Annotated in this window: 104 protein-coding genes and 3 tRNA genes (2 of these 107 running past the window's edge); 63 read left to right on the top strand and 44 right to left on the bottom strand. The window is 54.0% G+C overall.

The genetic code is table 11. From position 1 onward, the window contains the following. The 8 genes from OLTU_RS30965 to dnaB all read left to right on the top strand — a co-directional run. Positions 1–2,596, top strand: the 3' portion of a protein-coding gene (locus tag OLTU_RS30965) for an ATP-dependent Clp protease ATP-binding subunit (RefSeq protein WP_141736574.1). It extends 41 nt beyond the left edge of the window; 2,596 of the gene's 2,637 nt are visible here — the last part of the coding sequence; its start codon lies beyond the left edge, outside the window; it ends in the stop codon at positions 2,594–2,596. Positions 2,597–2,685: 89 nt separating this feature from the next. Beyond that, positions 2,686–2,760, top strand: a tRNA-Gln gene (locus OLTU_RS30960). Positions 2,761–2,864: 104 nt separating this feature from the next. After that, the gene (locus OLTU_RS30955; protein WP_141736573.1) at positions 2,865–3,800 is read left to right on the top strand and encodes a ribose-phosphate pyrophosphokinase; all 936 of its coding nucleotides are present in this window, start codon (positions 2,865–2,867) and stop codon (positions 3,798–3,800) included. 176 nt (positions 3,801–3,976) lie between these two features. Next, positions 3,977–4,258, top strand: coding sequence for a 50S ribosomal protein L25 (locus OLTU_RS30950; RefSeq protein WP_176737111.1), 282 nt, complete (start codon positions 3,977–3,979; stop codon positions 4,256–4,258). A gap of 12 nt (positions 4,259–4,270) precedes the next feature. Further along, positions 4,271–4,810 carry an aminoacyl-tRNA hydrolase gene (pth, locus tag OLTU_RS30945; protein WP_141736571.1) on the top strand — a complete coding sequence of 180 codons (540 nt, stop codon included), beginning with the start codon at positions 4,271–4,273 and terminating at the stop codon, positions 4,808–4,810. Positions 4,811–4,834: 24 nt separating this feature from the next. Next, complete coding sequence (gene rpsF / locus OLTU_RS30940) at positions 4,835–5,248, top strand: 30S ribosomal protein S6 (RefSeq protein ID WP_141736570.1); 414 nt, start codon at positions 4,835–4,837, stop codon at positions 5,246–5,248. 3 nt (positions 5,249–5,251) lie between these two features. Further along, a complete protein-coding gene (gene rplI / locus OLTU_RS30935; protein WP_141736569.1) occupies positions 5,252–5,698 on the top strand; it encodes a 50S ribosomal protein L9 in 447 nt (148 codons plus the stop codon). Positions 5,699–5,762: 64 nt separating this feature from the next. Next, positions 5,763–7,109, top strand: a complete 1,347-nt coding sequence (gene dnaB, locus OLTU_RS30930; protein ID WP_141736568.1) for a replicative DNA helicase — start codon at positions 5,763–5,765, stop codon at positions 7,107–7,109. Between the two features lie 246 nt (positions 7,110–7,355). Here dnaB and OLTU_RS30925 read toward each other — a convergent pair whose 3' ends face one another. Continuing rightward, a complete protein-coding gene (locus OLTU_RS30925) occupies positions 7,356–7,733 on the bottom strand; it encodes a helix-turn-helix domain-containing protein (RefSeq protein ID WP_141736567.1) in 378 nt (125 codons plus the stop codon). 348 nt (positions 7,734–8,081) lie between these two features. Between OLTU_RS30925 and grpE the strand changes: the two genes are divergently transcribed. From grpE to OLTU_RS30865, 12 genes are all read left to right on the top strand, one after another. Next, a complete protein-coding gene (gene grpE, locus OLTU_RS30920) occupies positions 8,082–8,675 on the top strand; it encodes a nucleotide exchange factor GrpE (protein ID WP_176737110.1) in 594 nt (197 codons plus the stop codon). Between the two features lie 23 nt (positions 8,676–8,698). Further along, on the top strand, positions 8,699–9,097 hold the full coding sequence (locus OLTU_RS30915; RefSeq protein WP_141736565.1) for a hypothetical protein: 399 nt from the start codon (positions 8,699–8,701) through the stop codon (positions 9,095–9,097). Positions 9,098–9,221: 124 nt separating this feature from the next. After that, positions 9,222–11,669 (top strand): endopeptidase La, encoded by a 2,448-nt coding sequence (lon, locus tag OLTU_RS30910; protein ID WP_141736564.1) that lies wholly within the window; start codon positions 9,222–9,224, stop codon positions 11,667–11,669. Positions 11,670–11,749: 80 nt separating this feature from the next. Beyond that, positions 11,750–11,986 (top strand): hypothetical protein, encoded by a 237-nt coding sequence (locus OLTU_RS30905; RefSeq protein ID WP_141736563.1) that lies wholly within the window; start codon positions 11,750–11,752, stop codon positions 11,984–11,986. A gap of 190 nt (positions 11,987–12,176) precedes the next feature. Next, positions 12,177–12,740 (top strand): peptide deformylase, encoded by a 564-nt coding sequence (gene def / locus OLTU_RS30900; RefSeq protein ID WP_141736562.1) that lies wholly within the window; start codon positions 12,177–12,179, stop codon positions 12,738–12,740. Beyond that, the gene (rpe, locus tag OLTU_RS30895) at positions 12,730–13,398 is read left to right on the top strand and encodes a ribulose-phosphate 3-epimerase (protein ID WP_141736561.1); all 669 of its coding nucleotides are present in this window, start codon (positions 12,730–12,732) and stop codon (positions 13,396–13,398) included. The genes def and rpe overlap by 11 nt, the downstream gene beginning before the upstream one ends. Next, positions 13,395–14,909, top strand: coding sequence for a histidine ammonia-lyase (hutH, locus tag OLTU_RS30890; RefSeq protein WP_141736560.1), 1,515 nt, complete (start codon positions 13,395–13,397; stop codon positions 14,907–14,909). The genes rpe and hutH overlap by 4 nt, the downstream gene beginning before the upstream one ends. Then, positions 14,910–15,380, top strand: coding sequence for a hypothetical protein (locus OLTU_RS30885; protein ID WP_141736559.1), 471 nt, complete (start codon positions 14,910–14,912; stop codon positions 15,378–15,380). Positions 15,381–15,389: 9 nt separating this feature from the next. Next, positions 15,390–16,472, top strand: coding sequence for a rhomboid family intramembrane serine protease (locus OLTU_RS30880; protein ID WP_141736558.1), 1,083 nt, complete (start codon positions 15,390–15,392; stop codon positions 16,470–16,472). Between the two features lie 259 nt (positions 16,473–16,731). Continuing rightward, entirely contained in the window at positions 16,732–18,012 is a 1,281-nt protein-coding gene (locus OLTU_RS30875) for a citrate synthase (protein ID WP_141736914.1), read from the top strand. Between the two features lie 149 nt (positions 18,013–18,161). Continuing rightward, entirely contained in the window at positions 18,162–19,775 is a 1,614-nt protein-coding gene (locus OLTU_RS30870; RefSeq protein ID WP_176737109.1) for a protein adenylyltransferase SelO, read from the top strand. A 7-nt stretch (positions 19,776–19,782) separates the two neighbouring features. Next, positions 19,783–20,073 (top strand): hypothetical protein, encoded by a 291-nt coding sequence (locus OLTU_RS30865; RefSeq protein ID WP_141736557.1) that lies wholly within the window; start codon positions 19,783–19,785, stop codon positions 20,071–20,073. Here OLTU_RS30865 and OLTU_RS30860 read toward each other — a convergent pair. Then, a complete protein-coding gene (locus OLTU_RS30860; protein ID WP_141736556.1) occupies positions 20,070–20,726 on the bottom strand; it encodes a hypothetical protein in 657 nt (218 codons plus the stop codon). The two genes, OLTU_RS30865 and OLTU_RS30860, sit on opposite strands and share 4 nt — an antisense overlap. Next, complete coding sequence (locus OLTU_RS30855) at positions 20,723–21,328, bottom strand: hypothetical protein (RefSeq protein ID WP_141736555.1); 606 nt, start codon at positions 21,326–21,328, stop codon at positions 20,723–20,725. Before OLTU_RS30855 ends, OLTU_RS30860 begins: the two co-directional genes overlap by 4 nt. Before the next feature lie 176 nt (positions 21,329–21,504). Between OLTU_RS30855 and OLTU_RS30850 the strand changes: the two genes are divergently transcribed. Beyond that, positions 21,505–21,885 carry a hypothetical protein gene (locus OLTU_RS30850; protein WP_141736554.1) on the top strand — a complete coding sequence of 127 codons (381 nt, stop codon included), beginning with the start codon at positions 21,505–21,507 and terminating at the stop codon, positions 21,883–21,885. 7 nt (positions 21,886–21,892) lie between these two features. Here OLTU_RS30850 and OLTU_RS30845 read toward each other — a convergent pair whose 3' ends face one another. Both OLTU_RS30845 and OLTU_RS30840 read right to left on the bottom strand, forming a co-directional pair. Further along, entirely contained in the window at positions 21,893–22,972 is a 1,080-nt protein-coding gene (locus OLTU_RS30845) for a tetratricopeptide repeat protein (RefSeq protein WP_141736553.1), read from the bottom strand. A gap of 82 nt (positions 22,973–23,054) precedes the next feature. Then, on the bottom strand, positions 23,055–23,384 hold the full coding sequence (locus tag OLTU_RS30840; protein ID WP_141736552.1) for a hypothetical protein: 330 nt from the start codon (positions 23,382–23,384) through the stop codon (positions 23,055–23,057). An 83-nt stretch (positions 23,385–23,467) separates the two neighbouring features. On the opposite strand from OLTU_RS30840, the gene OLTU_RS30835 reads away from it, so the two are divergent. After that, positions 23,468–24,661, top strand: a complete 1,194-nt coding sequence (locus OLTU_RS30835; RefSeq protein ID WP_141736551.1) for a hypothetical protein — start codon at positions 23,468–23,470, stop codon at positions 24,659–24,661. A gap of 12 nt (positions 24,662–24,673) precedes the next feature. Continuing rightward, entirely contained in the window at positions 24,674–25,351 is a 678-nt protein-coding gene (locus OLTU_RS30830) for a winged helix-turn-helix domain-containing protein (RefSeq protein WP_141736550.1), read from the top strand. On the opposite strand, the gene OLTU_RS30825 is transcribed toward OLTU_RS30830, so the two are convergent. Then, positions 25,315–25,707, bottom strand: a complete 393-nt coding sequence (locus tag OLTU_RS30825; RefSeq protein WP_141736549.1) for an iron-sulfur cluster assembly accessory protein — start codon at positions 25,705–25,707, stop codon at positions 25,315–25,317. The two genes, OLTU_RS30830 and OLTU_RS30825, sit on opposite strands and share 37 nt — an antisense overlap. 57 nt (positions 25,708–25,764) lie before the next feature. On the opposite strand from OLTU_RS30825, the gene OLTU_RS30820 reads away from it, so the two are divergent. From OLTU_RS30820 to rplS, 3 genes are all read left to right on the top strand, one after another. Next, positions 25,765–26,502 (top strand): glycerophosphodiester phosphodiesterase, encoded by a 738-nt coding sequence (locus tag OLTU_RS30820; protein WP_141736548.1) that lies wholly within the window; start codon positions 25,765–25,767, stop codon positions 26,500–26,502. Positions 26,503–26,654: 152 nt separating this feature from the next. Beyond that, positions 26,655–27,095 carry a hypothetical protein gene (locus OLTU_RS30815; RefSeq protein ID WP_141736547.1) on the top strand — a complete coding sequence of 147 codons (441 nt, stop codon included), beginning with the start codon at positions 26,655–26,657 and terminating at the stop codon, positions 27,093–27,095. A 132-nt stretch (positions 27,096–27,227) separates the two neighbouring features. Continuing rightward, positions 27,228–27,620, top strand: coding sequence for a 50S ribosomal protein L19 (gene rplS, locus OLTU_RS30810; RefSeq protein WP_141736546.1), 393 nt, complete (start codon positions 27,228–27,230; stop codon positions 27,618–27,620). An 84-nt stretch (positions 27,621–27,704) separates the two neighbouring features. On the opposite strand, the gene OLTU_RS30805 is transcribed toward rplS, so the two are convergent. Genes OLTU_RS30805 through OLTU_RS30785 form a run of 5 tightly spaced genes read right to left on the bottom strand, consistent with a single transcriptional unit; the run spans position 27,705 to position 29,989 of the window. Beyond that, on the bottom strand, positions 27,705–28,091 hold the full coding sequence (locus OLTU_RS30805; RefSeq protein ID WP_141736545.1) for a YraN family protein: 387 nt from the start codon (positions 28,089–28,091) through the stop codon (positions 27,705–27,707). Continuing rightward, positions 28,054–28,743, bottom strand: coding sequence for a ribonuclease HII (rnhB, locus tag OLTU_RS30800; protein WP_176737107.1), 690 nt, complete (start codon positions 28,741–28,743; stop codon positions 28,054–28,056). The genes OLTU_RS30805 and rnhB overlap by 38 nt, the downstream gene beginning before the upstream one ends. 57 nt (positions 28,744–28,800) lie before the next feature. Beyond that, entirely contained in the window at positions 28,801–29,133 is a 333-nt protein-coding gene (locus tag OLTU_RS30795; RefSeq protein ID WP_141736543.1) for a thioredoxin family protein, read from the bottom strand. A 20-nt stretch (positions 29,134–29,153) separates the two neighbouring features. Continuing rightward, a complete protein-coding gene (locus OLTU_RS30790; RefSeq protein ID WP_141736542.1) occupies positions 29,154–29,450 on the bottom strand; it encodes a hypothetical protein in 297 nt (98 codons plus the stop codon). Positions 29,451–29,470: 20 nt separating this feature from the next. After that, a complete protein-coding gene (locus OLTU_RS30785; RefSeq protein ID WP_141736541.1) occupies positions 29,471–29,989 on the bottom strand; it encodes a hypothetical protein in 519 nt (172 codons plus the stop codon). A 114-nt stretch (positions 29,990–30,103) separates the two neighbouring features. Here OLTU_RS30785 and OLTU_RS30780 point away from each other — a divergent pair, with 114 nt between their 5' ends. From OLTU_RS30780 to OLTU_RS30755, 7 genes are all read left to right on the top strand, one after another. Then, complete coding sequence (locus OLTU_RS30780; RefSeq protein ID WP_141736540.1) at positions 30,104–31,123, top strand: GHMP family kinase ATP-binding protein; 1,020 nt, start codon at positions 30,104–30,106, stop codon at positions 31,121–31,123. Continuing rightward, complete coding sequence (locus OLTU_RS30775) at positions 31,120–33,390, top strand: lytic transglycosylase domain-containing protein (protein WP_141736539.1); 2,271 nt, start codon at positions 31,120–31,122, stop codon at positions 33,388–33,390. Before OLTU_RS30780 ends, OLTU_RS30775 begins: the two co-directional genes overlap by 4 nt. 85 nt (positions 33,391–33,475) lie before the next feature. Next, complete coding sequence (locus OLTU_RS32180) at positions 33,476–33,619, top strand: hypothetical protein (RefSeq protein ID WP_176737106.1); 144 nt, start codon at positions 33,476–33,478, stop codon at positions 33,617–33,619. 126 nt (positions 33,620–33,745) lie between these two features. Next, the gene (locus tag OLTU_RS30770; protein WP_141736538.1) at positions 33,746–34,663 is read left to right on the top strand and encodes a heme o synthase; all 918 of its coding nucleotides are present in this window, start codon (positions 33,746–33,748) and stop codon (positions 34,661–34,663) included. Next, positions 34,660–35,607 (top strand): phosphoglycerate dehydrogenase, encoded by a 948-nt coding sequence (locus OLTU_RS30765; protein ID WP_141736537.1) that lies wholly within the window; start codon positions 34,660–34,662, stop codon positions 35,605–35,607. Before OLTU_RS30770 ends, OLTU_RS30765 begins: the two co-directional genes overlap by 4 nt. A 38-nt stretch (positions 35,608–35,645) precedes the next feature. Continuing rightward, positions 35,646–35,867, top strand: coding sequence for a NifU family protein (locus OLTU_RS30760; RefSeq protein ID WP_218110381.1), 222 nt, complete (start codon positions 35,646–35,648; stop codon positions 35,865–35,867). Positions 35,868–35,952: 85 nt separating this feature from the next. Next, entirely contained in the window at positions 35,953–36,246 is a 294-nt protein-coding gene (locus OLTU_RS30755) for a hypothetical protein (protein WP_141736535.1), read from the top strand. Position 36,247: 1 nt separating this feature from the next. On the opposite strand, the gene OLTU_RS30750 is transcribed toward OLTU_RS30755, so the two are convergent. Then, entirely contained in the window at positions 36,248–36,460 is a 213-nt protein-coding gene (locus OLTU_RS30750) for a DNA gyrase inhibitor YacG (protein ID WP_141736534.1), read from the bottom strand. Next, positions 36,457–37,632 (bottom strand): NAD(P)/FAD-dependent oxidoreductase, encoded by a 1,176-nt coding sequence (locus OLTU_RS30745; RefSeq protein WP_141736533.1) that lies wholly within the window; start codon positions 37,630–37,632, stop codon positions 36,457–36,459. The genes OLTU_RS30750 and OLTU_RS30745 overlap by 4 nt, the downstream gene beginning before the upstream one ends. 39 nt (positions 37,633–37,671) lie before the next feature. On the opposite strand from OLTU_RS30745, the gene OLTU_RS30740 reads away from it, so the two are divergent. Continuing rightward, positions 37,672–39,144, top strand: a complete 1,473-nt coding sequence (locus tag OLTU_RS30740; RefSeq protein ID WP_141736532.1) for an ABC transporter substrate-binding protein — start codon at positions 37,672–37,674, stop codon at positions 39,142–39,144. 10 nt (positions 39,145–39,154) lie between these two features. Further along, on the top strand, positions 39,155–39,910 hold the full coding sequence (gene map / locus OLTU_RS30735; RefSeq protein ID WP_218110380.1) for a type I methionyl aminopeptidase: 756 nt from the start codon (positions 39,155–39,157) through the stop codon (positions 39,908–39,910). A 104-nt stretch (positions 39,911–40,014) separates the two neighbouring features. Here map and holA read toward each other — a convergent pair whose 3' ends face one another. The 3 genes from holA to ppk1 are packed head-to-tail and all read right to left on the bottom strand — an operon-like array spanning position 40,015 to position 44,883. Beyond that, positions 40,015–41,061 carry a DNA polymerase III subunit delta gene (gene holA, locus OLTU_RS30730; RefSeq protein ID WP_176737105.1) on the bottom strand — a complete coding sequence of 349 codons (1,047 nt, stop codon included), beginning with the start codon at positions 41,059–41,061 and terminating at the stop codon, positions 40,015–40,017. After that, positions 41,058–42,611 (bottom strand): Ppx/GppA phosphatase family protein, encoded by a 1,554-nt coding sequence (locus OLTU_RS30725; protein ID WP_176737104.1) that lies wholly within the window; start codon positions 42,609–42,611, stop codon positions 41,058–41,060. The genes holA and OLTU_RS30725 overlap by 4 nt, the downstream gene beginning before the upstream one ends. 46 nt (positions 42,612–42,657) lie before the next feature. Next, complete coding sequence (gene ppk1 / locus OLTU_RS30720; protein WP_176737103.1) at positions 42,658–44,883, bottom strand: polyphosphate kinase 1; 2,226 nt, start codon at positions 44,881–44,883, stop codon at positions 42,658–42,660. 160 nt (positions 44,884–45,043) lie between these two features. Here ppk1 and OLTU_RS30715 point away from each other — a divergent pair, with 160 nt between their 5' ends. After that, positions 45,044–46,378 carry a hypothetical protein gene (locus OLTU_RS30715; protein WP_141736528.1) on the top strand — a complete coding sequence of 445 codons (1,335 nt, stop codon included), beginning with the start codon at positions 45,044–45,046 and terminating at the stop codon, positions 46,376–46,378. 36 nt (positions 46,379–46,414) lie between these two features. Here the strand turns inward: OLTU_RS30715 and OLTU_RS30710 are convergent, their stop codons facing one another. Then, positions 46,415–47,392 carry a bifunctional riboflavin kinase/FAD synthetase gene (locus tag OLTU_RS30710; RefSeq protein WP_141736527.1) on the bottom strand — a complete coding sequence of 326 codons (978 nt, stop codon included), beginning with the start codon at positions 47,390–47,392 and terminating at the stop codon, positions 46,415–46,417. A 358-nt stretch (positions 47,393–47,750) separates the two neighbouring features. Here OLTU_RS30710 and OLTU_RS30705 point away from each other — a divergent pair, with 358 nt between their 5' ends. Genes OLTU_RS30705 through queG form a run of 3 tightly spaced genes read left to right on the top strand, consistent with a single transcriptional unit; the run spans position 47,751 to position 49,972 of the window. Further along, entirely contained in the window at positions 47,751–48,065 is a 315-nt protein-coding gene (locus OLTU_RS30705) for a hypothetical protein (protein WP_218110379.1), read from the top strand. Positions 48,066–48,095: 30 nt separating this feature from the next. Further along, entirely contained in the window at positions 48,096–48,926 is an 831-nt protein-coding gene (locus tag OLTU_RS30700; protein ID WP_141736525.1) for a shikimate dehydrogenase family protein, read from the top strand. Next, positions 48,923–49,972 (top strand): tRNA epoxyqueuosine(34) reductase QueG, encoded by a 1,050-nt coding sequence (gene queG / locus OLTU_RS30695; RefSeq protein ID WP_141736524.1) that lies wholly within the window; start codon positions 48,923–48,925, stop codon positions 49,970–49,972. The genes OLTU_RS30700 and queG overlap by 4 nt, the downstream gene beginning before the upstream one ends. Before the next feature lie 338 nt (positions 49,973–50,310). Here the strand turns inward: queG and OLTU_RS30690 are convergent, their stop codons facing one another. The 7 genes from OLTU_RS30690 to OLTU_RS30660 form a co-directional block, all read right to left on the bottom strand. Continuing rightward, a complete protein-coding gene (locus tag OLTU_RS30690; RefSeq protein WP_141736523.1) occupies positions 50,311–50,769 on the bottom strand; it encodes a hypothetical protein in 459 nt (152 codons plus the stop codon). 436 nt (positions 50,770–51,205) lie between these two features. Beyond that, positions 51,206–54,484, bottom strand: a complete 3,279-nt coding sequence (locus OLTU_RS30685; RefSeq protein WP_218110378.1) for a hypothetical protein — start codon at positions 54,482–54,484, stop codon at positions 51,206–51,208. Between the two features lie 139 nt (positions 54,485–54,623). Next, entirely contained in the window at positions 54,624–55,286 is a 663-nt protein-coding gene (locus OLTU_RS30680) for a hypothetical protein (protein WP_141736521.1), read from the bottom strand. Between the two features lie 57 nt (positions 55,287–55,343). Beyond that, a complete protein-coding gene (locus tag OLTU_RS30675) occupies positions 55,344–57,887 on the bottom strand; it encodes a WD40 repeat domain-containing protein (protein WP_141736520.1) in 2,544 nt (847 codons plus the stop codon). 181 nt (positions 57,888–58,068) lie between these two features. Then, positions 58,069–58,153, bottom strand: a tRNA-Leu gene (locus OLTU_RS30670). 7 nt (positions 58,154–58,160) lie between these two features. Then, positions 58,161–58,535: a preprotein translocase subunit SecG gene (gene secG, locus OLTU_RS30665; RefSeq protein WP_141736519.1), complete on the bottom strand. Its 375-nt coding sequence runs from the start codon at positions 58,533–58,535 to the stop codon at positions 58,161–58,163. Positions 58,536–58,556: 21 nt separating this feature from the next. Continuing rightward, positions 58,557–58,632, bottom strand: a tRNA-Phe gene (locus OLTU_RS30660). Positions 58,633–58,806: 174 nt separating this feature from the next. Here OLTU_RS30660 and kdsA point away from each other — a divergent pair. The 3 genes from kdsA to OLTU_RS32575 are packed head-to-tail and all read left to right on the top strand — an operon-like array spanning position 58,807 to position 60,624. Next, a complete protein-coding gene (gene kdsA / locus OLTU_RS30655; RefSeq protein WP_141736518.1) occupies positions 58,807–59,670 on the top strand; it encodes a 3-deoxy-8-phosphooctulonate synthase in 864 nt (287 codons plus the stop codon). A gap of 19 nt (positions 59,671–59,689) precedes the next feature. After that, a complete protein-coding gene (locus tag OLTU_RS30650) occupies positions 59,690–60,388 on the top strand; it encodes a TVP38/TMEM64 family protein (RefSeq protein ID WP_141736517.1) in 699 nt (232 codons plus the stop codon). After that, positions 60,385–60,624, top strand: coding sequence for a hypothetical protein (locus tag OLTU_RS32575; protein ID WP_218110376.1), 240 nt, complete (start codon positions 60,385–60,387; stop codon positions 60,622–60,624). Before OLTU_RS30650 ends, OLTU_RS32575 begins: the two co-directional genes overlap by 4 nt. Here the strand turns inward: OLTU_RS32575 and OLTU_RS30645 are convergent, their stop codons facing one another. The 7 genes from OLTU_RS30645 to OLTU_RS30615 all read right to left on the bottom strand — a co-directional run bounded on the left by OLTU_RS30645 (position 60,625) and on the right by OLTU_RS30615 (position 66,969). Further along, positions 60,625–61,887 carry a type II secretion system F family protein gene (locus OLTU_RS30645; protein ID WP_141736516.1) on the bottom strand — a complete coding sequence of 421 codons (1,263 nt, stop codon included), beginning with the start codon at positions 61,885–61,887 and terminating at the stop codon, positions 60,625–60,627. Between the two features lie 10 nt (positions 61,888–61,897). Beyond that, positions 61,898–62,971, bottom strand: a complete 1,074-nt coding sequence (locus OLTU_RS30640) for a type IV pilus twitching motility protein PilT (protein ID WP_218110374.1) — start codon at positions 62,969–62,971, stop codon at positions 61,898–61,900. A gap of 21 nt (positions 62,972–62,992) precedes the next feature. Next, positions 62,993–64,717, bottom strand: coding sequence for a GspE/PulE family protein (locus OLTU_RS30635; protein ID WP_141736514.1), 1,725 nt, complete (start codon positions 64,715–64,717; stop codon positions 62,993–62,995). A 72-nt stretch (positions 64,718–64,789) separates the two neighbouring features. Continuing rightward, positions 64,790–65,491 (bottom strand): hypothetical protein, encoded by a 702-nt coding sequence (locus OLTU_RS30630; protein WP_141736513.1) that lies wholly within the window; start codon positions 65,489–65,491, stop codon positions 64,790–64,792. Further along, the gene (locus tag OLTU_RS30625) at positions 65,470–65,931 is read right to left on the bottom strand and encodes a hypothetical protein (RefSeq protein WP_141736512.1); all 462 of its coding nucleotides are present in this window, start codon (positions 65,929–65,931) and stop codon (positions 65,470–65,472) included. Before OLTU_RS30625 ends, OLTU_RS30630 begins: the two co-directional genes overlap by 22 nt. Before the next feature lie 13 nt (positions 65,932–65,944). Continuing rightward, positions 65,945–66,517 (bottom strand): cob(I)yrinic acid a,c-diamide adenosyltransferase, encoded by a 573-nt coding sequence (locus OLTU_RS30620; protein ID WP_141736911.1) that lies wholly within the window; start codon positions 66,515–66,517, stop codon positions 65,945–65,947. 140 nt (positions 66,518–66,657) lie between these two features. Next, entirely contained in the window at positions 66,658–66,969 is a 312-nt protein-coding gene (locus OLTU_RS30615; protein WP_141736511.1) for an integration host factor subunit alpha, read from the bottom strand. Positions 66,970–67,307: 338 nt separating this feature from the next. On the opposite strand from OLTU_RS30615, the gene OLTU_RS30610 reads away from it, so the two are divergent. The 4 genes from OLTU_RS30610 to OLTU_RS30595 are packed head-to-tail and all read left to right on the top strand — an operon-like array spanning position 67,308 to position 72,001. Next, positions 67,308–68,228, top strand: a complete 921-nt coding sequence (locus tag OLTU_RS30610) for an ABC transporter ATP-binding protein (RefSeq protein ID WP_141736510.1) — start codon at positions 67,308–67,310, stop codon at positions 68,226–68,228. Between the two features lie 21 nt (positions 68,229–68,249). Then, positions 68,250–69,014, top strand: coding sequence for an ABC transporter permease (locus OLTU_RS30605; protein ID WP_141736509.1), 765 nt, complete (start codon positions 68,250–68,252; stop codon positions 69,012–69,014). 6 nt (positions 69,015–69,020) lie between these two features. Further along, complete coding sequence (locus OLTU_RS30600; protein ID WP_141736508.1) at positions 69,021–70,649, top strand: GldG family protein; 1,629 nt, start codon at positions 69,021–69,023, stop codon at positions 70,647–70,649. Next, on the top strand, positions 70,649–72,001 hold the full coding sequence (locus tag OLTU_RS30595) for a DUF4340 domain-containing protein (protein WP_141736507.1): 1,353 nt from the start codon (positions 70,649–70,651) through the stop codon (positions 71,999–72,001). The genes OLTU_RS30600 and OLTU_RS30595 overlap by 1 nt, the downstream gene beginning before the upstream one ends. Before the next feature lie 16 nt (positions 72,002–72,017). Here the strand turns inward: OLTU_RS30595 and OLTU_RS30590 are convergent, their stop codons facing one another. Next, positions 72,018–73,067 (bottom strand): NAD(P)H-dependent glycerol-3-phosphate dehydrogenase, encoded by a 1,050-nt coding sequence (locus tag OLTU_RS30590; protein ID WP_141736506.1) that lies wholly within the window; start codon positions 73,065–73,067, stop codon positions 72,018–72,020. A gap of 179 nt (positions 73,068–73,246) precedes the next feature. Here OLTU_RS30590 and OLTU_RS30585 point away from each other — a divergent pair, with 179 nt between their 5' ends. The 4 genes from OLTU_RS30585 to OLTU_RS30575 are packed head-to-tail and all read left to right on the top strand — an operon-like array spanning position 73,247 to position 75,526. Next, the gene (locus OLTU_RS30585) at positions 73,247–73,501 is read left to right on the top strand and encodes a hypothetical protein (protein ID WP_141736505.1); all 255 of its coding nucleotides are present in this window, start codon (positions 73,247–73,249) and stop codon (positions 73,499–73,501) included. A gap of 1 nt (position 73,502) precedes the next feature. Then, complete coding sequence (locus OLTU_RS32175; RefSeq protein WP_176737102.1) at positions 73,503–73,658, top strand: hypothetical protein; 156 nt, start codon at positions 73,503–73,505, stop codon at positions 73,656–73,658. Continuing rightward, positions 73,655–74,743 (top strand): hypothetical protein, encoded by a 1,089-nt coding sequence (locus OLTU_RS30580; RefSeq protein WP_141736504.1) that lies wholly within the window; start codon positions 73,655–73,657, stop codon positions 74,741–74,743. Before OLTU_RS32175 ends, OLTU_RS30580 begins: the two co-directional genes overlap by 4 nt. 18 nt (positions 74,744–74,761) lie before the next feature. Continuing rightward, the gene (locus OLTU_RS30575; RefSeq protein WP_141736503.1) at positions 74,762–75,526 is read left to right on the top strand and encodes a prolipoprotein diacylglyceryl transferase; all 765 of its coding nucleotides are present in this window, start codon (positions 74,762–74,764) and stop codon (positions 75,524–75,526) included. Between the two features lie 3 nt (positions 75,527–75,529). On the opposite strand, the gene OLTU_RS30570 is transcribed toward OLTU_RS30575, so the two are convergent. After that, on the bottom strand, positions 75,530–78,991 hold the full coding sequence (locus tag OLTU_RS30570; protein ID WP_141736502.1) for a pyruvate carboxylase: 3,462 nt from the start codon (positions 78,989–78,991) through the stop codon (positions 75,530–75,532). A gap of 140 nt (positions 78,992–79,131) precedes the next feature. Here OLTU_RS30570 and mfd point away from each other — a divergent pair, with 140 nt between their 5' ends. The 3 genes from mfd to OLTU_RS30555 are packed head-to-tail and all read left to right on the top strand — an operon-like array spanning position 79,132 to position 84,632. Then, positions 79,132–82,668, top strand: a complete 3,537-nt coding sequence (gene mfd, locus OLTU_RS30565) for a transcription-repair coupling factor (RefSeq protein ID WP_141736501.1) — start codon at positions 79,132–79,134, stop codon at positions 82,666–82,668. Positions 82,669–82,677: 9 nt separating this feature from the next. Continuing rightward, a complete protein-coding gene (locus tag OLTU_RS30560) occupies positions 82,678–83,676 on the top strand; it encodes a peptidylprolyl isomerase (RefSeq protein WP_141736500.1) in 999 nt (332 codons plus the stop codon). After that, positions 83,622–84,632: a SurA N-terminal domain-containing protein gene (locus OLTU_RS30555; protein ID WP_141736499.1), complete on the top strand. Its 1,011-nt coding sequence runs from the start codon at positions 83,622–83,624 to the stop codon at positions 84,630–84,632. Before OLTU_RS30560 ends, OLTU_RS30555 begins: the two co-directional genes overlap by 55 nt. Here the strand turns inward: OLTU_RS30555 and OLTU_RS30550 are convergent. Continuing rightward, positions 84,615–86,171, bottom strand: coding sequence for a Hint domain-containing protein (locus OLTU_RS30550; protein WP_141736498.1), 1,557 nt, complete (start codon positions 86,169–86,171; stop codon positions 84,615–84,617). The genes OLTU_RS30555 and OLTU_RS30550 overlap by 18 nt on opposite strands. Positions 86,172–86,352: 181 nt before the next feature. Here OLTU_RS30550 and OLTU_RS30545 point away from each other — a divergent pair, with 181 nt between their 5' ends. Beyond that, complete coding sequence (locus OLTU_RS30545) at positions 86,353–86,937, top strand: PulJ/GspJ family protein (protein ID WP_176737101.1); 585 nt, start codon at positions 86,353–86,355, stop codon at positions 86,935–86,937. A gap of 4 nt (positions 86,938–86,941) precedes the next feature. Next, positions 86,942–87,649, top strand: a complete 708-nt coding sequence (locus OLTU_RS30540) for a type II secretion system protein (RefSeq protein ID WP_141736496.1) — start codon at positions 86,942–86,944, stop codon at positions 87,647–87,649. Here the strand turns inward: OLTU_RS30540 and OLTU_RS30535 are convergent, their stop codons facing one another. Then, complete coding sequence (locus OLTU_RS30535) at positions 87,650–88,843, bottom strand: urate hydroxylase PuuD (RefSeq protein ID WP_141736495.1); 1,194 nt, start codon at positions 88,841–88,843, stop codon at positions 87,650–87,652. A gap of 10 nt (positions 88,844–88,853) precedes the next feature. Continuing rightward, the gene (gene uraH, locus OLTU_RS30530) at positions 88,854–89,210 is read right to left on the bottom strand and encodes a hydroxyisourate hydrolase (RefSeq protein WP_141736494.1); all 357 of its coding nucleotides are present in this window, start codon (positions 89,208–89,210) and stop codon (positions 88,854–88,856) included. Between the two features lie 200 nt (positions 89,211–89,410). Here uraH and OLTU_RS30525 point away from each other — a divergent pair, with 200 nt between their 5' ends. Beyond that, positions 89,411–94,072: a serine hydrolase gene (locus tag OLTU_RS30525; protein ID WP_176737099.1), complete on the top strand. Its 4,662-nt coding sequence runs from the start codon at positions 89,411–89,413 to the stop codon at positions 94,070–94,072. Here the strand turns inward: OLTU_RS30525 and xdhC are convergent. Genes xdhC through OLTU_RS30510 form a run of 3 tightly spaced genes read right to left on the bottom strand, consistent with a single transcriptional unit; the run spans position 94,059 to position 98,711 of the window. After that, positions 94,059–94,883, bottom strand: a complete 825-nt coding sequence (gene xdhC, locus OLTU_RS30520) for a xanthine dehydrogenase accessory protein XdhC (protein ID WP_176737098.1) — start codon at positions 94,881–94,883, stop codon at positions 94,059–94,061. The genes OLTU_RS30525 and xdhC overlap by 14 nt on opposite strands. Next, complete coding sequence (locus tag OLTU_RS30515; RefSeq protein WP_176737097.1) at positions 94,880–97,246, bottom strand: xanthine dehydrogenase molybdopterin binding subunit; 2,367 nt, start codon at positions 97,244–97,246, stop codon at positions 94,880–94,882. Before OLTU_RS30515 ends, xdhC begins: the two co-directional genes overlap by 4 nt. Then, entirely contained in the window at positions 97,227–98,711 is a 1,485-nt protein-coding gene (locus OLTU_RS30510) for a xanthine dehydrogenase small subunit (protein WP_176737096.1), read from the bottom strand. The genes OLTU_RS30515 and OLTU_RS30510 overlap by 20 nt, the downstream gene beginning before the upstream one ends. Positions 98,712–98,886: 175 nt before the next feature. Here OLTU_RS30510 and OLTU_RS30505 point away from each other — a divergent pair, with 175 nt between their 5' ends. Beyond that, the gene (locus OLTU_RS30505) at positions 98,887–100,176 is read left to right on the top strand and encodes an NCS2 family permease (protein WP_141736489.1); all 1,290 of its coding nucleotides are present in this window, start codon (positions 98,887–98,889) and stop codon (positions 100,174–100,176) included. Here the strand turns inward: OLTU_RS30505 and guaD are convergent. Next, positions 100,173–101,453 (bottom strand): guanine deaminase, encoded by a 1,281-nt coding sequence (guaD, locus tag OLTU_RS30500; RefSeq protein ID WP_176737095.1) that lies wholly within the window; start codon positions 101,451–101,453, stop codon positions 100,173–100,175. The two genes, OLTU_RS30505 and guaD, sit on opposite strands and share 4 nt — an antisense overlap. Before the next feature lie 154 nt (positions 101,454–101,607). On the opposite strand from guaD, the gene OLTU_RS30495 reads away from it, so the two are divergent. Beyond that, positions 101,608–102,324 (top strand): Mut7-C RNAse domain-containing protein, encoded by a 717-nt coding sequence (locus OLTU_RS30495; RefSeq protein WP_141736487.1) that lies wholly within the window; start codon positions 101,608–101,610, stop codon positions 102,322–102,324. A 15-nt stretch (positions 102,325–102,339) separates the two neighbouring features. Here OLTU_RS30495 and OLTU_RS30490 read toward each other — a convergent pair whose 3' ends face one another. After that, positions 102,340–102,786, bottom strand: a complete 447-nt coding sequence (locus OLTU_RS30490; protein WP_141736486.1) for a DUF4383 domain-containing protein — start codon at positions 102,784–102,786, stop codon at positions 102,340–102,342. Positions 102,787–102,940: 154 nt separating this feature from the next. Between OLTU_RS30490 and OLTU_RS30485 the strand changes: the two genes are divergently transcribed. From OLTU_RS30485 to OLTU_RS30465, 5 genes are all read left to right on the top strand, one after another. Beyond that, positions 102,941–103,765 (top strand): TIGR02147 family protein, encoded by an 825-nt coding sequence (locus tag OLTU_RS30485; protein WP_141736485.1) that lies wholly within the window; start codon positions 102,941–102,943, stop codon positions 103,763–103,765. Between the two features lie 3 nt (positions 103,766–103,768). Then, positions 103,769–104,575 carry a DUF4423 domain-containing protein gene (locus OLTU_RS30480; RefSeq protein ID WP_141736484.1) on the top strand — a complete coding sequence of 269 codons (807 nt, stop codon included), beginning with the start codon at positions 103,769–103,771 and terminating at the stop codon, positions 104,573–104,575. 175 nt (positions 104,576–104,750) lie between these two features. Further along, positions 104,751–105,002 (top strand): hypothetical protein, encoded by a 252-nt coding sequence (locus OLTU_RS30475; protein ID WP_141736483.1) that lies wholly within the window; start codon positions 104,751–104,753, stop codon positions 105,000–105,002. 172 nt (positions 105,003–105,174) lie between these two features. Further along, positions 105,175–106,992, top strand: a complete 1,818-nt coding sequence (locus tag OLTU_RS30470; RefSeq protein ID WP_141736482.1) for an ATP-binding protein — start codon at positions 105,175–105,177, stop codon at positions 106,990–106,992. Positions 106,993–107,090: 98 nt separating this feature from the next. Further along, the gene (locus OLTU_RS30465; protein WP_141736481.1) at positions 107,091–107,714 is read left to right on the top strand and encodes an EcsC family protein; all 624 of its coding nucleotides are present in this window, start codon (positions 107,091–107,093) and stop codon (positions 107,712–107,714) included. 78 nt (positions 107,715–107,792) lie between these two features. On the opposite strand, the gene OLTU_RS30460 is transcribed toward OLTU_RS30465, so the two are convergent. The 3 genes from OLTU_RS30460 to OLTU_RS30450 form a co-directional block, all read right to left on the bottom strand. Further along, positions 107,793–109,235 (bottom strand): Fic family protein, encoded by a 1,443-nt coding sequence (locus OLTU_RS30460; RefSeq protein WP_141736480.1) that lies wholly within the window; start codon positions 109,233–109,235, stop codon positions 107,793–107,795. 371 nt (positions 109,236–109,606) lie between these two features. Continuing rightward, on the bottom strand, positions 109,607–110,770 hold the full coding sequence (locus OLTU_RS30455) for an ATP-binding protein (protein WP_141736479.1): 1,164 nt from the start codon (positions 110,768–110,770) through the stop codon (positions 109,607–109,609). A gap of 596 nt (positions 110,771–111,366) precedes the next feature. Further along, positions 111,367–115,343: the 3' portion of an NACHT domain-containing protein gene (locus OLTU_RS30450; RefSeq protein ID WP_141736478.1), read on the bottom strand. Its footprint extends 34 nt past the window's final position; only the last 3,977 of its 4,011 coding nucleotides appear in the window; its start codon lies off the right edge, out of view — the gene reads right to left on this strand; its stop codon occupies positions 111,367–111,369.

Here is a 115,343-nt window from a genome sequence, read left to right as displayed (position 1 = left end):
GCACTTCGCCCTGCGTTATGCCAAGGGTCTCGGGCATGACTATATGGAAGTCGAGCATGTGGCCCTCGCCATGCTGCGCCGGGACTTTCAAATGCTCGATGCGGAATCACACGCCCGTCTTGAAAAAGCTCTTGAAGACTTTTTGCAGCTTTACCCAAAAAAATTCGGTCGCGTGGCCGTTGGCTTTGGGCCGCGTTTGAACCTGGTCCTCGATCAGGTGGAGGCCGCGCATCAGAAGCGGCCGATCACCAACCAGGACCTCTGGCCACTTCTTGTGAACTCTTCCACCGTGATGCAGGAAACCCAGCGCTCCACTCAGGACGACAAGGCCCGGGATTTTCAAGTCTGGCAGGTGCCACAGGCCAGGACGCCCCCCAAACAAAAGGTTGTGAAAAACAATCCAGAGCCGCCCAAGGCGGAACCCAAAAAGGAAGCGGATTCATCGCGTAAACTCGAAGCCGAACTCGACAAGCGTCTGCGCGACTTTACACACGATTTCACCGAGCAGGCCAGCCGTGGCGTCATCGATCCTGTGATCGGCCGTGACACGGAAATCCGCCGCGTTTTGGAAATTTTGAGCCGCAAGAAAAAGAACAATCCCATTCTTCTCGGTGACCCCGGTGTAGGCAAGACCGCCATCGCCGAGGGCATTGCCCTGCGGATCGTGGAAGAAAAAGTTCCGGAATCCTTGAAAGGGGTGCGCGTTCTCAGTCTGGATCTCGGCGCCCTGCTGGCCGGAACCAAATATCGAGGGGAATTTGAGGAACGCCTGAAACAGCTGATCCGGGCCCTCGAAAGTCTCGGCGATCGCGTGATTCTCTTCATTGATGAAATTCATATGATCCTCGGTGCCGGACAAAGTGAAGGCAGTTCGGATGCGGCCAACCTTCTCAAACCTGCCCTGGCTCGCGGTCAACTGCGCTGCATCGGGGCGACGACGCTGGTCGAATTTCGAAAATACTTTGAAAAGGATGCGGCCCTGGAACGGCGCTTTCAGCCGGTGATGGTCGAGCAGCCCACCCGCGACACCACCCTTTCCATCCTGCGGGGTTTGAAAACCTCCTATGAAATACATCACGGCATTCCCATTCGCGATGAGGCCCTGCAGGCTGCCGTTGATCTTTCCATCCTTTATCTGCCGCAACGCAATCTGCCGGATAAGGCGATCGACCTGATCGATGAAGCGGCCGCACGGATCAAACTCCAGATGCAAAGCGTTCCTGCCGAGCTGGAGCAGCTGCAGGCGCAGGCGGCCCAGCTGCGCGTCGAGCAGCAGGCTTTGGAAAAGCAGGGTGGGGTGAGCAAAGGCCTCACGCAGGTGAAGGTCAAACTGGAAAAAATCAGTGAAGAAGCCGCGGCCATCGAAGCCATCTGGAAAAAGCATCAAAAGGATCTCGAACACATGCGCACCCTCGAAGTGCGCGTCGAGGAACTGACTTCCCTTTGGCAGGCCACCAAAAGCAGCAGTGATTTTGAAACCGCGGCCCGCTTGCAGTATCAGGAACTGCCGCAAGCCCGGGAAGCCTTTGAACAGGCGAAAAAGCATCTGGAAGCGCAGGAAAAAATCCATGCCTTCCTCGGACGGGCGGTGGATCGTCAGGAGATCGCCCGCGTTCTTTCGCTCTGGACCGGTATTCCGGTCGGAGAAATGCTTGCGGATGAAAAGCAGAGTCTGGCCCACCTCGAAACCCAGCTCAACGATCGCGTTTTCGGACAGGACGCCGCCCTCACGTCGGTCGCGAAAGCCGTGCGGCGTTCGCGTCTGGGCCTCAGCGATCCGAGGCGCCCCTCCGGTGTCTTCCTCTTTTTAGGACCCACGGGCGTAGGGAAAACAGAAACCGCGAAAGCCCTCGCGGAGGCGCTGTTTCTGAGTGAGCAGCATCTCATTCGCATTGATATGTCGGAGTATATGGAAGCCCATAATGTTGCGCGCCTGATCGGAGCCCCTCCGGGTTATGCCGGCTACGAAGGCGGCGGACTTCTGACCGATGCCATACGGAACAAGCCCTATGCCATCGTCCTCTTCGACGAAATCGAAAAGGCTCACCCGCGTGTTCTCGATATCCTGCTGCAGATTTTTGACGATGGACGGCTCACCGATGCGCGCGGACGTCTCGCTGATTTCCGCCACTGCTTTATTATCATGACGTCCAACCTCCAGGTCGGTGCCGGCCACGTGCCGGAGTCCGAGCAGGACACGGAAATGCGTCTGCAGCTCAGTGAGCATCTCAGGCCCGAATTGGTGAATCGCATCGACGAGGTGGTGCCCTTCAAAGCCCTGGCCCGCGTGCACTTTCATCGGATGCTGCACAAAGAGCTGGCGCAGCTCAATCTGCGGCTCAATGAACGGGATATCCGTCTGGAACTTGCCCCGCGCCTTGAACAGCTCCTCATTCAAAGCGCGATGAACAGCAGCTTTGCGGGCCGTGACCTGAAACGGGGCTTCCAAAAGTATGTAACCGATGCTGTGGCGCAGAAACTTCTCGACCCGGCTGTCGATTTGAAAGGTCTCTGGATCCTGGACTGGGAGCCTGTTCAAGGTTTGGTCTGGAGTCGTGATCAACGTCAGGATCGCTATCTTCCTCCCGCGCGTTAGCCTGAAAAATTTTGGAACAAGCTCTTGACGAATTATTTAGGGCTAGGGTAGTGTTAGGGCCCATCAAGGATGGCTCAACCAGTTCAAACTGGGGCGTCGACAAGTGGTAAGTCTCTGGATTTTGATTCCAGCATCCGTAGGTTCGAATCCTACCGCCCCAGCCACAACATCCTTTTCATTCCAAATTCATCCAATCCTATTCGCATCCGTTCACATATAACCCAGCGCAATCTGCGCCATGGCAACGTATTTCGCAGGGGCTTACGCTATGGATAATGACATGATCGTTTTCTCGGGCAATGCAAACAGGGAATTGGCAAACAGGATTGTTGAGCATCTCGATATCGAACTGGGTCATGCCCGGGTCGATCGCTTCTCTGATGGCGAAACCCGGGTGGAGATTCAGGATAATGTCCGCGGACGCGATGTCTTCATTATCCAGCCTGGTTGTGCCCCCGCCAACGAACATATTATAGAATCCTTGATCATGATCGATGCCTGCCGCCGTGCTTCCGCCAAGCGGATCACCATGGTCTGCCCCTATTTTGGTTATGCCCGTCAGGAGCGCAAGAGCGCCCCCCGCACACCGATTACCGCCAAGCTGATTGCTGATCTTTACACCGCTTCGGGTATCGATCGCATGCTGGTGATGGAACTGCATACTTCCGCCATCCAGGGCTTTTTCAATATCCCGGTCGATCACCTCTTCGCCAAACCCATCTTCGGGCCCTACTTTGAAGGCCGCGAGGATCTGCTTGTCGTTTCCCCGGATGCCGGCGGGACCGAGCGCGCCCGGGCCATGGCGAAATATTATGACTGTGGCCTCGCCATCGTCGACAAGCGTCGGGATCGTCCCAATGAGAGTGACGTGATGAACGTCATCGGGGATGTGCGCGATAAAAACTGCCTGCTCGTCGATGACATCTGTGATACCGGCGGGTCGCCGTGCAAGGCGGCCGAGGCCCTGATGGACAAGGGAGCCAAATCGGTCAGTGCGGCCATCACTCACGCGGTCCTGAGTGGTCCGGCCATTGAACGGATTTCGAACTCCGTTCTGAAGGAACTCGTGGTGACGGATACCATTCCTTTGCGACCGGCCGCCCGGGAATGCCCCAAGATTACCCAGTTGAGCGTGGCGGAACTTCTAGCCAAGGCAATTCGCCGCATTCATACAGCGGGTTCGATCAGCAGCCTCTTCGTTTAACAAAGGTGCTGACCGGGTTTCACGCTTTAAGGGAGAGACAAGGGACTTGCCAGTCTCAGTCGTTCCCTATATAACCCTATGCTCAAGCTTGGTCTGCGCACCTTTTTGCAGCCAAAATGATGCAGTCGACCCGAGAATTGGGCGCGGATGTGTGCTTGCTTTTAGGAGATGATGAAATGTCTGAAGAACTCGTAAAGATTGAGGCTTCCCCTCGTGAAGTCACAGGAAAGAGCCATATCCGCAAACTGCGCAAGAGCGGTCGCATTCCTGGTGTTTTGCTCGACAAAGGCCAAAGCATCATGCTTGAATTCGACCCCAAGTGGCTGGGAAAAGCGTACAAGAATGGCAAGCAATTTGAATTAACATTCAAAGGCGAAACCCGCGTTGTGAAAGTGGTCGACCTTCAGATCGATCCTGTGAAACGCATCCCTTTGCATGTGGACCTGATGTACGCCTAAGTCCGAGGGCTTATATTGAAGCTCATCGTAGGTCTGGGTAATCCAGGCGACAAGTACCACAAAACCCGGCACAATGCTGGGTTTTTGATCCTTGATCAAATTCTGTCCCGCGCTGGCGGCAGCTGGCAGGGTCGCAAATTTGATGCTGATTATGCACGCGTGCCGATCTGTGGCACCGATAGTTTGCTGCTCAAGCCGCAGACTTTCATGAACCTCAGCGGCCGCTCGGTAACCCAGGCTATGCGTTTTTATAAGATCGCCATCGAGGATGTGATCGTCCTGCACGATGACATCGATGTTCCGTTCGGCAAGGTGAAAGCCCGCACCGGCGGTGGACATGGCGGTCATAACGGAATTCGCAGCATCATGGCGGAAGGCGGTGCGGAAAACTTCGCCCGTGTGAAGCTCGGCGTGGGTCGACCCCATGGCGTTGGTGATGTTTCGAACTGGGTGCTCGGCAATTTCACAGTGGATGAACTCATTCAGGTGGAAACAGAGATGGTGGACGAAGCTCTGATTCGTCTGCAGGGTCTGATCCGAAATCCCGGCTGATAAGAAAGTAGTGTTAGAGCTCTCTTGCTGATCATAATGATTGGCTGCTCAATCCATAAGGGAGGTAGTGTTTTGCTACGTGAATACGAATTTACCTTGGTTGCCAAGGCTGATCTGCCCGACACTGAAAAACAAAAAGTTTTTGCGGGTTACGAAGAAATCCTGAAGCGCGGCGGCGGCGAGCTGATCCAGCGGAACGACTGGGGCGCCAAGCGTTTGGCTTATCCCATCCGCAAGCATTTCCGCGGCCATTATGTGTTTTATGATGCCGCCAGTACTCCCGAGAACATCGCGGAATGCGAACGCCTTCTGCGCATCGACGAAAACGTCCTGCGCTTCATGGTTGTGAAGATCGACGACGAAGTGGACATTGCTGCTCGTAAAGTCGAACTCGCCAAGGCTGCCGCGGCTGCTCAAAGACAGCCTGAGGAGAAGTAATCCATGAGATTGATTCTAAGCCAAAACGTTGAAAACCTTGGTCGTATCGGTGATCTCGTTAAAGTGAAGAACGGCTATGCCCGTAACTTCCTCATTCCTCGTGGATTGGGTGTCGTCGCCAACGAAGGCAACCAGGCTGCGCTGAACCACCAGATCCGTCTTCTGGAAAAGAAGAAAGCCCTGCTCCTCGGCGAAGCCAAAAAGCAAGCTGGTTTGATCGAAAAAATTTCTGTCACTGTCACCAAACAAGTTGGTGAAGATGAGAAAATTTTCGGTTCTGTCACCACTGCTGAGCTGGAAGAGCTGCTGGCGCAGGAAGGTGTAAAAGTCAGCAAAAAAGATATCAAGCTGACTGAAGAAATTAAAAAAGTTGGTGTTTACGCCGCCGAAGTTCGCGTGCATCCTGAAGTGGTCGCGAAATTCAAAGTTTGGGTCGTTGCTCCGCAATAACCCATGATAATTCCATAGGTCCCTCGCGAGACCTATGGAATTCAGACCTCACTGAGACTCCCCCATGGCGTCAGGACAATCTCTGCCTCATTCCATCGATGCAGAAAAAGCTGTACTCGGCGCGATTCTGAGCGATGCCGATAGCTTGACCCTTATCGAGGGTATGCTCGAAGCGAAGCATTTTTTCATCGATTCGCATCAAAAGATTTACGAAGCCATTCTGCAGCTATCCGCAGCAGGTGAGTCCGCAGATATTGTAACCGTTGCGGAAAGACTTCGTCACAACCAGGTCCGGGATCTTGGTCCAGCCTATTTGATTGATCTGACAGAAAATTGCCCTGTCGCGCAAAACCTCGAGCATTATGCGCGGATCGTGCGCAACATGTTCTATCGTCGCAGCGTGATTAAAGTCTGCCAGGACGTGGTGGATCGCGCTGAGAATTACGAAGGCAATATCGAAAGCTTCATCGAGAGTGTCGAGAAGCAGTTTCTGCAGATTTCTTCGGAATACGATCGCAAGGGTATCATTCCCGCCGATCAGGTCCTGGAATCGACGATTGACGAGATTCAGAGAAAGCTCGAACTCGAAGGCGTTGTTACCGGAGTCACCACCGGATTTAACGATCTGGATACGCTGACCGGCGGAATGCAGCCGAGTGACCTTGTGATCCTCGCCGCGCGCCCAGCGATGGGAAAAACCGCCTTGGTTTTGAATCTGGCGACGAACGCGGCCTTGTCTGGCAAGAAAGTGGCCATCTTCACCCTTGAGATGAGTAAAGAGCAGCTGATGGCCCGTGTGCTCTCATCGGTGGCACGTGTGGACTCCTCGCGTCTGCGCAAGGGGGATCTGAGCGATGAAGAGCAGGATCGCCTTATGGAAGGGGCCCGCCGCATTTATGAGCACAAGACCCATCTTGGTATTGATGAAACTCCAGGCATCAGCCTGATGGAATTGCGATCACGCTGCCGTCGTTATCACAAGGAAAATGGTCTCGACATGATTGTGATCGACTACCTGCAGCTGATGACAATGGGCGCCGATCGTCCCGACTCACGGGAGCGGGAGATTTCGGAGATCTCCATGGGCCTGAAGAACCTCGCCAAGGAACTCAAGGTGCCTGTGCTGGCGCTGGCGCAGCTGAACCGCGGTCCGGACTCGCGCCCGGACAAAAGGCCGAAGCTTTCCGACCTTCGCGAATCCGGTTCGATGGAACAGGATGCGGATATGATCATGTTTATCTACCGGGACGAGTATTATAACCCAGCTTCCGAACTCACCGGCATTGCTGAAATATTGATCGCCAAAAACCGGCACGGTGCAACAAAAACGATCAAACTCGCCTATCAGCCGAATTATGTTTCGTTCCAGAACTTATTCCAGGAAGGCTCCGTAAGCGATTACGAGGGTTGAGACGACGGCATTCCAAAAGGAAGGCTCAGTCAGCGATGGCGACGGTTGAGACGGCGGCATTCCATACGGAAGGCTCCGCAAGCGACGACAAAGATTGAGACGGCAGCATTCCACAAGGAAGGCTCAGTCAGCGATGGCGACGGTTGAGCAGGCTTGAAGCTGGCTTTTTCTCACGCAGGAAGGCCACGCGGCGACCACGAGAGGTGATGAGGAGAGCCTTCCAGAGAAGGAAGGCTTTTGATCATCTCAAAGACCGTATTGCTTGATCTTCTTTCGCAGTGTGTTGCGATTGATGCCCAGAATCTTGGCAGCTTGGACCTGATTTCCACCCACGCGGCGGAGAATCTGGACAAGCAGGGGCTTTTCCACTTTGGACATGATCAAATCATAGACATCATCTGGGTAGAACGTTCCAATTTGATCGAAGAATCGAGAGATTTTCAGTTCAACAACATCCTCGATCGAATACTGATCAAGTCTGGTGATGAGGTCTGCATCATCGATGTGGATTCCTCGGCGAGACAACGCAGATAAGCGTTTGGTCGTCTCCGAAGGAAGGCTTCGATCGGATGCGGATGACGTAGGTTCAGGATCCGGGGGCAGCTGGTCAATAGGATTTTCCATGGGCAACTCAGAATTCGAATGCTGAAACGATCCGCAAAGATCTCGGTCATGGCCCGAGAAACACTGCGATTTTGGGTGAGAAAGATTTAACGCATGCGCTCCGGCCCTGTCAACGCCCATCGCTGGATATCGCAATGGACAAGGCGCCCGGCAACCCTTGCCTACTTTTCAACACCAGGTGGGTCACATTAAAATGAGATTAAGGCGTCAGATCATACCTGCCTCCGCCAACTAAGGGCCCGCAAAGGTCTGAAAATCCTCAGAAGACTACAAGGTCTTGCAGTAAAGGTGCTTGCGTTGTAAAAAATCATGTCGTGTCAATGCAAGCAGGGAGTCAATAAGCCTTATATGAACGTTGATATACAGACTGAAAACAACAAAAATACTGAATCCAGCCATATCAAGGATCAGGCCGAAGGTGATGGAGCTGCACAAGCAGGTGCCACAGCTACCGGAACTGACGAGGGAGCGGAATTGCAGGATGAGAAAATCCGTCACCTCGAAGAAGAGGTTCAGGATGCCAAGGATAAATATCTGCGAACGCTGGCCGAGTTGGACAACATGCGCCGGCGCCACGAGCGCGATCGCCAGGACCTGCTGAAATTTGCAACAGAAAAACTTTTGCAGGACCTTTTGCCGGTTCTCGACAGTTTTGAAAAAGCGACGGTAGTTGTTGGCACTGATGCCGACAATGCGATTGTCGAAGGCATCCGCATGGTTCATAAACAGTTGACTCATGTGCTCGAAGTCAACGGGCTCAAGGCTGTGGAAGCAGCTGGCAAAGCCTTTGATCCCAACTTTCACCAGGCGATTCAAAGAATCGAAGGGGAAGTGGAACAGGAAACAGTCAAGGATGAGTTCCAAAGAGGCTATACGCTGAACGGCCGACTGATCCGTCCCAGCATGGTCAGCGTGCTGGTTCCCAAATCCGGACCAGGCTGATAAGAGCAGGGAGGACCTGAGGTGTGACGCGCAAGCGAGACGAAAAACCTTACTCCGGTCCTCCTGCAACTCCTGAACAGAATGCTGATGAGCAGGCGCTCCAGGAATTTTGTTCAAGTGTTCACTACGAAGAGATGAGCTTCGAAAACTGGTGCCAAAAGCACAAGAAGCTGGACCTGGAGATTCCGATCTTTGTCACGCGGACCCAACTTTCCGCAACATTTCGCACCGTGGTCAAATTCTCGCGCACCATCCGCACACACTCCGCGCACGGCCACCAGGAAAAACGCGAAAAGATCGAACGAGAACTGGTTTTAGGGCCTGATACCGACTGTCACAAAGCCATCAAGCTGAAGGGACTCGGTGACATTGTCGACGATCAGGCCGGCGATTTGTGGATTATCATTAAGGTTAAAGACTAGACCTCGTGGTCGAACCAAATCCAGAAAACGCTGGAAAAAACCGCAGAACTCATGTTTTCGCGGCGAGAGCCGAACAAAAATACAGGGTCAGAGAAGTAAAGTCCTCATCTAGCGGGAGTGAAGCATGTCGGAGACGAATCAAGGTAAGCTTGCAGTTGTCAACAGTGAGATGCCACTGCTGCCTCTGAAGGATATCGTGGTATTTCCCAACATGATTGTCCCGGTCTTCATTAATGAGGACCTGTGCGTCAATGCAGTGGAAAGTGCCTTAGCCAAACAGAGGAAGATCTTCCTTTCAGCTTTCAAGGTCATGGGACACGAAGGCGAAGGACTCGAAGCGCATCTGGAACCACCGTTCGATGTCTACGATATCGGCACTGTCTGTTCCATCATGCGAACCCGGAAACTTCCGGACGGTCGTATGAAGGTCCTGGTGCAGGGACTTCATAAGGCGATGGTCAGCGAGCTCCTCCAAACCGATCCTTATCCCAAAGTCATCGTCCAGAATGTTCAGGAACCACGAATTGCCAATACCACCAGCGAAGTTGAAGCCCTCATCCGCGCCGTCCGCGAAAGCCTCGAGAAAGTGGTCACCCTCGGCAAGATCCTGTCACCTGATATCCTGATGATCCTTGAAGATGTGAATGAACCAGGCCGCCTCGCGGACCTTGTGGCCTCCAACCTTGGCCTGAAGGTGAACGAAGCGCAAACCATCCTGGCCGTCGCGCATCCTCTGGATCGGTTGAAGCGTGTTTACAATTGCCTGTCACGCGAGATCGAAGTGTATCAGATGCAGGTCCGAATTCAGTCCAATGCCAAGGATGAAATCGGTCGCATGCAGCGCGAGCACTACCTGCGCGAGCAGATGCGCGTGATCAAATCCGAACTCGGTGATTCGGATGGCAAGGACGAAATCGATCAGTATTGGCAGCGGATGGAAGAACTTCCCTTGAACAAGGATGCCAAAGAGGAAATCGCCCGTCAGCTGAAACGCCTGGAGCGCATGCATCAGGACACCAGCGAAGCGGCCCTCACCCGCACGCATATTGAAACCATCCTGGCTCTGCCCTGGGGCAAGAAAACGCCTGATGCGCTCGACCTGCACAAGTCGAAGCTCATCCTCGATGCGGATCACTTCGGTCTCGACCAGGTGAAAGACCGGATCATCGAATACCTGGCCGTTAAAAAGCTGAATCCCGAAGCGAAGAGCCCCATCATCTGTTTTGTAGGCCCTCCCGGCGTCGGCAAAACCAGTTTGGGGAAATCGATCGCCAAATCCCTGGGTCGTGAGTTCGCCCGTATCGCCCTCGGTGGCGTGCGCGACGAGGCCGACATCCGCGGTCACCGCAAAACCTATGTCGGTGCCTTCCCCGGTCGTATCATTACAGCGATGAAAAACTGTGGCAGCAGCAATCCCGTCCTGATGCTCGATGAGATCGATAAGATGGCCTCCGATCATCGCGGCGATCCTTCGTCCGCTCTGCTCGAGGTGCTCGATCCGGAGCAAAACAGGAGCTTCGTTGATCACTATCTCGGCATCCCTTTCGATCTGTCGGATGTGATGTTCATTGCCAACGCCAACAACCTCGATACGATCCCGGCGCCACTGCGCGACCGTCTCGAAGTGATTGAAGTGTCCGGTTACTCGGAAGAGGAAAAGCTGGCGATCGCCAACCAGTATCTGATTCCGAAGCAGCTGAAGGAAGCCGGTCTGGATCAGGCCAACATTCTCTTCACCAAAAACTGCGTGACGACCATCATCAACGGCTACACCCGTGAAAGCGGTCTGCGTGGTCTGGAAAAGAAGATTGCCTCGGTCTGTCGCAAGATCGCCCGTCAGTATGCGGAAGCTGATGACAATGGAGCCATGATGCGGGAAGGCATCCGCCTCACCCCGACCCTGGTGCAAAAACATCTTGGCGCTCAGCGCTTTGATGACAACTTCTACCACAAGGAACCGCATATCGGCGTCTCGCTTGGGCTTGCCTACACCCAGTACGGTGGTGAAGTGATGGCGATCGAATCGAGCCTGATTTTCACCGGCAAGCATGCTCTGGTGCTGACGGGTCAGCTCGGCGATGTGATGAAGGAATCAGCCCAGGCGGCTTTGAGCTTCATCCGCTCCCGCTTCGCTGAGTACGGCATCGAACCCGATACGATCGAAAAGAACGAGTTGCATATCCACGTGCCTGCGGGTGCGGTTCCCAAAGACGGCCCCTCGGCAGGGATTGCCATGGCCACCTCGATCATCTCGGCTCTTTTGAAAACGCCGCCCAAGCAGCGCGTGGCCATGACCGGCGAAATTACGATTCATGGCAAAGTGCTGCCCATCGGCGGGCTCAAGGAGAAGATGCTGGCGGCCACCCGTGAGGGAATGACCGAGGTTATCATCCCTGAGAAGAACAAGGCTGTTTTCCAGGAGTTGCCACAATCTATCCGGCGCAGCTTGAAGGCTCACTTCGTGAAGGAATATAATGAGGTATTCCAAATCATGTTCGCTGAAGTCTGCGTCACTGACGCCAAGGTCGAAAAGCTGAGCACCCGGCGGGAAAGCAAGTCACTGGCCAGCTAAAGGCCGCCGACCCGATCTTCGCTGTCTTTTCATCTCTCGCGTTGGTTCGCAAAACAGCGATCCAACGCGAGGTTGTTTTTATGAAGGATTTTGGCACAAAAGTTCTGCGATTCCTTGGTGTTGGAGCTATCTGGGTCCTGATCCTCTCGGTGCCCATCAAGGGTCAAATGCTCTTTATCTACGCGACTGAAACCTTCGTTCCCTCTGGACTTGTCGCTGCTATCGGTGGGCAAGTAGAAACGACGTGGTATAAGGCCAAGGCCATGGCCCGCCATGCTTTGAGCGATGCCGAAGCCGAAAAAGAGCGTCGTTTCTAGGGAAAACCCCGCGAAGGCCCGCCCGGACAGCCCTGGACGTTTTGCCGCTCAAAGTTTCTGGACCTCCCTGCTTTCTTATTGCTATTTGTATGCGTGCAGCCTAACTAAGGCGCACCAAGGTTAAATCTTAATCCTCGCAAAATTGAGGTTCGTCGAGTCGAGCGATCGGCAAAGCAGGAGTTCGGATACCATGACCACGTTAAAGGTTATCGAGTGGCCAGCCAAAGTGCTGGAGACAAAGTCCACCGATGTCACAGAGTTCAACGCCGAGTTTCAACAGTTTGTGCAGGATATGCATGAAACCATGGACCATGCCGGCGGTATCGGTTTGGCTGCAAATCAGGTCGGCGTTGCCAAACGGGTTTTGACCATTTACATCCCCTGGTCGGGCAGCCGCTACAGTGAGCAGGAAGAAAAGAAAGAACACTGGCATGACGTCCGTTACACTTTTGTGAACCCCGTGATCACAAAGCGTGAGGGCAGGATTCGCTGGCAGGAAGGCTGTCTCAGCTTTCCCGAAATATATGAGTTTGTCGACCGGGCTGCAGAGGTCTGGGTCACGGCCCAGAATGAGAAGGGTGAGACCTTCGACGTGCATGCCACGGGCCTCTTCGCCGTCTGTCTGCAGCATGAAATCGATCATATCGATGGCATCGTCTTTATCAATCGCATGAGCCGGCTGAAGAGCTCGCTCGTGAAGAAAAAAGTGGCCAAACGTCACCGTGTGCTGGCGGGGGCCGAAGATGTCGAATAAACGCATTCTGGTCGCGCCGTCGCTCCTGGCCGCGGACCCCTTGCGCTTTGGTGACGATCTGGCTCTGGCGGAAGCCGCCGGAGCGGATATGCATCACGTGGATGTGATGGATGGCCATTTCGTGCCCAACCTCACCTACGGTCTCCCCTTTGTTCGGGCTCTGAAAAAACACTGCAGGATTCCTTTGGATGTTCACATCATGGTGTCCAATCCGGATGCCGTGGCCTTGGATTATGTGGAAGCCGGGGCTGATATCCTCGTCTTTCACGTCGAGGCCGCTGTGCATGCCCATCGTCTGATTCAGACGATTCATGCGAAGGGGGCCAAGGCTGGGATCGCGGTGAATCCAGGGACATCGCTGTCACTGGTTGAACCTTTGGTTCCTTACGTGGATCTGATCAACGTCATGTCGGTGAACCCCGGCTTTGGCGGGCAGAGTTTCATTCCGGAAAGTCTTGAACGCATCCGTGCGGTGAAGAAAATGCTCGAGCAGCGCCGCCGTGTGGATGAGGTTTATATTCAAGTCGATGGCGGCATCAATGCGGAAACCGTCGACAGTGTCGTCGACGCCGGCGCCAATTTCCTGGTGGCGGGAACCTTTTTCTATGGCGCTCCTGATCGCAAGCAGGCTCTCCAGATTCTGCGAGGCGAAGCATGAGTTTTCAATTGGGTCAGGATCGATTGACCACGGCTTTGCTTTATCAGCAGGTGGTCCAGGGCAAACCTGAGTATGTTTTGCCCGCAGCCAGCCGTGAACGCGTAAAACGCTACCGCCAGCTGGTTCAGACCGCTCTGGATTCCGGCAAAACCTATTATGGCATCAACACCGGCTTTGGTTATCTTTCTGATGTCCGGATTGAGTCGAGCAAACTCAATCAGCTGCAGGATAACCTCGTGCGCTCGCATGCCTGTGGGGTCGGTGATTATGTTGAGCCGGCTGTGGTGCGCGGCCTTCTGCTGCTGCGTGCGCATACCTTCAGTCTCGGTTATTCCGGTGTTTCGGAAGCCTGTCTGGACACGATACTCGAATTTTTGAAACACGATATCCTGCCCATGATTCCGTCGCAGGGCAGCGTCGGCGCCTCGGGTGACCTCGCGCCGCTGGCTCACCTGGCCTTGGGCTTGATCGGTGAAGGCCGGGTCCTTTATCAGGGTGAAGTCATGCCGGCCGCCGCCGCGCTGGAAAAGGCGGGCGTGAAGCCGGTCAGGCTCGGTCCGAAGGAAGGGCTCTCGCTTATCAACGGCACCCAGTTCATGGCCGTGGAAGCCTCGATTGCGGTCGAGGAAGCGAAGGTGCTCACCCAGTCCGCGGACATCATCGCCGCCTTGAGTCTGGATGCCCTGCGCGGTACCCTGAAAGCCTTTGATCCGCGCATTCATGAAATTCGTCCGCACAGCGGTCAAAAGCAGAGCGCGGAACGTATTCGCGCCATGTTCCAGGAGCACGATCCCATCGTCGAAAGTCATGCGGACTGTTCCCGGGTGCAGGATCCTTACAGCTTCCGCTGCGTGCCTCAGGTGCACGGCGCCACCTACGATACGCTCGGTTTTGTCGAAAAACAGATCAACACCGAACTCAATAGCGTGACCGACAATCCGCTCTGCTTTGAAAACGGTGAAATCCTGAGCGGCGGCAATTTCCACGGTCAGCCCATGGCGCTGGCCATGGACTTTCTCGGCATTGCAATGGCGGAAATCGGCAGCATCTCCGAACGTCGGACGGAAAAGCTCACCAACCCGAACCTCAGCGGTTTGCCGGCGTTCCTGACCCGCGAAAGTGGACTCAACAGCGGTTATATGATTCCACATGTGGTCGCGGCGGCTCTGGTGTCCGAGAACAAGGTGCTGGCCCATCCGGCCTCGGTGGATAGCATCCCGACCTCGGCGGACAAGGAGGATCACGTGAGCATGGGGCCGATCGCGGCTCTCAAGGCCCGTCGGATTCTGAAGAATATTGCCAATATTCTGTCCATCGAACTCCTGGCCGCGTGTCAGGGCATTGATCTGCTGGCGCCCCTGCAGCCAAATCCACGGCTGAAAAGGATTTATGATAGCGTACGGGCTCAGGCCCCGGCGATGGACACGGATCGTTCGCTTCACGACGAAATCAAAAATCTTTCTGCATGGATTCTGGACGGCAGCCTGCTAAAATGCGCAGAGGAAGCCTGAATGTTTACAACAGAGAAAGGGCTTATGATGAGGCATCAGTGGTTTCGGTTTTTCCCGATTTTATCCCTGCTGCTCTTCCTTTTGCCTGGTGGTCAAGCGTTTGCCGATCCTTTGGCCCAGGTGCAAAGAATCGGAGGACTCTTCAAAATCACGCGCATCGAGAAGCTCGGTAACAAGGACTTCAGAATAAAATTTGAAAGTGAAACCAAAACAGGTAAACATGACAAACTGGTTTTGCGCAGTGATCACGTTCATCTTGCCATGCAGGAGGGACAGGTGCTGCGGCTTTCGGCTGAAGTCTTGCGGGATACGAGCTCGGAGCTTGAAGTTACGCAGGTGCTGCTCTTTCTCCCCAGTGAGCATGGAACAGCGCCTATCTGGCTTCTTTCCAGCGACCATCCCACCCGGGATTTCCGCGGGGCGCGCTGGCTTGATATGCATGCGCCTCAGGCTGATTACACCATCTTATAAGCAGGCGCCGTGCACGACCGACCGGATGATGATGAGCAGAGCCGGGCTCCCCTGATACCTCTTGTGCAGCAACCGCGAGGGGCTGCCCTTTTATTGGGAACCTGGACCGGCCGCATCATCGTGATCAACACGATCATGTTCCTCGTGACCTTCTACCTGTCCGGCCTCGCCTGGTCGAACTTCCAAATGGCTCTCCTCAGCAGCAATACCGAGGTTCTCCTCCAGTTGGGGGCCAAGGACAATACCCTTCTGGCTTTGGGTGAATACTGGCGGCTCCTGACGCCGCTGTTTATACACGGCGGTCTGATTCACTACGCGTTCAACACCTACGGGCTTTACGTCGTTTCCTATCAGTTCGAGTTTTTGCTCGGCCGCAAGTCGTTTCTGATCCTGTACCTCGCGTCCGGCATGGCCGGCAATATTGCGAGTGTGCTGGCCGGGCCTTCGGTCAGTGTGGGAGCCTCAGGGGCTTTGTTTGGACTCCTGGGCTTTGGGCTCTACCTGGAACGCGTGGTGCAGTCGCGCATTGAATCCCTGACGGGACGCCGGCCACGCGCCGGTGCCTATACGGTTATGGCTATCGCGAATATCATACTCGGCTTTCTCATACCGCAGATCGACAACTCCGCGCATTTGGGCGGTCTGGCCTTCGGGGTTATTTTTGCCTATATTTGGTTGCGTTATGTCCCGAACCGTTTGTTGCCTCTGCGTCGGAAGCAGGCTCGAATGGCTACGGTCCTGCTCCTTCTCGTTTTGGGTGGTGGAGCCTGGCTTGGCACTTCTCGATGGTATGTGCTATACCAGCTGCAAGGTGCAATCCAGAGTGCTGACCACGTCGAAGTTCGTTACATTTACCTCAACCGGTTGGTGGCCCTCGAACCGCAAAACACACAGTTTCGCATGCACCGCTTGAAGCTGAGTCTGCTGCTTCGAGATTTTCCGACGGCACGGCTCGATCTGACGTTTATCAAAGCGGAGCCGGGTTCGGCGATGAGGCTCCAGGAACTGGAGACTGAACTGCTTCAAGGCGGGTTTGTTGACAGCGCAGCTTGGCTGAGACGGGCTCGTCAGGAGGTTCCCTTAGGTCTTTAAAGGCAATCGACGCTGCGGTATATAAACCGCTGACTGAATTTTGGACTGGATCCGCATACTGCCCCGAGAAGCTCTGCCGCGGCAAGCCCCTCCGAGCGGACAAGACGACCAGCCATGCAGACAGAAAAGTAAAAAACTGCGGTGTTGATAAACATTTAATTCTATTCCTCCGCTGCCGATAACCCAGATGCTGGAAGTTACTCAGGCCATTTGCGAATTCGATCGGAGAGAATACATGACAGTAGCGAGAAATTTACCTATGACCAAGAACAAGGCGGAACTCCACTACGACGGTAAGACTCTCGAACTCCCCGTTCTGGAAGGCACGGAAGGCGAATTAGCGCTGGACATCAACAAGCTTCGTCAGGAATCCGGACTGGTCACCCTCGACCACGGCTTCATGAACACGGCTTCCTGCACATCTGCCATTACCTTCCTGGACGGTGAAAACGGGATTCTGCGTTATCGTGGCTATCCCATCGAAGAGTTGGCGGAAAAGTCAACTTTTGTGGAAGTTGCCTATCTTCTGGTTTACGGTGAACTCCCCAATGTCGAACGCCTCAAGTGGTTCAAAGAAAAACTGAACACCTTTACGGCCACCAAGCCTGAACTCAAGCAATTGATTCAGCATTTCCCCAAGTCCGCGCACCCCATGGGGGTCCTGGCTTCCGTGTTGTCAGCGATGTCGGCTTACTATCCTGAATATTTGGACCCTGAGCTGAAGCCCGATCAGGTGGATAACGTGATCGCGCAGACCATGGCTCAGGTGAAAAACTTTGCGGCTTACAACTATCGCGCCAGCCAGGGCCAGTCCCTGATCGATGCGAAAGCCAGCAATGAATACTGCACCGACTTCCTGGCCCAGATGTACGGTTCGAATCCCGATCCGGAAGTCGCCAAGGCCTTGAATATCCTTCTGATCTTGCATGCCGATCACGAGCAGAACTGCTCGACCTCGACCGTGCGCCTTGTCGGGTCTTCGCAGGCCAACGTCTACGCGGCGATCTCGTCGGGTGTCAACGCTCTCTGGGGACCTCTGCACGGCGGAGCCAACCAGGCTGTGATCGAGATGCTGCAGGAAATCCAGGCGGATGGCGGCGGCTATAAGAAATTCATTCTGAAAGCCAAAGATAAAAATGACAACTTCCGCCTGATGGGCTTCGGCCACCGCGTGTACAAGAACTTTGATCCACGCGCGAAAATCATCAAGCAGGCCTGTGACGCGATTCTGACCAAATTGAAGATCCAGGATCCTTTGCTCGACATCGCCAAAGGTCTCGAGGAAGAGGCTCTCAAGGATCCTTATTTCGTGGAAAGAAAGCTCTATCCCAACGTCGACTTCTATTCGGGTATCATCTACAAGGCGCTGAACATTCCAACCAACATGTTCACCGTGATGTTTGCCCTCGGCCGTTTGCCCGGCTGGCTGGCCCAGTGGAAGGAAATGAACGAATCCCCTGCGACCAAGATCGGCCGTCCACGCCAGATCTATACCGGCTCCACGGTTCGTTCCTATGTTCCGATGGACAAGCGATCCTAAGATTCAAGCGAAGGGCCCTCCGGGGCCCTTTTTTTTCGCCCCCAACTCATCCTGCCTCTTTGCGCCATCGCCAGTGAATGGAAATTCCCCTATAAAGGCCATGGAACAGGCGTCATCCGCCCTTAAAAACTCTTGAGGCAGGAATTCCTATGCAATCCGCTTCTGAAAATTCCCTGGTCGCGCTGAGTGACGTGAATTTTGATGACAGCTTTGTGCGTACGCTACCGGCTGATCCGCGGGAAGAGAATGGGGTCCGCCCCGTGCCGAATGCCTGCTTTTCCTTTGTCAAACCCACACCGGTCAGACAACCGAGGCTGATCGCGTGGTCCGACGCGGTGGGCGCGATACTCGGCCTGGCGCGACCCAAAGGTGATCAGGATTCCACTGTGGAAATCCTGGCTGGCAATCGCCTTGTGCCGGGCATGCGGCCTTACGCGGCCCGATATGGTGGTCATCAGTTCGGTCATTGGGCTGGGCAGCTGGGCGATGGACGTGCGATCACATTGGGCGAGATTGTGAATCGGGAGGGACAGCGCTGGGAACTGCAGCTCAAGGGGGCCGGCCCCACACCCTATTCACGGAATGCGGATGGACGTGCGGTGTTGCGTTCCTCCATCAGGGAATTTCTATGCAGCGAGGCCATGCATCATCTTGGGGTTCCGACGACCCGCGCGCTCAGTTTGATTCGCGCTGATGATCAGGTCGTCCGTGATATGTTCTACGATGGTCATCCCCAGCTGGAAACCTGCGCGCTCGTCACGCGCGTGGCCCCCACGTTTGTCCGCTTTGGCAATTTTCAGATCCTGACCGTGAACGGGGAGCTCAAGGAACTTCACCAGCTGGCGGATTATGTGATCGCGCAGCACTATCCCGATTTTAATCTCTGGTCGCCTACGGTTTATGGAGACTGGTTCAAGGAAATCTGCCGCCGCACGGCGCTTATGATCACGCATTGGCAGCGGGTGGGCTTTGTGCATGGGGTTATGAACACCGATAACATGTCCATCCTGGGGCTGACGATTGATTACGGTCCCTATGGTTGGCTGGATGTCTATGACCCGGACTGGACGCCCAATACCACGGATGCTCACCGACGGCGCTACCGCTTTGGACATCAGCCGGCCGTTGCCATCTGGAATCTTGCGCAGCTCGGTCAGGCCCTTCAACCCCTCTTTACGGATCCTCAGACGATTGAAGCGGGCATGAACGAATTTCATGCACACTTTTCGGAAAGCTACGGCCGCATGAAGGCCGCAAAACTCGGCCTGGCTGAGGCCCCGGATCGGGCGGATGCAGAACTCATCCAGGAGCTGGACGAGATTCTGAAGCTTGAGCCCACGGATATGACCATTTTCTATCGAAAGCTTGCGGATATTCCCCTGGCTGAAGGGGACGCAGCCGCAAGCGAACGTCTGGGAATTCTGGAACCGGCCTTCTATTCCCCCACGCGCACGCCTTTGCATGCACAAAGGCTCGCCGCCTGGCTGGAACGGTATGCGGCACGCTCGCGCTCGGAGGGCCTGGATCCCGAGGAACGGCGCCGCCGCATGAATCAGGTCAATCCCAAATTCATTCTGCGCAATTACCTGAGTCAGCAGGCGATTGATGCCGCCGAGCAGGGCGATCACAGCCTGATCGAGCGTCTCATGCAGGTGATGCAAAGGCCTTATGATGAGCAGCCTGAACATGAAACCTTCGCCGCCAGACGGCCGGAATGGGCGGAAAATCGCGCCGGGTGTTCGGCCCTGTCCTGCAGCTCGTGAAATTTTCATGGCACCACATTTGCAGCCCTTCCCCTGGAAATTTTCCGTTCATGGAACAGCTGAAAATGGAGTGGATATGAATGCCGTTGCCAAACTCAGTTTGTCACAAAAAGCAGCCGATGCCGCCCTGAAAAGAGTCGCTGGCATGGCAGGAAGAAAGGTTGGGGATCTGGCCGTGCAGAAGGCTGGTCCCACGCTGCAGGCGATGAACAAGAGAAAGATCATCACCTTGATCGCGCTCGTGGGTGTCGGCGGTCTCGTCTACAGTCTTCTGAGTCGGAATGAGTTTCTGGCTTAAAGGCTATCGATCGCGCGCAGTTTTTCGGCCCAAAGGAGTTCATAGGTATGCCGACAGGCGGCGCGCAGTTTTTCGGCGCGTTTGCGGCTGGGAACGTCCTGGAGCTGGGGCAGAAGCTTGTAACAGTAGCGGGCCGCGAGACGGTGGGCCTCTTCGTAAAGGTCCTGCTGCGCGGTATAGCAGTACGAGTGATCAAAGATCATGCGGGTGAGCTGGGGCAGGTGAGGATCGCCGGTCTGCTTTTCCAGAATGCGGCCGGCCATGAGAAGCTTGTCGACTTCGCCTTGCCATTCGAGTTCAAGCAGGCTGACACCCTGGCTGGCCTGCACGCGGTTGACCACCAAATGGAAGTGGCTGACCTCTTCCACAGCCACACAGAAGGCATCGAGATTCCGGCTGTCGAGCCTCGCCAGGGGATTGTCCTGCTCGAAAGCCGCGATCAATTCCGGGCGAAAATAAAGGCCGAGTTCGAGTTCCTCCTGCGCGGGGCTTGTGCGCAGGATCAGGGCAGCCCGATTATCCGCAGCGACCGCGGCGGCCTCCGCGGATTGCGTCAGGCAGTCAGCGGCGGATACGGCGATGGAAAAGCCATAGGCTGTAGCCAGCTCATCCTCGATGTGCTGAATCATGTCCGGAAACGCCACGCGGTTCATTGCGGATCTTTATTCAAAAGGGGAATCGGGGTGATGCCTTCCTCTTCCAGGATGCGGCGGAGTTTGCTCGACTGCGTATGCTGCCAGCGCGTGTAGGTCGTCAGGAGATCCCGCTTGCGCGCCAGTGGCGTGGATTCGGAAACTTCCGCCATCAGGTTCACGAGCGAGCGGAAATCCTGGGCCATGCTCAGGTATACTTTGGAAAAGTGGCTATCGTTTTTGTGCGTACGCATCAGGGTGGATGTCTGGTTGTACGCGGCGGCACCCATATTGATGTAGTAGCCCACATCAAAGGTCTTGCGATTGAAGAAATCCTGGAAGTAGCCGGCAAAATAAAGGCTGGTATCACCCAAACGCTTGTAGACTTTGATCTGAATATCGGGAGATGATTCCACGGCCTTCTTCAGCATGAACGCCAAGGGCGTATCCAACACAGCCATATCATCATCGATATTCAATTGGGCTGGGTTGATAAATTCGCAGAGGAGGTTGACGAGGTAGAATTCGATGTCATCATTCAGTTGGAGCTTAAGCGACTGGGCCGCATTCGTGACCTGATCGCGAAAGAAATCCTGGGGGCTGAGTATTTCGACGGTGTTCATAGGATATTCCTTTTCCTACCTCTTCCATCATGACATATTACGCCTGGAATTAGCCACCCTTTCTGACATATCGGATAATTTGAGATTTCCTTAAGGGCATATTTGACGAAGTCAAAAGTTCCAGTTACATTTCCTGAGGCCTGCTCAAGGTCTGGGCTGCAAAGGTAAAAAAAGGTATGAAATCCGGGGATAAAGCCAATTCACAGAATCAGGATGGAAAATCCTGGGATAAACTGGGTTTGGAGGAAATTGTTCATATTGCTAACAAAGTCGGATTGGCTTATGTGGAAGCCAAAAAAACGGCCGAGCACTATGAGCTGATGAAACCAACCATCCGTGCCAGGGTCGCCTTGCGACTCGATGATGGAAAGGTGAGTGAAGCCCGTCTGAAGCGCCTCACGGAAACCGATCCTGAATATCTCGACTTCCTCGACAAGCTTGTCGAAGCCCGCCGTGAATCCGATCGACTCAAGGTTCGCTATGATTCGTATAAGAATCTGTTTGATGCCCGGCGCAGTCTTCTGAGTTACCAGAAGGAGGAGATGAAGCTCGTGTGACGGATCACTAGAGCTCGTCTTCCAAATCGTCGACTCTGTTATTGGCGTGAATCGCGTTGTCATCCCGGCCATCAATGGCCGCGATTTTTTCCCGGGCAAACGCCAGTTCCTGCTGAAACTCAGGATCCATCGCCGCTTCCTTGGCAAACATGCGATAATTTTCGAGGGATTTCTTCGGATCCTTCTTCTCGAGCGCCTGACCCAGCAAAAAGTAGGCTTCCATCAGATTGGGCCGAATGCGCAGCGCGCGTTCGAGATAGGTCACCGCCATATCGATGTTCTGCTGATCCTTGATGAATTTTCTGGCCAGACCGGTCAGCGCGCCGGGAAGCAAAGGCTGATCCTGCAGGGCGCGACGATAGGCCTGCTCGGCTTCCACGTGATGGCCTTCGTCGAGCAGGATGTCGCCCTTCACGCTGTTCAGATAGGCCAGCTCCTGCGGACTGGACAGCGCTTCGGTTTTATTGAGAATGGCCAGCGCCTTGTCATTCATCCCGATCTTGTTCAGGATGCGCGCATTGATGATCGAAATCTGAAAATCATTGGGATCCAGCTTTTTCAGAGTTTTGGCCGTTTTCAAGGCCTCCGCATAATAGCGAATCGAATAATAGCTCCAGGAGAGGGCCTTCAAGGCATTCAGATTCTTCGGTTCCGCCTGCAAAGCTTTCTTATAATGAAAAATCGCATCCGCGTACCGGGTCTGGGTGCGATAAGCCTCGCCAAGATAATAGTTCAGCTCCGCATTGTCCGGATAAGCCGGCAGGGCCTCCTGCAAATGGTGAATCGCCAGTTTATAAGCTCCGGTCTTCACATAAACAATGCCGAGCGTACGGTGCGCCGCGGCATCTTTCGGTCGGTCGGACAGATGCTTGCGAAAGGCGGCAACGGCCTCGCGATAAAGCCCATCGCGCGCATACTGATTGGCCTGATCCAGCAGCGGGGAAGGGGCCGGAGCGAGAGGCACAGGCGCCGGCGAAGGCGCGACCGGCGTGGCGACCCTTGGTATCTCAAACAACGTCACAGACTGACAAGCCGCAGGGGCAAGTGCGAGGACAACCAAAGCAATGACGCGTGGCTTGAATGGCACCGGAGGGCTCCTCAAGTTGCAGTTCGACAACAATATTGTAGCTTGAATAACAGCAAGGTACGAGGGCAGAGCCTTTGGTCATTCACTTCACAACGTAGAATTCCTCGAAGAGTGACCAGCATTTATCGTCGCGCGAATAAAATGAAAGCACAATTTCCCGTTCGTTCCAATCCTTGTAATTGGCAAACTTGAAAGAGTAGTAGCGCAGCTTCAGGGCGCCTGAAAGACCAGTGACGAGATTGTCAGGCACCGGCATGAACTCATCGAGATAATAGCATTCATTGGCTGAATTTTTCAGATAGGGAAGCTTGACTGGTGTCACGCCTTCGAGGTGAACCACAGTCTGACATGCACTCAACCAGGGCAGAATTCCCAGGGAGAAAAGTATTTTGGGATAAAGCAAAAATCGCATACAATACTCGTTGCACTCATTCCGAATCTTACAAAACACGCATCGACCAATTGATGAAAATCTTGAGGGACTGGTAGGCATTTATGATGAGAAACCTGGCCATTTTCGTGGCGCCTTTCTATCTGTTGACCGCCTGCAGCTGGGGAACGGGCCAACTCAGGTCCGATTGGGGTGCCCTGCAGGATGCCAAATCCGTCTCGTGCGCGGAGGTGCCCCTTCGCAAGGATGATCTGCGCATCGATCGCGTGCATATTGTGCCCGAACTCGGGCCGTCCTTGATTCTGGAAGTCACCACCCGCCGCGGTGTGAAAACCATGTATCATCTGCCCTTCCGCAGCATATCCAGCATGGATGAGGAAACGCTGGTGCCCCTGCCTGTTTCCCAGAACAGCGTCCTGCTCGGCGCCGGCATCTGGCAGCAAAAGGCGGTCTTTGCTTTGAAAACCACCGATCGCGGCAAGCCGACCATTCAATTGCGTGATCTGCAAAATAACGCCGTGTTGCAGCAGTTTCCGATCGACAGCCAGGCGCCCTGGGAACTTACCGATTGGCAGATTGCGGGCGGCCGCCTGCGCAGTCTCGTGCGTGAAGGCAAGGATGATGAATCCCTCGACGACCAGCCTTATCTTCAGCTCGAAGTGCACCTTGATGGCAAAGCCGGCGCAAAACCCCGGGCGGAACCGGCCACCCAGGTGATCGGCCAGGCTCAGCTCTTTGCCGACGCCCAGGGCAACACCCAAATCATCTGGCTCGATCGCGGCACCTCCGACAAGGTCAAGGAACCGAGTTTTCTGACCGTGCGGTGGCGCGAGGGCAAGGACCAGCATTCCATCGACCTCGGCGACAAGGCACCCATTGAAAGCTGGGCCTTTCAGGAAGGCAATGTCACCAACCTTCTGAGTTATGTGAAGGGCGACACCCTGCTCTGGACCAACGCCAGCATCGAAATTCAGCGCCTGAGCAAAACCAGTCCCTTCACGAAACAAAATCAACTGAGTGTGCCCATCAGCAAGGTGCACGTGGCGCGTCCGCTTCTGAGCGCGGATCCCAAGGCGGAATATCTCTTTCTTCCGCAATGGCTGGACCATGAACTCACGGTCGCGGTTTACAAGATAGAAGCATCAGAAGTGGTTCATCGCGGCTATCGCGGCGTCTTCAAGGAAGGCACCTCGTTTCACGCGGCGTTCTATCATGATCCCTCTCAGGAAACTCTGATGCTGATGAAAGCTCCAGCCAACTACACATCGCGTTACAGTCTTTGCAGGATGAGTCTATAAGAAGGAATTCGCATGTCGGTCATTTGGATTTTGGAACGTCCCCGGCCTCCCGCAGAAAGCACACCAGCTCTGCTGCAGGGTGATTTTGCCGTTCGAGCCTTTGCTTCCCTGCGCAACTTTCTGCGCCTGGCTCCGTTGAGGGGACGCTTGCCGGACCTTGTGATCGTGCGGAGTGCTGATTTCGCCGATGAACTGATCAATCTCGAAAATCTGCTCGGTATTCGTTACGAATCGGTGCCGCGGCTTTATCTGGGTGAAGTGGAAGGGTTTGCGCCGGCTGCCGCTGAAACCACGATCATCCGGGATGAGGATCGCCCGCAGCTGCCGTTTATGGTTCAGGAGATTTTGAATTTCGATGGACCCAGGGGTTCATCCTCGGTCGTGCAGCTGCATGATCTGATGCTGGACACGACAGGGCATCGGCTCAAACTGTTGCCGGAAGGGGACTGGGTGCGCCTGAAACCCAAGGAGGGGCAGATCCTCCGCCACCTCTTGAAAAATCCTAATCACTGTCTCAGCCATGAGGATCTGGTCCTGGCCGTGTGGAAGGACGTGCGCGTCTCCCCACGATCCATGGCCAGTCATATCTCGCGCCTGCGGCGCTATCTGCAGGGATCCCAGCTCGAAATTCGCAATGTCTACGGTGGCGGCTATCAGCTCTGCAATGTCTCGCCTGAATCCGGTGACTGACGCCCCTCCAGTTTTTCGATCCAGGCTTTTCTTTTGAAAAATTTTCCGCGAAACTTCCATTGATGCGGATTTTCAACGAGAAAGCCTGTGCCTCTTTCATCATCAATCCACTCAATGGTGGAGCCCCGGCAGAATTCGAAGGCCGGCCGGTCGATGATCAGGAGCAGACCCCCTTCCTGAGGGAAGACAAGGTCATCGGGGCTTTGCGGATCGAAAGTCACGCCATAGTAGAAGCCATCACAACCTTTGCCATCAAGGTAAAGTCGCAAAGGCAGATTGCGATAACGGGCGGTATGCTGCTGCAGATCAAGTGCGGCCTCGAGGGCCCTGGGACTCATATGAATTGCGGAATCCATGATTGACTCGCTTATAAGATGTATTCAGCCAGCAGGATCCTAGCAGGGAGGTAGGGCATGCAACAAGACCCGGTCGTATGGATAAGTCATCGCGGCTATCATGCCCAGGCTCTGGAAAATACCCGCGAGGCCTTTGACGCTGCCATACAGGCTGGCTTTACCCATCTGGAAACGGATCTGCGGACCACGGCCGATGGTTACCTTGTGCTGCATCATGATTCCGAGCTGACCCGGACGTTCGCGAACCCGCTCGTTATCGAAAAAACCAGTTTACAGGAACTCCTGTCGCTGCAGAGTCCACGCGGCCATCATCTTTTGACCTTTGAGGAATTCATTGAATCCTATGCCGGTTTCAGCTGGACCTTCGATATCAAACCTGAATCAGCCGGGCCTACACTCCATGGTCTGTATCAATGGGCCAAACGCCAGAAGGCCGAATCCTGGCTCAACGAGCAGGCCCGCTTTCTTTGCTGGAGTTCCCGGGCTGAACGTTATTTGTACCAGCTCTTCCCTCAGGCCCGAACCCTGGCGCGTGAATCGGAATGCTATCGGGCCGGCCTCGCGGTCTTTTCCAGCGTGCCCTTTATGGGCGGTATTCGTTCAGGCCGGACCTATTCCATTCCACGATACTTTGCGGGCCGTGATCTTTTCACAAGATTCTTTGTCGACGCCTATCACAAACGAGGAGCCCGCTTGCTGGCCTACCTTCCGAGCCGGGACGAGGACGCCAAGGCCGCGATTGAAGCGGGCTTTGATGAGATCCTGACCAACACTTTGCCCATTTCGATAACCTGAATTTTGATAACTCACGCAGTCGAGCTTGAATCGTTTTTGCCGATGGTCTATACCAGCCCTCATCATTTCATCATCTTGTTACCAGTATGGAACGTGTCGGCAAAGCCATCGGGCCGGGATTATCCCTGTAATGCTGTGGGAGAGTTATCTTTATGGATGTATTGCAGCTGCTCAAGAATGAGCTCAAGGAACGCCAGAGTGATATCAGCGCTTTTATTGATGGACCCTCGGCTTATCAAAACTGGGCACAGATCGCGCGGCATCTGAAAGCTCATCTCACGCTCGAACTCGAGTATCTGTTGCCTGAGCTTGCGGCCGTTTCCCCCAAACAGGATGCTGCCTTGCAGCGTTTGGAGACGGATCTTGCGAACCTTCGCATGCAACTGGATGCCCTGGGTTTCGATCACAATCCGGAGATCGCGCAGGTCATCGCTCTGCGTGATGCTTTCACCCGACATGGACTGTTGATTGAGGATCGTATTCTGCCTCTGATGCGCCAAAGAATTTCGACGGCGGATCGGGAGGAACTTTATGATGCGCTGCAGGATGCCAAGCAGGATATCATCCGTTCGACGCTGGGACTGGCGATATAATGCGTTGTAATGGCTGGGATTGGCGAAACCAGGCCTTGACCGCCTGCCGGACTTCGTGTAGTAAAGCTCATTCCTGAAAGACGAGTCAGGGTAGCACTTTCAAGGCTTCCAAACTGGAATAGGTCAAATTCGATGAAAAACTCTATCATCAGCAACTTCGAAACCAGAAAAAATCCGCAACTCGAGAGCGGCTTGCCTAAATTCCGTCCTGGTGACACGGTTCGCGTGCATTATAAAATCCAGGAAGGTACTGAAGCGGGTAAATTTCGTATCCAGCCTTTTGAAGGCGTGGTGATTCGTTATAAAAAGGGCGGCGTTGAGTCCTCTTTCACTGTCCGCAAAATTGGCGCTAACAGTGTGGGCGTGGAACGCGTGTTCCCGGCTTATTCTCCTATGATCGCCAAAATTGAAGTTGTGGCCGCCGGTATCGTCCGTCGCTCGCGCCTTTACTACCTCCGCGGTCTGGCTGGTAAAGCGGCCCGTATCCGTAGCCGTTTCGTCGGCAAAAAAGAAGCGGAAGCCTGATTCGTCAAAGGCACTCGTAAGTTTTGAGAAGTCGACCTTGGAAGTGGAAACGCTTCCGGGGTTTTTCTCTTTGGGCTGTTCTTTTCAAGTCCAGGACTCCTCCGCCGGCAAACGCATCCAGGCAATCGATGGCCTGGTTCCCTCCGATACCAGCGCCAGTCCCAGGTGCACGGTGTGTTCACTGTATTCCGGATATTCCCAAAGAAAGCGGGCCGACCCCCGCCAGAGCGCCGAAAGTTTGCGCGGCGGAATCAGCTGCTGCCAGTCGTCCATGTCCCGGCCCCGGGTTTTCACTTCAATGATCAGAAGCTCACGGCCTTTGACCGCCACCAGGTCGAGTTCGAGCGCCTTGCGCCGAAAGTTTTGGGAGATGATGTGAAAGCCCCGCTGGGAAAGCCACTGGGCCACCAGAGCCTCCCCGCGCCGGGCGCGCTTATATCGTGGTGCTAAAGTAATGACCAAGCTCCGCATAGCGTGTGACCGGAGCGAAATTGCGCCGATGCAAAGGCGTGATGCCACGCGCTTCCATCGCCGTTAAGTGACTTTTTGTGCCGTAGCCGACATTTTCATGGAAATCGTAATGCGGAAAATTCAAAGCCGCCTGCCGCATGAAATCATCACGGGCTTCCTTGGCCAGAATCGAAGCGGCGGCGATCGCAAAGCAGAGCCCATCGCCGCCGATAATGGCTTCCTGGCGAATGGGAAGCATGGGATTGAGGTGTTTGCCATCGATCAGAAGAAGGTCGTGGCTTTCCTTCATGGTTTCATAGGCGCGCAGCATGGCCTGAAAGGTGGCGGGGACGATGCCCTGCTCTTCAATTTCGCTGACGCTGGAAAAACCAATGGCCCAGTCGCGGCAGACCTGGTGCAGGATCGGAATCATGCGTTGCCGCTGGGCGGTGCTGAGAGTTTTGGAGTCGCGGATCAAAGCCCGCGTTTTGGTATCGAGACTCTTGAGGGCATCATAATTGAGGCTGACACAGGCAGCATACACGGGACCTGCGATGCAGCCCCGTCCCACTTCATCGACGCCGAGGATTTTCAGGCCCTGCTTCAGAAAGCTGCGTTCGATGGTTCCTCTGTTTCGCGAATCATGCGAAGTCCTGGCGGGTGATTTGGCCATGCTCGGGAATTCCTTTTCCACGGTGCTTGAGGCCGGAATCATAACGCAGACTTTTCATCAACTCGAGAGCCTTCTTTCCACCGCCTCAACAATCTTGACCTTGGGCTGCGGCCCCGCGATGGTGGCGACCACCTTGCCTTGTTCAAAAATCAGGATGTGGGGAATGGATTTGACGCCATATTCGGCCGGTGCGTGCGCGTTTTCATCGACATTCAAACGCGCCACGGTCAGGCGTTTGTTGTAATCGGAGGCGATCTCTTTCAGCGCCGCTTCCAGCACCGTGCAGGGTCCCGACCAGGGAGCCCAGAAGGCGACCAGGAGAGGGCCCTTCTTTTCCTGCAGCCAGGTTTTCAGCGTTTCATCGTTGAGATTGAGCAGCTGGGACGCCATGATTCAAACTCCGCGAGGTTTTAGGATTCGATGACAAAATGCTCCCGATGCCGGCGGGTATCGAGAATCTGTGTGACTTTTTTGTCGAGTCGACTGAGCGACGGCGGATGGGTGCGGTTTTGGGCCTTGCCATAAAAATCCGGCAAAAGATCAGCCAGTATCAAAAGGAGCGTATCCGCATCGCCGGCGGCCGTGATCCATTTATTGATAATCCGGTGCTCATCATAGGGCAGAAAGTGGCCCCTGGCGCGCAGGTCGATGACGTATTGAACGATCAGGGCGGATCCTTGCAGTTGCTCGGGGGGAATATAGCTCACAGGGACCTCGCTGAAATACGTTAGCGCAAAGCCTGAAGTTCAGCTTCGATTCGACTGATGTCCGATTGCATGCGCTTTATTTCTTTCTCATAGCGGAGCAACTCGTGCAAGTGGTCGTGCATCCGCAGCAGGTTTGCCACGCGGACAGGCAGACTGCTCAGATGGTCAGGATGGAGTAAGTCAAAATACCAATTGGAATTTAAAGTCTGTTCCAGCACGTCCACGACGCGGGTCATTTCACAGGCATTCACAATCAAGGCCGGAACCCAGATGCCTTGCTGCTGTTGCGCCAGACGCTTTTCAAAGCCGCCGAGCCATGTGATCAGTTCGTCCTCTCCCAGGTGTGTGGCGAAGACGACCAACAGATCACAGGGCAGCAGGTTGGGATCATCAAGAGCTCTGAGTCGTACCAGATCGAGCTGGGGCAGAAAGCGCAGGGAGCGCTCCAGATTCAGTTTGAGAGCATCCGCCCGTTTCGGTTCCAGGTCCCAGATGCAGAGACGGCGGCGCATTTGCAGAAAATCCGTGCGACGACTCATCGCGCTTTCTCCTTTTCAGCTTGGGCGCTACACCCTGCTTTCTGTATAGTTTAGCATGAGGCCATGAAGTCCGCTAGAAAGCGGCGGACGCACTTGTCATGAAGGGAGAAAGGAATGGTAATCCAGGCACTCAGTCCCACGCGTGTGGATATAGCAGGTGGTACGCTTGATATCACTCCTTTGACTCAGATACTCCAACATCGGCAAACCGTGAATTTCGGCATTACGCTGCATGCGCGTGTGGAAATTGAAAAGTCCGAGGGGACTTTCCGCATCGCGAGTGAGGATCAAGGACGCCATGTTGCAGGCTCCTTTGAAGATGTGACGCGGGCCGGCGCACTTCCCTGGCTGGAGAAACTGCTCGCCTTTTTTTGGCGGAAGGAATGGGCTCCTCTCAACATTCGTGTGCAGGCCAAATCCCCGGCCGGAGCCGGACTGGGTGGCTCCTCATGTCTTGGCATTGCCATGGCGTCGGCCCTCCTCAAGGCGCGACAGGATATCGGACAACCCTTGAAACTTACCGATCATCAACTCGTGCAAACCGTGCAGGATTTGGAAACGGGTCTCATTCGCGTGCCGACCGGCTGTCAGGATTATTGGGGCGGTCTGCGCGGTGGCATCAATATCATCAGCTACCCACCTGGTGCCATCGAGGTGCAGACGCTGCAGGACAGCAAGGCCCAGGCGCTGCAGGACCTTCTGCTGCTTTGCTACAGCGGTGTTTCGCGCGCATCAGGGACCAACAACTGGGCCATCTTTCGTCGCGCCTTTGAAGGGGATCAAGCGATCCTCGGGATTTTGAATGAGATCGGCACACTTTCTGAATGTGTGGCCAGGGCCGTGCTGGCCGGACAATGGAGTGAAGTCTTCAAACTTTCCTCCCAGGAATGGCAGCTCCGCACCCGCATGTGGTCGGATGTTGAAACTGCGGAAACGAAACGGATCACTGCCGCCGCGCAGGGGGCCGGTGCGATGTTTTCCCGTATCTGTGGAGCCGGTGGCGGTGGTGTCATGGCGATTTTTGCTGAACCCGCGCATCATGCCAAGGTCAAGGCCGCGGTGCAGGATGCGGGCGGGCAAATTCTCGATGGCACGGTGAGCTTCAAAGGAACCGAAGTACAGGGATCTCTATGAACTGGATAAAGCGTAGCCTATTGTGTGTCAGCCTTCTCACAGGCTGCGCGGGTGTCACTCATGAGCCTCTGGTCACGATTGATGCCGCGGGTTTCAAACCAACCCCGAGTCCAATCAAGGAACAGTATCGTCGTCTGCGAGCCCTGGTTCAGGATCGTGAAGGCGCTCAGGAAGCTGTTCAGGATATTCTGGTCGCCATGGAAGCGGTGCAGTCCGAGGAAGCCAAGGACTGGGAAACCGCCGCCAAACAGTGGCTTTTTGTTTTGGAGAATGACTCCGGTGCGATGGCCGCCATGGCTTTCCCGCGCTGGGTGAAAGCCCAGGAACGCCTCGTGGCCGAGCCCGTGCAGGCCGAGATTTTAGCCCGCCTTCTTCTGGCTCAAACCAATGAAGGACAGGAGGCGCCCTGGCTGAAAAAGCAGGGTTACACGGATATCGCGAGCCTCACGCAAAAAATCAAGGATCTGCAGGGCGACACCACGGCTCAAGGCACGGCCTCATTGCCGGCCTCACCGCGTGATATTAAGGATGATCCTTTCCTGGAAAAAGCGGCAAAGGCGTCCTGCCGCCTCGATCTGCCCGCCGCCTGGCGCAACTGGCTGCGAACCCAGGGCCCGAATCTCAAACTCTACTGGGAAGGTCTGCAGGCCTCCTGCCGCATGGAATATGAGGCGGCCATCAGCAAATTCGAACAGGCTCTCCCTGGGCTGCGCCTTAACATCAAGACCTGGCCCTATGCCGTGAATGCCGCCGAGCGTATCGTCAAAGCGCGCAAGAGTCTCGGACAACGTGAAGCGACCACGATCGCCTATCAGCAGCTGGCGAATCTTCTCGATCAGCCGGAAACGCAAAAAGCCGAGCTGGGCTGGAGCCCTTTCGAACTTTGGACCAAACGCATCGACACCTGGTTCTGGGTTGCCCGCAACGAGGCCCTGGAGGGTGACTATCAAAACGCCAAGCTCGCAGTGCACGAGGGCCTGAATCTCATCAATCAGGCCCAGACGCAGATTGTGGATTTGAATAGCAATCAATCGGAGGAACTCAGCAATCTGAGGGCCGAGGCTTATAATATTCTGGCTTCACGCATTGCCTATGAAGAGGGTGATCTCACCGCCGCGCTTTCGTTGACCCGCATGGGACAGGATATCCCCGGCATTTCCAAGGAATGGCGCCAGCGTCTGGATTGGTCGGAAGCCTGGTTTTCCTACATGATGAAGGATCGCATCCGCGCGGTCCGCGTCTGGAAAAATCTTTTGACCCAGATCGACGACGAGCAGCACAGGACACGTTATTACTATTGGATCGGTCGCGCCCTCTACGAAAATGGACAGCGCGGCGAGGCCGAGGATTATTTTGAAAAACTTCAGACCGATCATCCGCTCAGTTTTTATACGGTCGTGGGTCTTCCCCGCATCGACCCGGATTATGGCACCGGTGAATTCTTTGGCTCTGTGTCCAGACTGCAAAGTAAACTCAGCAGCATGGATAATATTCCCTGGGAAGCCTACCGTGCGGATCACGAGGCCGAACGCCGCGTCGCGCGTTTGGAGCTGATGCTGGCCGCCAACGTCAATACCTGGCTCGATCCGATCGCCACGGAACTTTTCCGTTATGTGAACAGCCGCGAGCCCCTGATGAAGGATACGGAAGCCACTCTTTATGTCTCCCGGCTTATCTATATGGCCGGCAATTACCTGCAGGCGATAGCGCTGACCACCTCACTCAGCAACCAGGAGGCTGACTTTTGGGATCAGTATCCGGAGCAGGTCCTGGTTTATTTCCCGCAGCCTTATCAGGATATCTATCAGCGCACGGCCACGCAGAGTTACATCGATCAGGAAATTGCCCTGGCCATCTCCCGGCAGGAGAGCAGCTTTGAAGCTGATGTCATTTCACCGGCCGAGGCCATCGGTCTGATGCAGCTCATGTCCAACACCGCCCAACGTCAGGCTTCGCGGCTGGGCCTGCGTCTCGGTGAACCGCAAGTCGACCTGAAAAGGCCGGAACTGAATATCGCCCTGGGGACGGCCTATCTTGCTGAGCTGGGCCGACGCTATCGCGGCCATTGGCATCAGGCCTTTGCCGCCTATAATGCAGGCGAATTCGTGGTGGACGCATGGCTCCAGCGCCGCCGGGCCGAGGATCCACTGGTGTGGATCGAGGCGCTCAGCTTTGCCGAGACAAGCGGTTATACCAAGAACGTTTGGCGGAACTGGGAGGTGTATCGCTGGCTTCGCGGTTTGCCGGCTGCAAAACCGCTTTTGTGAGCATAAACTCCATGATAAAAGGTGGGTTCGATTGAAGCATGCATGCAACAGAGGCCTAGTGTTCCAGACAAGTTGGAGGTGACCCATGTCGAGTCAGGATCTTGAGAAGAATAAACGATTGGAAGCAGCGGGTTGGCTTCAACTGCTGGCGATCATGATTCTCTTCCCTATTTTGTTTTTCCTTTGCGCCTTCTTCCCTATCTGGATTGACGTAGCAACACCCTATTGAAGACTTACCGGGACCGGGGTATCTAAAGAGCCGGTCTCGATTGCCTGTGTCCTTTCCCTGGTGTTCTGCCGGGGAACCCGGGAATTCCCCTGCAGGCATGAGCCAAAGAGCACAAGGAACTATCCCATGGATCAGAAGACCAAGTCCGATTCGCTCACCATGCCTGTGGCGGCCGAGCCAATCGACTGGCAGAGTTACTACCAGATGATGAAGCCAACCATCTCCATGCTGGTGGTGGTGACCGTGGTGCCTGCGCTCTTTATGGCGCAAAAGGGGCTGCCGAATTTCGCGGTTGCCATGGCTTCACTGATCGGAACCTTTCTCGCGTCCGGTTCCGCGGCTGTATTCAACCACCTTGTCGATTCTGACATTGATCAGCATATGAAAAGAACCCGCAGCCGGCCCATACCCTCGGGCAAGGTCAGTACGGCCAAGGCTGCAATATTTGGCACCGTGTGCGGTATCGCCTCCTTTGCCATCCTTTGGGTCTGGGCGACGCCGCTGGCGGCCTGGCTTTCGCTGGCTGCGAACTTTTTCTATGTCGTTGTCTATACGATGTACCTGAAGCGCCGCACGGTGCAGAACATCGTGCTTGGCGGCGCGGCTGGCTGCGTCGGTCCGCTGATCGGCTGGGCGGCAGTTACGGGTGATCTGGCGTGGCCGGCCTGGGCCCTCTTTATGATCATCTTCCTTTGGACGCCACCGCATTTCTGGTCGCTGGCGATCAAGTATAAGGACGACTACGCCCGGGCGAAAATTCCGATGCTGCCGACCATCAAGGGCCTGGAAGTCACCCGGCGTCAGATCTTTTTCTATACGGTGACCCTGGTGCCGACCGTGCTGTCCCTTTGGGCTTTTGGTGCGGCCGGCTGGGTTTACGGAATCCTGTCGCTGATTCTCACGCTCTACTTTGTCTGGCTGGCGTTTGTTCTGCTGCGCACCAAGGAGAATCAACGAGCGATGCCGCTCTTCTATTACTCCTGCTTTTATCTGTTCGGTGTGTTCGGCGCCTTGACCATTGATCAGCTGATGGCTGTCCTGTGATCGTTGTAACGGCTTCCAGCTTTCTCAAGGTTCCTCAGCTGCGACGTCGCCTGGAAGCTGCCTTTCCCCAGCGCAAAATCATCTATGCGGAGGAGGCCCGCGTCTCCACGCGCGAGAAACTCCTCGAGGTTCTGCAGGGCGCGGAAGCTTGGCTCGTCGGTCGCGAACCGGCGGATGCCAGGATCCTCGGCTCGCTTCCGGCCTTGCGCGTCGTCGCCAAATATGGCGTGGGACTCGATAATGTTGATGTCGAAGCCTGTTCCCGACTTGGAATACGAATTGCCTGGGAAGGCGGCGTCAATCGCGATGCGGTTGCCGAGCATACTCTGGGCCTGATGCTGGCTCTCTGTCGCAACATAGGTCTTGGATCCAGGCGTCTGGCGCAGGGCACCTGGTGGAAGAATGGCGGCCGCAATCTTTCGACAATGACGGTCGGCATCATAGGTTTTGGACACGTGGGTACCCGCGTGGCGGAACTCCTTCAACCTTTCGGCTGTCAAATTCTGATTCATGATATCCTCGACAAGACGGAGGAGGCCGAACGGCTGGGTGCCAGGCAGCTGAAATATCAGGAACTTCTGAAGCTTTCCGATCTTCTGACTTTTCACGTGCCCCTGACGCCACAAACCCTTAAGATGTTTGGGGCAAACGAGCTGGCGTTGATTAAGCCGGCCGTATATATCGTCAACACCAGTCGCGGTGAAGTGCTCGATCAGGAAAAGGTCAAGGGAGCCTTGCAGAAGGGTGAGCTGGCCGGGGCCGGTCTGGATGTCTTTCAGAGCGAGCCGCTTGTCGATAAAGATTTGTATTCCTTGGATAATTTCGTAGGAACGGCCCATACCGCGGGCAACAGCCAGGAGGCGGTCCTGGCGATGGGCGAGGCAGCCATTCGTGGTCTGCAAAAAGAGCTCGCCTTGCTGGACAAAAATTCCGATTTAAATTAGAGCAAAAGGAAGCCTGCCGGCTTCAGGAGAAAATGAAGATGATTGAACAAATTAAAGAAATTATTGAGAAAGATATCAATCCCTATCTGGAAATGCATGCCGGTGGCTGTGAACTCCTGGATGTGGATGATGGGATCGTAACGCTGCGACTTTTCGGTGGCTGCTCCGGCTGCCCCTCCTCGCAGATCACGCTTTTCAACGGTATTGTGCCCATCCTCCGGGAAAAGATCCCTGAAATCAAAGACGTCGTCCTCGGCTGAACTCTCTGACACCCCCATGGCTCGCTTGTTGCACTTTCAGAGATGAAGATCCCGCCTCCCGGGATCAGTCTCTGAAGGAGCTCCCATGGCTGTTGTTGTATTTGAGTGCCCCATTGATGAAGCGACCCTCTCCAGTATTCAGGATTTGCGACTACTCCGCATTGAAGTCCTGCAAAGACAGATTCAGCAGATCGACAAGGTTGTGGAAACTTTGCTCGAGCAGGGTACCCTGCAGGCTCATGAGCGTGGACCCTACCGCGAAGTGATCCTCGCTGAACTCCAGGAAAAGTGTGAGGAACTCCAAAGTCGTCTGGATAACCGTGAAACGGTTTATTCCGATGAGCTCGAACTTTATCTCGATGTTTTAAGCGCCGAGTGATTCAATCGCTCTCGCGCTCTTCTGTTTCATAATCGCTGGGTGCCGATTCCTTCGCCGGAATGCGATACGATTCCTCAGCCCAGGCGGCCACGTCCATGGTCTTGCAGCGTTGACTGCAAAACGGGCGGAAAGGGTTGGTGTGATCATAGCGCACACCCTTCCCGCAGCATGGACAACGCACGATGCGTGCTGACAGATTTCTATCCCTGCTCATGATTCATCCCCCTTATCACTGGGCAGACTCCGCAAGCGTTCCGGCCAAAGCAGGCGCGGAAGTTTGGTCGGCTTATCCGCTATCAGTTCCGCCAGACAACGTCCAGCCATAAACCCAAGACTCAATCCCTGTCCCATGTAACCCGTTCCCAGAAGAACGCGGCTTTCACCAAACATCGGACCAATCAACGGCAACTCATCACAGGGTCGACAGTCGCGAATTCCATATCCGCGGCCAGTGGTTTCGATCAGCAGTTCAGGCCAGAGTCCATTCCAGACTTCAGCCAGGTGCTGCACGATCTTCTGTTCGTAGCTCGCCACCTTGGCTTCGATGCCGGCCATGGCCCGCAGGTACCGCCCCCCCCCGATCCGCAGGGTGTTGGGGCCCGTAATGACACCCCAGATGTGGCTATGCTGCCAGCTGAAAACCGTGCCCGGCTTCCAGGGAAGCACCCGGGTGCGATCGCGGAGCTGGAATTCGCTCCACTGATCCGCGTAGGGCACCAAAGACTCAGCCAGATTCGGCAACAGACCTCCGAGACTTAAATGTTGGGCGCAGATCAGGAATTGGGTGTGCACGGCTCCCCCGGCGTGAGTCACCGTGATCGGGCCGCCAGTGCTTTGAAATGATTGCGCTTCGCCGAGCAGGGTGACCTTGCTCGCGGCGCTCAGATTTTGGAGGAGCAGCGGCACGGAAACGGTGGCGGCACGGGACCCTTCCTTTTGTGTGCCGAGCCATCTCGAACTTGAAAGCCCTGGGACATGCGGGGTTGCCGCCTCATAGGACGCGGTGAAGCCTTCGGAGCTGAGCTGCTGCACCGCCTTGTGAGCTTCGGCGACCTCGGCCTCCGAAACCATCCAGCGCAAACGCTCGCCGGTTTGGTGTGGAATCCCGGCATTTTGCAGATATTCCAGGAGGGTGTCATAGGCCAGATCGCAAAAATTCCATATCTGTTTCGCAGTCGCTATTCCACGGGGGTGCGATAACCTTGTGAAATTGTCTGCCATTCCCCCGGAGACAAATCCCGCTGACTGGATCGACGTGCTGTGATCGGGGTCCTTGCGGAAGTGGCAAAGCCTTGAAAAGCCGAGCTTTTGAAGGTGATAGGCTGCAGAAAGACCTGTGATACCGCCGCCAATTATGGCAATATCGAACTCGTACGGAACAGACATGGCGACCCCCAATTCATTTCGATCTCAAAGCGAGACATCATGATATCCAAGGCCCCCTGTATTCTGGCTCTGCTGCCGGCACTCGCCGCTTCCGGCTCAACCGTTCATGCAGAAAAACCAGCCCCGATACTCGTGACTGGCTGGCCTCTTCCTTTGAATGAAGCACAAAAGGTCATTCTGAGCAATGACGCCATCATGGAAAGTCTGGTTTGCCCAGGGCTGACCCGGCTGAATCTCGAGAAAAATGGTTCGGAACCTGTCCTGCTCGAGTCTTTGGAGCAGACAGACAAGACCTGGCGCTTTACGCTCCGCCCGAACCTGACCTGGTGGGATCAATCGGTGGTCAGCACCGCCGATCTGGAAGCATTTGTCCGCGAGACTTTGCAGCCGCAGCAGCTGACCGAGGGTCGCTTCGCCTGGACCATTCCTGCCTTCACTCTGACCAGCAAGGATCGCACGCTGACCATTCAGTGGACGCATAAACCAGAGTTCGGACCTTATGTGTTTAATGAGCATCCGTTCCGCAAGAAAACCGACAACGCGCTCGGCGTGCAGTGTACCGGTGATTGGCGTGCGGAACCTCAAACGGCCGGTCTGCTGCTGCGCGATCGCAGTGGGGATGGACGGCATGATATTCTCTTGACCCCGAATCCCCTGGCCGGGCCTGTGAAAGCCGAACGTCTTTTATCCTTTGCCTTCGGCGATGAGATGCCCGGCACGGATTCAAGAAAACCAATTATAGATAAACTCTCCTGCGGGAACCCTCTCGATACGCCCATCATTACGGTGATTGCCTGGAATCCACAGGGTGCGATGACACGTGATGCAACATTTCGTCGGGCGATCACGCATCTGACGCCACGGGGCGCCATACTCCGCGCCGGTGCCGGCTCGATGGGGGATTTGATCTCGGGTCCGATCCTGCGCGCGCATCCAGGCTATAAACGCACTCTGCTGGTGCCCGCCTATGATCCCGGCAAATCCGATGCGATGCTCAATGAACTGGGTTATCGGCGTCTGGAAGAGGATGGATTCCGTCGTGATGCCTCCGGCAGGCTCCTGGAGGTCAAAATCCTGGTGCGGGATCACGCCGGCTCCGCGCTGCTCCGCAAGGTCCTCGATGACAGTTTCCGCGCCCTGGGGATCAAATTGCGCTTTATCACCGAGGGAGAAGCGGTTCCTGATGGGCTGCTGACCGGCATCATGACATCATGGCCGGATGGGGATTTGACGGATCACCTGCACAGCCGGGTCAGCGGCCGCGGCTGGCCCTGGTCCTGGCAGGATAAAAATCTGGATCAGGCCCTGGAGGCTTACGCCCTGTCTTTGACCCAAAGGACGCCGAACTTCACGCTTCTGGAAAAGATCCATGAACTGGTGTATAAGCTGGAGCCTTTCTCGGTTTTGATGCAGCATCGGGTATGCCTGGAAGCCAGCCTAAGTCGACCACAGCCGAAAGGCGAGATTGCTGTCAAAAATCCCGACTGGTTCCGGCAGCTTATTGGTCTCTAAGAGGTGACGCGTGATTTATTTAAAAAGCGATCAGGAAATCGAAGTCATGAAGAAAAGCGGGCGTTTGGCCGCTGAACTTCTCGATATGATCGAAGCCCATGTGAAGCCAGGTGTCACGACCCTGGAATTGAACGATATTTGTCACGAATATACCGTATCACGCGGGGCCATCCCTGCTCCCTTGAACTACAAGGGCTTTCCCAAATCCATCTGCACATCCGTGAATGATGTGGTTTGTCACGGCATTCCTTCTTCCAAAACCCGTTTGAAGGAAGGTGACATCATCAACATCGACGTCACACCGATCGTCGAGGGATATCATGGGGACGCTTCGCGGACTTATCTTGTCGGCAACTGCAGTGAGAAAACGAAAAAGCTCGTGCGGGTGACCAAGGAATGCCTGGATCAGGCCATCGCCGTGGTCCGTCCCGGGGCGCGCGTCGGAGATATCGGTGCCGCCATTCAAAAGCATGCCCACGCCAACGGTTATTCGGTGGTGCGTGACTTCGTGGGGCATGGCATCGGCAAAAACTTTCATGAAGATCCGCAGATCTTTCATTATGGCGAACCCGGGCGCGGTGTGCGGCTGGAGGCCGGGATGGTGTTTACGATCGAGCCGATGATCAATGAAGGGGACTGGCGCACGAAAGTGAAGAAGGACGGCTGGACAGCCGTCACGCTGGATGGTTCCCTGTCCGCTCAGTTTGAACATACGCTGGCGATACGCAGCGATGGGCGTGTGGAGATTCTCACGGTGCGGGATTGATCCCGCCCCAGAAAAAGTCAGCCCCGAAGGGGCCCCGTGTTGCCCTTAGCCCTGGCCCTTTCACCACGTCAGCCCCGCAGGGGCCAGTCCGCGTGCCTTTAATCCTAGCCCTTCGGCGGCCGTGCATGCGTCCGCAGTTCCCAGACGATCTGATTCAGCCAGATCTCTTCGCCGGCCCCGCGACTTTTCAAGCGACGGTCCGCCTCATGACAAAGCCTGAGGGCCTTGGCAAAACCCTGAGGCGGTCGCCTCTGCACATAACCCATATACGATTGAATCACCGACGGCGGCAGGCGCAGAGTCCTGGCCATCTCCGCTGGATTCTGTCCTGTGCGCACGCCGGCCTGAATCTGCAGGGCCTTGCGACAGTGCATGGCCAGGATCGCCAGCAGCGATAAAGCCTTCTCCCCGCGATCCAAAAGGTCCTTCAAAAGGAGCAGGGCGCGGCCATAGGCCTCCTGGCAAAGAAACTGATCCAGCTTGAAAATATGATCCTCGCGCAAAAATCCCAGCAGGGGTCGAAGCGCTTCGGCGGTGACGATCGCCATCTGTCCCGGCACACCCAGGGTCAGACTCACCCGATTCAACTCATTATCGAGCTTGAAAAGGTCGGTTCCCACGGCATCGAGCAGCAGATCGGCGGCATCACCGGCCAGCTTCATCTGATAATGCTGCGCGCGATCCACGACAAAATCACGAAATTCCCAGGGAGCCGGCTCATCGCAGGACAGGACAAAGGCCTGCAGGCGGTCGAGCTCCTTTTGAAATTTGGCGGGAATATCCCCCCCGCGCCACAGAAGGCAGACCGGGTTTTGAATATCCTTGGCCTGCCGCACCGCGGACAGATGCCCGACCAGATCACTTTTCCCCTGAGCCTGGTTGATAAAGGTCAGGGTTTCCGGATCAAAAAGCGAAGCCGCCGCCGTCGCCTGCAGAAAGCGCTCGGCATTCACCTGTGGCGCTTCCCAGCGTTCAATGGCCCAGCTCTTGGCTTCGTAAAGAGCCCGCAGACTCCTTGCGGTTTCTGTCACCAGAAAATCCGCCTCGCCACGCAGAACCAGCAGCTTATGCTTTTGAAAGAAATCAGCATGCAGGACCGTAGGCAGACCATGACGATAAGTCTTGTACGGTGATTTTTTTGGATAACTCAAGGCTTGCTCCCAGCCACTTCGAACTGAAAGTCCAGATTGCAGTCCAGGGCTTTTTCCAGGCTTCGGGCTTCCTTCAGCAAGGCCAGCTTCTCCGCATCCATGCGACTGCCATGGGTTTTGGTGATGCGCATCGTATAGGTGCTGCCCTGCCTCGTGAAATTAAAACTTTGAATCTTCATCTGCCTTGTGCGCAAAAGACAGCGGGCAATCCGCAGACACGAACTCAGAAGGTTGACCCGCGAGAGATTCCGCTCCAGATACGGCAGGCTATCCGATTTGCTGGATTTCGCCGGGCTTTTCCGGGCAAAACGATTGATCAGGGCAATCAGGTTCTTCTCTTCCTGCGTGTAACCAAGGAGGTTCGATTCGGTAATCAGATAATAGGAATGCCGATGATAGCTCGTGTAGTTAATGAATTTTCCGGTTTCCAGAAGGTAAGCTGCCGCCAGCAAAAGATCGCGATCGAGCCTTGTATCGCTCGACATATCAGCAAACGCCGGGAAGGAAATCAGTTCATCAAAGATCCGCACGGCCAGATCACTGGTCTGAGCGGCAAATGCCGGATCCAGACGCAATTTCCCGGCAAATCCCACCACACTCTGCCAGCGCAGATCCTGCCAGTGCGCCCGCGGCAAGAGCCCCTTGCGTTCATAGGTGTCGATGGCCACGCCTTCCCGCAGACCGCTCGCGGATACGATCCAGTGCGGAATCTGCAGGAGTCGGGTCAGGGTCGCGAGGATCACGCAACCCGATAAAACGATATCCGCGCGCCGGGCATCCAGGCCCCAGCGCACTGCGATGCGACCAGGATCCAGTATTTTGCCGAGTTCCTGTTCCATCGCATAAAGTTCGGCTGCCGTGAAGCGAAAGCCATGCGGATCGTCCAGTTCCGTTTTGGTGCGATCCTGATGAATCATGCGGGCCAGCGCCTTGGCCGTCCCGGAGGTGGCCGCAGCATTCTGTACGCTCGCTCCAAAAAGATCGGCTTGAATCGGAGTCAGGCGGGCTTCCACATACTGCCGCAGCTCTTCCAACTGGTCGGAGGTATGACCCTTGTCAAAAAAATAGGTCTTGGAAAGGAGCAGCGCTCCCATTTTCAGGGAACTGAGATAGGTGCAATCCGCGCCCCGTCCCACAGCGATTTCCGTGGATGCGCCGCCGATATCCACCGACAGAAGGTTTTCCGTGCCAAAGCTCAGGCTCTGCGAAACCCCGAGAAACGACAGACGGGCTTCCTCGACGCCATCGATGATTTCCATCTTGAGGCCGGTGGATTTTTGAATGTGCTCGATAAAAGCCAGACGGTTATGTGCCGCACGGATGGCCTGGGTTGCCACGGAGCGGAATTCCGCTTTGTAGCTCTGGCCGATGCTTTTCATGGCCAGCAAGGCTTCGGTGGCACGTTGGAACAGCTTGTCCGGAATCATGCCCTCTTCGATGGCCTCGGCCATCCGCAGGTTTTCCTTCTGGCTGTCGATAACGTGGATCTGGCCGGCTTCATCGAGTGAGGTAATGGCCAAATGAAAGGTATTGCTGCCGAGATCAATCACAGCCAGAGGGGACTTCGGTTGAAAACTCGGTCGGATTGGAATGGCCTTAGTCCTCTGACTTCACAGTTTTTCGGCTGCCGACCTTCTTCACGATCGGCCGTCCTTTACGCTTCAAATCATGCCGTATGGCTTTGTCATATGGAAGTGATTTGATACCTTGCTCCCGGGCAATTTCAATAAACTTTTGCTGAGAGTCCCATTTTGGCCCTGCCTCTAGGCTGCGCATCGTATAGGCACCATCGCTATGCAGCTGCCAGGCGTTCTCCGTATCAGCCCAATAGGTCGGGATGATTTCCTTAATGATGCGGTTGCGAGCTTTGGCATCATCGATGGGAAAGATCACCTCGATGCGGCGATCCATATTGCGGGGCATCCAGTCCGCGGAGCCTAGATACACATCGTTCGCCCCTTTGTTGCGGAAATAGAAGATGCGGCTGTGTTCCAAAAAGCGGCCGACGATTGAGATCACTTCGATGTTCTCGCTCAGTCCCGCCGCTCCAGGACGCAAACAGCAGATGCCGCGCACGATCAGGCGTATCCGAACACCCGAGCGTGAGGCTTCATAGAGTTTCTCAATCAAAGCACTATCCACGAGCGAGTTCATTTTCGCAAAAATCAAGCCGTCGCCGGTCTCTTCGTGGGCCTGAATTTCCCGATTGATCATGCGAATCAGTTCATCGCGGAGATAAAGCGGGGCGACGATGAGTTTATGCAAGGGTGAAGGCATGGGCTTAAAGCCTTCCGTCTCGCGGCTCAGGATATTGAAGCCGGTCAGCATATTGAAGAGAAGACTCGCATCCTCACCAAAGGCCGGACGGGCCGTAATATAACCGATGTCCACGTAGTGGCGTGCCGTCGTCGAATTATAGTTGCCGGTGGAAAGGTGCACATAACGATGAAGCAGGTTATCCTCGCGCCGCACGATCAGGGTCATCTTGCAGTGCGTTTTCAATCCGACGAAACCATAGACGACATGCACCCCTGCGCGCTCCATACGGCGGGCCCAGGTGATGTTATTGCTTTCATCGAAGCGTGCCTTCAGCTCCACCACGGCGGTGACCTGCTTGCCCTGTTCGGCGGCCAGAATCAAAGCATCAATAATCGGCGAATCGCCGGAGGTGCGGTAAAGGGTTTGCTTGATGGCGAGGACATCAGGATCCCAGGCTGCGGTGTGCAACAGCTCAATGACCGCATAGAAGCTTTCAAAAGGATGATGCAGGAGCATATCCTCTTCACGAATCAGACCGAAAATGCTCCTCTGCGTATTCATGCGCGGTGGCAGACGCGGGTTGAAGGACGGAAATTTCAAATCATCCCGCGGAATTTCATAAAGTGTGACATCGCTCATCGACAAAGGGCAGTTCAGGGCATAGCTGTCCTCGGGACTCAAGCCCAGACGCAGTTCCAGATAGGCCCGCAGGTCGGGCAGAAGATCCGCACCGTATTCCAAACGCACGGCTTCGGCCTGATCGCGCGCCTTGACCTCTGTCTGCACCGAACTCAAAAGGTCGACGACCTGACTTTCCATCAGTTTGAAATCAAGATTGCGTGTCACGCGAATCGGATAGGCCGCAGTGATCGGCATTCCAAAGAACAGCGTATCGAGATGCGTTGCGATCAGGTCCTCCATCATGACAAACACGCGATCGTTGGGATCGGTGTTCACCGGCAGAAGACGTGGCAACACATTCGGCACTTCCACAAAGGCGATCGGTGGCAGAGCCGCACTCTCCTCTTTTTCCAGCTTGAACACCACGACCAGATAAAGCCGTCGATTGGCAAGAAAGGGAAAGGGATGCGCGGGGTCCACGGCCAACGGCGTCAGGACCGGCAGCACGGTTTCGCGATAATACTGGGCCAGGGTTTCCTGGGCGCTTGCTTCGAGCTTGTCGAGCTTTTCCAGGCGGATGTTCTGGGCCTTGAGCTCAGGGAGTAGCTCACCGTTCCAGATCTGCCCCATATCCTCGACCAGCCGCTTGGTTCCTTCATGGATGCGCGCCAGGGTGTCCGGTATGGACATTTGATCGGGGCTGTCGCCCGGCAAGGAACCCTGCCGAAGGGAGCGCTTTTTCCCCGCCACCCGAACCATGAAAAACTCATCAAGATTCGAATAGCAGATGGTTAGAAAGCGACATCGATCCAAAAGTGGCGTACGAGAGCGACGACTTTCTTCGAGAACTCGAAAATTAAAAGCCAACCAGCTCAATTCCCGGTTAAAATAACGGTCATCCTGGCTCTTATGGTTTAACTTTCGCAATTTTTCTGCGTTCATGGTTATAATCGGTGCCGCGCTTGGAAATGTCCTTGAGGGACGTGCCATTGATATGGGCGGAGAGGGCTCCACCCTTTGAGCATAGCCCGTTAGCTCCTGCTTGCCCATAGGAATAAAATACCTGTCGGCGTTTTCCCAACATCGGAGGAATCAAAGTCTTATGCGATCTTGGATTGGGCCTTTGGCCTTCTGGCTTATCAGTTGTGGCAGTAGTACGACTGACGAAACCACGACCGGAAACAGTACAGCGGCCGTTGCTGAAAACACCGCTTATCTTGATTTTGCACCACAATCCAGCACCGATGGCCAAAAACTTGCGTTTTTGTCCCTCCGCGATGCGGGGGCTTATCGGGTTTACCTTTACAACGAAAGTGCCGACCCGAAACTTGCGCCGCTCGCCAAGACCATCGCGATTGAGCCGGCAACTGACGAACTGATAACCAGCCTAAGCGATGATGGCAATTGGATCCTAACCTGGCGTTACGGAACCGAAAAGAACTATCTACTCCTGAACTCCTTCGACCTGACCCAGCAAACCACTCTGGACCTTGAGACTGGCGTTCGCGTGCGGGACCTGTCCCTCGCTCCATCGGGCCAGCCTTATTTCGCCTACACGGAACGCAAGGCCGGGGTGGACTCCGTACATATTTATTCCTTTACCCCCGGTTCGCCGGTGGCGACCGCGGCAGCGCCAGTGATCAGCGGGGAATACGGTGCGCAGTTTGCCGTCAGCGGTTCCGATGTTTATGTCTTCACCCGCAAAACGGCGACGGATGGTCAGGTGACCGTGCAGTATCGCAAACGCTCCGCCAGCGGCAGCTGGGATTTACAGCCGGAAAGTCTTACGCTGAGTGCCGTGGATGCCGCCGTGCCCAGCGCGGCGTCCGCCTTCGGACTTATTCATGCGAAAACGCTGGCGACGTCCCGCTTGAAGGCCAAACTGGGAACCTATACAACCGAAGCTGAAAACTATCAAAAAAATGTTGGAGTAGTACAGGAAGCTCAGCAGTTCCAGGGTTTCAGTGCGACCGCCGTGAATTTTTCAGCGGGAGACTGGCTCAAATATCAGCCCCTGACCGTGGGCAACATCTCGGCGACAGCGGATGGAGCCTATGTCCTCGTCACAGGATATGACGCGTGGTTCTGCAAGACCAAGGTGCAGCCGCAGAATCAGATGGTGCTGTTGAACGTCAGCACGGGCGAAGCATTGCCTTTGATTCCCACGCGTGAGAGTGGAACGGAACCGTGGACCGGTCTGGTTGCGGATCCTTGCTCGCACTTTGATCAGGACCCCGCGCCCAAGGCCCAGGATTTTGATGTGTCGGCCGTGAACGGTCAGATCCTGTCGGTCACAGGCAACCGTGTGACGGTGATTTTTGAGTCCAAATACACCGGCGATCGCGAGATTCGGCGGGTCAGTTTCGATGTGAGCGACTGGGCGGCGAAGACTTATGCGAATGTCGTGTTCACGGAAATCAGCGCCAACCATCGTTAAGCAGGAAGAGCGGCAAGGGAGGCCTTCTCCCTTGCTTTAGGATCGCTCCAGCAAAGCCCGCGCCTTCTGACAATCCGCTGCAATCTGCTGCTTCAGTTCATCAAGGGACGCAAACTTTTGCTCCGCCCTCACAAAATGAGTCAGATACACGCCCAGGGTTTCCCCGTACAAGGCATCCGGTCCGATATCATCGGTCAGGATATGAACCTCGGTGGTGACAGCCGGTTCCCCGCCCGATACGGTCGGCCGTCGGCCGATGTTCAGAATGCAGGGTTTGCAGGCGGCGGGAATTTTGAAAATGCTGGGTTCTTTCGCCACCACGACCAGACCTGCGTAAACACCCAGGCCAGGCAGGAGTTGATCACTCGTCATGATGTTGGCTGTCGGAAAACCAAGCTGTCGCCCGAGTTTCTTTCCACTCACCACCGGGCCTTCCAAGAGATAGGGCCGCCCTAAAAGTTCGCGCGCCTTTTCCAACTCGCGTTCCTGCAAATAGCTGCGAATGGCGCTGCTGCTGATCACCTGACCTTTCCAGTCCTGGGGCTCCACCACTTCCACCGCGCAGTCATCCGCAGCTGCGAGTTTTTGCAAAACTTCAATCGTGCCTTCCCGGTTTTTCCCAAAACGAAAATCGTGGCCGACGACTATGGCGCGGGCTCTTAGGCTTTGCTTAAGAAGCATCTGATAGAATTCATTAGGTTTCAGCTGACTGAAAGAATAATTGAATTCCTGGATCACGGTAAAGTCGAGTCCAAGCTCAGCAAGGGCTCGCAGCTTTTGTTGGGATTGGAAAAGTTTACCAACCTGACGATCCGGCTTGAAGAATTGTTTCGGATTGGGATCGAAGGTTAAGCAGAGACTGGAATATCCTTGGGATTGGGCTCGAACGCGCACACGGGAGATGAGTTCCTGATGCCCACGATGGCAACCATCGAAGTTACCGATCGTGATGGCGCTCGCTTCCATGGGAAATGAGTGAGGGATGGGAGTTGAAGGACTGCGCAAAACTTTCAAAAAAATATCCTTTGCTGCAGATTGAGTCCCTTTGCGCTTAAGAGAATTGTGTTTTATAATCGTCTTCAAAGGTGCGCAAAAGAATTGCCCTGATATGTAACATCACCTGATAACAGGCGCAATTGCCTATCACAAGTATAGCACGGCGATCCAGGCCGGTTGTCAAGCGAGGGAACAGATTGGGCAGGGCATGGCTCTAGAACTTTCAAGTACAGATCCCAGTGGTGGAATCGGCATATTTGCCTTGCTTCTGGGTTTCACGGTGCTTCTTGTCATCGGGCCCCTTGTCATCTGGTATTTTCGTCGCCAGCGTCAGACAATCCCCCCTCTGGAAGAAACCCGGACAGATCAGTTATATATGAAAATCGCCTACACGACCGAGCGCGAATCCGAGTCGCCGCGTCAGGGTTATCTCCGTTCGCTCACCTCAGACCGTGCCACTTTGGTAGTGGCGGATCGTGGTCTGCGCAAGGGAAGCCAGCTCCATTTGGACCTGGGCCACCTGCGGGCTCATGACGGCGCTGAGCACGCGCCCATTCGTGGCAAAGTGACACAGATGAAGAGCCTCGGCGGTTCTCCGGAAAATATCCTCGTCAATATTCAATTCATCGAGCATAACCTTCCCATGCACGAGATGCGTCAACAGCAGACGGAGCAGCAGCCTCCCGCCTGAGCCTGACGCCCGCCTCACAGGGAAGATCTTATGATTCAATCCACAAGCCGCTGCCTGGGTCTCCTGGGCAGTGGGATCAGTCATAGCCTCTCACCTTTGATCCATAACTTTGCCGCGGCGCGGCTGGCTGTGGATGCCGTTTATCTTTGTTTCGACAGCGCGACACGACGCTTTCCCGGACCCGATTTTTTTCAGGCCATGTGGGATATGGGAGCGTTTGGATTTAATATAACCGTCCCCTTCAAGGAGGATGCGGCTCGGATGTTTCCAGCGTCCGGGCTGGCTTCTGTGAATACCATTTATCGTGGGAAAAAGGGGTGGGAGGCGACGTCGACCGACGCGGCGGGTTTTCTGCTGGGCCTTGAGCAATTGAATCGTGGGCTTGAGGATCATGAGGCTGTCGTTTTTCTGGGGAATGGTGGAGCGGCGCTGGCGCTTTATGAGCATTTCTTGAAGGTGAGTCAGCGGCCGTTAATTGTGTTGCGGCGGACGGCAGAGCGGGATGCGAAGTGGAAAAAGCCAGCGGGACGCGTGGAGTTTCATGATTTGAATGTGGGCACGCTGGATGCGGTGTGCCGGCGGTTTCCGAAGAGTCTCTTGCTGCAGACGACGAGTGCGCCCCTGCATGGGGATCGATTGGATTTTCTTCTGCCGGGTTTGGGGGCGTTTCAAGGGACGTTTGTGGATCTGGTTTATGGAAAAACGTCAGGTCTGCTGGATGCATTGAAGGCTACTGGTTTGCCTGTTCAGGATGGATTGCCGATGCTGATTGGTCAGGCGCTCCTGGCTCAGAAGCTTTGGTGGGGGAAATCCGCGGATTTCAGAGAAGTTGAAGCCATGTTGCGAGGTCGGAGTCCATGAACCGGGAGGAGCTGCAAAAACTTTGCAGTGATGAAGGTCTGCTCCTTTTGGGTCTGGTGGACCTCGGGCCCGAGCCCCGCTTTCAGCTGTTTGAGCAATGGTTGAGTGAGGGCCAGCATGCGGGGATGCAGTTTCTTGAGAATAACCGGCATCTTCGCGAAGACCCGCGGGGTTTATTGCCGGATTCTGTTCAGGCTTTGATTTTTGCTTTGCCCTACTACCAGGGTGATAAACTCAACGCGGCCTTGAGAGGGGAATATCGGGTCGCTCAATATGCGCGTCTGCGGGATTATCATAAATCGATGAAGCAGAAGGCTGCGCGCATTCTCGATCAACTGCAGGAGAAAATCCCCGGGCTGGAAGGTCGTGTGACGATCGACAGCGCACCTTTGCTCGAGCGGGCTTTGGCGGCTCGCACAATGCGTGGATTCATAGGAAAAAATACCTGCTTCATTCATCCCGATCACGGTAGTCTGATGTTGATCGGTGAAATTCTTTTAAGTCACCACATTACATTAAGTGACCCTGCTTCCACAGTGGACCCCACTCAAAGAACCGAAGATGGTGGTTGTGGTTCCTGCCGGCGTTGCCAAGTTCATTGTCCAACTGGTGCACTCGACACAGCCTACAAACTCGATGCCCGCAAGTGTCTTGCCTACTGGACCATCGAACACCGGGGAACCATTCCTTTTGAATTCTGGCCTCATCTTCCCACCTACGTCTTCGGCTGTGACCTTTGCCAGCTCGCCTGTCCTTACAACCGTAAGGCTCTCCCTACCAAAGAACCCACCCGACCTGACCTCACCAATCCCGATCTTTTTGATCTCGCAACCATGACCCAACAACGCTACGAAAGCTGGATGGGCGGAACTCCCTTAACGCGCGCCAAGCGCGAGGGTTTGCGGCGGAATGCTTTGATTGCCATGGCGGTGATGAAAGATGAACGCTTGAATGAAGCCTGCGCGATGGTGAAAGCGGAAGATGCAGAAGTCCTGCATCAAACGCTCGAACAGATCGCAATCTGGATTAATAACGGCGGACAGTGACGACTGTTGGTCTTGGCCTTGGGGCTGGAACGTAGACCGGGCGGGGATGAGAGACATGGACGGTGCGTTTGTGCCTGTGGGGGTGATGATCGTGGTGCGGCCGGGTGTGGACCGTGGTGAGGCAGGCTGTTTGACTGAGCGTGAGCATAAGTGTTGTGACGAACAATAATTTGGATTTCATACCTGGTTCCTTTGCTATTTTTTAGCCAAGCAGCCTATGCAAGCAGGGAACCAGGGGAGTGTGTGAGAATAATTAATGAAATCCAGACTGTGAGGGCTCTACAGAAGCACAGGTGTGATCCAAAAGGCACAAGCCTGGCGGCTTGAGCCTGGAAGACTTAGGGACAAGGCACCATGGTTAAATTGTTATTTACAAAGCAGTCGGGCTCAGTCGATTTTTCATTGATGCAGCGAAAAAGGTCTGAACCGTAAAAGTGTGAAATTTCGCATTCCGGGCTAACAGAAAGCAATTCGTAGTATGCCGCTGTCAATGAGCTGGACTCTGTTCTGAACATTCTATTTAGTTTGAAAGTGCAGCCATTGGAGAGCTTTATCCTTTCGCTGGTGGGCTTCTTTTCTCTATCGCTTGTGGTGAAGATTTGAAAGTCATTTCCCTTCTCGATCATCGCTTCTGCAAGAGCAGGCCAGTAGTGGCCTGGTTCTCCCCTTTGTAAAACTAAAGGTGTGCTGAAAAAGCATTTGCCCAGCAAATAGTGGTCGTCGATTTGCTTGACATGCTGGCATGAGAAATTCGCGGCTAAAAATACGAGAAATAAAAAGTTCCACTTGGTTTCCATAAGTTACCCTCGATCTTTAACTGCATGTCCTTGCATTAACTTGGCAGCGTGAGCTGAGAGAACTATAAGGACAAGGCACCATGGAAACGTTGGTATGTATGAAGCAGTCGGGCGGAGGAGTCTTTTCATTGATGCAGTCAAATGGGTCCGAGACATAGAAGTGTGGGACTTCACATTCAGGGCTCACGGACAGCAATTCATATTTGGCTGCAGTCATGATGCTTGACTCTATCCTAAATATTCTGTTTAGTCGGAATCTGCAGCCCTTGGAGAGTATTCGCCTTTCGCTGGTGGGTTTGCCTTCTCTGTCATATGAAATGAAGACCTGAAAGTCATGTCCTCTTTCGATCATCGCTTCAGCAAGATCCGGCCAATAATCCCCTGGTCTCCCCTTTTGGATGTATTGCGGCCTCAGGTTTTTAAGACCTGGGGCCCGTTAGTTGCAAAATCTGTTGAAGTCAGTCGCCTCGTTTGCTTCCTGTAACCATTCGCATGCTCTATTGAGCAGACTAGGAATACCGAGATCCAGGCTCATCATCTTGCCATCAAAAGACTTGATGACTAATGATTGTTCATGTTCCGAAACAATAATGCCTGACAAATTTTGGCCTGTGGAGGTTTTCCAGACAATGCTGGCCATGTCTTCAAGATCAGGATTCAGAGCGATAATCTCGCCATTAAATCCAGCTAGATAAACCGTTTTGGTCTGGTTGTCTACCCATCCGCCTCGAATGTCTATGCCCAGTCCCGTTCGCTTAATATGACCTGTTTTTGGATCGAAAACCAGAATTTTGTCATAGGTCATGTCGCTGCTAATCATGACCACTTTTCCCGATGGCGTAGCATTGAGCGCTCTCAGTTCAATACCAATGTCGCCAACAATGAATTCAGCTTCGGAGTCATCAACTGATTTCCATCTCCACAGGTAAGACATGTCATTCGCAATGTACAGGCTGGCATCGGATTCATTCCAATGCATAATGCAACTGGTGATCTGAATAGGATCGGGATACTGAGCATGAGATTCCAAGCGTGCTCTACCAATACGCCCAGTTCTCACATCAATGCTGAGAAGGGTTTCCTGCTCATAGAGTAGAAAAAATTGGCTCAGACTGCTGTCGAAGGCTGTGCAAATAGGGTCTCCCAGGTTGTCCGGCAGTTTGAATTGAGATAGGAATTGGGGGTGGCCATCGTGATCTATGAGGGTAAAATGAGATTTGCTCTGAATGAGATAGAGATCTCTATAATCCATTGAATTCATTATAGTATCAGGGGCTTGAAAGAGTACGATTTCGCTTCCATCCTTGGTATCAAACGTCGATATTTTGTCCACATACTGAACAACAAGTTCATCTTCTCTACGGCTGGTGAGCATCTTCATAGGGATTCCAGCGGATTGAATGCTTTTTTCCAGATGATCCCAGGATATGCCTGTCGCGAGGTCATAGATATTGAAAGAGTCGCCAATGGAAACCATGATACGGCCATTCTGATAAAAATAATGTTGCTCTGGAATCATCGAAGGTGAATGTGCACCCTGCGTCTCATAAGGAGGATGCATGGTGCTGATGATTCTTACTTCGCTGCTGTTCAGCCCAGCTTCCATTGCGTAGATTCCATCAGATGTGAAATCAACGGACCCGGGAAATGTCCGAGTGTCACCAGAATAAATTGTTATAGTTTCATTGAAGTTCTTTAAAACTATTCCCAGTTCAGTGGAACGACATTGACCTGCAACATTGTGCAAGTAGGTGCTATAGAGCTGGGATTCTTGAGCGACCTCAGGACTCTGGCCAACATACGTTGCCTCTGAAGTTAGGATGACAAATTCGCTGCGAGCGGGGTCCAGGCAGGTGGCAATGACTTTTGCTGGAAATGTCCTTTGATGACATTCTCCTGATTGGAAGCTGCAAAGTCCGAGAGTATTTTGGTCCAGCGAAAAAAGCAACTTTTGTCCATCTCTTGAAATTGATGTGTGGTACCTTGCCCCATATGGAACTTTGATTGGCTTGGACAATTGTGGAATATCTGGGTCCTTATTAACCAGTTGAAATTCGCAGACTTTCCTGTCATCGCAGGAGAAGGATGCAAGGTGAATCTCCTTGGAGAACTGCTCTATCGTTGGCAATACTCTGAGTTGCTGGCGATGCAGCTTTCCATCGAAAATGACCTGTCCTTTCGGATTCCATACCAGATTTTCATCTAGACTAAAAAGGATACGATCATTTGGATAAGTGCGTATTTTGCTGCTCTCATATCTAGAAAAATCCGTGCTGATCCTACTGCCGTCTTCCGTCAGAAGGTAATATTGTCGATGTGTCTCGAGAATGGCCTGATCATAGGCTGGGAAATAGACAAGACTGTCATCCTTCTTTGCATCTGGAACTTCAAACGTCCTTACCTCAGTCAGATTAGTATCAAATAGTTTCCACGTGTTAATACTGGTTCTAACGAGGATGAACTTCTTGTTTTCCATTGCACTCAAAACAACGACTTCACCAAGTAAAGGTGATCTTTCAATCACATGTTTGATGTGGAGGGCTGGCTTTTTCGAAAAATCATGTATTTCAAAGATCAATACTTCTTTATCGAGATATTTTTCTACTGATGAGTAGAAAAATTTATGATTCCCTAGATATTCAAGGTTCTGCTTATGCTCAAATTGAATAAGGACGGGTTTCTGATCGAAAAAAAGGCGAATGAATGCTGCGCGAAGCTGAGATTCGACTTCATGCAAGTGGTCAGTATTCGGCATACTTGCCCATTCGGATGCCGTTCGCACAATGAGCTTTAGACCTTCCAGCCATCGGTTAGATTCAGCTAGCAATTGAGCAGAAAGTGCTGACTGGCCTAGTGTAGTAACTCTGTCTTTCTCATAAATTATGACAGGCCATTGAGTATCGCTCGTGTTGCCTGCTTGATCTTCAGCGTGGATATGCAGGATCCAGCTGCCGTTTGTTGGGGCGCTAACTGTTTGTTTGCCAGCAGGTTCAAGATTGCAATTTGGCATGGCCTGCGATCTCCAGCATGTGCTGAGCGTGACAAGGTTCCCATCCGTGGTATCCAATTCCAGTATTTCAGCGGGAAGAAGTTGCAGGATTGCTGGGTTAATATCTTTGTAATAACGGGACTTGTTAATCGGTTGTACGATGGGAGCTGTTGTGTCCTTGATTACAGAACAATCCTTTGTAAATGCTATCTCGGGAAAAGCTTTGAGGCGTGCTACAAGCTGGAACTCGTGTTGGCCTTCGGCGAGGTTTCCTGTTGAAACGACCTCTGCCCTTCCCTGCCAGGAAACCTGGCCTTCAGAGCTAGGGAAAACCGTAGCGAAATTGAAGTGCCGAGAAGCAGGGAGGTTGTCTTCCGTCTCCGAAGTGACTTCTGCCCAAACATTGAAGTGATCACGAGTATGGACGATGGTGTTTATTGAGGCTGGTCCGGTATTGCACCCCATGTTAACATTGTAAGTTGCCATGTCGTGAAGGATGATTACTTTTCGTTGAAGAACTTCGGTGAGCAGCATGATTTCTGCGAGCCTTTTGGCTTCCACCTTCGACTTGAATAGAATTTCTGAGCCGCTTTCATCCACCTTTGGGATAAGTACACACCCCTTTTCCGTGACGTCCAATGCCAGAGACGTGCTGTCGGGCCTTAGTAGACTTGCAGACATGGTGGCTGCAGTCTGCCCCGGCACATAAACAATTTCTTTATCCATCGCAGACGGAAGAGATCCGCATGCCATAATTCTGTCGTTATGGGAATTGGATATTTTCGTGCACGCTGTCGAATGTAGGGTGAAATAAAGCGAAATTAAAAACCAGTTTCTCATTGCTGTTCATCCTAGCAAATAAACGTCAGTTCAGCGGGCCTTCGGATTCTTCAAATTCGAGCAAAATGCGATCAAGTCGCGATAACATTGACGTTTCGTGCCTTGAAAGAAGAAATGATTTTCCCAGGTCATGGCACGTCATCTCACCAATAGTTGCCAGCAGAGATGGCAAGGAGAATGCAACCTTTCTCCTTTGGAGATCATAGATTTTGAATTCCCCTTTTGAATTTTCCGTCAGGATATGGCTGCCACTTATGGGTTTAAAGCCCATACTGCTTTCCACGATCGTTTCATATGTACCCGCAGTCTCATCCAGAAGGGAAATACGCCCATTTATCTGAATGAGTGTACCGAATTTAGATGGGAATACCTGCTCTGCGGCACCGCCAGCAATAGTTTCCGGGCGGTTATATCCTGGTGCCCTGGCGAATTTGACGATATTGACGTCTCTCAGGAGATAGAGGTCTCCTGTCTCGGGATGCAAATAGGACTCCTTTACCATGCCTACATTGGATGAAAAAACTTTTTCGAATCCAGGAACTTTCAGTACATAGCGATTTCCAAATTTAAGGTGGTAAAGGCGGCGATCGTTGGTACTGGTAAATGTCCCGCTCCCCACGCGTTTCCACACGGATTCGACAGAAGAGTTGAATATAATCTTGTTGATATTATAGTTTCCGGTTTCCATTTCAGCGACTTTAGCAATGAATCCCTCGTCAAATCTTTCAAATTTAATGATAGGCGCCTAGAAATTTACAACTTCCATCAAGGCTTGACCCTGGGCGGGTAGGACATAGATACGTCCATCCAGGTCAGCAACATAAAATTCACCTTTAAAGTGATCCAAGGCCGTAGGGACAAAGTCAACCGCCCAGGCAGCTTTGGTTTTGAGCTGACCATCGGATAACTTCAACTCTCGAGTAAGCCCATCATAGGTCAATACTTCCAGCGTATTTCGATTGATTACGGGATGCAGATCTTCAAATTGGATGGTCTGCAGGTTCTGAGAAGTGATGTCCCGGGCTTTCGCCATGTACCGGGTGCCGAGGAAGCCTTGCTCGAGATCGTAAAGCTGGATATTTTCATTAGTATTGATAATCTTGATGGGATTCAAAACCACTGCCTCGGATGGACCTTGACGTGCTATGCGTATGGACTTATCTGCCAGTTGGTGGATATCGTCGGCATGGAAAAATTCAAATGAATCATCTTTTGTCAGGACAGCGCGATGCCGGGGAGAATCGATCACGATATCATGGATAATGCCTTGGCTCCTTGGCTGAACAATCCCTTTGGAAGTGAGCTTGAGGCCATCCTTGTGAGTCAAAGAAAAGTATTGAATCTTATTCGACTTGCCCTTTTCGAAAGCCAGCAAGAGATCGGTACGTGAACCTTTCAGATAAGAAAGATCGTAAGGCCCAGAAAGTTCATTTTGAATATTGAATTTTACGAGCATGTCTTCACTGGTGAACTCACCATTCCAAACACCGATGATAATGATAGCAGGGCAGCTATTCTCAGCCTTGGGTTCAAGGGAAGCAAATATTAGATTCTCTGGGCTAAATTGAAAAGAGTGGACTCGGCAAGATGCATCTGTCTCAGGTGTTTTTTGAAATACTGCCTGCCTTTTATTATAATCAATGACCTGGAATAGGTTTCCTCCTTTGTATGCTACAAAGGTTCCAGTAGAGGAGAATTCAATTCTGCTATTCCTATCCTGTACATTCCATGTCCATATCCGCTGCGGTTCTGTTTCGGGAGCAAGGGAAAAAACACGGGCGCCGTGATCATTGGCGAGAGCAATAACACTTTCGCTCGTAGGATCAACCGAGATCCTTATTTGGGATCGCCTTGGATCGCGGACAAAGGCCAAGTCAGGCAGAGTGCTGATATAAGCAGGAACGCCGCCTTCCTTATATTTGAATAGTCTTGCCTCATCATCCACAATATACGCGCCGTCGCGGATCCACGTGAATCCTACGACATTTTCCTGGCTGAAAATGAGCCTTAAGGTCGGATCCCAGATTGTCAGTCGACGGTTGAGATACTCATGAAGCGCGATTCGTTTACCGTCGGGGCTGGTAGTTGCGACATTCAATCCTATCCTTTCAGAGTGTTGCGACTCAATCTGGTCATGGAATTGAAGGCTGGCTGCTGCAGTGAGGAGGGTGCTTTCAAGAGCATCCCTCTCCTCCGTAAGCTCAAAACCTCTGTACTTTTCCAGAGCCTCTCGGAAAGTTGAACTGGCTGCTAGAACTTTGCCGTCTCTTAATTCTTCACTGATCTGAATCTCCAGTCCCTGCAATTGAACCAGGTCTTTGTCGTGGAAAACGGCGAAGCTTCTTTCCAAGATCTCGGACCGGTTTCCGGCCTGATCCTCAGCGTAAGCACGCAGATCCCAGATGCCATCCGCTGGTGCCTGGATAGTCGGTTCAATAGTTCGGTATTCATTAGATTCACAGTCTTCCGCGATGTGAGTGGATTTTCGCTTTTTCAAACATGCGTGGAACGTAAGGACACCATTATCGGTGCCTTGAAGCTTAAAAGCATTATTCTGCGGAAGAAGATGAAACTCATCTTGTTGGCCACGCTGGTATGTGTCGAGGTCAGTGGTCAGTGTGGGAGTTGTCGGATCGTAATTCACTTCGCACGTTTCAGGAAAAAGTGTTTGTCCCTTGTTCGGATTGAAGGCATCCCATGTACTAAAGGTGACTTGATAGGCACCGGGTGTATGAAAATCGACGACCGGGTTTGCGTGGGATGAAGTTCCATATTGTTGTTTCCCGTGAGGATCTTGGATGCTTGTGGAATAATAAGGCAGAATAGCTGTCACAAAAGATTTTTTTTCAACTCGTGGTTCCAAGGACTCATTGGTATACAAGGTCTTGCCCGGACAGCTAATAATGTCAGCCTGAGCTATAAGTGCAGAGCCGGTGACTTGGTTTTGGAATTCTGTTCCAGGGCTGATAGTCAGCATCTGACCATGTTCGTCTTTTCGTAGTGCGAGAACTCCGTTGAATTCCGTGCTGAGTTCAATGCAATTTCTGGCCGTTATCCGCGGCGTGAAGCGTTGATCATAGTGGAATTGCGTCGTCAAAGGGTGAGTAGGAAAAACGACAGCCTCAAATGGTGAACGGTCCCAGTCTTTGACTTTGATAAACCTCTTGCCGGTAGCTGGATATTCGCCGCAGATTATGGATATATGTTCAACTGAATTCCCAAGACGCGTGCATGCACATACGAGGAGAAGAGAGAGAATTGCGGTCATATATTTGATCATGGTTGCCATCAATATCCTCGGCACGTAGGCGGGGTACACCCATTTTGATGCGTCGAAATATCATGGAAAAGGCTTGAGATCAAACTCTTTTGGTCATCTGAGAACGAAAACTGAAGGTTTCGAAGCGTTTAGAGGACAAAAATCAAAAACCCGGCTGCCTCACGGCCACCGGGTTTGACTTTTAGTAGACTGGTGCTCAGGGCGGGACTTGAACCCGCACGCCTCTCGGCACATGCCCCTCAAACATGCGTGTCTACCAATTCCACCACCTGAGCAATAGAATTAGGGTGTGTTCGGTTCGGCTTGGGGTGCTTGACCTTCAGCTGGCGGAACAGCAGGAGCTGCTTCGGGCTGAGGCTGGGCTGGAGTGGTTTGCTCGGTTTTGCTTCCGGCCTGTTCCAGGCGTTCCGTCAATCCGGTCTTACCAGAACTGCCCTTGACCATCGTCAATGCAATGCTCGTAACCATGAATACTGCGGCCATCAGGTAAGTCATCTTGCCAAGGAAACTCGTGGCACCAGAAGCACCAAAGAGACCTGTCGAGTTGCCACCACCAAAGGCTGCGCCTACACCGCCAGAATTGCCGCCTTGCACTATGATTACAATAATCATAAAGATAGCAGCTGCGATGTGAACGACTGTCAAAAAGATATCCATGTTACCACCGAAGGAACATAATGGTGGCTCCTCCCAGAATCGAACTGGGGACACGTGGATTTTCAATCCACTGCTCTACCGACTGAGCTAAAGAGCCACTTCCCAAAAGGGAGATTCGTAAATAAAGCAGTCCTGATTTTCAGTCAAGACTTTCTTCGTATAAAGCCAAATCATTGCGAGAGGCTTGAGTTGCCTCATGCACCCGACTAGAGTAACAGAGTCTGTGCCAATGGTAACCTTCTTTTCCTGACGCACTCGTGAAAGGCCCGCTATGCATACTCCATTGTTTAAACGCCAACCCAGCAAACCTGTCGTCATTGCCGGGCCCTGTATGGCTGAATCCTATGAACTCCTGGAAACGGTCTGTACGCAGCTTCTCGGACTCGCGAAGGAACTTGATTTTGAACTGGTCTTTAAAGCCAGCTTTGATAAAGCGAATCGTACCTCCATTCAGAGTTACCGTGGACCAGGCCTCGATCAGGCCTGCCGCTGGTTCGCGCAGCTCAAAGATAAATTCCCGGGGCTGAAGGTGCTCACCGATGTGCATGAAACCGCCCAGGTGAGCCCGGCGGCGGAAGTTATCGATGTGTTGCAGATTCCCGCGTTCCTTTGTCGGCAGACCGATCTGGTCGTCGCGGCGGTCAAAACCGGACGCGCGGTGAATGTGAAAAAGGGTCAATTTCTGGCTCCCGAAAATGCTCAGCATATTATTAGCAAGGTGCTCGCTGCGGCCAAGGAAGATGGACTCACGCCGGATTTTGCGCTCACCGAGAGAGGAGCCACCTTCGGATATGGTAATCTGGTAGTGGATATGCGCGGATTGAAGGTGATGTCCGATTTGGGAGCGCCGGTGATTTTTGATATCACCCACAGCCTGCAGCTGCCCGCTGCCGGTGGCGCGAGTGGCGAGATTTCCGGAGGATTGCGCGGATTCGCACCGGTGCTGGCCCGGGCGGCAACGGCCACAGGTTATCTGGATGGCTTTTTTCTGGAAGTGCACACCGATCCGAATCAAGCGAAGAGCGATGCGGCCACACAGCTCTCGTCACGGCAGGCCGATATTCTCTTGAGACAATTGATTCCGCTCTGGAAAGGGATGCGCGCGGCCACGACTCAGGACGGGGAATTTTTCTAAATGAGACCAAGGAGGTGGAATGAGGCTCAGCTGGCAGAAACTGCTTTTGATCCTATTCCTCCTCCTTTTTTTCGCCGTCTTTTATCACTTCGATTTGGGGCGATATCTGACCATCGCGCAGCTGAAAGCGGGCAAGCATGAGCTGCTCGCCTACCACGCCTCTCATCAGCTGGAAACCGCGCTCCTCTATCTCCTGGTTTATATCGTCGCCGCTTCGCTTTCCGTCCCTGGCGCTCTTTCCCTGACCTTTGCTGCTGGTGCGATTTTTGGATTCTGGTACGGCAGCGTACTGGCTTCGATTGGTTCCGCGCTCGGAGCGACCGGTGCTTTTCTCACGGCGCGCTATCTGGTGGGCGCAAGCATTCAAAACCGTTATGCAGCCCGGCTGGAACGAGTCAATCGCGGCTTTCGCGAGGAGGGCGCCTTTTATCTGCTTTCTCTTCGGCTCTTTGCCGTGATCCCCTATTTCGTTACCAATGTTGTGATGGCCCTGACGCCCATCCCGGCCCGCACCTTTTTATGGGCCACACAGCTCGGGATGCTGCCGGTGGTATTTCTTTATACCTATACCGGGACCGAACTGAGCGAAATTGAAAGCGTGGGTGACCTGTTTTCACTGCGCCTCATTCTGGCTTTTATTGCGATGGCTCTGCTCCCCATCATGGGCCGAAAGCTGATACAATGGTGGAAAAAGAATCAAGGAGCCCGGAAGTCATGAGCGTTTCTGAGCGTCGCACGCGGTCCCGCTGCCCCATATGTCAGGGACCCACCAGGGATGTGAACGGAGAGGAGCGTTGTCGCAACTCACTTTGTTCGTATAACCATCAAAAGGAACAGTGCCCACGCTGCCAGCACCCGGGACCCGAGGCCACGAAATACGACAACGACGGCAGGTTTCATTATTTTTGTTCGGAATGCCATAACAAATGGACCAAGGCCGCGGACGGGCCCTGATCAGACTGTACCGGCCATGCCGAAGATCGGCAGATACATGGCGATCACGATAAAGCCGACGATGCCGCCGATGACGACGATCATGAGAGGTTCAATCATCGACATCATCGCGGCGATGGCATTGTCGACCTCCTCCTCATAGATGTCGGTGACCTTCCTCAGCGTTTCATCGAGCGTACCCGTGGATTCGCCGACCGCCACCATCGAGACCACCATTTTCGGGAAAAAGTCCCCTTCACTCAAAGGTTCGGCAAAGGTGCTGCCTTTGGAGATCTCCTCGCGCACATTCAGAACGAACTTTTCCACCGACTTGTTGCCGGATGAGGTCGCGCAGATCGTCAGGGCCTCGAGGATGGAAACGCCCGAGCTGAGCATCGTGGACATCGTGGAACAGAAGCGGCCCACGGCGATCTTGATCATGACCTCGCCGATGATGGGTGCCTTCAGAATCATTCTGTCAAAAACATGCCGCCCGTTTTCGGTGCCCAGATAATAACGCAGGCCGATGAACCCGACGGCGATGCCGCCCAGGATTTCCATCCAATTGTCCACGAGCATGTTGGACATATCGATGACGAGCTGCGTCAGACCAGGGATTTCCTGACCGCTTTCAGCAAACTGCTTGGCAAAGCTTGGCACCACAAAAACCAGCAGGAGGGTCACCACAGCGATGGCGACGACCACAATAATCAGCGGATAGGCCATGGCCGATTTCACCTGGGCTTTCAGCTTCGCGGCTTTTTCAATATAGGACACGAGCTGTTTGAGAATCACATCCAGGCGACCGGAGGCTTCACCGGCTCGCGCCATGGCCACATAAAGGGAATCGAAGATGGTGGGGAAAGGCTCGAGCGCATCGGTCAGGCTGGATCCTTGCTCGATGGCCCGAATGATCTTTTCGATGGTTTCCGAAAAGTCGATCTTTCGCTGCTGGTCGCGCAGCATCTGCAAGGCCTGCAGCATGGGAATGCCGTTTTCAATCATCAGCGAAAACTGTTTGGTAAAAAGGCCGAGCTCCCGTGTCGTGGGCAGCTGAGGGCCCAGACGAATCTGGATATTGCCGCTCTTGTCACGGTATATATAGCGGCCGATTCCACTGATCCTGGACGAATCGCCCAGATCAGCTGCCGTGGCGGTGAGTTTCAGGATACGCAGGCCCTTGTTTGACAGCATGGTCCGGGCGGCCTGTTTTGAGGACGCGTTGACCTCGCCCGACTTGACCTGGCCGTTTCTGGATTTTGCTTTGTATGCGTACTTCGGCACTTTTTATCTCTTATCTGCGAATGCTTCTCTGTTTGTTCTCACTCAGCATGTCCTGCAACTCATCCGGTATGGGGCTTTTTTGCAGGGCGATCTCCTTGCTGATTAGGCGCTTTTGGATCAGGGCGTAAAGACACTGGTTCATGGTCTGCATGCCGCTGCCCGCTTGTCCCGTCTGCATGGAGGAATAAATCTGCTGGACCTTGCCCTCCTGCACCAGGGCCCGAATCGCACTGTTCATGCGCATGATCTCCATGCACATCACACGACCACCCGTATCCCTGGGGAGCAGCATCTGCGAGAGCACGGCTTCAAGACTCATGGCCAGCTGGGTGCGGACCTGCGACTGCTGATGCGGGGGAAAGGAGTCCACCATACGGTTGATGCTCGACACGGCGCCGTTGGTATGCAGTGTTCCAAAGACCAGGTGACCGGTTTCAGCGATGGTCAGGGCTGCGGAAATCGTTTCAGGATCCCGCATCTCACCGATCAGAATCACATCAGGATCCTGGCGTAGCACGGATTTCAGGGCCATGGAAAAGCTTTGTGTATCCTCCCCGAGTTCGCGCTGATCGACCACACAGTTCTTATGCTGATGCACAAATTCGATAGGATCCTCGATCGTCACAATATGATCGTAACGGGTTTCATTGATGTGATTGAGCATCGCCGCGAGCGTGGTCGATTTACCGGAACCCGTGGGGCCGGTGACCAGAACGAGGCCGCGCGGCAGGGCACAAAGGTTTTTCAAGAGCGGTGGGCTGCCGAGTTCGTCCAGGGTATTGATCTTATGGGGGATGACCCGGAAGGCGCCGGAGATTTGACCCGACTGATAAAAAATATTCGCACGAAAGCGGGCGATGCCTGGAATGGAAAAGGACAGGTCCAGTTCCTTGCGCTGCTCAAATGTTTTTTTCTGTGCTTCCGTCAGCACGCTATAGCAGAGTTCCATCGTCTTCTGCGGCGTCATCGGCGGCAGATTCAGCGGGGCCACCTGCCCATCAATCCGAAGACGCGGTGGTGAGCCTGCTGAGATATGCAGGTCACTGGCTCCCTGTTGAACCAGGGTCCGCAGCAGCTGTTGCATTGAATAATCCATCATTCACCCCTAAGCTGCATGATAGCCTGACTGTTCCGCTTCATCATCGGCTGCGGTGTTGCTGACCACTTCCAGGGCATCCATTTCCCCGCGCAGCATCTTAATCAAACCGTTCTGCCGCAAGGTTCGCATGCCGTGACGCATGCCGATCGCCTTCAGTTCCATGGCCGGCGCGGTCCGCATGATGGCGGCGCGCAGCTCATCGTTCATCACCATGACCTCGTGGATGGCCACGCGGCCTTTCATGCCCGTGCCGCCGCAGAGTTCGCAGCCTTTGCCCTTATGAACCTTGGCGGTTGCAGCCACATCGCGCGGCACACCCAGACTGACGAGATAGTCGGGTTTGATCGAGGTATCGAGTATCTTGCAGTTGGCACAGATACGCCGGGCCAGGCGTTGCGCCACCACACATTGCAGTGCCGAGATCAGGTTGAAGGACTCAAGGCCCATGTTCTGCAGACGCACGATGGTATCGGCGGCGCTGTTGGTGTGCAGCGTGGACAAAACCATGTGACCGGTGAGGGCGGCCTTGATGGCGATTTCCCCGGTTTCCCTGTCGCGCACCTCACCGACCATGATGATGTCCGGATCCTGGCGCAGGAAGGCTTTCAGGGCATCGGCGAAGGTCAGGCCGAATTCCGCCCGGATATGCACCTGGTTGATGCCATCGAGCGTGAATTCCACCGGGTCCTCGGCGGTCATGATGTTGTCGGAAACCTGATTGAGTTCCGCCAGGGCCGAATAGAGCGTGGTCGTTTTACCGGAACCGGTGGGACCGGTGACGAACACCATTCCATAGGGCTTGTGTATGCTGTCCTTGAAGCGGCGGAGGTCATCCGCCTCAAAACCCAGCTTGGTCATATCCACCTGCAGGCTGGATTTGTCGAGGATACGCAGCACCACCTTCTCCCCGTGCCAGGTCGGAAGCGTGTTGATACGAAAATCGATCGGCCTGCCTTCGATGGTGACACTGATCTGACCATCCTGCGGCAGGCGCTTTTCCTCGATTTTGAGACCGGCCATAACCTTAAGGCGGGAAGCCATCGCCGCCTTCATATGAGCGGGCGGACGGGCAATTTCCTGCAAAGCTCCGTCGATGCGCAGACGCACCCGCATATAATTTTCGTAAGGCTCGACGTGAATATCTGAAGCGCCACGCTGAAGACAGACCATCATGATGCGATTGATCAGATCATTGACCGGTCCATCGTCGGCGCTGGAGCTTTCATCAATGACAAGACGGCTTTCCAGGGGTTTGTTGCGGAGCTGGGTGGCGTTGCTCTTGGTGTACTTGTCGAGTTCCAGGCCTCGCTGGGGATAATAGCGCGCCAGGGCCTTGACGATTTTTTCCTCGGAGGCGAGGACGGTTTTCAAGGAATAGCCCGTCTTCAGCTGAAGCAGGTTGATCGTATTCAGATCATGCGGATTTTCCACGGCCACGATGATGTTATTGCCCACGCGATCAATGGGAATCGCCCGGGCCTGACGGGCCACCTGATCCTGAATCAGCTGGATGATATCGGCGGGAATATCCATCGCGTCCAGGTCAGCGATCTGCAGCTTGTGGCAATGCGCCCAGGCCGCCAGAAGTTTATTGCTGTCCGCCGCCTTCAGACGAATGAGGGCATGCACCAGAAGCACGTTCTTGGTGCGCGCGAGGACTTCGGCCTCCGCCATGGTCTTGGGATCAACCCGCAGCTGGTTGATCGCAATGTCATGAAACTGCCGCAGCATGGGACTCCTGTCGTCTTGGGAAAGGCATACGACAGGATTATCGGCATTCGGGGTTCCAGCTTTACCGAAGAATCAGGAGCGGACCTCGGCATAAACCAGACGGGGATCGACATGCCGCAGACGGGCGTGTTTCAGTTGCAAGCGGGCACAATGGGCCAGATACGATAAACGCTCAAAACGCCCCTGTTTTTTGGCTTCCTTGAGCGCTTTGACCAAAAGCCGATGGGAGCGGGCCGGATGAAAGATCAGACCATGGCTCAGGACCGGCGTGTCTTCCATATGGAAAACAAAGCCCTGAAACACATCGCTTTTGGCAATGCCATCGAAAAGCTCATCGGATTGCTTTTGAATCCGGATCTTGTCATCCGAACAGAGATCCTTCAGCGCGAGGCCCGAATTTTGAATTTTGATAACCTTGAACAGCGAATGCGTAAAGCTGTGAATGGCTGTCCCGGGATGCTTGTCCCGATACAGGGCAAAGGGCGTGGGCGGCTGGACGGGATCCAGCTGCGTCAGGGGCCGGATAAATAGGAAATAATCGATAAAATAACTCATCCGGCGATGGTAGCTTTCGTCATCATGAAAGATCATGCCGGTCTGCGCAAAGAATTCCTCCTTGGCCCGCACCACTTCCTCAACGCCCAAAAGATTCACCACCCAGGTGATAATTTCCTCCCGCTGTTGATCGAGCGGACTGCGCCACTCGCCTCCAACACTCCCATCAATGGCAACCGGGGGAATGACCGAGATTTCTATGCTTTGACCAGACACCATTCGAGCACCTTTTCGCCGACAACAGGGAGTTGAAATCTGAGGGGGACCCACACATAGGCCTGACCCTCGCCACAGGACTGTTCCATGAGGGGAACGATCGTCGGTTCCACCGACGTCATGCCACGGATGACAATGTCTTCCAGCGGGATATAAACCCCATACGATAGGAAATGCCTTTGGATGAACCGCTGGCCATCCAGGGCCATCGTTTGGGGTTTGTGGAGGAGGCTGGTTAGTTCAGGATTGCTCAAAAGAAATGCGCTGGCAATCGCGGCCTTCGCGGCCTGATGCGTGCTGACATAAAGCGCGGTTGCCCAAAGCGGCGCAAGCCACCAACGGACCCTTGGTTTACGGGGAATCAGACCCGGTTCCGGAGTCGGTATGGTCTCGGAGCTGGCCGCAGGCTCAGGCTCCGAATAGAGTGGATTTGATTCGCCCATCACACCAAAAACCTTACTTCTGCATCGCCGCTGGCCGATTCTGTTGCCAAAGGACTTCCGGGCAACCGAGTCGCTGGCTGATCGAGCGGCCTATAACAAAGAGCCAATCGCTCAATCGATTGAGGTATATTTGAGTCTCCACGCGAACGTCCGGTTCGTCAATACGAAGCCGCACCAGTTCGCGTTCCGCGCGCCGGCACACGGTTCGTGCCAGATGCGCGGTGGAATTGCAAACGTGTCCACCTGGCAAAACAAAATTCGCCAAGGGAGGCAGATGCTCATTGATGGCATCGATTTCCTGCTCGAGACGCGCGACGTCTTCCGCGGACACCACGCGCTGCCTTTCGATATTCAAATGTTTCGTGGGAGTCGCGAGTTCACCGCCCAGATCGAAGAGCTCGTTCTGAATGCGTTCCAGACTCTGATCCAGCCCCTGTGCATTGAACTCAGGCTGAAGCTTGAGCTGATCGCGCAATAAACCCATCCAGGAATTCAGTTCATCGACGGTGCCATAGGCTTCCAATCGAAGCGCTGCTTTGGAAATCTTTTCCCCGGAGGCGAGGGTGGTTCCACCCTTGTCGCCCATCTTGGTATAAATCTTCGTGAGTCTCACGTATCGCCCTCCCAAGCACCCATCGCAATACTGTACGCTATCCACGACAGCAATGCGAATGGGATCGCATAGTCCGAGGGAAATTGTCCAGGGCTTTTGCAGCGCAGTCCGATTTACTCGTCGCCCGTAAGGTGCGCGAATTCGCGGTTCACCTGATCGCGCATTTTATCCGAGGGATGGAATGTCACGACACGCCGGGCGGAGATCTCGATTTTCTCGCCGGTATGCGGGTTACGGCCAGGACGTGAACGCTTTTCCTTCACGGTCCACTTGCCGAAGCCAGATATTTTGACGTCTTTGCCATCTTCCAGGCGGAGTTTGACCTCTTCGAGAATAATCTCGAGGATCTCCTTGGCTTCTTTGACGGGAAAGCCAACTTTATCGCGAATCATCTCCACCAGAACGTCTTTGGTCAAAGTAGCCATTTACGATACCTCCGAGTTAGGCCAAAACGGGATCGCAGCTTCCCAAGTGCCTTCCAATGGATGAGTCTATCAAGTTCCAAAGTTTTCGGGAAGTATCGGATACCAAAAATTTTTTTGGGAAAGTAGGAGGGTCGAGCCCGGTGACCCCCGCGAGCGCCTAACTGGGATGGGCTAAATAACTGGACGAGGTCCTTCTGAAGCATGATTGACTTAAGGACTTCTCAGAATAACAATGCTTTTCTGGAAAAAGTCGCAGATCATGAGCCCGAACCGCCTTGGCCAGTGGGGTGTATGGTCTGCTCGCCTGTTTTATTGCGAACAAGTCTAGGAGGGTATGGATGATTGAAGTCGTCGGCCTGCGAAAGAGCTTCGGTGACGTTCCAGCTCTGACTGACATCACTTTTCAAGTGGATAAAGGTCAGATCGTCGGGTTTTTGGGAGCCAATGGTGCCGGAAAAACCACGACAATGGACATTCTGTGTGGATGCATCGGTGCGGATGCCGGCACAGCCAGGATTGCCGGTTATGAGATCTCGGAAAACCCGATTGAAGTGAAAAAGAGGATCGGGTACCTGCCCGATGAGCCGCCCCTCCACAAGGAGATGAAGGTCGAAGAGTTTTTGCTTTACGTAGGCCAGCTGCATGGCCTCAGCAAGAGCAAGGCGAAGCAGAAAACGTTTGAGCTGATGGAAAAGCTGGAAATCACCGACATGAAAAATCGGCTGATTGGGCAGCTTTCCAAGGGTTACAAGCAGCGGGTCGGGCTGGCCCACGCGCTGGTTCACGAGCCTGATGTGTTGATCCTCGATGAACCGACGGAAGGCCTGGATCCTAACCAGATTGTCCAGATTCGTGAGCTGATCAAATCCCTGAGAGGACAGCACACCATACTCTTCTCGTCGCACATTCTTTCCGAAGTGGAATCCGTCTGCGATCAGATCGTAATCGTCGACCGCGGGCGTGTGGTGGAACAGGGCACCCATCAGCAGCTGGTGTCCCGCCTGGAATCCGGTCGTCAGTACCAACTGCGGGTCCGCCAGGGCGCTTCGGCTCTGGTCGAAAAACTAAAAAGCCTGCCGGCCTTGAGCGGTCTGACTCTCGACACCGAAAGTGTGGAGACCATCACCTTCCGCACCAGTGACCAGGAACAGGTATTGGATCGCGTGGCCCAGGAAGTTCTGAACGGCGGTCATGGCCTGCAGGAGCTGGCCGTGAAGTCGAAGAAACTGGAAGACGTTTTCTTCCAACTGACTCACTAATCTACCGGAGGAAAAACACGCATGGGAGCTGTACTGACGATTGCACAACGCGATCTGAAGGCTTATTTTTCATCGATCAAGGGATCGGTGACATTCTGGTTTCTGCTCATTTTCATGGGCATGTTTTTTCAATCCTTTTGCACGACCTTTTTGGAACTGCAAAATCAGGCGATGCAGATGGGAGGCGAGCCGCCCAAGCTGAGCCAGCTTTTGACCGCGATCTTTCAGAACATGCATTTCATTCTGCTCTTCGTGGTGCCGGCGGTGACCATGGCCTCGTTTGCTGAGGAAAAGAAGACTCAGGTGCACCGGCTTCTGATGACGGCACCGGTGTCCTCGACGCAGATCGTTTTGGGCAAGTTTCTGTCGTCGGCAGGCGTGCTTGCCATGGTTCTGCTGGCCTCGGCGGTGTTTCCCATCTTTCTTTTCAAATATGGCAACCCGGAACTGGGTCCCATTCTGAGTTCCTACCTGGGCCTTTTCCTTTTGATGTGCTCGCAGGTGGCCTTTGGCCTTTGGATCTCGTCGATGGTGAGCCATCAGTTTCTGGCCTTCATGTTCACCGTATTCGGACTGTTCCTCCTGATGATCCTGACCTGGATTGCTCCCAACATTTCCAGCACCGGCATGATGGAGGAATTTGTGAAATACCTCGCGGCCACCACGCATCTCGACAATTTCTTCAATGGTTTGATCACGGTCGCTGACGTGACCTACTTCGTCGCGTTTATCAGTCTGTTTCTTTATTTCACAAACGTCGCCGTTGAATCGCAGCGTTGGAGGTAATGGGTAATGCGCAGTGGTCTTTTATTTCTGCCTTTCCTGGGTGTCTTTACCGCGGTCCTTGCCATGGCAACGGGTCGTGCTTACAAGGAATATCCGCTCGTCAGCATCGTGCTCTGGATTCTGGCAGCCCTGGCTCTCGGTGCCTGGGTGGTCCTGGATGGCAAGCGCCTGCAGAGCATGTTCAAGCGCAAGGGTGCACGCCATGGCATGAGCCAGGGCCTGAGTGTGATCCTGGCCATTCTTCTCGCGATCGGAGCCGGTTATCTGAGCCGGCGTGATCGCTTCAATAAAAGCGTGGATGTGACCGCGGAAGGGGTCAATACCCTGAGCCCGGAATCAGTCAAGCTCGTGGAGCAACTGAAGGAACGCAAGGAGCCGGTCAAGGTCCTGGCCTTCTTTCAGGATGAAATGAAAAAGAACCAGTTCCGCAAGGCGCTGGCCCTTTACGAACTGAGAGGCGGATCCTTTGAGGTTGAGTACATCGACCCCCAGATGGATCCGACCCGAGCGATGGCGGAAAACATCACCACCGCCGATACGGTGCTTTTCAAGTTCGGCAATCAGGAGGCGCGCCTGACCTCGTTCACCGAGGAGAAGATCAGCAACGCCCTGGTCCGTGTGATGAAGGAAAAGGAAAAGACGATCTACTTCACCCAGGGTCATGGCGAGCCGGATCTGAACAGCCAGGAAGCGGTCGGTTACCAGGCGGCAAAACAGGAATTGGAGTCCGAACGCTTTGTGGTCAAGCAGGTCAATCTTCTGGAAACCGGCAAGGTACCCGAGGACGCCGACCTGCTGGTGATCGCTGGTCCCAAGTATGACCTGCAGCCGTCCGAGCTGACCCTTCTGGAGCAGTACCTGCAAAGTGCAAAGCCCCTGATGGTCCTGGTCGATGCCATGACCCCGGTGCCCAACCTCAACAAGCTGCTGGAAACCGTGGGCTTCCGCTTCCGGGATGACCTTCTGATCATTCGTCCAGGCGATCCGCGGGCCAAAATGTTGGGTCAGAACAATGCGATTGTTACCGACTTCGACAGCTTTTCACCCGTGACTGCTGATTTCGTGAAACGTGGTGGCGTCGCGCTCATGACGCCCAACACCCGTTCGATCGAAATTCTGGATGAAAACAAGATGCAGCTCAAGCCCATCGGTCTGGCGAAATCTTCCGAAATCATCGTGCGCATCACCGGTGTGAAGAGCGAACAGGATCTTCGTTCCCTGACCGAGGATCGTGTCGCGCAGGGGACGTTTGATGTCTTTGGTGTGTCGACCGGCAAGGTGGGCGGCGACAAGGTTGCCACGAGCGAGCCGAACAAGGGTGCGCAAAGCGATGTGAAGGCGGACTCCCAGGGCACAGCGGCCAAGGAACTGCGGGTGTTTGTGGGTGGCTCGGCGCAGCTGGCGAGCAACCTCGGCGCGCAGCGTCAGGAGAACGTCGATCTCTTTCTGAATGCGATCAACTATCTGACCCAGGATGAGGACTTTATCGCGATCCGGGCCAAGGACGGGGATCAAAGCCGACTTGAACTCACCACGGCTTCGAGTCAGTTCCTCCTTCTGTTCCTGGCCTATGTGTATCCCACCTCCTTCCTGGGCGCCGGCGTATTCTACTGGATGCGGAGGAGAAGGGCCTGATGAAGAATTTCAAAAAACCCCTGATTTTCATTGTGATCCTTTTGGGTCTTGCTGGCCTGGCCTACTGGGATGAGTGGCAAACTGAAAAGGACAATAAGGCCAAGGAGATGCAAAGCAAGCTCCTCAGCTTTCAGCCGGATCAGATCGTGAAGCTCGACTACAAAAAGGTCGATGACGGTCAGACGGTTGAGGTGCAGATGGTCAAGGACGGCAGCCAGTGGAAGATGCTGGCGCCGGTCGCGTATCCGGGAGATACGGAAGCCGTCGATCGGCTTATGAAAACCTTCGAGGATCTGCGCTTTGAAAAAAGCTTTGAAGCGACGGACGCGAAGGTGAAGGAATTTGGGTTGGACCAGCCGAAGGTGGCGCTGACCTTGACCGACAAGGATGGCAAGGCGACGAAAATTCGGATCGGGGCGAAGAGCCCGGTCGGCTACAGCAGTTATGCGAAAGTCGATGACTCGAACAACGTTTACCTGGTCAATCACTATGCGTTCACGGCCAGCAACAAGGAGGTCTTTGACTTCCGCGACAAGGGCCTCCGCCTGCCGAACACGGAGCAGGTGAAAGCGATCAGCTACCAGTATGAGCATGAACCTCTGATCACCCTGAAGCGTCAGGATAAGGATTGGACGATTGAAAGTCCCAAACAGTTCAAGGCTGACGCGACGGCTGTGAAGCAGTTTCTCAGCTTCTTTGAAAATCAACGCGTGGCCAAATTCATGGACGAGCCTTCAGCGGCCATGAAGGAAGCCTTGAGCGGGAAAAAGGCCGGAACCACCCGCCTCGCGACTCTGATCCTGACGGGCGCCGATGATAAGCTGACTCAGTATGCCTTCATGGAAAACGGTGAAGACGTTTACACGACCATCCCTGGCTATGAGGGCATCATTGTTCTCGATAAGAAGATCAAGGATGGTTTGAAAAAGTCGCTTGCTGATTTCCAGGACAAGGCGATGTTCACCTTCAATTCGACCGAAGCCACGGAAGTGGATCTGGACGGCAAACTCTTTGTGAAAAAGGATGGAGAGTGGCAGTCCAAGGACAGTGGTGACAAAGCGGACTTTGTGCGCCTCATGCTCGTGGACTTTGAATTTGCCAAGGCTGCTGCGGTTCTGACTGCGGAGGAGGCCGGGCCGCTGATGCAGGGAGCGCCTCTGCATGCGACCAAATTCACCTTCAAGGATGGCAAAACGGTCGAGGCCTCGATTTGGAAAATCGACGGTGATGCCGAGCACATAGCCATGAAGGTCGGAACCAGCGGCTTTTTCAAGGCGCCGCGCAGTCTTTTGGAAAATTTCGATGGCAAGCCCAAGCTGAGCGAGAAGCTGCAGCCAGGCGATCAAGGTTGAACAGGGAGCCGCACGTTCATCCGTGCGGCTTGCTCGTTGGCAGCTGCACTTCCGCTTTCATATCCCGATTCAAGAGCCCATACAGTGTTTCCGAAATGGTTTTTCCCTGGAAAAGTACACCGTGGACGGCACTGATAATGGGCGTATCGGCTCCCAGTTTCTGACTCATCGCATAGGCCGCCCGCGCGGTCCAGACACCTTCCGCCACCGAGCCGAGCGTATTCAGGACATCGTCCAGTTTTTCACCCTTCCCGAGACGGTAGCCGACGGTGAAGTTTCGGCTTTTTTCCGAAGTACAGGTCAGAAAAAGATCGCCGACACCGCCGAGGCCCATGAAGGTCAAAGGCTGTGCGCCCAGCATGGCCCCGAGACGGGTGATTTCCGCCAATCCGCGGGTCAGGAGCGCGGCGCGTGCATTCTGCTGCATGCCAAGTCCGGCCGCCGCTCCGGCTGCGACTGCGATGACGTTTTTCAAGGCGCCAGCCACTTCAAGGCCGATCGGATCGTCGAGCGTATAAACGCGGAAGTAGGCGGTGTGGAAAAGTTCCTGCACTTTGGTACAGACGTCCCGGTCCATGCAGCCGACCGACACGGCGGTGGGTCTTTGTTCCGCCACCTCGATGGCAAAGCTCGGACCGGAAAGGATGGCCGTGCGCGTGGCAAAATTTTCCCCAAGCACCTGCTGAATGATGTTATAGGGAAAGCACAGCGTATCGTTTTCGATGCCTTTCACCGCGCAAACGATGATCGTGTCCGGGCGCAAGCGGCCCTTCAGGGTTTGCAACACCTGCCGCAGCGATTGTGTGGGAATGGCCAGAACGAGATATTCTGCGTTGCGCAGAAGGTCATCGCTCAGTTCTGTCGTCGCGCTGAGGAGCGGCGACAAATCGATGTGACTCAGATACCTGGGATTCCGATGCTTCTGATTGATGCTCTCCGCCATCGCTTGCGAACGACCCCACATCACCACCGGCGTTCCTTTTTGCGCGAGGTGATGCGCGAGACAGGTTCCAAAGTTGCCGGAACCCAGAACAGTGATTTTGGCTGCAGTTGTGATGTTCGACAAATTGCCCCCACGTCGAAAAGACCTTTAATTCAACCTATGAAATTCGATCATAGGGGAGGGCTGCAGGCGAAGCAAGCAGAGGCTCGCGTGCAAGAATCCTGGTTTTTGGGTCTCTTTGGCTGTATTTTGGGAGCGGGCTCAGTGGCCCGTGGAACCTGTCCTTCAGTTGGGTGGACCTGATGATTTTGTTTCTCATCCTGAGCCTTTTCCTGCTCATACGCTTAAGAAGGGTCAAATACCTTCCCTGGTGTTTCCTGCCGCTCGTCATCGTTCAGAATGAAATCTGGCTGTCGCAGGACCCCAGTTTCTGGCTGGGAACCACGCTGGTGCTGCTGAATATCAGCTGGCTCGTTCTCCTTTCCGCAGCGGTGGCCCGAAAATGGCCTGAATGGGATGATATGACAACGGATCGATTGCGTCGGTTGAAAGGTTGATATGAAAGGGATCCTGCAAGCGCTTCAGGTGATCGGCTCGATTTTGAGCACGAAGATGACGGGTGATCCCGCGAGACAGATCCGCTTCGTTCTTGTGGCCCTGCTGCTTCTGACTGCAATCGGTTATTCCATGCAAGCGGCGGGGGCCCCGTCATGAGCCTTCCCAACTGGTTTTATCCGATTGTGCTGCTGTGGCTGGTGGCGGTGCCAGGTTTCAATCCTTATGCTGCGGAGCCTTCCTCCAAACGCGGCGTCTGGCTCATGCTGATTGATACGCTTTTTCTTTTGCCGTGGATTCTGACGATTATTTTCAACGAACCGCTGGCCGCCTGGGTCGGAACCGAGGTTCTGGTCCTCATTATGATGTTTGATTTGCTCTGGCGCAAGCCCAGCGAGGTCCTGCGTGAGGCCTGGATCAAGGTCAGCATGAGCTGGTTTTTGAGCTGGCTCCTCATTGGAACGGCCGTGGCTCTTTCCGGTGTGCTTCCCATTGTGGAAAATCTTTTTTATCCCTTGCCGTCGGTTGAGCTCGATCGGATCCGGCCGGTGCTGGCCGGATTTTTATTTCTGATGGGCCTTTGTTTAAAATTCGGTCTGCCGCCCTTTCAGCAAGGCATCATTGATCTTATGGATGTCGTGCGTCCCGAGGATCATCGGCGCTGGGCTCTTCAGATGCGCTGGGCCATGGCTTTTTCCGCCTGGCAGCTGATGCCCTCCATCCTGGGAGGATTGAGTCCTTTCAATCAGGAACTTCTCATTGCGGTGCTTTTGTTTGGTTGCCTGATGGCGCAGCTGGTGGCGGGGGTTCAGGCCAGCGTGCAGCGAACGCTCAGTTACATGGGAACTCTGCTCTTTCTGCCACCGCTTCTGCATTTTCTTTTCATGGATCCCTTCATGGGCATGAATGTGACTCAGACACTCGGCACCTGGAGCGTGACCATCCTGGGATTTTTGGTTCTGGGGCGGCTCTATCAGGGCTGGCCCCGCGTGCCTTTATCGGAGAACCATGTGTTATTATGGACGGACCGTGATTCTCCGTGTGCGATTCCCGGCTGGCTCGGCCGTATGCGTCTTTGGATGCTGTGGAACATCGCGGTTTGTCTGGGATTTGCCACGCTCGCTGCCATGCAGCAAAGATGGATGATCAGTCTTTTGCTGCTTCTTCTGGCGCTGGGATCCGCATCCGCTTCCCTGCAGCAGCTGGGCATTGCAGGCTGGAAACAACAGAATCAAGGATCCTGAGACGGATGGGGGCTCGTCATGTATCCAATACTTTTTCAATGGGGAAACTTTGTTGTCCCGAGCTGGCACGTATTCTTCGTGCTGGCGGCCTTGCTGGGCTGGTGGACGCTCGGTCTCTGGCGGCCTCTGGCGTGGCCTGAAGGACCGGCGCGGGCGGTGGATTCCCTCTTTTTGATCGCCTATATCAGCGGATACATCGGGGCCCGCGGGCTTTCCATTCTTGTGGAAGGGGAAAGTTTTAACAGTTTCTTTGAACTCGGCAGCATGACCCTCTATGGAGGCATTCTCCTGGCATCCCTGACCTCAATTCTCTATGCCCAATGGAAAAAACTATCCGTCCTCCGCCTTGCGGATCTGGCTCTGCCCTCTCTGCTTCTGGGCATAGCCGTGGGACGGATCGGCTGCTTTTTGAATGGTGATGACTATGGGCGACCGCTCCTGGATCAGACGCAGATCCCGTTCTGGGCCGTGAAGTTTCCGAACCTCGATGATAACCTCTACCGCTATCCGGTGCAGCTCATGGAGAGTGCGGTCTGTCTTTCGATTGCTTGTTACGGCTGGTCGAAGCGAACGCTTTTGAAACGGCGACCGGGAGAAATCGGAACGATCGGGATCGTGGGTTATGCCATCACCCGCTTTGTTCTGGAGTTCTACCGCGGTGATGACCGTGGTCATTTCTTTTCCGAACTGCTGTCGCCAGCCCAGATGATCAGCATCGCGGTGATCCTGGTCTGGGCCGGCTTTTTTATCTTCACTCTTATCATGCGGCCGGAGCCGGAATAAGGCTCAACCCTCAAGCTCGATCAGAAGGTCGCCTTCCTCCACCAGCTCGCCCTTGGCGGCCAGCACGGCTTTGATTTTTCCCCCGACCTTGGCGCTGATGGCATATTCCATCTTCATCGATTCAGTGACGATCACGACCTGGGATTTTTCCACGCTCTGGCCCGGAGTGACCCGCACTTCCAGAATCTTCCCTGGCATCGGCGCCCCGATATGAAGAGCATTCATCAGATCCGCCTTGGGACGATTTTTCCCGGGCGCGGCCACGGCCTCATCGAGAACCTCAAGGGTCCGTGGATACCCATTCAATTGGAAGAAGACCCGGCGCACGCCGTCCTTGTCCGGTTCGGTGACACCCGAGATGCTGATGATCAGAGTTTTCCCAGGTTCAATTTCCACCTCCACCTCACGGTTGGGCGGCAACCCATAGAAGAAGACATCAGTGGGCAGACCGGCAACATCCCCATAATCCCGAATCTCGGCGAGATATTCCTTAAAGACCTTGGGATAAAGGCGATAGGACAGCACATCGCGATCATGCGGCGCGGTCTCCAGGAGCTGGGTGAGTTCCGCCCGGGCCTTGTCAAAGCTGTCATCGGCCGCGACCGGTGGTTTTTCTGGAGCGGGTGGATTGGGGCCGAGGATCATGGCCCGCAGCTCTTCATTGAAGCCACCGAAAGGAACACCCATGTGGCCTTTAAAGAAGCTGATGACGGAATCCGGATAATCGAGCGCCGGCTTTCTTTCCATGAATTCCGGCCCGGACATGCCATGTTTCTGGAGAAGCAGGGCCATATCACCGACAACTTTCGATGAAGGAGTTACCTTCACGATATTGCCAAAGAGCGCGTTGACTTCCTGATAGCGGCGGGTCAGTTCGTAGAATTCGGTGGCCTTGACACCCACCTTCTGCGCCTGATCATAGAGGTTGCTGTACTGACCGCCTGGGATTTCATGTTCGTAGACATCGGTTGAGGTCGCCTTGATGCCCGGATCAAAGGCATGATACTGAGCGCGCACGGCCTCCCAAAAGCGGCTCAGTTCGTCGAGGTGTTTGATGGACAGATCAGGGGCCCGTTCGGTGCCCTCCAGACTCGCGACGATGGCGTTGATACTCGGCTGGGAGGTGAGGCCGGACATCGAACTGATGGCACCGTCGACGATATCGCAGCCGGCCGCAGCCGCGGCCAGGAGCATGGCTTCGGAACTGCCTGAGGTGGCATGCGTATGCAGATGGATGGGGATGCTGATATTGTCCTTCAGAGCCTGAATCAAAAGCGTGGCTGCGCGCGGACGCAGAAGGCCGGCCATGTCCTTGATACAAAGGATATCCGCGCCCATCTTTTCAAGCTGCTTGGCAATGTTCACATAGTAAGGGATCGTATATTTGGTATTGCCGGGATCCAAGATATTTCCCGTATAGCAAATACAGGCCTCGGCGATGGCGCCACGCTTTTTCACCTCGTCCATGGCCACGGCCATCTGCTCGGGATTGTTGAGACAGTCGAAGATCCGGAAAAGATCCAGACCGGCGTCTTTGGTCAGGCGAATGAAGTCACGGATCACCCACTCCGGATAGTTGGTGTAGCCGACCGCGTTATCCCCACGCAGAAGCATCTGCAAAAGGATGTTGGGAATTTCCTCGCGAAGATGAGCCAGGCGTTCCCAGGGATCCTCTTTCAAAAACCGCATGCAGGTATCAAAGGTCGCGCCGCCCCAGCATTCGAGCGAGAAAAAGCCCGGCGTGGCCTTGGCGTAAAAGGCGGTGGACTGGAAAATATCATGATTGCGCAGCCGGGTGGCAAAGAGCGACTGATGCGCATCCCGCATGGTGGTGTCGGTGATCAGCAGCCTTTTTTGCTCCTTGATCCATGACTGCAGGCCCTTCACTCCTTTTTGATCATAGATCTGCTTGGCGGTCACTATGTTCTGGACGGGAAGGCTTTTGGCTTCCAGCTTGTAGCAGTCCGGCTCCCGATGGTTGACCTTGGAATGCAGCTTATGTGGATTGTTGACCGTGACATTCGCAATGTATTTGAGAATCTTGGTCGCGCGGTCACGCGGCTGCTTGATGTCGAAAACCTCGGTATGCTGTTCGAGGAAACTCGTGTCGATGGCACCTTTGCCGAATTTCGGATGGGATACGATGTTCAGGAGCAGTGGGATATTATGCTTCACACCGCGGATCCGGAATTCATTCAGGGCGCGAATCATTTTTTGCACGGCTCCATAAAGATCCACGCTGTGAGCGGTGACCTTGACGAGCAGTGAATCGTAATAGGGTGTCACGATCGCGCCTGAGTTTCCAAAGCCTTCATCCAGACGAATCCCGAAACCCTGCGCCGGGCGATAGGCGAGGATCACGCCGGTATCAGGCGCAAAATTTTTCGAAGGGTTTTCCGAGGTCACGCGACACTGGATCGCCACCCCGCGTTTTTTCACATCCTCCTGCGAACGGATGCCCATCGTCGGGTGGCTGAACTTGCGGCCGGCCGGCAGCATGATCGACATCTGCAGAAGGTCCACGCCGGTGATCATTTCCGTGACGGTGTGCTCCACCTGAATGCGCGGATTCACTTCCAGGAAGTAGTGCTGACCATCCTCACCCACCAGAAATTCCACCGTGCCCACACCCACGTAGTTCACATGCTGGCCGATTTTCACAGCGTCCTGCAGAAGGGCTTCCCTGGTTTTGCTGCTGATGCCGAGGGCCGGCGCGACTTCCACAACTTTCTGGTGGCGTCTTTGGACGGAGCAGTCACGCTCATAGAGGTGAATGAGCTGACCGGTGCGATCCCCAGCGATCTGCACCTCGATGTGCTTGGCGTGCTGGACATTCTTTTCAATATAAATCTCGGAGCGACCGAAGGAACTCATCGCCTCCGAACGCGCCCGTTGAAAGGCCTCGACCAGCTCTTCCTCATTTTTTACCGCGCGGATGCCTTTGCCGCCACCACCGGAGAGGGCTTTGAGGGTCACCGGATAACCGATTTCAATACAGAGCCGGCGCGCCTCGTCCAAAGTTTCCACAGGCCGATCGGTGCCGGGGATGACAGCTACACCGGATTCCCTGGCGACCTGCTTGGCCGCCAGCTTATCGCCAAAAAGATTGAGAACGTGGGCCGATGGCCCGCAGAAGAGTATGCCCTTGTCCGTACAGGCCTTGGCGAAATCGGCATTTTCCGATAAAAACCCATAGCCCGGGTGAATGAAGTCGATGTTTTTTTCAACAGCGAGTTCGATGATTTCCTGCCAATTCAAGTATGCACCCAGCGGGTCCCCTTTTTTACCGACCTTATAGGCCTCGTCGGCCTTGAAGCGATGGACGGAAAAGCGATCCTCATGGCTGTAAAGAGCCACGGTTCGCATGTTGAGTTCGGTGGCGGCGCGAAAGATGCGGATGGCAATCTCGCCCCGGTTGGCAACCAGTAGACGTTTGTTCGCTATGACCTTGCCTTTAGTTTCCATCGTGTCCTCATAGGGATAGCACACTGTGCGATACGCGGAGGGTGAAATTTCCAGTTTAGACTTCTATAGTATTTCCGGAGGAGCCTCAAGCTTCGGAGCTGGAGCGCTCAGGGTTTTTTCCAAGGAACGCACGACAAGGTGTGAATCAGGTGCAAGAGCATTCGAGTATATCAAGTCTTTACGACAGCCTCGTGGCCCCGGATCAGCTGCGAAAAAAGCTGCAGATCATGGGTTTGCAGGAAGGGCAAAAGAGCTGGCTGGCTTCGGCCCTGGCCCATCACTACCAGTTTTCAGAAACAGGCGACGCGGCGTGCCTGATTCTGGTCGTGGCGGATCCCAAGCGCCTGCATGAGTGGCAGGAACTTCTGCGGGTGAACTGCAATCTTGAGGACGATATTCCCAGTCTTCAGGCCCTTTCGCTTTGGGGACTTCAGCGTCATGCCAACCAAAGCGACCTCCGGAACCAACGTATGCGTGTACTCTGTGGACTCAAATCCACAAGGCAGCGCCTGCGCCTTTGCCTGGTTTCGTTCGCCGGGCTGGTGCAGGAAACCTGTGATCCGGCGCGCCTCGGTGAGGCGCTGCTCCATCTTGAAAAGGAGCAGGAATATGATGTCGATGCCATACTCGAACGGCTGCAGGAGCAAGGTTATCGGCAGGTTGCGCAAGTCGAAGAAGCCGGTCAGTACGCAGTGCGTGGGGGCCTTCTGGATGTCTTCAGTCCGGCTGCGGAAGGGCCCATGCGCCTTGAGTTCATGGCGGACACCCTGATCAGCATCCGACGTTTCGCGGCCGAGACGCAGCTCTCCCTCGATCATTGTGAGGGATTTTGGCTCGCTCCAGTGTGGGAGGAGGTCCTGCCGCGCGAGCGTCGGTCAGCGGACGCCCAGAAGCTTTATGAGGCCCTGCTCGATCAGGAGCTGCATACATCGGATCGCCAGGGCCTGGTCGATGCCTTCGCCGCCGGGCATGCGATCGGCGAAATTCCTCTCTTTCTTCCGCTTTTCCGCGAACGAAGGGGTGCCTGCCTTCTGGATTTCATGGAGGCGCAGGATCGCCTGGTTTTCGTGGACCCGCTGGATGTCTGCCAGGAGAGATTCCTGCAGTTCATGCAAAAGATTCAGGCCGACTATGCCGACGACCGTCTGGCCAGACGGCCTTCCATGGATCCAAAGGAACATTTCCTGCCGGTGGAGGCTTTTCAGGCGAAACTGCAGAAGGCACCGTCCACTGTGGAGTGGGGGCATGCGATCGCCAGTGAAGGGGCCGAGGTCTGGCGCCTCAGCAGTCTGCTTCCCCATGATCTGGTTCCACCCGCTGCCACCGAAAAGGCCAGCGTGAATTTCTGGATGGAGCGGCTCGAGGATTTTTCCAACACCGCCCGACGCTGTCTGATTCTGGTTCGGCAGGAGGAGCATATCCTGCGGATGAAGAGCGTTCTGCAGCATCATCATATCGCCTTTTCCATCCTCACTGAGAAAGGCGTGGAGGGTGTCCGGGCTGCCTGGAAGCATCCCATTGCGATCGCGATTGGCAACATCCCGCAGATGTTCTGGGAGGAACGTGAGGGTCTTCTGATTCTGCCCGAACATCAGATCTTCAGTGAGACCTACCAGGTCGCCAAGCGCAAGCCCAAGTCGGCAGCCAACCCTTTCAAATCATTCAATGACATCGAACCCGGCAGCCTCGTCGTTCACGTCGATCACGGGATCGGCCGGTATATCGGCATGCGCACGATGGAGGTCGCCGGGGTCAAGACGGATTTTCTGATCCTTGAATACGCCGACCAGGATCGCCTGTATCTGCCCGTCCATCGCCTGAATCTTCTGCAACGCTATGCGAGCAAAATCGATGAAGAGCTTCAGCCTGCGGTGGACAAGCTGCAGTCCTCCGGCTGGCAAAAGCGCAAGGCCAAGGCCCGCAAAGCGATCCGGGATATGGCGGATCAATTGCTCCGCATCTATGCCCAACGCAAACTCGAACGGCGTGATCCCTTCAGTCCGCCTTCGGATACGTACTATCAGTTTGAGGCGGACTTCCCTTATGTGGAGACCTCGGATCAGCAGAAGGCCATCGATGAGGTCAATGCGGATCTTTCCTCCGAGCAGCCGATGGATCGCCTTGTCTGCGGCGATGTGGGTTTTGGTAAAACGGAAGTGGCCCTGCGTGCGGCCATGCGCGTGGCTCTGGATGGTGGACAGGTCATGGTGCTCGCGCCGACCACGCTGCTCAGCTATCAGCATTTCGAAACCTTTAAATCCCGCTGCAAGAACTATGGCATTGAAGTGGGCGTGGCCAATCGCTTTGTGCCTGCCTCCCAAATGCGCCAGACGCTGGCGGCCTTCAACGAGGGACGCCTTGATATTCTGATTGGAACCCATCGCCTGCTTTCGAAGGACGTCAAACCCAGTCGCCTCGGGCTGCTCGTGGTGGATGAAGAGCAGCGCTTTGGAGTGGGTCACAAGGAGGCCATCAAGCAGATCAAGGCGTCCTGCGATGTCCTGACTTTGACCGCCACCCCGATTCCCCGGTCGCTGCACATGTCGCTGCTGGGCATCCGGGATATTTCCGTCATCGCCACGCCCCCGACCGAGCGTCTGGCGATTCGCACCTATGTCGCCCAATTTGAAGAGGAACTCATTCAAAAGGCCATCGAGCAGGAGATCTCCCGCGGCGGTCAGGTCTTTTTCGTGCACAACCGGGTGCAGGATATCGGTGAAGTGAAAAATTTCCTGGAAAAACTGTTGCCCGGCGTGAGTATTGCGATCGCCCATGGCCAGATGCAGGAAAACAACGTCGAATCGGTTATAATAGATTTCATTCAGCAGAAGTATAAGGTCCTGCTTTGCACGACCATTATTGAATCCGGAATCGATATGCCCAACGTCAACACCATCATCATCAACAACGCCGATAAATTTGGGCTGGCCCAGCTTTATCAAATGCGCGGTCGGGTGGGGCGTTCAAGCCGTCAGTCCTATGCCTGGTTTCTGACCAAAGGCGCGCTGGCGGATCGTGACGATGCGCGGCGGCGTTTGGAAATCCTTGCCGCTCATCAGGAGCTTGGCGTGGGTTTTCAAATCGCCAGCTACGATATGGAGCTGCGAGGCACGGGCAATCTCCTCGGCGGCGAGCAGTCCGGTCATATCGCGGATGTTGGCTTTGATATGTATATGGAATTGCTGGAAAAAGAAATGGATTCCCTGCGCGGCCGGGAGATCGAGCCCGAAATCGATCCGGAAATCAAACTGCCGGTTTCCGCCTCGCTGCCCGCCTCTTATGTCGCCGAAGAGAAACAGCGCCTTTGGCTTTACAAGACACTCTTCAGTGCCCGGGATGTGGCGGAAGTCGAGACCCTGGTGCAGCAGTCCCGTGATCGCTTTGGAGTTCCACCGCCTGAGGCGCTGGGACTTTTCCAGGTGGCCGCCTTGAAAGTCATCCTGCGCAAGCTGCGTGTGCAGCAGCTTCAGCAGCTGCGCGAGGGGCTTTACGAATTGCGATTTGCCCAGCTTAAGGAAAATCATATCGGCCGTTTAACTGATGCCGTGCAGAAACAGGCCGCGATGCTCAGCCTCACGGCCGATTTCCGTCTGATGATTCACCTCCGCCAGGTTCCCCAAGGGGTGAGCCTGCAGCGGCTGATCGAAGTTCTGCTGCCTTTGACCCTGGATGCATAAGGAGTTCCCATGCTCAGGAAACGGTATGTGATATTGGGTGCCTGGATCGCCTGTTTCCTGGTGGGATATTACACCTGGAAGATCTTTCATACGGGCACGTTTTTTCTCGGCCGCCAGACGCAGGACGCCACGCTGGAGGATTTGGATTTTACCGTCTATGTCGGTGATTATCTGATTACGCACCAGGACATCGAGTGGGAATATAACTTCTACATTAAACAGCTCAACGCCGTGCCGAGCGAGGAAGGTGGAACGGGTGTGATTCCGCCACCGCAAAGGCCGATTTTTGAACTCTACAACAAGATCATGGCGGATCTGATCGAACGCAAACTCCTTTACCAATTCATTGTCTCGGACCAGCAGTTCACGATCAACGAGCCCAGCCGCTTTACGAAGTGTCTGGAACAATGGACCGCGACCGTGCGCGCTCAGGGCGACCTCTTTGCTCATGAAAAAACTCGAAATCAGCTGAAGTCGATGCTCTGTGAAAAGGATATCCTGGATCAGTACATGCAGGAGCGGATCGCCGCGAACATCAAACTGACCGACGAGGAACTCAAGGAGTATTACCAGACGCACAAAAGCGAATTTCATGAGCCGGCCCGCGTTATTGTACGCCAGATCGTTGTGCCCTCTGAGAATGAAGCCAAAAAGGTCAGGGCCCGATTGAACAGCAGCAATTTTGAGAGGATAGCCCGTGAAGTTTCGATTTCGCCGGAGGCGGAGGAGGGAGGGAAGCTGGGACCCTTTGCAAAGTCTGACATGCCCTCGGTCTTTGACGTGGCCTTTGATATGGCACCCGGTGAAATCCAGGGAATCTTAAAGTCAACTTATGGTTTCCACATTATTATGCTAGATAGAAAGTTCCCCAAAGCCGAGCTGGGCTTTGAAGCCGCCAAGGGGCGCATTCAGGAAATCCTGAAACAAAAGCGACAGGACGAGGAATATAAAAAATGGGTAGAAATGGCTCTGAACACCATACCAATCAAGTCTTCACGCGCGCTATAAAGCGCCATATTGTCGCTGCCCTGGTGCTTTTGAACGCTTCGGGGGCGTCGGCGGCGGAGCAGCTCATTGATCGCCTGGCGGCCGAAGTGAACGGCCATGCGATTACCGCGAGCGAGGTCCAGAGCAAGATCCAGAAGGGCCCCCTCGTTGAGGTTTCTCCCTGGCCCGCGCAGGAAAACGATCCGCCTGCAAAGGTTGCCATTAACGATCTCATCAATAAAAAACTGATCATGCAGAAAGCCGATGAGCTCGATATCGAGGTCACCGATGAAACGCTGAACGAGGAAATCAAAAACTTTCTCGCCCGTCGTAACCTGACCCGCGAGCAGCTGATGGAAGCCCTCGGGGAGCAGGGCATGACCTACGATCAGTATCGCGAGGACTTTCGCACGCAGATGATCATCAACCAGTTTCAGGGCCGCGAGATCCTGCCCCAGGTGAAGATCACCGATCGCGATGTGCAGAGCTTCTATCTCAGGCATTCAGGATCCATGGCGGAAAACATTCGCCTGACCCTGCGTCAGCTGCAGATCGCTGTTCCTCCCGGTGCGGTGGATGCGGTCAAAGCCGGCAAAAAGCAGCTGGTTGAGAAGGTGTATCAGGAGATCGAGGGCGGCATGCCGTTTGAAAAGGCTGTGAAAATTTACTCCGATAATGAATCAGCTCGGGAAAACGGTGGCCTCATGCCCCAGGTATTTCTGAAAGACCTGGCCCCGCTCTTCCAGAACGCCATCCGGGATTTGGAGGAGGGCCGTTATACCCGTCCGATCGAAACGCCGATGGGCTATTCGATTTTCTACGTGACCAAGCGTGAGTTCTCGGGCAGCGATGAATACCTGAAGCTGAAGCCTCAGCTGGAAAACCAGTTGCGCCAGGAGGAGATGAACAAGCTCCTCGGCAAGTGGCTGGAATCCCAAAGACGGCGATCCGATATCAAGCTAAAAGACAACGCTTAAGACCTTGTCGTCCTGCCAGAGTTCGAGTGGCCGCGGCATGTCAAAAACCGTAGCAGATGGAAATGTGGCCAGCTCCCGCTGCCATTCAAAGGAGGGAACCATCAGGCCCTCCATATTCAGCAGCCGATCGGCCGGCGCATGGGGACTATCGAGAAACACATCATAGACCTTGCTGCCTTCAGCCGGACGATAGGCGCGGGTGGACACCACAGTTTTCCAGGTTTCCTCCACACCGGGAAGCTGATCACCGGGACGCAATTCACGCGCCTGCACCAGACCGCGACGGCTCAGGAATGGGTGGTGACTCGTGACATGCACGGACTTCGTTCCCAGGTTGATTTCCACCATGGAGCCGGTCGGCGCGGTTTCATGCACATAAAGAACGGACGCCACATCCTTGTACCTTGGATTCCAGACAGAATCCCCAAACTGCAGCTCTGAAACTTTCTTATACGAACCATCGGCAAGCTGGACCAGCGTATCTGCGCCCCAGGAGTCCGATTCGGTATTCAAGGCAGGTCCACGGTTCACATGCAGGCCGGCTGTGCATTTGCCCATGCTGCCATCAGGTCCCATGACGTTGAGCTGAATCCACTGACTGTTGGTTGCCACAAACTGGATATCACGCAGCGTCGCATTTTTAGCTTCGACGCGGTTGGCGCCCGGATAAGGAATCTCCGGAGAATCCTTGGGAATCGTTTCGGCCGGAAAGTCCAGACTGCCCGTGGAACCAGGCATCTGCTGAATATTCGCATCCACTATCACACCATGGCCGAAGAAGTGCGCTGTAACCGTTTGCCCGGCATCCGTATCAAAGCTCCAGGCCTGGGATGAGCCCGAGCAGGAAGCATAGACCGCCGGCTTTTCGACTACCTTGGGTTCCCCTGTTGCGGGATCAACTTCCGGAAGGCCTGTCTTGGGATCGATCACCGGCTCCTTCACCGCAGCCTTCTTCATGCATATGAAAGGCTGCGTCGATGGCGTTCCCGTGAATCCAATCTTGCATGAGGGCGTGGGCGGCGGCGGCAGAGTCATCGTCGCCTTGGAAACGATCTTCTTATTCGCCTTGTTCAAGGCCATCCCCACCGAGGTATTGCCTTTGACATCGACATGAGTAATCAGATAGGGACGGGCACTATTCTGTGCTTCCAGCTGAACGGATTTGATTTCAGTCGCTGTTTTGGTTCCCTTCGGGTTGCCGTGATAGGATGTGGAAAAAATCGTCACGACATCGGTGGAGCCCTTCCAGAGATTATTGGGCGTCGCACTCGGACTGACGACCATGCGAGCATTGTGAATCGGCAAATAGGGATCCGGATAGATCGCAGGATTTGTTCCCGCAGCCAGCGCCTGATAAACACTGAAAGCGTTAAAATTCAAATCCCCCGCCTCCTGGCTGGCATTGCGCACATCGGAAGCCTTGAGCACGGACTGGGAACGCAGCAGATTGAATCCGCCTACAATTCCAGCGATACCTGCTAATATGATAACAAGGCCCATTGTGCTGAAGCCCGATTCCCGCTGGCTTGAGCGTCGCATAAAGACTCCTGATGTACGTGATCGTCCAGTCTCTTCAATCGGTCTGACGTTCCCCGGGCTTTATGCCTATCGATAAAAGAGAAGAATGATTTGGAAAATCCTCGAAAAGCAGAGCCCTTTAAACGTTGTCGCCAATTCTGTCGAAAGGGTCACTGGCAAACCCGAACCAAATGAGGCCTTCTTGAAAATTCAATCAAATTATGGTTTTACATTGATTGAAATGCTCGTTGGCATCGTGATCATGGGCTTTATCGCTCTGGGGGCCCGGCATATGATGCTGAGAGCTCACGAAGGGACGCTCAGGGAAGGGTTGCGTAAGAATCATGCCGAACTCTCTCAGGAATTGACGCGTCGATTGAATTACTATTTCAAGCGCCATACATCCCGAATGCTGGCGGCCCCTCATCGACTTGTCATGACGCTGCCGAGTGGCCAGGTTGTGGTGGAAACAGCCTGTGTGAAAAACGAAATCGACTACCAGGCGCATGAGAATCTGCTCAACCGCTGCGTGACTTGCAAGTCAACCGAGCGGCCTGTGATTCGGATTCAGGCTCAGGGCGCCCCGATCGTGATTCCAGGCCTTAAGCAAAAGCCTGATCTGCCAGCTGCCGCTTCGATCTGTTTCAGGAATGGTGCGGATCCTGACGAGGTTGAGGTGATCACGGAGCAGCTGGTGGTGGATCCCATCAACCGGCAGGACAGGAAGGTCAGCAAGTCGGAAAGCTTCCTGATCAAGGATTCAAGCAAGCTAACTTCATTTGAGTAATCCCATGCGCGAGCCGCCGTCCTTACAAGCTGGATTTTCGTTGGTGGAAGCAATGGTCTCCATTGTTCTGCTCAGCATCGTCGGATTTTTTATTCTGGCTTCGCAAAACAAGGCTCAGAAGATCATGTTCAAGGGAACAAGCCGCGACGCCCATGCGCAAATCGTATCCGTGGTGAAAAGCAAGTCCGGCAAGGCCCTCGAACAGATCCTGACGGCCGCGAAATCCAATCCCGCGGCCCTGACCACTCTTTTGAATACCGACCTGAGCCTGGGTGAAGGGATCCGAATGAATTGGGCCAAACCCGTGGGGAACAATAAATTCGTCACCATGCAGTACGTCTCCAACCCGGATACCGTGGCCGGAGAGGCGCTGAAAGCCTGTCGTCAGTCGAAATCCTTTGTGAAAGCCTGGCAGGGTCCGGAACTTCCGCAGCGTCTGGCCTCGAAACAGCTTATGTTTTGCGGGCAGATGCAGCTGCCTCAGGGCACAGCGAATGAGTATGGTTCCGGGAGTATCGCTCAAGCCAAGGCCAGCTTTCTGGCTCTTGACGTGGCGTTCACCAAGGTGATTGATGGCACCGCCATCCCTCTGTCGGAATTCGGCACCGGCGGGACTCTTGCGACGGTCACCTGGACCCTGGTCTGGAGCTTTGAGAAGGGCAAGGACAAGGTGCAGCAGTTCCGCAAGGGCATCTTTCATATCGTCCCCTGATCAGGGCTGACCATTCTGCGTGCGATACCATCGTGAAACCAGGGTTCTTTCTTCATCGGTCATATGCGTGATGTTGCCGAGAGGCATCGCTTTCAGTTGCACGACCTGAATGAAAATCGAATTGTCATGCTGCTTCAAATGCTCCACGTTCTCCAGCACAACCCCCTTGGGAGCCGGGCCGCCCATCAGCGTCGGCTGGGTCGCATGGCAGCCGGTGCATCGGGCCTGAACGATTTCCATCATCTGCGCATCACTCACGTCCGCTGTGTCCTGAGCCTGCACTGCTTGGGATTTCGGGGCAATCCAGATGCAGACCGCGACCATGATGGCCACGCCGCTCAAGGGAAAATACCAGTTGATCTTTTTCTTGTGCTTCAGCAGGAAAAACTGACGAATGAGCACACTGCCCAGCATCATCAGAACCAGGACCAGCCAGTTCATGCTGTGACTGTACATCATGCTGTAATGGTTGGAGAGCATGGCGAAGAGCACCGGCAGAGTCAGGTAGGTGTTATGCACGCTCCGCTGTTTGCCGCGCTGACCATAAATGGGATTCACTTTCTCTCCAGCCCGCATGGCCGCGGTGACCTTGCGCTGGCCCGGAATGATCCAAAGAAAAACGTTCGCCGTCATCATCGTCGCAAGCATGGCTCCGACAATCAGAAACGCGGCGCGGCCTTGAAACACGTGCGTGGCCAGATAGCTGGCTACGGTAATGAGAAGAGTCAAGGCTCCCGCCACCAGCCAGGGCCATTTCCCAAGGAAGCGGCATATGGCTTCATAAACCGCCAGTCCGCCCGCCAGAAAGCCGAGCGAAAGCAGAATGGCTGTGGTCTCCGAGATGTCCCATATCTGGGGATCGATCATGTAGGTTCGAGCGTTCATCAAATAGAGCGCGATGAACAGGGCAAAACCCGACAGCCAGGTGGAATAGGATTCCCAGTAAAACCAATGCAGATTCGGCGGCAGTGTTTTCGGTGCCACCAGATACTTCTGCGGATTATAGAAGCCACCACCATGCACCGCCCATAGCTCGCCATCGACGCCTTTTTGCAGAACGTCCGGCGCCTCCGGTTTTTCCAGGCTGTTGTCGAGCCAGACAAAATAAAACGAAGCCCCGATCCAGGCAATGACCGTGATCACGTGCACCCAGCGCAGCAGCATGAGTGCCCAGTCCATCAAATAGGATTCCAACGAAACCTCCTCAACTGCCCCGGTACGTGGAATACGACCACGGTGACACCAGCAGGGGAACATGATAATGAGATGTGGCATCCGCTATGCTGAAGCGAATGCTGATGCGATCAAAAAAAGGCGGGTCGCTGACCCTGGCTCCGGTTTTCCGGAAATAAGGCGCCACTTCAAAAACCAGTTCATAGGTGCCCGCCTGAAACCCTGGTCCCTCGAGCAGAGGTTCCCCGGTGCGGCCGTCCTGATTGGTTCGGGTTTGGCTGAGCTGTTCCAGCGTCTGACCATCACGCACCCGATAGAGAGTGATGGCAAGATCCGCCGCGGGCTTGCCGTGCGCTGTATCCAAAACATGCGTGGTGAGTCGACCCATGGCTAGTCTCTTTCCTGTTGCGGGACTTTGGCTCCAGCGTCTCAGCTTAGCGAAGGGCCCGGGCGCAGGTCAAGCATGATGCGGGAGGCGGGTCGCAGCAGGCTTTTTGTCGATGTATCCTTGAAGTTTCGATTTGTGCGAAGATGTTAGGATCAACCTACGCCCTTGTAACGGATCTGAATTCAATACCGAGGTGGTCCATGGCGGATATTCCATATTACGCAACTTTTCTGCCCCCGAACCTGAAAAAACACCTGCTGGAACGCGCCCGGCCTGTTACAGGCGTCCCGGGATTGAGGGCGATCGAGGATACGGGCGGCCTCGAGACGACCGCGGCCTTGCAGTTTCTTGCTGAGCTGCATGATGCGCTGCACGTGGAATTGAATAGGGTGCTGGAGGCCCGAGGCGCCGATCGCGCTTTTATCGATCAAAGATGCCGGGCGCTGACAACCTTCAATGCCGAGCATCAGCGGGATTACCTGGCGCCCGATTACCAGACCGTTCTGGGTCTTGAGGATGGCAACGGACGCATCGTTTTTGGCCCCAAACGCGCGGATTATGTCAAGGCGGGTGGGAATCCCATCGCTCCCTTGCCCCCCTATCTGCAGGGACCGCATGTCACGCTCTTCGGACCACCGGATACAGCGAAAATGGCGATCAATGCGGTCAATTCCTATCATCGCAGGCTGCCGAATGAACCATCCATCGTGGAGGAAATCCTGCGCGACTGCCCTCATCTCCCCAAGTGGGGCGCGGATGATGAGGACTCAAAAACGCCTCTGCACGCGGACTTGATAGCAGCCGGCGAAAACCTGAGCCGCTGCTTTGATGGAAGCCTGGCCGTGGTCGACGAAGGGAGCGGCAAACGATATGAACTGCGCAAGGACAAGCCCGCTCTTCCCATCAAAAGATTTCCCGGTCTGGCGTTGCCCTGCACCTTTCTTTTCCGCGAAGAAACCCCAGTGCCGCTTCACCTTTATGATTTTGCGCTGCACGCCTTTCATAACTGGCAAAGACCCGAGGCCCTGGTTTTCTATGTGCCGAAGCTGGAGAATGAGGAGGAGGCTGGCTATATCCACCGCATGGTGAGCGAAGCTGAGACACAACTGCAAAAAAGATTTCCATCCTATAAAAAAGGCACGATCCGTTTGATGATCGTCCTGGAAAATCCGCGAGCCATCTTTCGTACGCATGAAATCATCGATGCGCTCCATCCTTATTTTGCCGGCGCCTCACTGGGCTGGCACGATTACCTGGCCTCCACCGCGCGCCTTTTCAAGGAGGAGAGCAACTATCGCATTCCCGCCAAGACGGATCCCAACATCGTGATCCGTTATATCAAAGCCTCGCATCGCCTCCTGGCCGATGTCGTGGGCCCGCGCGGCGGCATCAAGGTGGGCGGCATGTATGGAGTTCTGCCGTCCAGTCCCGATCTCATGAGCCCTTCCTTTCAGGTGACCCTCAAGGGTTACATGAAGGATGTCGTCACTCAGCTGAAGCGCGATCTCTCCGGCTTCTGGGTGGCGCATCCCGACTTTGTGCGGATCGGTCTGGCTCTGGTTACGGCCTGGGAAAAGTATAAGGCCGGAAACACCAAGCCTTTGCAGACGCTGATTCAAGCCCTGCTTCAGGAGGATCATGCGCAGGATGTGCTGCGTTTTGTCGAGGGTCCGGATATTGAAGGCCTCGATCCGGATCATCCTCTTTATGCAAGGTCCTTGATTGTCGCCGATCTCAATGCCGACGCGCAGACCAGCAATCATCACCCGGACGAAATCCGTTATAACGTGTTCCAATGCCTTCAGTATCTGGCCGACTGGCTGTCCGGTCGCGGTTGCGTCGCGCTGCCTGCGAGTCTCGAAGGCATTCCGGTGCGGGTCATGGATGATCTCGCCACCACCGAGCGTTCCCGCTGGGAGGTCTGGCATGAGATTCGACATGGACGCTTCCCGCTTCATGATTTTTTGCGGATTGCATTTGAAGAGCTCACGTTTATCCGCAAGGATCTTTCCAACGCGCAAAAGATCGTGCAGGTGAAGTGGAACGAGGAGACCGCGAAATGGTATCCGATTGCCTTCAAACTGATGATCCGCTTTATGACCGATGCCGAGCCGGTGGAGTTTGTTAGCGAACTCCTGCTGCCTTTTACAATCGAAGAAATTCGAACGACGGATGACCCCTGGCAGGCTTTGCAGGCCCTGGAGCCGGAAATTTTGGCCTTTGATCCGACGATCGAACGGTTTATGACCTGGTTCGAATGCCTGGGACATCAGGGTTTTGCGGCCGAAATGTCCCGGGATCTGATTCCCGACCTGGCCAAGGGTGAGGCCCTGGTGCGCCGTCTCAATTTCGAAGACCTTGTTGCGGCAGCCGCCTTCCATGGTGATATCGGGCAATCCAAAAAAACCCTTGATGACATGGCCGCGCGCGAGCAGGCCGCGGTGCTTCAGGAGGAGGAAGCAATCCGCTCGGAACTTCAGAGGCTGGGACAGGAGTATAAGCGGAAATTCGGTATCAAGTTTCTGGTGTCCGCCCAGGGGAAAAGCGGGCAGGATCTTCTCGGGATCCTGCAGGAGAGAATCCATAACAGCCAGGACGTGGAGCTGGACCATGCCCGGACAGCACTTTGGGAAATCGCCCGCAAACGTTTCCTAAGCAGCCCTCTGGCCGAACGTCTGGATCTATTCCCGAGGCTCAAGAGCCGGCATAGGATTGCCGCCGCCATGATCTCACTCATGACGCCAGACTCACAGCAGGATATTGCTCTGGATACGGCGGCCGAAACCTGGTTTGAAGTGGCTTCTCTGAGCAAATCGGTGGCCTCCGCCTTTGCCCTCGAATACTTTGCGAAAAAAGGCATCAGCATTCATACGCCCGTGAATCAACTCTTCGCCACCACGGACTCGGATTTTCGTTTGCAGGGGTCCTGGGGCGATCAGGTGACCCTGGCTCATCTGATGAATCACAAGGCCTTGAATCTGCATTATGTGAATGGAGTGTCGACCACGGAAAGAATGCCGCCGATTCACGACTTTCTGCGTGGCAATGCGCTCTATGGCTATGAACCGGTGGCTGTCATCAATCCCCCGGGCACGGTGTTCAAATACTCAGGCGCCGGATTCCTCGTGCTGGAGCACCTGATTCAATCGCTGGAAGGCCGATCCATTGAGGCGATCACACGTCCTTTTCTCGATGCCCTCGGCATGCAGGAATTCAGTTTTCAGCAGGAGACCCTGCCTGGCCGAACCTATGCGAGAGGTTGCCATGATGATGGTCAGGTGATCATAGGGGGTCGTCTGATGTTTCCGGCCTTTGCCGCCGGTGCGATGGGAACCAGCGCCGCCATGGGGCGATTCCTTCGGCATCTCGGTGAAGCCTGGCACAATCTGGAAGGCTCCGGTCCCATTTCCCATGATACGGCTCCGCTGATGCTGTATGGAACCGATCAAGGCTGCCAGGATTTTATGGGCTGCAACATGGGCCTCGGCATTTTCGTGGCGGAGGCGGGTGACAATCGGCTCGCCATTCATCAGGGGGCCAACGACGGTTTCCGCTGCCTATATCTTTACTGCTTTGCCGGTCCGGATCGCGGGAAAGGTCTGGTCACACTTTGCAATGGAGAATTCTCCGGTGTTCTCTTCAACGCCGAGGTCGCGCAGGAGGCCTTGAGACTACTCGATATGCAGGGGATTGACTACGGGCTCTTCGCGCATCGCTTTGATCCCGGCCGCCTGAAGCCCGAGGAGGTTGTGAACATAGGCTATCGGGATCTGGTCTTTAAAGCCTTCATCCCGCGTTTGCCCGAGGCCATTGAGCGCAAAGGCCCTCTGTCGCCACTGGCGAATCAAAATCTTGTCACCGGGGCCCGCATAGTCAAGGTCACCAATCAGCTTTTTGGTCGCGCCGAAAACCTGATCAGTCCCTATGAACCCACCTTCGATCCGGGTCTGTTCGGCAAGGAGGGCAAGATCATGGACAGCTGGGAAACGGTCCGGCACAATCCAGCGCCTTGCGATGAGTTGATCCTGGAACTCGTGAAGCCGGGTCCCATTCGTTATGTGTCCCTCTCCACGCAGTTTCATCTTGGCAATCAGGCGGCCTTCATTCGTTTGGAAGGGCAGAGTCAAGGAACATGGCACGAAATTTTGCCGAAGGTTGCCATGGAAGGTCATGCCCTTCTGCTTGTTGACCGCGGCACCGATGCGCGCGTTTATTCCAGCATTCGCGTTCAAAACTTCCCGGATGGCGGCTTCAGCCGTCTGGGCCTTTACAGCGATCTTCCGGAGGCGGAGCGTTCGCGCTACAGGCCGCTCGACTCAGTGCAATGCGTGCGCTTTCCGGAAACCATTCCCCAAACCCGTAAACCCATGAGTCTGCCGTATCAGGCGGGCGAGGCGGATATCGAAAGAAATCGCGCCCGTCTGCGGGCGGGCGATCTGGTGAACGTGGCTTCGGCCGCTCTGGGCGCCAGGGTTTTACGCGCCTCGAATGAACACTACGGACCGGCGATTCAGGTGATTTCACCGTATCGGCCGCTGAATATGTTCGATGGTCTGGAGTCCGCCCGTAGCCGTGAGCCGGGGCATCATGAGGAAATTGTCATTCAACTGGCCAGGCCAGGTCGTCTGGAAAAGCTCGTTATGGATTTCACTTACTTCGTCAACAACAACCCGCTGGAACTTTCCGTGCAGGGTCAAAGGGGAGAGGAATGGGTGGAACTCGTGCCACGAACCTGGGTGAAAGGCTTTGCCGGCAGTCAGAAAGCCTTTACGGTGCAGAATACTGGAACATTTGAAGTGCTGCGGGTGCAAACCTTCCCTGATGGTGGTTTGAATCGTCTGCTGGCCTTCAGTCGCTGGTGAGTGGTCCAGCCGTGCGGCTGATCGTGGTTCCCGGCGCTGCACGGGCCATGAGCAGCTGGGCGGCAATGCCGATCGCAATTTCCTCGGGCCGCCTTGAGCTCACGTCCAGTCCGATGGGAGAGTGCAGTTTTTGAATCTGTTCCGGGTTGAGACCAGCCCGGGCCAGATCCGCTTTCATCCGGCGGGCTTTCACCTTGCTGCCGATGGATCCCACAAAGGAAAGATCGTCCCGGGCCAGGAGAACCTTGAGCACCGGCAGATCCGTGCCGTGTCCCATGGTGATGACGGCACAAAAACTTCCCGGCGGAATATCTGCTGCAAAGGTCGCCATATCATCGACCACCAGTTTTCTGAAATGCGGAGCCTCCGGCAGACGTTCAATCCATTCCTTGCGGGTATCGATACAGGTCAGGCGACAGTTCAAAGGCAACAGTGTCCGGCACAGGGCCTGCGACACATGTCCGGCGCCGATGACGAAAACATTCCAGCCGGTGACTCCAAAAACCTCGAATAATAAAGTCGCCCGACCGCCGCAGGACATGCCAACGTCCTTCTGCAAGTCCCAATCCTGCAGGACCGGTTGAACGGGACAGGGTGGATTTTGCAGCATGCGGAAGGCTTCCTGAATGGCCTTGTTTTCCAGCTTGCCGCCACCCACGGTGCCTTCGCACAAACCGTCCGCTGTGATCAAGGCCTTGGCCCCTGGTTCCTGAGGCGCATGACCCATGCTGGAAAGCAGCGTGCAGACCACAAAGGCCTCGCCCTGCTCGCTGAGTTCATGCATCCGTCGAAAGACCTTGAGCGCATTCACCTGGCCTTCTCCCATTTTGCAAAGGTATCGGGATAAAGGGCCCGCAGGATGCGCTCCCGGCTGGCAGGAATCGGCAGCGACGAAACCTTGATCGCATTCATGATCGCCGTCCACACGGAAAAGCTCAGCAGCAGCGGGGGTTCCCCCACGGCCTTGCCACGATGCAGCGTGCGGGGATTGTCAGTTTCCAAAAGTTCCGCACGGAAATCGCGCGGAATATCATGAACGGACGGAATCTTATAGGTGCTCGGGGCATGGGTCAAAAGTCGGCCCTGACCATCATAAACGAGCTGCTCCGATGTCACCCAGCCCAGACCCTGAACGAAGGCGCCACGAATCTGGCCCATCTCCAGGTCGTAGTTGATGGGGCGACCGAGATCCATGAGAATGTCGGATCGCAGGACCTTCACTTCTCCTGTGAATCGATTCACGATGACTTCACTGCAGGCCGTGCCCTGGCTGTAATAGAGAAAGGCATTGCCCTGGCCCGTGACCTTGTTGAAATCCAGACCGTCCACTTTGTAAAAGCCATATTCACTCAACGAAACCCTATTAAAATAGGCTTCCCGGATGACATCCACAAGGCTGAGGAAACGCTCAGGATGGCCCGCGGCATAAACCCGTCCTCCTTCAAACACCACAGGATAGGCCAGGGGTTTATCCCAAACCATATCCGCCTGCGTTCCTGGTCCGATCGTGCGCGTGGGCCAGAGTTCAGGATCCAAATCAATCAGGGCTGCGAAAACCTTGCTGAGGCGTTCCTTCAGCGGCCGGCAGGCCACCAGGGCCGCGGAGCCATTCAAATCGGTTCCACTCGAAGCGGCGGTCGCGGAGGTGTTCGCGTTCTTATCCGTTTGCGTGGGCATGACCCGCACCTGGTCCGGATCAACCCCAAATTCGGCGGCCACAAGACTGCCAATCTTGGTTTGAACCCCTTGTCCCATCTCAACGGCACCCGTGGATACCTGAAACGTTCCATCCTGGTGGAGAATAACGAGAGCATTTCCCTGATTGAGAAAGCGGGTGATAAAGGAAATGCCAAACTTCACCGCTGTCATGGAGATGCCACGCAACCAGGGGGATTTGGGATCTGCTGATTCGAGCAACTGCTGCCGCCGGGCCTTGTATTCACAGCGTTCCGCCAGGGTTTCGAAGAGAACCGGCAGCGCGTCGCCTTCCACCACCTGACCGTAGGGTGTGGTGTTCCGATGAGGATGCCGATAGACATTCCTGAGCCGGACATCATAAGGATCGAGACGCAGATGATGTGCGATGGCTTCGATGGCCTGTTCGATCAGCGCCACACCCTTGGGTCCACCAAAACCCCGGAACGCGGTGTGCGGATGAATATGGGTGCGGCAAACTTGGCCACGGATGCGAACGGCAGGCAGAAAATAGGCATTGTCCACATGCGTGAGGGCCCGTTCCATGATCGCCGTCGAAAGATCCGCACAGGCGCCACCATCGGAATAAAGGAGCGCATCCAATGCCACGATTTCGCCATCATCGCGAAAGGCGATATCGTAATGCACCTGAAAGGGATTGCGCTTGCCGGTGATCATCATATCCGTGTCCTTGTCGAGGACAAGACGGGCTGGTCTTTGGCAGACTTTGGCAACCATGGCGGCAAAAACTGCGAAGAGTGCCGCCTGAGTTTCCTTTCCGCCGAAGCCGCCTCCCAGCCGTTTCACAGTACAGACAACATCCTTTTGCGGCAGCCCAAGGGCTTCGGCCACCAGATGCTGCACCTCGGTCGGATGCTGCGTCGAGGAATGAATTTCCAGAATCCCACCATCCCGCGGATAGGCAATGGCCGCCTGATTTTCCAGATAAAAATGATCCGCTCCATCGATAGGAACGCGTCCCTGCAAACGATGCGGTGCTGTCTCCAGACCCTTCTGCCAGTCGCCGCGGGCAATGGTTCGCTCCACGCCAATGAAACTCTGCTGGGCCACCGCCTCTTCGATGGAAAGGATCGCGGGAAGAACCTCATACTCTATCCGAATGGCTTTCAGGGCCGCGCTAAGGATGGCAGGATCCTCGGCCGCCACCACCAGGACGACCTCACCAACGAAGTGGACGACATCCTGGGCGAGGAAACATTGATCCTGAAAGATGCTGCCCCAGGTGTTGTGAGCCAGCGCCTTGTAATCAAAAATCCAGAGCCGGTCAGCCCATTTCTGCACGCGGCTAACGTCAATCGAGAGTATTCGCGCATGCGCATGCGGGCTCCAGATGAGACCCACGGTCAGTTCCCGGGCTTCACGCGGACGGTCATCCACATATTCCGCCGTGCCCTGGACATGCCCGCGGGCGGATTCATGAGCTGCTCCGTGAGTGCCTTTAAGAATGGAAGGCTGCATGCTGGACCTCCCGGCTTTGCATGATTTCATCGCAGTACTGCTGAAAGAACCCCTGGACCAGAATCCGTCGATAGGCTGAGCTGCCGCGCAGATCGGAAAGCGGTGTGATGTCCTCCTGCAGCATGGCCTGTGCGGTCTCCACCAGGTCGTGGTCCAGAATTTTATCCTTCAGGAAGGCCTCCACTCTCGTCATGCGCAGGGGAATGGCGGCCACGCCACCCAACGCCAGGCGGGCAGCCTGGATCACAAGGCGGCCATCCTTCCGATTGGGTTTCAGATCAAAAAGGAAAGCGGCCCCCACCGAAGAAATGTCCAGGTCCTTGCGGGTCGCGGCCTTGTAGAGGCGCAAATATTCCGATTTCTGCGGCGCCCGGAAGGATACCGAACTGATCCATTCCCCGGGTTTGAGCGCCAGCTTGCGGTAACCCTGAAAGAGTTCCGTCATGGGAAGCTCACGTTTTCCCGTTTTTTTCGCGATGGCGACGCGTGCGTCGGCGACCAGAAGAAAGGGCAGGGTATCACCGATCGGCGAGGCATTTGCAATATTGCCCACCAGGGTGCCCGAGTTTTTGATCTGGGGTGATGCGAAGACATCGAGCAGCGTGCTGAATTCCGGAATGCCTTTGGCACAACGGCGGCGAACCTCCTCAAGGCTCACCTTCGCACCAAAGTGATAGACCGATCCTTTTTGCGTGGACTGATAAAGTTCCGGGATCAGATGCAGACTGATGATATCCCCGAGCTCCCGCTTGCCTTTGTTCAGTTGAACACCAAGGTCGGTGCCCGAGGCCAAAAGACTGGCTTCGGGATATTTTTTCAAGAGCGTGCTGACATCGCTAAGACGCACCGGAGCCAGAATCCTGCCTTGCGGTGCCGTAATGTCGATCGCCTGGCTCTGGGTTTCCTTGAGGGCTTTGATGAGCGGTGTTGTCACAAAACGCTCGCCCAAGGCCGGGACGGTTTCGGGATCAATGCTGAGCGCAGCTTCCACGATGGGGGTGTAACCCGTGCAGCGGCAGAGGTTTCCCGTCAGATGATTTTTCACCGTCTGCACATCGGGCTTCTCCTTGCATTTTTCAAAGAGCCCGCAAAGGGCCATCACAAAACCCGGCGTGCAGTAGCCGCACTGGCTTCCGTGTTTTTGCACCATGGCCTCCTGGATCGGCGACAGGGAACTGTCATGGCGCAAAGCCTCGACGGATACAAGGTGGGCCCCGTCCACCTGAGCCAGCATCGTGATGCAGGCATTGATGGGTTCAAAGCGCAGCTCGCGACTGCGACCCGTGCCGGGAACCGCTCGCAGAACGGTGCAGGCGCCGCAATCCCCTTCCGCGCAGACGATTTTGGTTCCGGTCAGGTAAAGACGTTTGCGCAGCCAGTCAGCCAGCATCATGGAAGCGTCGGAGCCTGTCACCTCGTGGATGGCCCCATTCAATGCAAAGCGGAGAAAAGATCGTGTCGACATAGGCATGCCCTTGCTGGCTCAATGATCGTGGGAGTCGCTTCAAGCGAGGCTACAGGATGCCGAATCGAAGGTCAACCCGGACGGGGCCCTGTTTGGATTTGCAGAGTCCGCAGTGCTGTGCAATTGTTTGGGGCTGTTGGAAATGGAAGGATGCCCTCAGACGAACGAGAGTCATATGCATAACGTGCCGCGCCCCAGTTCAGCTTCTTCGCTTCAGGCCGATATTATCGGCGGTTCAACGACGTTTTTAACCATGGCTTATATCGTTGTGGTGAACCCATCCATCCTGGCAACCGAGGGAACCGGCCTGCCGTTTGCCGGAGTCATGACCGCCACGATCCTGCTGGCCGCGAGCATGAGTATTTTTATGGGGCTCTATGCCAAACTACCCTTTGGCGTGGCCCCCGGCATGGGATTGAATGCCTTCCTGACTTTCAGCGTGATTTTGGGTCATCAGATCCCCTGGCCCATCGCCATGGGGCTGGTGTTCTGGGCCGGCCTCTTATTCATGGTGCTCAGCATCCTTCCGGTTCGCATGCTCATCATTCGATCGATTCCGGAGCATCTGCGGGCGGCCGCGGCCATGGGGATTGGGCTGTTTCTGGCGTTTATTGGCCTTAAAAATGCCGGCCTGGTGGTGGCGGATCCGGCCACATTCGTGAAATTTGGAGCCTGGACCTCATCCAGCATGCTGGCGGTTTTCGGGCTTTTTGTCATGTCCGTTCTCCTGCAACGCGGACTGGCGATCGCCTTTCTGCTCGGCATTTTCCTGGTGACAGGTCTGGGTTATCTTTTCGGTCTGGTTTCATTTCCTCAGCAGCTGATCAGTACGCCCGATTTTTCCAGCACGATCCTGCAGCTTGATATCTGGGGTTCCTTGCGTCTTGAATATCTGGCCGTGATCTTCGCCATTATGATGACCGACCTTTTCGATTCCCTCTCGACCCTGTCCGGAGTTTCCCAGGCCTCGGGTCTGGTGGATGAAAACGGTCAGCCCAAGAATCTGCGTCGCGGTCTTTTCGTGGATGCCTGTGCCACGGCGCTGGCCGGTCTCTTGGGAAGTTCAGCGGGCACAGCCTTTATCGAAAGCGCCGCCGGCATTGAAGCTGGCGGACGCAACGGTCGCGCAGCCGTGGTCACCGGCCTTTTATTCCTGCCCTGTTTGTTCCTGGCGCCGCTCGCGGCCACGGTTCCTGGCTATGCGACGGCCCCGGTTTTGATTCTGGTGGGAGCGATGATGATCAAGGGCGCGGCTCAGGTTTTCCAGGCCCAACGTTATGAGGACATGATTCCGAGCTTTCTAACGCTGGCTCTCATTCCTTTGACCTTTTCGATTACGCAGGGTCTTTTGTGGGGCATGATCAGTCATGTCGTTCTTTACGCTACGGCCGGGCGTTTCCGTGAGCTGTCCATTACCACCTGGGTGATGGCGGGACTGTCCGCTCTTTTACTCTGGCTGCATTAAGAGGACCGCAGCTGTTTGCCGTTGACCCAGACGGATTCCACGCAGCGGTCATCGGCCAAGTGAATCAGCGCCGCAAGGACTTCCGCAGCGCTGCTCGCACTTTTCACGCGTCTTTCAAGCAGAGGCCGCGCCCGGATATTGATAACTTGAAAATCCGCCTGGTAGCCCACCTCGAGCGAACCCACATCCGTCAGGCCCAGAGCCTGGGCCGCCTTCCAGGTGGCCGCAGCGAGCAGATCCACCGGCTGCAAAGGGGTACCGCGCAGGGCTGCAACCTTATAGGCTTCATTCATCGTCTGCCAAAGGGAAAAGCTGGTGCCGGCGCCAACGTCGGTGCCAAGAACGATCGGAACGCCATGCTCCTCCATTTTTCTCCAGGCGAAAAGTCCGCTTCCGAGAAAGAGGTTGGACGTCGGACAGTGGCTGATGATGGTTTGGGTTTGAGCCAGCCTTTGCATGGCATCCTCTTCCACATGAATGCCGTGAGCCAGGATCGTGCGCGGACCAAGCAGCTGGAAGGATTCATAGACCTCGAGGTAATCGCGAGCCTCAGGAAAAAGCTCCTTGATCCAGAGCAGCTCGCCAACATTTTCTGCATAATGAGTCTGGATATAGGTGTCAGGATACTCTGCGTGCAGCTCACCGAGAGCATGCATCAGGTCCGGCGTGCAGGACGGTGCAAAACGCGGTGTCAGAGCCAGCGCCAATCTTTGATCAAAGCCATGCCAGCGCTGGAGCAGGGCTTTCTGCTGACTGATATCATCCGCGAGCGGCACCAGAAGAGGCGCCGGAGCATGACGGTTCATGCTGGTCTTGCCGATGATGCCGCGCAGTCCCCTTTGAGCAAAGACTTCAAACAAAAGATCCGTCACATCATGATTGGAACTGCTGTAAACACAGGCCAGCGTGGTGCCATTGGCCAAGAGTTCATCCACAAACTGATGCGCGGCCTTCAGCATCAAATCCGAGCGGCCGCGAAAGCCCATTTCCGTGGGAAAGGTGTATTTTTCCAGCCAGGGGAGAAGCGAGGGTGCCATGGCGCCAATCATATCCATCTGCGGAAAATGGATATGGGTGTCGAGAAAACCAGGAACCAGCAGCCTGTCCTTATAGTCGATGACCGGGGCTTTGGGATGCTGCTTTTGCAAATCTGCGAGCGAGCCTTTGGCTTCAATTCGGCCATGATCATCAATCAGCAGTGTGGTCTCGGGGCTATGTTCCAATTGCACAGGACTTTTGGGAAGACAGTGCAGGAGAGTTCCAGTCACAAGCTGCATAGGGTACCGCATGAATGATGTCGATGCAGAATCTGCTCAACGTGTTGGTTTTCCGCGAACGCGTCATCGGCTATTATCGCGGCTGAGGACAGGACAGGTCAAGGCTTACCTGACCTCGAGCGGATGAGCAAAGGCCGCAGAGAGAGGGGCAAGGATGAAGCCGATAGCGGTAACAATTCGTTTCCACGAGGAATTGAATGACTTTCTCCCACGGCATGAGCCCGGCCAGGCGATCGCTGTCACCTGGCATGGCCGGCGCACGGTCAAGGATTTGATTGAATCCCTCGGGGTTCCCCACGTCGAAATTGATATCATTCAGATTCATGGGACGACGGTTGGTCTGGATTATCTCGTGCGCGATCAGGATGACATTGATGTTCATCCTGGTTTTCACATCACGCGACCCCCGCGTTTTGTGATTGACGACAATGTGGCAAAGCTCGTGCCGCTGCTACGGATGCTGGGGTTTGATACCCTGTATGCGCAAGGCGCCACCGACTCGTGGATTGCCACCATTTCCAAACAGGAGGGCCGCACCATCGTCTCACGCGACAAGGGCCTGCTCAAGCGTAAGGAAGTTCATTCGGGTCTTTATGTTCGTTCCACGCGGCCGCCGGAGCAGCTGCGTGAAGTGGTGGAGCGCCTTCAGCTTCGTGAGTTTTGTCAGCCCTTCACCCGATGCTTAAGCTGCAATGGAATTTTGCTATCGCTCGACGCTGATGAGGCTGCCGTGAACCCGCAGATCCCGCCAGGGGTGAGAACCTGGACGAACGAGTTTTTTCAATGCAACGGCTGCCACAAGGTCTTCTGGAAAGGCAGCCATCATCAAAGCATGGAAAGACTGGTTCACCAAATTCTCCGTCACCCCTGAAGCCATGGACCATGTTTAGCCGTGAACCGTGGGCGTGCGTCCCCCATGGATCGTATCGGTGCCCGTTCGATGGGCCCACCCAAAGTAAGCGGCAACTGCGGCGGTCAAGGCATGCAGCCAGACATCGTGTCCAAACAGAGGAACAAGTCCGCCGAGCCGATTGAGTCCGGGGATCAGACCCATGACGGCCAGAAGCCCGTAAATAATCGCGATCGATTTCGCATAGCCCCGGGCTCCTGTTGGGGAACGATAGGCCAGAATACCCCAAGCACCGATGGCGAGATGCACAATGTTATGAAGGACGTTGATGGGGAAAAGTCCGAAAAGATACCCATACGCCCCATCAACAGCAAGGTCAGGTGCGTGTGTCGGGGGCATGGTCCGGAAGGCGGGAAAGAAACCGAGTACACCGACAGCCAAAAAAATGATCCCTACAATAAGTGCAAAATTTTTCGTCTGCATAGGAAATCCCTTTCTCTGCGAGTGAAAAACCATAGGGGTCTATTCCAGTTTTGTGCCAGGTCTGGCATGCGTCATTATTTCCCAGGCACTTTCCCTCAAGTTTTTCGCCGCGACACTGTATAGTGCGCTGTCGCCTTTGAGCCGAGGAAAAACCATGAAAATTCACGAGTACACGAATCATCGAAGCCTTATTCGGGACCTCATTCAGGCCAACAAAAAGGCCGGGCATGACATCACCAGCCGGAAAGTGGCTGAAGCGGCCGGAGTTACCGGGTCCTTCCTCTCTCAGGCTTTGAGTGAGAAGCAGGAATTCAGCAATGATCAGGTCTTTGCCATCTGCCGTTATTTCGATCTGAGCCAGGAGGAGGCGGAATATGCCGTCCTCTTGAACGAATACGCCCGCTCGCAGTCCAAAAAACGCAAGCAGGAGCTTTACCGGCAGATCGAGGAGGCCCAGCACGACCATCTGCGCTTTGTGGAGTACGTACACTTCGACAAGATTGATCGGGCCAGTTCCCCGGTGGATGACTATCTCTGCGACACCTATGCGCCGGTGGTGGACTCCTATATGGAAGAGGATCGTTTTCTGAAAAACCCGGAGGCTTTGCGCAAAAAGCTTGGCCTCTCCCCCGAGCAGTTTGATCAGGCCCTTGATCTCAACGTGAAAGCCAATATCCTGGGGACTGATGACAAGGGTTATCACCGCAAACACGGTGAGCTGATGGTTTACAAGATCAATCTCGCCGCCAAATACAACGCCATCCTTTCCCGTCTCAAGACCGTGGAGAAGATTTATAAAGGCGATGAGTCCGACTTCGTTGGAACCCTGATTTTTTGCGCCAATGATGAGTTTGTGACCCGGATCAAGGCTGAGATCCTCACCGAACACAATGAACTGAAAAACCGGTATCAGAGCGAACCTGAGAAGGACGATCTGCTCTTTGTGAATCTTGACCTTTTTTGTTTTGACGAGTTGTGAATCATGGACGCATCCCTCCCGCAAAAGAATTATCGTACGATCATCCGCGAACTGGTGGAGGCCCGTGCGGCCAGGAAGGACGGCATGTCCTTTACGAAGCTGGCCAATGTTTGCCGGATGCAGCGCAGCTATCTGTCCCAGGTGATGAATCTGCGCAACCACTTCAGCAATGACCAGCTCTACGCAGTGTGTGAAGCGCTCGGTCTGCCCAAATCCCAGCGCGATTTTCTGATGCTGCTCAGCGAATGCGAACGCTGTAAAAATCCGGAACGCAGGGAATTTCTGCAACAAAAGATCCGGAGCATCCAGGATGCGGAGACTCAGATCATCAGCAGCCTGTCCGAGGCGGAACGCGATGCCCTGGATGATTATTTCTGTGATCCGATGGCCGAGGTGGTCCTGAACTTTTTCCGTCTGGACCATTACGCCCGCCATCCCGAAGAGGTTCGTGAGGTCCTGGGTATCACGGCCCGGCGCTGGCAGATCGTGATGAAGACGCTGCGTGATTGCCAGTTCATCGTGGAGGGGCAGGATCGGATTTTGACTCCCAAAGGGTTTCCCGTGCCCGAGGCCGGGAGTCCTGCAGATCGCATCCGTCATATCATGGCTCGCATGCGGGTCGCCCAGCAGAAGCTGAAGCAGCGCTACATCGATGACTTTCTCTACAATCTTTGGTACACGACCTCGCACGATGCCAAGAAGCAGATCAAGATCAATCAGCTGCATCTTTTCAAGCGCATCTATGAGGAATCGCGGGCGACAAGGCAGGAGAAAATCTATCAGTTGACCCTGGATGTGTTGTCGTTTTAAGTCTTACGCCGAAAATGAATGCGAGCGCCGGGAGCCAAGCCCCCATGCATTTTGAACAAATACCTGCTTCCAAAACCGCATGAATATTTCGCCCTCTTTGGTCGATGCCTCCTCCGTTCGTTAACCAGTCACCTGACTGGTCCTTAACTGTGATTTTGCGAAGGAGTCATCACGAATGAAGCTATCGATCCTCGCGGCAACGTCCTGCATTTTTTTAGTGGCGCAGGCCTTTGCCGAACCAAAACCCAAGGTGTCCATCTGTCACTTGGATGACGAAGAGGGCACCTGGGTTACCCTATCGATTTCAGAAAACGGGGCGGAGGCCCACTTGAGAAATCATGATGATGGAGCACCTGAAGGGGTTACGGCTCAGTCGGGAACGCAGCTCGATGCCAACTGTGCTGTGGCAGCTGAACAGCCACAATAATCTGGAGGAATAGCGAAAGACGGGGAGGCTGCTGGCGGAAGCTGGCAGCCTCTTTGTGTATGTGTTTTTGGTCAATTTCACAAAGAATCGCTTCCACTTGCCATTCGCCCCCCAATAAGTTTATGGTCACCTCATCCACAGAGAGCTCCCTATCCCGGAAAGGAAGATCATCGTGTATCGGATCAATAGGCCTTATTCGCTGAGCTGGCATTTGGTAGCTCTCGTTCTGGCAGCGATGATCCCATCCTTTATTTTTTCTGCGTTGATGGTCAACTGGCTTGGGATGCTGGAACGTCAGGCCACGGAACGGCATCTGCGTCGGGAGGCTCAAAAGCTCATGGTGTCCGTGGATCAGGAATTCACGACGGCCATTCGCACTCTCCAGGCCCTCTCGGCCTCCCGATATCTTGAATATCGAAATCTCAAGGCCTTTCATGAGGACCTGCAGCACATTCAGAAAACCCAGCCTTCCTGGGAAACAATTCTCTTGCATGATGCGAAAGGCCAGATTCTCCTGAGTGCGGCGCGCACTTTCGGTAATAAGCTCATCGCCTCGGTGGAGACGGAAAGTCTGCAGGAGGTCATCAGCACCGGAAAGCCGGTGATTGGTCATGTGGTTCAAGCTCCGCCGGAAGGCCGCTTCGCAAATCGTTATGTTTTTGCTGTTCGCATTCCGGTCCTGGTCTCTGAACGGGTCGTCTATGTGCTGTCGGCAGTCATCTCGGTCGATCGCATCCAGATGTTTGTCAGCGATTCCATACCGGACGAGTGGACCCGAACGGTTATTGACCCGAATGGCAGGGTGGTCGCACGTTCCCGCAGTCCTGAAACCTTCGTCGGCAAGTACGGCACGCCATCCTATATCAATACCATTCGGGCCAAGTATGAAGGTCTGATCCGCGAAACCACTCTCGAAGGGAAGGCCGTATACATTGCCTTCGATCGTTCTCCTGTTTCCGGCTGGACGTCATCGATTGCGGTACCTGTCGAAGCTCTGGAGGATTCGGCCCGTCATTCCATGCGGCTGGTGATCACCATCGAAAGTCTGCTTCTGCTTATCTTCGGGGGTCTGGCCGTCTTTTATTCACGGCGTCTGGCTCATCGAATTCGATCGGCGGCGACCGGAGCGATGGCTTTGGCGGAAGGCAAGGTTCCCATGGTGGAAAAATCGGTGGTCACCGAAGTGGAGCAGTTGCGGACGGCTCTCGTGACCGTTGCGGATCTTCTGCGGGAGCGGGAGCGGGAACGCAACGAGCATCTGCAGCAGGCCCAGGCTGCCCGCGCGGAAGCGGAACAGGCGAACCGGGCCAAGAGTGAATTCCTGGCCAACATGAGCCATGAGCTGCGCACCCCGTTGGGTGTGGTTCTGGGTTTCTCGGAGCTTTTGACGGTCGATAATATTGCGCCGGAAGAGAAGGCGGAGAATCTGCAAATCATTCAGCGCAATGGGCAGCATCTTTTGCGTCTGATCGACGACATCCTCGATCTTTCAAAGGTTGAGGCCAGACGTTTGAGCATTGAGCTTCAGGATTTTTCTCTTCCGGATTTGCTGTCCGGGGTGATGGCGGATTTGAAACCACAGGCCGTCGCGAAGGGTATCGATCTTCTCCTGACGTCATCCGGAAAGATTCCGGAGATGATTCATAGCGATCCCATTCGCCTCCGGCAGATCATCTCCAACATCGTCGGCAATGCCATCAAATTCACTCAGAAGGGCCAGGTGGCTCTGACCGTTCAATCGGATGAACCCTTCCTTATCCTCACCATTCGTGACACGGGCATTGGCCTGACGAGTGAACAGCAAAAGCGCCTTTTCCAACCCTTCATGCAGGCTGACAGCAGCCACACCCGCAAATATGGAGGCACCGGCCTCGGTCTGGCTCTCTGCAAGCGTCTGGCGGAACTCCTGGGTGGTGATATCCACCTGCTCGCCAGCAAGCCCGGCGAGGGGTCGACGTTTCAGGTTCGGGTGAAGTACGTCCGGCCGTAATGCCTTGAAATGATTTAAATTAAATTAAAATAAAGCCGGCTTTATTCGCGGCCTGATTGTTCCGATCACAAGAGTCGATTGCTGTGGAAGGAACGATCATGTCAAACTCCGAAACTCCCAAAATGCTGAATGTCCTCAACTGGGCCTACGACAAGTGTCTCCAAGGCCTGCCCGGCAGCGCCACCCCTCAGCAGATCGCGGAGGAATACCGGACCAAGTATGGGCAGATCGATACGGCCGTTGACCGTCTCATCGGCTGGCAGGTGGCCAAGTGCGCGACCAGCGGCTTTCTCTCCGGCCTGGGCGGGGCTCTCACACTCCCCGTGGCGGTCCCTGCTGATCTGGCTGTTTCCATGTACATAAATATTCGCATGGTCGCCGCCATCGCGCATCTTTACGGGCATGATCTGCATGATGATCACACGCGGACGGCGGTCTTTGCCTGCATGGTGGGCTCCGGGCTTGAGGATGTGCTGTCGAAATCCGGTGTTAGCATTGTCAATCAATTTGCGGCGGCGCAACTGAAACGAAAAGTTTCCCGGGAAGTGCTGAAACGCATTAACCGTGAAGTCGGTTTCCGCCTCGTGACCCGGGCCGGCAAGCGTGGGGCGATTGTCCTTACGAAGATTGTGCCGCTGGCAGGCGGCCTGGTCGGTGGGGCGATTAGTGGGGTGGGATGTCATACGATAGGGCGGACGGCGAAGAGGTTTTTGGCGGCTTGATACCTGGTCGAATTTCCCGAGAAAATTCCAAGGTCCATGCGATCACGCAAGAGCGATCGCATCGAGATAGTGGCAAGCTCATTTGGCGGGATCGCATAGGGAACACACTCCCCTTTTTCTACGTGATGCACCTCGTAGTCTGACAGGGGGCACTTGACGGCATCCACGGCCATCCAAACCTTGACAAAATATCACATCAACGCTGCCCTGATCTTTTACAGACGCTATGGCCCTTTTGGGGACGGTGCTTTCACGATCAAGAAGGGAAAGTATATCGTTGGGGTCGGACCCGAAAGGGCGCGAAAGTATGGAAAGGACATCCTCGGCTGCGTATTTCTGTTTTCTCTGCCTTCCGCTTTTTTCCTTCAGAATGCCTGCTTGCGCAAGTTGCTTCAAGGCACCTGTAGCGGCAGGCAGCGACACATTAAGGAGCCTGATAACGTCCTCTGCGGACATGATGGGATGCTCCATAAGATGTGGAAGAATCCTGCTGGCTGCGGATCCCTTTTTCACGGACAACTTCCCCTGCCACCTTTCAGGCAGCATTTCGATGGCCTTCCTGGTTTCGGTAGTCTCACGCAATGATTCTTCCATGGCCTCGCCAAGGTATTCCAGGAATGGCATGATCTTCAGCTTTTGCTGCCATGCTTTCAGTCCTTCATAATACCCGTCCTTATGGGCGTCGATAAATCTTGACAGGTGCAGTGGAGCTTTTCCTTCAAGCATCATCTGGATTGGCCAAATCATGCGGCCCACGCGACCGTTTCCGTCCGGGAAAGGGTGGATGGTTTCAAAGTATGCATGGCCTACAGCCATACGTACAGGAAGCGGCAGACCTTCTCCCAGGATCACGTTCTGCAATTCCTCGTCCTTAAGCCAGGCGATAAAATCGGCCATCAGCCTTGCCACATGTTTGGAAGGGGCTGGATTATAGGTCGAGTTCTCTTTTCTGCCAAGGCCGCCTATGAAGACGACTTCCCTGATTCCACCTGGGTGCCTGAACTCTCCTGGAATCCCGACGAATGAATCATCGCCTTCAACGATAGCCCTATGAAGGTTTTTAAACAGCGCCGTGTCCAGAGTTTCATATTGATTTTCGTGTATGCTAGCGATCAACTGTTCCATGGCTTTCGCATATCCGACAACGGAACGAACGTCTCCGCTCGGATTGCTGTCCCCTGCCCCGGCAGAGAAGACTTCATCAATGGTTGCATTAGTTCCTTCCATGCGGGAGGAGGCCACCGCTTCCTGACGAATGATGAGTCGAGCGATCAGGCTGTCCAGTTTAGTCATTTCAGAAAGCGGCTTCAGGCTGTTCAATACCCGATTGGATCGACCAAGCACCCGATGTAATTCCTGCGTGGACACGCCGCTGAAAATTTCCTTCATGGATCGTGGCAGCGGCTTCGGAACTACGAACCACATATGCTGATACGCAGGGTCAGGCAGCTTTTCAACACCATAGCCACGGTTATCGTCATATTCGATTTGCAGGTCCGGGTGTAGGTCGTCGCGTTTCATAGGGATCCTTTAATTAGGTATCTCTAATTAAAGCTTATCGGAGATTTCTTTAATTAGAAAACTCCAATTAAACGATTGAATTTAAGTTACTGTAAATATTAAATTTTATGACTGGCATGAGCGGCTAAAGCCGGACTAAAAACGACAATTGATCACGCTTTGTAACACATCTTCCCCAGAGACTATAGAGGAATTCCGTGTCCATTTGGGCCTGGATAATGGAGATTTTGTCTATTATTTCAATGGTATTCCATCTATCGTTCTACCGTAGAACGGATCTAGTATAAAATCGTTCTGATCGAGAACGATTTCTATAAACATTCAATTTCATAGAATTTTTATTGGCTTAAACAGCGCCAAGGGCAAATGAGTTATCCTTGGTCAAGTTGCCACAATTCATCTCTTTCGAGAATGGTGAGGAAGTCCTTGAAGGGCAACACGTGGATTCCATCTTCAGTCTTTTGTCGATGTTCACCCGTGTAGATAAGTATGCGCGACTTAAGTTCTGCTAAGCTGCGAATAGCTCTGAGACCTTTATAGTGATTATTGTGAACATTTTGAGCCGACTTAACTTCAATGGCGAGGTATTGCCCATTTTTTTCAAGAAGAAAGTCCACTTCCATTTGTTCTGACTCTGTGGGACACCAGTAGCTCCACGAGTCAAAGAGCCTTCGATAAGTTTGGTAAGCGTAGAGAAGGCTCGCAATCCAGCCCTCAAATAAGCTTCCTCGTTCCTCTTGCGCGACCGGACCACTGTGATTTTTAACAGCTCGGACAAGACCAGGGTCGATCCAGTAAAGCTTGGGTGCCTTTCGCTCCCGCACTCGGATTTTGGCTTCATAGGCTGGTAATAAGAACACAACAAGAGTATCTTGCAAAATCTCGACATACCCCTGAACTGTTGTCCTGGCTACGCCAGCGTCTCTTGCAATATTTGTGAAATTTATGGTTTGTGCGTGGCATAAACCAGCTATCGGAAGAAACCTGGCAAATCCTGATAAATTGCGTACGAGAGCCTCTGCTTGTATCTCTTCTTTCAAATACATCTGCACATAAGCTTCCAATGCTTCTCGCCGATCTTCCTGGCTCCAGATGACGGCTATGGATCCGTAGCGCAGCACTGTTTCAATCTCAAAATCTTTGCCAAGTTCTTCAGGAACTAAAGGGAACATCCAACGTCGAACGGCCCGTCCGGCTAGCAAATTGATGCCATCTTTTTTGAGTTTTCGAGCGCTGGACCACGACAGTGCGAAGGTCAGCTTCTTCTCTCCGATGAAGCGATGCACTTCGTTAAGAAGATTGGGCAGTCTTTGTATTTCATCGACGACCACTCTTGCGCCGTTTTTGAGTACGCTTAATTCTCTTGCAAAGAGACCTGGGTCGCGCAAGTAAGATTGGTAGCGCTTTTCATCCAGGAGATTGAACGTTGCGTCGGTTGCGTAGGATTCACGAAGCCACGTGCTTTTTCCTGTGCCACGTGGTCCGAAGAGGAAAAAGCTCTGATTTGGCGCTTTAAGAATTCTTTGATATTGCATACTTAACCCTGTCGGCAATTTTCGACGAAAAATGCCGGGAAGTCAACCGAATCACGATAATTGTTTAAATATCTTATAATATTGATAAAATGGCTCTCCTGGCATTATGAGACTAAAACCCTGGGAATGCCCTAATTATTCCCTATCCTGAACGATGGGGACGATTGGAATAATCCACAAAGCATCCCCGGGAGAACGGCAGAGAAGGGAGGTATCACATCATAAAGACTTGTTTGTGCATTGCTTGGCCGAGCAGCTGGCAAGTCAGATCATTGCGAGCAACGTGGCGGATCTCGTTGTTCTCATTCCGGGCATCCTGCGGTTTACGGTCGCTCGACATATTCCAGGAAGTCATAGACACTTATTTGCACATGATCTGCGGTATCCATTGCAGCGCAAATACTGCATGAAATGATAACCGCAGGCACCTATGATTTTAGCTCGGACACTATCAGGCTGTCCTTTCGCAGGATTCTCATGGTTTATCAAGCGGCAATGAGGTTGATCGCGCTTAAGCGATTTTTGCAATATCCTCTTAGCTACCTGAATTTTTCCAGTCTCCCTGGGGATGCTCCCTTTGTCTTTAGTTTTATGACTCACTTGTTGGCCGCTTTCTTGTTGACCGCTTTCTTAGCGTTATTTGTTGGAGTACTGACGTTTGTTGGTTTGCAATCGATCACCAGAATCGAGATTCGAGATCTATGCTCTATAGGAATGAGTTCAACGAGGGCCTTTTCCATTTCAACTGCACTTGTTGGAACCGCAATTCCTGGAGGCGGACTGGGGGGTCTTTTAACATCGATCCCGTACCAGAGAACGATATAGATCCCATAACCCGATGCATCTGGATCAATTACGTACTTTTCAATAAGCTGGGATTGTGCTGCTGACCATACCTCCAAATGATAGTGGCGCTTTACTTCGATCGGAATGTTCATTGCGCCGCCAAATAGAGTTTTCATGTCGGACCTGTTGTCGTCGACATAGTTTCCTTCGGCCTCGATAGTAACTCCAAGACGTTGCATTGAGCTTTTAAGATGTTCTAGCAAAGTATCACGGCCCAAATTTTCTATTTTGGGTTCGGTGGCTTTCCCATATCGATCGGTGTTCCAAAAAGCCAGCTTTAAATCAGATGAACCATTTTCTATTCTATTCCGCAGTTGCGTGGCGTGGTCGGTAACCAAAGCATGGAAATCAGAAATGTTTGCAGGAAGTGAGTTTGCAAGAGTTTTCGCGATTTCTACTATTGAAGGGTAGTTATGACCGGAATCTCGTACCAGTCGTGCTTGACTTTCCAATGCATGGCTCAGAAAATTATGCCAAGACTCGAGCGAAAGGTCTTTTTTTAGGATGTTTAGAGCGTGGATAGATTCTTTCTTTATCTGCTTCGCCAGTGTTTCTATCGACCAACTTACGAAATTCGCAGAATCGTATTCATCGCCGCGAGATCCCCTAGGATCAAGCTCACTGTATTTGAAGATTGAGCCAAGCATTTGACATATGGGAACTAAGATTTCAATTTTTTGTTTGAAGTCATCTCGATTCTTGATTGAATTTTCTATAAATTCTCTGAACTTAGATGCCTTTATGCGATCTTTCCCTATAGTTTGATTCAAAGCATTTATTTGGATACGTCCATGCAAGAACTCGGTGGCTTCTATGTATATCATAGAAGCTGGATCAGTTGCACTGCCCTTAGCCCAAGACGGCAAGAACGAAATTATATCCAGGCGAATCTCTATTGAGAGTCGTAATAGAGTTTCGACGGCCTCATGATGACATGATGTGAACTCAGAAAATATCTTTAGGATCAATTCGCTACGTATTGGATAGAATCGTTGATCATATTCAATAGTATTTAGTCCAGACACTTTCAATTTGCGAAGTAATTGTGGGCGGAAATAGTCGACTATTGCATCCAGACATGTTGCTTTATGTTTTTCTAGCAGAGCTTGAACCCATTCAGAATCTTTTGCTCCACCCCTGGAGACGGCACAGACAGCGGCGGCGCGAATGGATGCATGAGGCAAAGAGTCAATGCCTGCAGGATCTTGAGACCAAAGTAAATCCATTCCAACCAAAAGAGGAAGCTCAGCATTATAGGACTTGTTTTCACAAGCAAGTTCTCCACTGCTACTAGGATCTGGGAGTTCACTTTCGTTGCTTGTAAAAGCCACGAATCCATTCATAACTCTTGGGATGTTATTTAGAGAGCAAACTATTTCTATACGCTGAGCAGGTGAATGATCTCTATTGGAATCTGTGAAGTTTCCGAGATAATGGTTTGCTAGAAAGACTAGCGCGTCTATGTCATCGCCGGATTCGATTTGACCCATTCGTGAATCGAGTATTTTCCTGGTCTTTTTCAGATCATTGAATCTTTTCTTTTGGGCTTTGTTTGCGTGTAAGTTATCTTTTATTCTCCAATCTTGGATTAATTGCGAGGTAGATCCACTTAAGACGGTTGAGAGCGTAGGATCCTTCTCTGCTATGGCAAAAAGTTCTTCAATTGTTAACGCATCTGGTCGATGTTGATAAAGTGAAAAACCGATCAATCTCTCGAACATGAAAATCTTCTTGCCGTTACTGAGAGATTGAAGACGTTGTTCGATTTTCTTGGAAAAATTATCAACCTCCGCTCGACAAACGCTATTCATAAGCGATGAGTAACTCGCGAATATATCTTCTTCCAAAGAATTCGAAAGCCAGAAATCGATGACTTTCCAAAGGGTTGATTGGTTTGCTTCAAACCATGATTTTATGGCATGTCGCTCATCGCGTTCCATGTGTGAATCGCCATATCTATCTTGAGTTTTTGATAACCAGCCAAATAGTCTTTTGGTGGCGATCGTTTGACCTTGGCTTTTTAGAATTCTTAACAGAATTCTGCCGAATAGACTTGTAATCGAATCGGAATGGCGTCTTGGATATGATCGAGAGACAATAGAATCCATCAATGCTGGCAGTTGACTATTTGGTGTAATTTCTGCAGCTTCTGTCAAGAAGCGGTAGTAGGTTCCAAAGAAGCTCTGATGCCTTTGCACAAGATAGTCGGCAATTTCTTTCTCATTGATCGTTTCGGGATAAAGAGAAAATAGAAGATGTCCTCGCAATTCTTGATCAGCGTCGGGGATCTCACCACGATTAACGGAATCAATTAGCTTTTTTAATTCACTACTAGTTGTGCCCATATGAATTAGAGCCCGTAGGGCTCGCATGTGGGCATCAGCGCTTGAAGGGTCGTAAAGGATATTTAAGATATTCTGTTTAAGCTCAGGAAGCTTCTCTCCTGACGCCAGAGCATCGAGAATACAACTTGTCAAAGCCGACGACCGGGTATGATCCGCGAGTTTTGATTTAAGAAGCTTCGCCAAAGGTTTCGCCGCCAAGGGTGCGAAAGTCTCCCGCTCCCAATACCCAGATCTAAAATATGGATTCGATACTGCTGCTTCGTCGAGAGACTGAAGTAGGTTGATTCTGAGATTCGGGGGCATCTTCGACATATCGCCGTATACAAGAATGCCTAAAGGATCACGTCGGATCAAGATGTCGGCGAATTCGAGAGACAGGGTCGCCAGCCAACCACTTAGGCCGCGAAATTCTGATAGCACACCTCCATCCGTACCAGTTATTAGTGCAAGAGCGCGTCCTATAGGTAAACCTGCTTTTATTCTACGTGTTATATATTTAGCAGCGAGAAACTCAGATATGGTGCGGTGATAAGGTGTTATGACTTGTTCGCTTTCAGATTTGAAAATACGTCGGCTGAGTGCGGCTTTTGCCAATTCATAGTTCTCAACCAAATCCACGACCGCAGGATATGACGTTGTAGAGGTAGAACTATCCAATGCAAATCCAGATACATTTGAAAGCATTTGCAGAGCACATAATTCTTCTGCTTGCTCCAGTAGCGGATTCGTCGCATAAGTTTTTTGGATTCGATGTGCAGTATTCTCTTCCGAGATAAGTATCGCAACTGCTTTTCCATATAGTTCAATTTTAGTTGATGGCCATGAGCCACTCTTTTTTACAATGCTTGAGATTAGCTCTAGATTTAGAGGATTCCGCAGCAGTTCAGAAATTCCTGCCTTTTTCGCCATGGTGACGAAGTTTTCCGGGTCAATTCCGTTGCCTCGAAGGTAGGAGCGGATATCATCATCTGAAAAACCCCTGAGTCGGAGAGTGATAGAGTCTGCAGTATGTTCTGATATGTCGGTAAAAGCGCTAAGATCGAAATCGCCATACCAATCGGCTGATCGACAACTAATCCTGAATTTGGGAGTCCCGAGACTTTCAATCCGCTCGCAGATTTCTCCGATTGTACCTGATCCACTGGATGTCCTGCCTTTTTCTTCGTCTAGACCGTCTAGATAAAGGACTTTCCCTCGCCAGCGCTCCGGAGCATATGTTAGGAATTTTCTAATGGTGACAAATTCACCGTTTGGTTCACGCTTAGCCATGTCCCTGAATAGGGTTGATTTACCATCCCCCGGATTTCCGAGCAAAATAATGACGTTTTTGCTGAAACACGCATCAAATGAACAAAGATCCTGTTGATCGTTATTTTTGATGA

This window comes from Oligoflexus tunisiensis (assembly GCF_001748245.1).
Lineage (GTDB): Bacteria > Bdellovibrionota_B > Oligoflexia > Oligoflexales > Oligoflexaceae > Oligoflexus > Oligoflexus tunisiensis.
The sequence above is the reverse complement of the archived record's forward strand: the minus strand, read 5'-3'. Positions and strand labels throughout refer to the sequence as shown.

Excerpts from the sequence above, each read along its gene's own strand:
- dnaB (WP_141736568.1), top strand. The coding sequence starts at position 5,763 with ATGGCGTCAGGACAATCTCTGCCTCATTCCATCGATGCAGAAAAAGCT.
- OLTU_RS30555 (WP_141736499.1), top strand. The coding sequence starts at position 83,622 with ATGGGTAGAAATGGCTCTGAACACCATACCAATCAAGTCTTCACGCGC.
- OLTU_RS32575 (WP_218110376.1), top strand. The coding sequence starts at position 60,385 with ATGAGCGTTTCTGAGCGTCGCACGCGGTCCCGCTGCCCCATATGTCAG.
- kdsA (WP_141736518.1), top strand. The coding sequence starts at position 58,807 with ATGCATACTCCATTGTTTAAACGCCAACCCAGCAAACCTGTCGTCATT.
- OLTU_RS30585 (WP_141736505.1), top strand. The coding sequence starts at position 73,247 with ATGATTTTGTTTCTCATCCTGAGCCTTTTCCTGCTCATACGCTTAAGA.
- guaD (WP_176737095.1), bottom strand. The coding sequence starts at position 101,453 with ATGCAGCTTGTGACTGGAACTCTCCTGCACTGTCTTCCCAAAAGTCCT.
- OLTU_RS30760 (WP_218110381.1), top strand. The coding sequence starts at position 35,646 with ATGATTGAACAAATTAAAGAAATTATTGAGAAAGATATCAATCCCTAT.
- queG (WP_141736524.1), top strand. The coding sequence starts at position 48,923 with ATGAACCGGGAGGAGCTGCAAAAACTTTGCAGTGATGAAGGTCTGCTC.
- OLTU_RS30825 (WP_141736549.1), bottom strand. The coding sequence starts at position 25,707 with ATGGATTCCGCAATTCATATGAGTCCCAGGGCCCTCGAGGCCGCACTT.
- OLTU_RS30855 (WP_141736555.1), bottom strand. The coding sequence starts at position 21,328 with ATGAACACCGTCGAAATACTCAGCCCCCAGGATTTCTTTCGCGATCAG.
- OLTU_RS30925 (WP_141736567.1), bottom strand. The coding sequence starts at position 7,733 with ATGGAAAATCCTATTGACCAGCTGCCCCCGGATCCTGAACCTACGTCA.
- OLTU_RS30595 (WP_141736507.1), top strand. The coding sequence starts at position 70,649 with ATGAAGAATTTCAAAAAACCCCTGATTTTCATTGTGATCCTTTTGGGT.
- OLTU_RS30675 (WP_141736520.1), bottom strand. The coding sequence starts at position 57,887 with ATGGCAACCATGATCAAATATATGACCGCAATTCTCTCTCTTCTCCTC.
- OLTU_RS30490 (WP_141736486.1), bottom strand. The coding sequence starts at position 102,786 with ATGCAGACGAAAAATTTTGCACTTATTGTAGGGATCATTTTTTTGGCT.
- hutH (WP_141736560.1), top strand. The coding sequence starts at position 13,395 with ATGAGTTTTCAATTGGGTCAGGATCGATTGACCACGGCTTTGCTTTAT.
- OLTU_RS30570 (WP_141736502.1), bottom strand. The coding sequence starts at position 78,991 with ATGGAAACTAAAGGCAAGGTCATAGCGAACAAACGTCTACTGGTTGCC.
- OLTU_RS30905 (WP_141736563.1), top strand. The coding sequence starts at position 11,750 with ATGAAGGATTTTGGCACAAAAGTTCTGCGATTCCTTGGTGTTGGAGCT.
- OLTU_RS30485 (WP_141736485.1), top strand. The coding sequence starts at position 102,941 with ATGAAAATTCACGAGTACACGAATCATCGAAGCCTTATTCGGGACCTC.
- OLTU_RS30815 (WP_141736547.1), top strand. The coding sequence starts at position 26,655 with ATGGATGTATTGCAGCTGCTCAAGAATGAGCTCAAGGAACGCCAGAGT.
- OLTU_RS30560 (WP_141736500.1), top strand. The coding sequence starts at position 82,678 with ATGCTCAGGAAACGGTATGTGATATTGGGTGCCTGGATCGCCTGTTTC.
- OLTU_RS30770 (WP_141736538.1), top strand. The coding sequence starts at position 33,746 with ATGGATCAGAAGACCAAGTCCGATTCGCTCACCATGCCTGTGGCGGCC.
- OLTU_RS30510 (WP_176737096.1), bottom strand. The coding sequence starts at position 98,711 with ATGTCGACACGATCTTTTCTCCGCTTTGCATTGAATGGGGCCATCCAC.
- OLTU_RS30780 (WP_141736540.1), top strand. The coding sequence starts at position 30,104 with ATGGTAATCCAGGCACTCAGTCCCACGCGTGTGGATATAGCAGGTGGT.
- OLTU_RS30875 (WP_141736914.1), top strand. The coding sequence starts at position 16,732 with ATGACCAAGAACAAGGCGGAACTCCACTACGACGGTAAGACTCTCGAA.
- OLTU_RS30515 (WP_176737097.1), bottom strand. The coding sequence starts at position 97,246 with ATGCAGCCTTCCATTCTTAAAGGCACTCACGGAGCAGCTCATGAATCC.
- ppk1 (WP_176737103.1), bottom strand. The coding sequence starts at position 44,883 with ATGAACGCAGAAAAATTGCGAAAGTTAAACCATAAGAGCCAGGATGAC.
- OLTU_RS30630 (WP_141736513.1), bottom strand. The coding sequence starts at position 65,491 with ATGGTGTCTGGTCAAAGCATAGAAATCTCGGTCATTCCCCCGGTTGCC.
- OLTU_RS30460 (WP_141736480.1), bottom strand. The coding sequence starts at position 109,235 with ATGAAACGCGACGACCTACACCCGGACCTGCAAATCGAATATGACGAT.
- OLTU_RS30705 (WP_218110379.1), top strand. The coding sequence starts at position 47,751 with ATGAAAATCGCCTACACGACCGAGCGCGAATCCGAGTCGCCGCGTCAG.
- OLTU_RS30775 (WP_141736539.1), top strand. The coding sequence starts at position 31,120 with ATGAACTGGATAAAGCGTAGCCTATTGTGTGTCAGCCTTCTCACAGGC.
- OLTU_RS30600 (WP_141736508.1), top strand. The coding sequence starts at position 69,021 with ATGCGCAGTGGTCTTTTATTTCTGCCTTTCCTGGGTGTCTTTACCGCG.
- OLTU_RS30455 (WP_141736479.1), bottom strand. The coding sequence starts at position 110,770 with ATGCAATATCAAAGAATTCTTAAAGCGCCAAATCAGAGCTTTTTCCTC.
- OLTU_RS30480 (WP_141736484.1), top strand. The coding sequence starts at position 103,769 with ATGGACGCATCCCTCCCGCAAAAGAATTATCGTACGATCATCCGCGAA.
- rpe (WP_141736561.1), top strand. The coding sequence starts at position 12,730 with ATGTCGAATAAACGCATTCTGGTCGCGCCGTCGCTCCTGGCCGCGGAC.
- OLTU_RS30885 (WP_141736559.1), top strand. The coding sequence starts at position 14,910 with ATGTTTACAACAGAGAAAGGGCTTATGATGAGGCATCAGTGGTTTCGG.
- OLTU_RS30830 (WP_141736550.1), top strand. The coding sequence starts at position 24,674 with ATGTCGGTCATTTGGATTTTGGAACGTCCCCGGCCTCCCGCAGAAAGC.
- OLTU_RS30860 (WP_141736556.1), bottom strand. The coding sequence starts at position 20,726 with ATGAACCGCGTGGCGTTTCCGGACATGATTCAGCACATCGAGGATGAG.
- OLTU_RS30615 (WP_141736511.1), bottom strand. The coding sequence starts at position 66,969 with ATGGCTACTTTGACCAAAGACGTTCTGGTGGAGATGATTCGCGATAAA.
- OLTU_RS30755 (WP_141736535.1), top strand. The coding sequence starts at position 35,953 with ATGGCTGTTGTTGTATTTGAGTGCCCCATTGATGAAGCGACCCTCTCC.
- OLTU_RS30550 (WP_141736498.1), bottom strand. The coding sequence starts at position 86,171 with ATGCGACGCTCAAGCCAGCGGGAATCGGGCTTCAGCACAATGGGCCTT.
- OLTU_RS30715 (WP_141736528.1), top strand. The coding sequence starts at position 45,044 with ATGCGATCTTGGATTGGGCCTTTGGCCTTCTGGCTTATCAGTTGTGGC.
- OLTU_RS30610 (WP_141736510.1), top strand. The coding sequence starts at position 67,308 with ATGATTGAAGTCGTCGGCCTGCGAAAGAGCTTCGGTGACGTTCCAGCT.
- OLTU_RS30690 (WP_141736523.1), bottom strand. The coding sequence starts at position 50,769 with ATGGAAACCAAGTGGAACTTTTTATTTCTCGTATTTTTAGCCGCGAAT.
- OLTU_RS30605 (WP_141736509.1), top strand. The coding sequence starts at position 68,250 with ATGGGAGCTGTACTGACGATTGCACAACGCGATCTGAAGGCTTATTTT.
- OLTU_RS30465 (WP_141736481.1), top strand. The coding sequence starts at position 107,091 with ATGTCAAACTCCGAAACTCCCAAAATGCTGAATGTCCTCAACTGGGCC.
- OLTU_RS30700 (WP_141736525.1), top strand. The coding sequence starts at position 48,096 with ATGATTCAATCCACAAGCCGCTGCCTGGGTCTCCTGGGCAGTGGGATC.
- OLTU_RS30580 (WP_141736504.1), top strand. The coding sequence starts at position 73,655 with ATGAGCCTTCCCAACTGGTTTTATCCGATTGTGCTGCTGTGGCTGGTG.
- OLTU_RS30680 (WP_141736521.1), bottom strand. The coding sequence starts at position 55,286 with ATGGAAACCGGAAACTATAATATCAACAAGATTATATTCAACTCTTCT.
- OLTU_RS30865 (WP_141736557.1), top strand. The coding sequence starts at position 19,783 with ATGGCACCACATTTGCAGCCCTTCCCCTGGAAATTTTCCGTTCATGGA.
- OLTU_RS30540 (WP_141736496.1), top strand. The coding sequence starts at position 86,942 with ATGCGCGAGCCGCCGTCCTTACAAGCTGGATTTTCGTTGGTGGAAGCA.
- OLTU_RS30740 (WP_141736532.1), top strand. The coding sequence starts at position 37,672 with ATGATATCCAAGGCCCCCTGTATTCTGGCTCTGCTGCCGGCACTCGCC.
- OLTU_RS30475 (WP_141736483.1), top strand. The coding sequence starts at position 104,751 with ATGAAGCTATCGATCCTCGCGGCAACGTCCTGCATTTTTTTAGTGGCG.
- OLTU_RS30785 (WP_141736541.1), bottom strand. The coding sequence starts at position 29,989 with ATGAGTCGTCGCACGGATTTTCTGCAAATGCGCCGCCGTCTCTGCATC.
- OLTU_RS30575 (WP_141736503.1), top strand. The coding sequence starts at position 74,762 with ATGTATCCAATACTTTTTCAATGGGGAAACTTTGTTGTCCCGAGCTGG.
- OLTU_RS30955 (WP_141736573.1), top strand. The coding sequence starts at position 2,865 with ATGGATAATGACATGATCGTTTTCTCGGGCAATGCAAACAGGGAATTG.
- def (WP_141736562.1), top strand. The coding sequence starts at position 12,177 with ATGACCACGTTAAAGGTTATCGAGTGGCCAGCCAAAGTGCTGGAGACA.
- secG (WP_141736519.1), bottom strand. The coding sequence starts at position 58,535 with ATGGATATCTTTTTGACAGTCGTTCACATCGCAGCTGCTATCTTTATG.
- OLTU_RS30840 (WP_141736552.1), bottom strand. The coding sequence starts at position 23,384 with ATGCGATTTTTGCTTTATCCCAAAATACTTTTCTCCCTGGGAATTCTG.
- OLTU_RS30525 (WP_176737099.1), top strand. The coding sequence starts at position 89,411 with ATGGCGGATATTCCATATTACGCAACTTTTCTGCCCCCGAACCTGAAA.
- uraH (WP_141736494.1), bottom strand. The coding sequence starts at position 89,210 with ATGGGTCGACTCACCACGCATGTTTTGGATACAGCGCACGGCAAGCCC.
- OLTU_RS30640 (WP_218110374.1), bottom strand. The coding sequence starts at position 62,971 with ATGCAACAGCTGCTGCGGACCCTGGTTCAACAGGGAGCCAGTGACCTG.
- rnhB (WP_176737107.1), bottom strand. The coding sequence starts at position 28,743 with ATGGCCAAATCACCCGCCAGGACTTCGCATGATTCGCGAAACAGAGGA.
- OLTU_RS30685 (WP_218110378.1), bottom strand. The coding sequence starts at position 54,484 with ATGGATAAAGAAATTGTTTATGTGCCGGGGCAGACTGCAGCCACCATG.
- OLTU_RS30625 (WP_141736512.1), bottom strand. The coding sequence starts at position 65,931 with ATGGGCGAATCAAATCCACTCTATTCGGAGCCTGAGCCTGCGGCCAGC.
- OLTU_RS30850 (WP_141736554.1), top strand. The coding sequence starts at position 21,505 with ATGAAATCCGGGGATAAAGCCAATTCACAGAATCAGGATGGAAAATCC.
- OLTU_RS30745 (WP_141736533.1), bottom strand. The coding sequence starts at position 37,632 with ATGTCTGTTCCGTACGAGTTCGATATTGCCATAATTGGCGGCGGTATC.
- OLTU_RS30750 (WP_141736534.1), bottom strand. The coding sequence starts at position 36,460 with ATGAGCAGGGATAGAAATCTGTCAGCACGCATCGTGCGTTGTCCATGC.
- OLTU_RS30635 (WP_141736514.1), bottom strand. The coding sequence starts at position 64,717 with ATGCTGCGGCAGTTTCATGACATTGCGATCAACCAGCTGCGGGTTGAT.
- OLTU_RS32175 (WP_176737102.1), top strand. The coding sequence starts at position 73,503 with ATGAAAGGGATCCTGCAAGCGCTTCAGGTGATCGGCTCGATTTTGAGC.
- OLTU_RS32180 (WP_176737106.1), top strand. The coding sequence starts at position 33,476 with ATGTCGAGTCAGGATCTTGAGAAGAATAAACGATTGGAAGCAGCGGGT.
- OLTU_RS30620 (WP_141736911.1), bottom strand. The coding sequence starts at position 66,517 with ATGGGCGACAAGGGTGGAACCACCCTCGCCTCCGGGGAAAAGATTTCC.
- OLTU_RS30650 (WP_141736517.1), top strand. The coding sequence starts at position 59,690 with ATGAGGCTCAGCTGGCAGAAACTGCTTTTGATCCTATTCCTCCTCCTT.
- OLTU_RS30950 (WP_176737111.1), top strand. The coding sequence starts at position 3,977 with ATGTCTGAAGAACTCGTAAAGATTGAGGCTTCCCCTCGTGAAGTCACA.
- OLTU_RS30505 (WP_141736489.1), top strand. The coding sequence starts at position 98,887 with ATGCATAACGTGCCGCGCCCCAGTTCAGCTTCTTCGCTTCAGGCCGAT.
- OLTU_RS30795 (WP_141736543.1), bottom strand. The coding sequence starts at position 29,133 with ATGGCGTCCCAGCTGCTCAATCTCAACGATGAAACGCTGAAAACCTGG.
- lon (WP_141736564.1), top strand. The coding sequence starts at position 9,222 with ATGTCGGAGACGAATCAAGGTAAGCTTGCAGTTGTCAACAGTGAGATG.
- OLTU_RS30870 (WP_176737109.1), top strand. The coding sequence starts at position 18,162 with ATGCAATCCGCTTCTGAAAATTCCCTGGTCGCGCTGAGTGACGTGAAT.
- OLTU_RS30820 (WP_141736548.1), top strand. The coding sequence starts at position 25,765 with ATGCAACAAGACCCGGTCGTATGGATAAGTCATCGCGGCTATCATGCC.
- OLTU_RS30495 (WP_141736487.1), top strand. The coding sequence starts at position 101,608 with ATGAAGCCGATAGCGGTAACAATTCGTTTCCACGAGGAATTGAATGAC.
- rplI (WP_141736569.1), top strand. The coding sequence starts at position 5,252 with ATGAGATTGATTCTAAGCCAAAACGTTGAAAACCTTGGTCGTATCGGT.
- OLTU_RS30835 (WP_141736551.1), top strand. The coding sequence starts at position 23,468 with ATGATGAGAAACCTGGCCATTTTCGTGGCGCCTTTCTATCTGTTGACC.
- rplS (WP_141736546.1), top strand. The coding sequence starts at position 27,228 with ATGAAAAACTCTATCATCAGCAACTTCGAAACCAGAAAAAATCCGCAA.
- OLTU_RS30805 (WP_141736545.1), bottom strand. The coding sequence starts at position 28,091 with ATGCGGAGCTTGGTCATTACTTTAGCACCACGATATAAGCGCGCCCGG.
- grpE (WP_176737110.1), top strand. The coding sequence starts at position 8,082 with ATGAACGTTGATATACAGACTGAAAACAACAAAAATACTGAATCCAGC.